Source organism: Stenotrophomonas sp. KH_052, from assembly GCF_057838755.1.
In genome coordinates, this window is the sequence record NZ_CM174475.1 from 3,065,933 (window position 1) to 3,179,736 (window position 113,804).

Here is a 113,804-nt window from a genome sequence, read left to right on the forward strand (position 1 = left end):
TCGTCCGGCAGCGGGCGCCGCCGCGGGTCGTGCGGCACTTCCAGCACGAAGCGGTGCTGGCCATCGAACACTACCTGGTCACCGGCCTGCAGCCAGCAGTGGCGCACGGCCACGCCGTTCACCCGGGTGCCATCGGCACTGCCCAGGTCACGCAGCAGCACGCGCTCGCCATGCACTTCCACGCGGGCGTGCTGTTCGGCAAAGGCCGGTTCATTGATCTCGATGTCGGCGTCACTGCCGCGCCCGACCAGACGGGTTCGCGACAGCGTGAAGCTGCGGCCATGGTGCAGGCCGCCGACGCCGCGCAGCAGGCGCTGCTGCTCGTTGTTGCCATCATCGCTGCTGGGCGCGGGCGCCTGCAGCAGGCTCTCGACCTCACCCTGCAGGACCATCTCCACGCCATCCACGTACACCGCATCGCCTGCACGCAACAGGGCCATGCGCCGCACCGGGCGACCGTTCACATGGATGCCGCGGATGCCGTTGCCGACCTGCAGCCAGAGACCGCGATCGTCCATGCAGAACTGGGCCAGCAGCAGGGCACCGTTGCCGGCATCGCCCAGCCGCACGCTGCCGTTTGCCTGGCGCACGATGCGTTGCACCCCGGGCCGCAGCGGCTGGTCGGGCTGTTGTTGTTGGCTGAAGTGAACAAGCAGGTTCTGCACGCGGCGCAGCCTAGCAGGTTGGTCGCCCACGAAGAAGAACCCACGATGAGCGCTTGGCGCGAAGGCCCTCGATGCGCACAATGCTCGCCCTCATTGATCATCCCCGCTTTGCGCCAGGAGCCTGCATGTCCAACATCGATGTCCGCCACGCCCACGCCCTGCCCGACGCACAGGCGCGCGCTGCGATCGAACAGGTTGCCGCCAAACTGTCCGAGCGCTTCGGCCTGAAGTCGTCCTGGTCCGCCGACGTACTGAACTTTTCCGGCAGCGGTGTGGACGGCGCGATCGAACTGCAGCCGGGCGCCGTGCGCGTGACCGCCAAGCTGGGCTTCCTGCTGTCGGCGATGAAAGGCATGGTCGAAGGCGAGATCCAGCGCGTGCTGAAGGAAAAGCTGGGCTGAACCCCGGCGGTGACCGTCACGACCGTGCAACGCCATCACGCGCTACTCTCGGGTCAGGCCCAACTCCCACGGGAAGTGCGATGAACCGCTACGAAAATGACGACCGCCGCGACGACGACGCCTCTTTCGGTGACCAGGCTGAGCGCTTCTCGCGCAGGCTGAGCGACTCGGCACAACAGGTATGGCTGGCCGGCCTGGGTGCCCTGGGCCGCGCCCAGGCCGAAGGCGGCCGATTCTTCGATGGCCTGGTCAAGGAAGGCGAAGCCTGGGAGGCCCGCCGCCGTGAACGCAATGGTGAACAGCCCCCCGGTTGGCGTGACAACGTTGAATCGTCGCTGGACGAGGCCCGCGAAAAGGCCTCCGGCACCTGGACCAAGGTCGAGAAGGCCTTCGATGACCAGGTACAGGGCGTGCTCAAGCGCCTGCATGTCCCCACCGCCGATGAAGTGACCGCGCTGGAGGCCCGCATCGACGCGTTGCAGGCACGCTTGGCCAAGCTGGAAAACCGCGCCGCCTCCGACATCGACGCACCGGCACCGGGCAGCCATCAATCCCCTGGCAGCGTGCCCTGACGGCAATTGTTGCAATGCAATAAAATTTGATCGACAATCGCGAGCAACCCGCCAATCGCTTCGGCTGCCGTTTGTTCCCTCCCCTCACGGCTTCAGGATTGGCGGGTTTTTCGTGCCTGCTCTACACCGATCTGCGCGTTCCATCACGCTTCCTGTCAGGATCCTCCTGACCCAGCGGCACGGTGCGACCTTTACACTGTCGTTCTCCGCATTCGCCCCTTCCGCGCACCTCCTGCATGCTCCCTTGGATCCTGGCCCTGCTGTCGGCCCTGCTTACCTGTTCCCTGGCCGTTGTCTATCTGTGGTGGATCAAGCGGCGGCAAAAGGAGATGCAACTGGGCCTGCAGGCCCTGGCCGGCATGCATTGGCGCGAGTTCTCCGTACTGGTCAAGCGGATGCTGCGCGAGCAGCGCGGCCTGCGCGAGCTGAACGACCCCACCGAGGAGTCACGCGAACCCAGCAGTGATTTCCTGCTGAGCGACGGCCCCAACAGTTGGCTGGTCTCGTGCAAGCATGGCTTGGCCTATCGCATCGGCACCGCCGCAGTGAACGAACTGGGTGCGGCCGCCCGTCTGGCCGGCGCCCGCGGCGGCGTGCTGCTGACTGAAGGCCGGATGGAACGCGACGGCCGCAGCGCCGCCGAAAAGCAGGCGGTCGAAGTGCTGGATGGCCCACGCCTGTGGCCGCTGCTGCAGCCCTATCTGCCGGTTGATATCGAAGCCCGTGTGCGTGCCAGTGCCCGTCATGAGGCTCTGCGTCGCATTGCCATTGCCGCATTGGGTTCGGTGACGCTCGGCCTGCTGGTGGGACTGAGCCTGCAGGGCCTGCATGTGCAGGAAACCACGGCCGCTGCGCAGGTTCCCGCGGTGCCAGCACCGGTTGCGTCTGCACCAACGATTGAACCAGCCCCCGAACCGGCCGCGAACGCCGCGCCGCCAGCGGGTGCCTCCTCGCCGGCGGCACCCGCAGCCGACGCTCGCAGCAACCCCAACCCGGACGCGGCCACACTGGATCGTTTCCAGGTTGAGTTGGCCCGAGCCCTCGCCGGCAAGCCCGGTATCGCCAGCGGTGTCTGGCTGACCCGGCAGACCCTGGCGATCAACCGCACCGGCGAGCTGGAAGCGGTGTGGCCGCGGGTCTGCGAGGAAGTGCTGCACTACCCGGCCCTGCGCAACGTGCGCATCCAGCTCAACGCCCGCCCCGGCGTGGATGAGCCGGTGCGCTGGCGTCAATGCGCCACGTATTGATTGGGGTGTCCGTAGATCAACGCCATGCATGGATGCCCTTGTAGCGTCGAGCCATGCTCGACTCATCGCGCATCGCGCAAAAAGCAGCCGAGCATGGGCTCGGCTCTACATCGCGCCTGCTCAGCCCAATGCTGCGAGATGGCGAGCGGGGTCGACCCTAGCGCGCCCCAGGCGCGAAGCGCGCCACCAGGTCCCAGGCATCCCCCAGGAACACCTGGCGCACGCGGGTAATGGGCTGCTCACCGCGCCAGGTCAGGCGCTCGATCACCAGACAGGCGGTGCCGGGCTTCACATCGAGCAGCTTGGCAGTGGCAGTATCCGCGCCCCAGGCGCTGATGCGGTGCTGGGCGCGGGTCCACGACACGTTCTGCAGCAGCCAGCTGCCCGGTGCGGTGGTGTTGAAATCGACGTCCAGCACCTCGGGCACGCCCACCGGGCTGATCAGGCGATGTTCCAGTGCCAGCGGGCGGCCGTCGGCCAGATGCAGGCAGCGCATCGCCAGCAGCTGTTCGCTGCCGGCCAGCTCCACTTCGCCAACATTGCCGGCATCGGCCAGGCGCAGCTCGCGCTGCAGCAGGTGGTAGCCGTACTGGTGGCCACGCGAACCGACTTCCATCGCGATATCCGGAATCTCAAGCGCCACCTGCTCCAGGTGCGGCGGCTGCCGCGCCACGAACGAACCGGCGCGGCGGCGGCGCTCGATCATGCCGCTCTCGGCCAGCGCGGTCAGCACCTTGTTCACCGTCATCCGCGAGCAGCCGTACTGCTCCATCAGCTCGTGTTCGTACGGAATACGAAAGCCCGGCGCCCACTCTCCGCTGAGGATGCGGCTTTCCAGATCGCTGCGGATACGCTGGTTGAGCGTGGCGGACTTGCTGGCCTTCACGTAATGGGGTCTCGGTGACGGGAGGCGATCAGCCCAGCACGCCACGCAGGGCGGCAGCGAAGGCGGTGGTGATCGCCTCTCGCTGCAGGTGGCGGCCCTCGGCCACGCATTGGCGGCCATGACGCCAGACCGATCGCAGCGCGCCATTACGTGCGGCGAACACCCAGCTGTCAAGCCATGCGTCATCCTGTCGCGCCTGCAGCGCGGGGTGTGCGGCATCCAGTTCGACCAGATCGGCGCTGGCGCCAACCTGCAGCCCGGCGGCCACGCCCAACGCCTGTGCACCGCCCTGCAATGCACCTTCGAACAGGAAGCGGCCGCTGCTGCGGGTGGCATCCGGCGCCAGTACGTTGCGCCCGCGCAGGGTCAGGCGCTGACCGTACTCAAGCAGGCGCAGTTCTTCAGCCGCGTCGATCAGCACATTGGAATCGGAACCGACACCGAACCGACCGCCCTCCCGCGCGAACGCCTGCATCGGGAACAGGCCGTCGCCCAGGTTGGCCTCGGTGATCGGGCACAGGCCGGCCACGGCCTGGCTGGCCACAATGGACGCGCGCTCGTCATCGGTGATGTGGGTGGCATGCACCAGGCACCAGCGCGCATCCACCGGCGCATGGTCGTACAGCCACTGCACCGGGCGCTGGCCGCTCCAGGCCAGGCAGGCCTCGACTTCACGTACCTGCTCGGCGATATGGATGTGCACCGGGCCGTCAGTCAGCGGCAGCAGGGCGCTCAGCTCCTCCCCCGTGACCGCACGCAGGCTGTGCGGCGCGATACCGAGCACGGCGTCGGGCAGCGCGGTCAGTGCCGGCTTCGCGGCGTCCAGCAGCTGCGCAAATCCCTCTACGTCGTGGATCAGGCGTCGCTGCGCGGGGTTCGGTGCCGCCCCGCCGAAATCGGCATGCGCATAGAACACCGGCAGCAGGGTGAGGCCGATGCCGGTCTGGTCGGCCGCCGCCGCAATCCGCGCGCTCATCTCGGCACGGTTGGCATACGGCCGGCCGTCAGCATCGTGGTGCAGGTAGTGGAATTCGCCGACGCGGGTGAAGCCGCTTTCCAGCATTTCCATGTAGGCCTGGGCGGCGATGGCCTGCACCGCGTCCGGGCGCAGATGGGCCAGGAAGCGATACATCAGCTCGCGCCAGCTCCAGAAACTGTCACCGTCGCCGCCGCCGATCTCGGTCAGCCCGGCCATCCCGCGCTGGAAGGCGTGGCTGTGCAGGTTGGGCAGGCCCGGCACCAGGATGCCGACGCGGGTGTCACCGTCCTGCGCGCCCTGCCCCGTGTGGATCGCCGTGATGCGGCCGTCCTGCACCTGCAGGCGGACATCGCGGGCCCAGCCGTCGGCCAGCAGGGCGTGGGCGGCATGGAAACTGTGCGGGGAACGCGAATCGGACATGGCTGGACAACCCGAAATGGACGCCTATATTGTATAGACATATAAGCACAGCCGCGTTGTGGATGCCATGCACGTCGATACCCTCTGGTCCAACGTTCACCTGATCACCCTCGATGGCGAGGGGCTGGGTGTCATCCGCGATGGCGTACTGGCCTGCGCCGACGGCCGCATCGTCCATGTCGGCCCGGCCGGCAGCGATGCCAACCTGCGGCCGACTACCCGCATCGATGGCGAAGGCCGCTGGATGTCGCCCGGCCTGATCGACTGCCATACCCACCTGGTCTACGCCGGCAACCGCGCCAACGAATTCGAGCAGCGCCTGCAGGGCATCAGCTATGCCGAGATCGCCCGTGCCGGCGGCGGCATCGTCTCCACCGTGCGCGCCACCCGCGCCGCCACGCCGGAACAGCTGGCCAGCGAAAGCCGGCCGCGCCTGCTGGCGATGCGCGCCGAGGGCGTGACCACCCTCGAGATCAAGTCCGGCTACGGCCTGACCCTGCCCGACGAGCGCAAGCAACTGCAGGTGGCGCGTGCGCTGGGCGAGGGATGCAGGGTCAACGTGGTGACCACCTTCCTCGGCGCACATGCGATTCCGCCCGGCCGCGAAGCACAGGAGTACACCGACGAAGTGTGCAATGTGATGATTCCGGCCATCGCTGCCGAAGGCCTGGCCGAAGCGGTGGATGTGTTCTGCGAGAACATCGCGTTCTCACCCGCGCAGGCACGGCAGGTTTTCGAAGCCGCGCGCGCGCACGGACTGGCGATCAAGATCCACGCCGAGCAGCTGAGCAACCAGCATGGCGCCGAACTGGCCGCCAGCTTCGGTGCACTCTCGGCCGACCATATCGAACATCTGGACGACGCCGGCATCGCCGCGATGGCCGCGGCCGGCACTGTCGCCGTGCTGCTGCCGGGCGCCTTCTATTTCACCCGCGATACCACCCTGCCGCCGATTGCCGCGCTGCGCGCGGCCGGCGTGCCACTGGCGCTGGCCACCGACAGCAACCCCGGCACATCACCACTGACCAGCCCGCTGCTGGCCATGAACATGGGCGCCACCCTGTTCCGCCTGACCGTGGACGAGTGCATCGCCGGCTTCACCCGTGAAGCAGCGCGCGCACTGGGCCGTGGCGATCGCATCGGTCGCCTCGCCATCGGCATGGACTGCGACCTGGCGATCTGGGACATCGACGCCCCCGCCGACCTGGTCTATCGCATTGGATTCAACCCGCTGCACGCGCGCGTGGTGCGCGGACAGCCCGACCTGCCTGCCTCCTGGAGCAACACATGAGCAACACCCTGGTTCTTCGCCCCGGCCATGTCACCCTCGCCCAGTGGCGGCAGGCCTATCGCGGTGCACCGCTTGCACTGGACCCGGCCGCGCTGCCGGCCGTGCGTGCCAGTGCCGCGACCGTGGCTGCCATCGTCGCCAAGGGCGCACCGGTGTATGGCATCAACACCGGCTTCGGCAAGCTGGCCAGCGTGCGCATCGAGCGCGAAGACCTGGCCACCCTGCAGCGGAACATCGTGCTCTCGCACGCTGCCGGTGTTGGCGAGCCGATGCCCGCCAGCGTGGTGCGCCTGATGATGGCGCTGAAGCTGGTCAGCCTGGCGCAGGGTGCTTCGGGCATCCGCGAGGAGACCCTGCTGTTGCTGGAAGCGATGCTGGTCAAGGACGTGCTGCCGGTGGTGCCCGCACAGGGCTCGGTCGGTGCCTCCGGCGATCTGGCGCCGCTCTCGCACCTGGCCAGCGTGATGCTGGGCGTGGGCGAAGCCTTCATCGGAGACGAACGCCTGCCGGCGATCGATGCACTGTCACGTGCTGGCCTGCAGCCCATCGAGCTGGGTGCGAAGGAAGGCCTGGCGCTGCTCAACGGCACCCAGTTCTCCACCGCCTATGCGCTGGCCGGCCTGTTCGAGATCGAGACCGTGTTCCAGGCCGCACTGGTCACCGGTGCGCTGTCGGTGGAAGCCGCGAAGGGCTCGGATACGCCGTTCGATCCGCGCATCCATGCCCTGCGTGGGCAGCGCGGTCAGATCGCAACCGCTGCCACCCTGCGCAGCTTGATGCAGGACTCGGGCATCCGCGAATCGCACCGCGACAACGACGTGCGCGTGCAGGATCCGTACTGCCTGCGCTGCCAGCCGCAGGTGATGGGCGCGGCGCTGGACATCCTGCGCCAGGCCGCGACCACGCTGGAAATCGAAGCCAACGGCGTCTCCGACAATCCGCTGGTATTCACCGAGACCGGCGAAGCACTGTCCGGGGGCAACTTCCACGCCGAACCGGTGGCCTTCGCCGCCGACATGCTGGCGATGGCGGTGTGCGAGATCGGTTCGATCAGCGAGCGCCGCCTGGCGATGCTGGTGGACCCGGCGCTGTCCGGCCTGCCTGCGTTCCTGACCCCGCGCCCAGGCCTGAATTCCGGCTTCATGATCCCGCAGGTGACGGCGGCCGCGCTGGTCTCGGAAAACAAGCAGCGCGCCTACCCGGCCAGCGTTGATTCGATCCCGACCTCGGCCAACCAGGAAGACCATGTGTCGATGGCCGCGCATGGCGCACGCCGCCTGATGCAGATGGCCGAGAACGCCGCCAACGTGATCGGCATCGAGCTGCTGGCCGCCGCGCAGGGCTGCGACTTCCACGCGCCGCTGCGCTCCAGTGCCGCGCTGGAATCCGTGCGCGCCACCCTGCGTGCGCAGGTGCCGACGCTGGAAGAAGACCGCTACTTCCACCCGGACATGGTGACCGCCACGAACCTGGTGCGCAGCGGCGCGCTGGCACAGGGCTTGGCGGAGCTGCTGCCGACCGTGGAACCGCAGGCATGAGTGCCCATCCCGAATGGCTGACGGTGCACGAAGGCGATGCCCCGCTGATCGTCAGCTTCCCGCATACCGGCAGCGAGCTGCCGCACGACCTGATCGGCGACTTCCACTCGCCGTGGCTGGCCCGCCGCGACGCAGACTGGTGGGTGCACGAACTGTACGACTTCGTGCGCGGCATGGGCGCAACCACGGTGCGCTCGGCGATCTCACGTTCGGTGATCGACCTCAACCGCGATCCCAGCGGCGTGTCGCTGTACCCGGGCCAGAACACCACCGGCCTGTGCCCGCTCACCACCTTCGACAACCAGCCGCTGTACCACGCCGGGCGCGAACCGGATGACGCGGAAATCGCCCGTCGCCGCGACACGTATTTCCTGCCTTACCACGATGCGCTGGCCGCACAGATCACGCGCCTGCGTGCGAGGTTCGGCACTGTCGTGGTGTATGACGCACACTCGATCCGCTCACATATCCCGCACCTGTTCGAAGGCGAGCTGCCGCAGTTCAACCTCGGCACCGCCGGCCCGTCCGGCGCACCGGACACGTCCTGCGACAACGCCTTGAGCGATGTGGTGGAGAACCTGCTGAAGATCAGTGGCATGAGCCAGGTGCGCAACGGCCGCTTCAAGGGCGGCTGGATCACCCGCCACTACAGCAACATCGCCGGCGGCGTGCACAGCCTGCAGATGGAACTGGCCTGCCGCGGCTACATGCACGAACCCCTGCCGGACCAGGTGGACGAACACAGCTGGCCCACCCCGCTCGACCCCGATCACGCCGCACCGCTGCGCCACACCTTGGCGCAGGTGCTCAACGCCTGCCTTGAATTCGCTACGAACCGGAGCGCCGCATGACCCGCAACGACCCGACCCGCACCATTGCCGCGCCGACCGGCACCACGCTCAACGCCAAGAGCTGGCTGACAGAAGCACCGCTGCGCATGCTGATGAACAATCTGCACCCGGACGTGGCCGAACGGCCGCAGGAACTGGTGGTGTACGGCGGCATCGGCCGCGCCGCGCGCGACTGGGAGAGCTTCGATGCCATCGTTGAGACGCTCAAGCGTCTGGACGACGACCAGACCCTGCTGGTGCAGTCGGGCAAGCCGGTGGGCGTGTTCCGCACCCACGCCGATGCGCCGCGCGTGCTCATCGCCAATTCCAACCTGGTGCCGCGCTGGGCCAACTGGGACCACTTCAACGAACTGGATAAGAAGGGCCTGGCCATGTACGGCCAGATGACCGCCGGCAGCTGGATCTACATCGGCGCGCAGGGCATTGTGCAGGGCACCTACGAGACCTTCGTGGAGATGGGCCGCCAGCACTTCGGTGGCGACCTGACCGGCAAGTGGCTGTTCACCGGTGGCCTCGGTGGCATGGGCGGCGCGCAGCCGCTGGCTGCAGTGATGGCCGGCGCCTCCTGCCTGGCCGTCGAGTGCCGCAGGAGCAGCATCGACATGCGCCTGCGCACCGGCTACCTCGACACCTGGACCGACAACCTGGACGAAGCACTGCGCCTGATCGATGAATCGTGCAAGGCCGGTACGCCGAAGTCGGTGGGCCTGCTCGGCAACGTCGCCGATGTGTTGGCTGAACTGCTCAAGCGCGGCGTGAAGCCGGACCTGCTGACCGACCAGACCTCCGCGCACGACCCGGTGAACGGCTACCTGCCGCAGGGCTGGACCGTCGAGCAGTGGGATGAGAAGCGCGTGAGTGCGCCGAAGGAAGTGGAGAAAGCCGCGCGCGCGTCGATGGCCAACCACATCCGCGCCATGCTCGGCTTCCACGCGCTGGGCGTGCCGACCGTGGACTACGGCAACAACCTGCGACAGATGGCGCTGGAAGAAGGCGTGGAGAACGCGTTCGACTTCCCCGGTTTCGTGCCGGCCTATATCCGTCCGCTGTTCTGCCGTGGTATCGGCCCGTTCCGCTGGGCCGCGCTGAGCGGCGACCCGGAAGACATCGCCAAGACCGATGCCAAGGTGAAGGAGTTGATTCCGGACAACCCGCACCTGCACCGCTGGCTGGACATGGCCGCCGAAAAGATCAAGTTCCAGGGCCTGCCGGCACGCATCTGCTGGGTAGGCCTGGGCGACCGCGATCGTCTCGGCCTGGCGTTCAATGAGATGGTCGCCAACGGCGAACTGAAGGCGCCGGTGGTGATCGGCCGTGACCATCTGGACAGCGGCAGCGTGGCGTCGCCGAACCGCGAAACCGAAGCGATGGCCGACGGTTCCGATGCGGTGTCCGACTGGCCGCTGCTGAACGCCCTGCTCAACACCGCCAGCGGCGCGACCTGGGTATCGCTGCACCACGGCGGCGGCGTCGGCATGGGCTTCTCGCAGCACGCCGGCATGGTGATCGTCTGCGACGGCACCGAAGCGGCAGCCAAGCGGATTGGCCGCGTGCTGTGGAACGACCCAGCCACCGGCGTGATGCGCCATGCTGACGCGGGCTATGAGATCGCAATTGATTGCGCGAAGGAGAAGGGACTGGATCTGCCGGGAATTCTGGGCTGATCCAACAACCGGGACGATTGCCGCCGGGCATGGCCCGGCGCTACCGGGAAACTCCTGTAGAGCCGAGCCATGCTCGGCTCAATGCTTCCGGGCGCACGACGCCTGACCCGAAAGCAGCCGAGCATAGGCTCGGCTCTACATGCTTGACCCCAACTCCCGCCGTGACCAACATGCGCCATCACCGCTGACGGATCACCGCGATGTACCGCACCCTTGCTGCTGCATTGATCTGTGCCCTCTTCGCCGTTCCGATCGCTTCGGCACGTGGCGCTCCCGGTACTCTCTCTGCTCAGCTTGATGCCCAGCTGCAGGCCAACCGAGAACGCTACGGCATCGCCGGCCAGGCGGTACTGATCGCACACAACGGCCAGGTGCTGTACCAGGGCGCCAGCGGTGAACGTGATCCCGCTACCCACGCACCTGCCGCCGTCGATACCATCTTCGCCGCGCAATCGATGGCCAAGCTGCTGACCAGCACGCTGGTGATGCAGCTGGTCGACCAGGGCAAGGTGGATCTGGACGCGCCGGCCAGCCGTTATGTTCCGGACCTACCGACGGCATGGCAGGCGATTCACGTACGCGATTTCCTCAACCACAGCTCCGGCATCGGCGAGTACTACGATCGCGTGGACAACCGCTGGGTCAGCAAGGGCTACGCCGGAGTGGCGCCCAATCTTGCCGCTGCACTGAAGGTGGCCGGCGCGGCACCGATGCAGTTCGCCTCCGGCAGCCGCGTGCAGTACACCCAGGCCAACTACCTGGTGCTGACCGCCTTGCTGGAAGCGCATTACCGCAAGCCCTACCCGGCCATCGCGCGCGAACGCATCCTGCAGCCGCTGAAGATGACCGGCACTTCATGGGGAGCAGCCAGCGTGCCGGCCCAGCGCGCAGCGGTGCCGTACATCGGCAAGGACGGCCAGCTGCAGCCAGCGAACGAAGCCCCCTGGCCGGACTACGGTTGGGGCCACGCCGACCTGCAGACCACCGTGGGCGACATGAATCGATTCCTGCAGGCGCTGGCGACCGGCAAGCTGCTGCGCACGTCCACGCTGGAAACGCTCTGGCAGCCGCAGAAGCTGAGCGGCGGCGGCAGCAATTTCTTCTCCACCGGTTGGGACACCACCCGCAGCGACGGCTACACCCAGGTCGGCCACGATGGTGGCACCCGCGTGCGGGCACGGCTGGCCTACAAGGGCACCCTGGCCAGCGGCTACTGGGTGTTCGTGTACCTGACCAACGGCAGCGCCCGCAATGTCTGGTCGAGCACGCTGGTGGAGAGCACCATGGCGGTGGCCGCGCCGCAGGAGTTTTCGCATACGGTGTTGTCCGAGCGACTGATCGCGTATGCGCTGGACGACAGCGCCGATGCGACACAGCTGATGCGTAACTGGCTGCACGGCAATAATGGGATTTCCGCCGGCGAGCTGGAACGTGCGATCAATGCCGATGGGTATGCGATCCGCGAAAGCCTCGGTGCACGCAAGGCGGTGAAGGTATTTGCTCTCAACACCGAGCTGTATCCCGATTCAGCCAATACGTGGGACAGCCTGGCCGAATGCCATGCGGCGCTGGGCGAGAAGGAAACGGCCGATGGGCTGTATGCAAAGGCCAAAGCGCTGGCCAAGCCCTCGCCGTAACCTTCTGTAGAGCCGAGCCCATGCTCGGCTGCTCTTCGTTTCGAGCGAAGGAGACCCGCGCTGCGCGCGAGAGCCGAGCATGGGCTCGGCTCTACATGGACGCTGCAGACCGCCCCATACGCGGCGGATGGGTGACGTGACGCCGCTGAACTGTTAACTTTCGCGCCACTTTCATGGTTTACAGCATTCCCGCATGTCGCTCTCGCCGCACCGCCTCACCCCGTCGCTGTTGTTCCTGGCCGTTTCCCTCGGCCTCCTCGCCTCCACTACCGCCGCTGCCCCGCAGGCCACCACGCTGGATGCCGTGCAGGTCACCGCTGCCGCCGATGCCAGCGCGCAGGCGCGCGCGGCGCTGAAGCGCGTCCCCGGCGCCGGCAACGTCATCGACGTGGCCAAGGCCGACAGCCGCTTGTCCAGCAGCGCCGATGTGCTGGCCTACCAGCCGGGCATCAGCGCGCAGTCGCCGGGCAACGAGGGCACCAAGGTCTCGATCCGTGGCTCGGGCATCAACCGGGGCCCAGGCGCGCATGCCTCGGGCATTGCGGTGTCGATCGACGGTCTGCCACTGACCGGCCCGGGTGGCACGCCCTACGAGCTGCTGGAACCGCTGTGGCTGTCGCGCGTGGAAGTACTGCGCGGCGCCAACGGCTTCGAGCGCGGCGCGTTGGCGCTGGGCGGTGCCATCGACTACGTCAGCCGCAGCGGTCGTGATTCGGCGGGCCTGCAGCTGCACTACGAAGCCGGCAGCCGTGGCTACCAGAAGCGCGGCATCAGCTGGGGTGGCGTCAGTGGTGACGTCGATTATTTCCTGGCCTACACCGATACCGAATTCGACGGCTACCAGCGCCATGCACGCGGCGATGGCAAAGGCGCGATGGCCAACATCGGCTGGCAGATCACCCCGGGGCTGCAGACGCGCTTCTTCGTGCGCTACCGCGAGACCAACCACGAAACGCCCGGACGCCTGACCCGCGATCAGATCCGCAACGATCCGCGTGCCGCGAATGCCGCCAACCTGGCCATCGATGCGCGTCGCCCGCAGCCGGGCAGCACGTGGGTGGGCAACGTCACCACGCTGCAGATCGATGAGGATTCCTCGCTGCAGGCCGGGCTGGTCTATCACAAGTACCCGATGGACTTGAACGAGAGCCTGTACCGCCAGCAGCTGGACTACGCCAACCTCAACGCCACGTTGGACTACCGCCACCGCCACCGGCTGTTCGGCCTGGACAGCGAAACCACGGTCGGCCTGCGCGTCACCCACGATCTGGACGCCGATGTGCGCGAGTCGCTGCGTTTTGCCAGCAACGGCTATGCCGCCGGCACGCGCACACGTGACTTCCGCCACCACGGCACCGACAGCACGCTGCACGTCAGCAACACCCTGGCCTTCAACGACCGCCTGCGCATGCAGACCGGGCTGGCACTGATCAACACCCGCCGCGATGTGCAGGTGACCTGGCCGAGCAGCGGCGGCCGCCTGCGCGACCACGACTGGGACTACGCGCCGCGATTGGGCTTCACGTGGCAGCACAGCGCCCAGACCCAGTGGTTCGGCAACCTCAGCCGCTCGGTGGAAGCACCGCACCCGTGGTCGATGATCTGGGGCTCGAACCAGTACTTCGGGCCGGGCAATGGCCCGTCTACCGGCCGCCAACGCGCGCCGGTGCCGATGCAGAACCAGACCGCCACAACGCTGGAACTGGGCGCGCGCGGTGACGCGGCGCTGGGTCGCTGGGAACTGACCGGCTACTACGCACACGTGAACCACGAACTGCTGAGCGTCGAGCTGCAACCGGTGCCGAACCTGTTCATCGCCGAGAACAACGCCAGCCCCACCGTTCACCGCGGCATCGAAGCCGGGTTGGACAGCACCCTGTGGCAGGCTGCACCGGGCCGCCTGTCGCTGCGCCAGGCGTACACCTTCAGCGATTTCCGCTATCGCCACGACGCGCGTTTCGGCAGCAACCGTCTGCCCGGCCTGCCGCGCCACGCCTACCAGGCCGAGCTGCGCTTCGATCACGCATCCGGCCTGTACGCTGCGCTCAATACCGAATACGCCTCGCGCATCGCCGTCGACTACGCCAACAGCTACTGGGCTGACAGCCATGTGATCTTCGGCAGCCGCATCGGCTACGACGCACCCGGTGGCCGCTGGCAGGCGTGGGCGGAGATGCGCAACATCGGCAACCGCCACTACGCCGCCACGGTCACGCCAGGCTACAACGATGCCGGCAAGGATATTGCCCGCTCGACCCCGGGCGAAGGCCGTGGCATCTACGCTGGTGTGCGTTTGCGCTTTGACTGATGACCGCAGGCGGCGCCGGGCGTGATCCAGCGCCGCCGTTTCAATGTCAGCTGATGCGCCACGCGGGCAGGCGCTCGCTGCGCTTCCAGATGGAAGGCGCGAAGCCGATCAGCACCACCGACGCCAGCCACTTCGGTGAGGTATTGAGCAGTGTCGAGGTGAGCGAACCATCGACGGGGGCGGCCATTTCCTGCCACGGGTTGTAGCCCAGGTAGACGATGCTGCCAGCCCACCACAGCAACGCTAGGCCGATGCCCACCAGCAGCAGGGCCAGCGTGCGGCAGGTCCATCGTTGCGAGGTGGTGCCCCATTCGCGGGATACTGCCACCAGAAGGCCCACCACCAGCAGCGAAATCAGGGCCACCAGGCCGATATCGACCTTATGCCCGATGCGCTCATAAGTGCAGGCGCGGCAGTCTGTCTCTTCAGCTGCGACGGCAGTTTCGGTGCTATCTGCCTGCCCAGCCGCTGCGGGTGCCGACTGCGCCAGCGCTGCAAACGGCATCAACACCGCCAGCAGCACCATCATGGTCCAACGAAACAACGTCCTGTTGCTGTGTGTAGCGACATCCATGCGCTCTTCCTCGTCAGTGGTGGTTGAAGCCGGACCACATTCCGTGGCCTCGGCGCGGATCATAGCGCAGGGTCGGCCAGGAACGAAAAACTGGGCTCGGCCATCCACATGGGCCGCTACAGCGCCCGAAATGCCTGGGCCAGACTGACTGCACCTGGTGCCAGCTCCTGTGCGAGCCATCCAACAACGGTGAAGAACACCAGCAACCCGAGCAACGGCCAGATCGTATGCGACACGCATACCCGCCACCAGCCTTGCTGCTGCATGCCCTGCATGCGCCGGTACAGGCCACCGGCAATGGCTGCATCCACCAGCAGCTCGGCCATCAGCACCGGTGCCGACCACACCACCCACACGCTGGCCAGCAGAACGGTCGCCGCCAGTGCGACGATGCCGAGAATCGCCAGCAGTGGCAGGCCGGCTTCGTCTTCGGCCAACCCGGTCAACGGCAGCTCTCCGGCATCACCAGCGATCACCGGCGCCGACTCATTCCACGAGGCCGACGCACCACCGCCGCCGGAACGGCCACCGACGCCGCTCCACGGTGATTCCACGGCACTTCCACGAGGCGATGGGCTACCACTGCCCAGATCCGGCGACAGGCCATCCAGCACGTTGTCCCAGCGCCAGCGGATCCAGATCCACATCAGCAGCAGGAATACGCCATACGCCAGCAGCACGGCCATCGGGTAGCGCAGCAGCATCGCGTCGATACCGGCCAGTCGCAGCAGGTGCGAGGCAAGGAAACCGGCCGCACCGGTCAGGGCCACGATCAGCGCCATCTGCAGGCGCGGCCAGCCGTGTTGCTGCAGATCCTGCCGCGCGCGCACGACTTCGCTGCCGCGGTTCAGCGGCAATTTCAGTGGGCCGCGGGAAAAGTGGCCAGAGCGCTTCATGCCGCCGCCAGTGGGCGGGAGACATCGCGGTCAGGGAACTCGGGAACCTTATGTTGCATGCGGACATCCTTGCCGAGCACGCGTAGGTGGTGATGGGCGGATTCTAGCGCGATGGGGCCCCGGATCCATCACCCACGGGCCGGACTGGTGCCTGCCTTGTACCCGCGCGCCAGCGGCTGGATTATGATTTTCCACCAGAAAAAGTATGCGCCGCGGCATGCACGCCTCCCAGTTCACCCGCTCCACCGCCCTCGTGATGTTCGTTCTAATGATTGGCCTCGCCGGTTGGGGTTCGTGGTTTGGTAGCCACTGCTTCAGCGATGGCTGCCTCGGCGTCCTGGTGGCATGGCTTGCCGCCGTGGTTACCTTCGCGGTGCAGGCGTTGCTGGTACTCCCGGTACATGCCTGGGTCATCAAGCGGCAGGGAGCGCCCGCCTCCCGCAGCTACCTTCGTTGGTTGGGCGCGTCGGCCATCGCTGCCCTCCTGCCGATCTTGCTCGGCTGGGGCTACATGATCGTCTTCAGATGACCAGCTACGCGTCTCCCACACACGGATAGCCGGATCAAGGCCGCGCGGCGGCCTTCAGCAACTGCGCGGCCACCTGGTCGAACGGGGCGATGTCCTGCAGTGCGCGGCACATCGCCACCGCACCTTCCACACTGGCAATCACCAGACTGGCCAGCCCACCCGCGGCGGCCGGATCGTGTCCGTCGGCGACGAACGCTGCGGCCAGATGGCCGTGCCAGCGCATGAACACTTCAGCAGCTGCCGCACGGGGCTGGCTCGGCACGGCCTCCACCGGCTCCTCAACCGCAGCGGCCAACACCGGGCAGCCGGCGCGAAAATCGGTGCGCAGCAGGCGCTCGCGCCACATCGTCAGGAACTGCTGCAGGCCCTGCACTGCCCCGCCCTTCAGCAGCTCCACCAGCAACGCTTCGACCTTGTCGCCGGCCATATGGGTGGCACGCGCCAACAGCTCCTGCTTGCCGCCGGGAAAGTGGTGATAGGTGGAGCCAAGCGGTGCCTCGGCCAGCTTGGTGACCTCACGGATGCTGGTGGCATTGAGACCCACGCGCGCGAGCATCTGTGCCGCAGCATCAATCACGCGTTGTGGCGCATCAGAGGGACGCGGGCTCACGGCAGGCTCCTTGCCAGGACAGTCGTCATAGATTAGCGTACCGGCGATTCTATAACAGTCGTCATAACCATGAATCTCTGGTTCCGCCTGCTCCACCTGCTGCTGTGCAGCCTGTTCCGGCCCAAGCTGGAGGCCCCGTTCGGGGTCTCGCGCCTGCAGTTCCGGGTACTGCCCAATGATCTGGACAGCAACCTGCACATGACCAACGGCCGCTACTGGAACATCTTCGACCTGGGCCGGCTGGACCTGATCCTGCGCATGGGCCTGGGCCGGGTGGCGCTGCGCGAGAAATGGGCACCGATCGTCGGCGCCGGCACCATCCAGTTCCGCCGCGAGCTGAAGCCGTTCCAGCGCTTCACCCTGGAAACGCGGCTGGTGGGCTGGGTCGGCTCGCGCGGCATCATGGAGCAGCGCGTGCTGATCGGTACCGAGCAGAAGATCGCCACCCGTGCACTGCTGGTCACCGGCATCTACGACCGTCGCGCGCGGCAGTTCCTGGGCATGCCGAAGATGATGGAAGCGATCGGCGTGGTCGCCCCGCCGTCGCCGCCGCTCAGTGCGGCCGCCGAGGCGCTGCTGGCGGCCGATGCCGCATTGAAGCAGGACGACGCCTGAGGCGCGTCAGCCCACCTTCGGCATGTTCTTGGTCACGCAATGGATACCGCCACCGCCACCCGCGATGGCATCGATATCCACCTGTTCGATCACGCGGCCGGGATACATGTCTTCCAGTAGTTCGCGGCAGAATCCATCGGCTTCGTCGTCTCCGAACTGCGGCGCGACCACCGCGCCGTTGATCGGCAGGTAGTTGATGTAGCCCATCGCCAGATCATCGTTGTCGCGGGTATGCACGTTATCGCGCCCTTCCAGCGGCGGCGGCAGCGTATGCACCTGCAGACGGCGGCCATCGGCATCGGTGGCCCCGCGCAGGATCCGCAGATGCTCGCGGGTCAGGTCGTAATCGTAGGACTCCGGATCGTTGTCCAGATTGGCGATCACCACGCCCGGGCGTACGAAGCGCGCATAGAAATCCACGTGCGCATCGGTGATGTCCTTGCCGGCGATACCGGGCAGCCAGATCACCTTGCGCACGCCCAGGTGATGTTTCAGCTCGGCCTCGATATCGGCACGCGACCAGTCCGGATTGCGGTTGCGGTTGACCCAGCAGCTTTCGGTGAGGATGGCCGTGCCGTGGCCATCGACTTCGATGCCACCGCCCTCGCCCACCAGATCGCTTTCCAGCAGCGTCGCACCGGTCACCTGCGCCAACCACGGCGCCACCGCGCCATCGTTGCGCGCACTCTGCTTGCCACCCCAGCCATTGAAGTTGAAGTCGACCAGGCCCAGCCCGCCTTGGTCATTGGTGACGAAGCAACCACCGTAATCGCGCACCCAGATGTCATCCAAGGGCACGTCCAGGAACTCGATGTTGTCGCGGCCGCAGCGGTCCTGCGCCTGCTTCAACTGTGCCGGGCGGCACAGCACGCTGACCGGCTGGTGGCGGGCGATGGTACGGGCCAGCCGCGCCACGGCGGCGTTCACCGCATCGGCCTGCGCGCCCCACACCCGCGGCTGCGCGGCAAAGGCCAGGAACACGCGTTCCTGCGGACCATGTTCATCGGGCATGCGCCAGATGCCTGCGCCCGGCGCCGCCGCAGCCACGCGACCCGGCAGCCCGGCCAGGCCGAGCGCGGCCAAGCCACCAAGACCGGCGGCGCCCGCCAGCTGGGTGAGGAATTGACGACGGTTGCTCATGACAGGCTCCATGGCCGGTGTGGGATGGGCGCTATGCTGCGCTTGCCCACTCATAAGAACAAACGATAGATTCAGCCATCAACTGAACAGTTTTACTTATCTGAAATGCTCAAGCACTGGCCACCGCTGAACGCCCTGCGGGGTTTCGAGGCTGCCGCCCGGCTGGGCAGTTTCCACCGTGCGGCGGAGGAACTGCACCTGACCCAGTCGGCCATCAGCCAGCAGATCCGGGGCCTGGAGGCGTCGCTGCAACAACCACTGTTCTTCCGGCAGGGCCGCAGCGTCACCCTCACCGACGCCGGCATCGACCTGCTGGAAACCACCCAATCCCTGCTGCGGCAGCTGGCCAGCGGCATCCGCCGGCTCGATCAGTACCGCAAGCCCAATCAACTGATCGTCAACACCAGCCCGGCCTTCGCCCGGCATTGGCTGGTGCCACGCCTGGCCAGCTTCCACTGGCTGCATCCCGACGCCGATCTGTGGCTGCTGACCAGCGAGGAAGCGCCGGAGATGACCACGCAGACGCTGGACGTAGCGGTACGCGATGACCTCGACTCACAGGCGCAGTGCCAGCATCGCGTGCTGCTGCAGGATCGTCTCTATCCAGCCTGCCATCCGGCCCTGCTCGCCACACCGGCGCACGAACGCCTCACCCTGCATGGCGAGCGCGAGATGGACTGGAGCCAATGGCAGGTACAGGGGGGTACCGATGTCGGCCAACGCCGCGAGGGAATGAATTTCTCCGAGCCCGGGCAACTACTGGATGCCGCGTGCCAAGGGCTGGGTATCGCATTGGTCAGCGAGCTGCTGGCAGCCCGAGCCTGCGAACAAGGCCTGCTGCAACCATTGGATGATGCACGCGTGCGCGGCCCGCGCTGGAGCTGGCTGGTGCACGAGGACAGCGCGGCCGATCCGCTGGTGATCAGCTTCTGTGAGTGGCTGCTGGCAAGCCTGCCCGGCGGAGCTACTTCTGCTGCAGCGCGCGCTTGACCGCCGCCTCGGCAAGCGGCGCCATCACCGCATAGCCCTTCGCCGTAGGATGCACGCCATCCTCGGCGAGCTGCGGGTCCAGTCCGCCGATCGCATTGGCCATCGGCGTGTAGTAGTCCAGATAGACCAGCTGCTGTGCATCGGCATAGCGCTTCAACGCCGTGTTCAATGCACGCACCTTGGGCGCAGGTGCTGTGCCCGGCAGCCACGGGTAATCGCTGACCGGCAGCACCGATGCCAGCACCACACGAATGCCATGTGCACGGGCCAGGTCCACCATCGCGTGCAGGTTGTCTTCGATCATCGCCTGCGTGGATGGTCCGGTGTTGCCTGCAATGTCGTTGGTGCCGGCCAGGATCACCACCACCTGTGGCTTCAGTGCCAGCACGTCCTGCGGGAAACGCACCAGCATCTGCGCCGTGGTCTGGCCGCTGATGCCGCGATTGAGCCAGCCCTTGCCGGGGAAGAAACCGGCACTGCCTTCCCTGCCCCAGCCTTCGGTGATGGAGTCACCGAAGAACGCGACGCGTGGCTGGCCCGGCACTGCCGCAGGCAGTTGCGCGTTGGCATCACGATAGCGTTGCAGCTCCGGCCAATCGGCCAGGCGCTGCTGCATGAAACGAACTTCGTCGGGGCGTAGCTGGTCGATGGGCGTCTGCAGCAGCGGATTGACTGCGACGGCTTCAGCGGCGCCCAGCGGAGAGGCCAACGCGAGGCCCAACGTCACGACGGTGGCAGTGGCAAGCTCAACAGGTCCACGCATGCGGGCACTCCTGAAACGATCTCCAGCAGTCTAACGCTCCGCCCCGCGCTCAGCGTGCAGCCGTACGCGCCGCCACACCCGTCACCTTCGCCGGCATCCACATGCCCGGCGTCCAGCCGCTGGTGGCCAGGATCGCCTTCGGGTTGTCCTGCTGGATCAGCACACGCACCGCGTCACGCTTGTCCTTGGCCTGCAGGTAATAGGCCTTGGCGATGCGGTAGCCCACCCAGTAACCCAGGTCATAGGGCTCCTGCGAGCCCGGCTTGTAGTTGTACAGCCACGGCGACAGATCGGTGCTGTCCAGATCCAGCGCGAACGCGCTTTCGATATGCACTTCCCGACCACGGGTCCAGGCCGCATGGCGCCCGTTGCCGACGTTGCCGGAAATCAGTTCGGTGATGAACTCGGCGATGCCTTCGCCCAGCGACACGCGCAGCACGGTCGCGCGCGGATCTCCCGGTTCGAAGTCGCTCAGGCCGGTCTGCTGGATGTGCACGTACTCGTGTGCGATCACGTGCACGAAGCGGTCCTGCACATTGGGATTCATGAAGTCGGCCGCGCACAGCGCTTCCAGGCCGATGATCACCCCACTCTTCGAGGTCAGCCCCACAGGCCGGCCACGGCCCACTGCGATGGTCACCGGCGGGAACCGGGTCTGCGGGTAGATCGCCTGCAGGTTGGCGAACACCTGTACCAGGCGCTGCTTGACCGCCGGCAGCTCGGCCAGGCAGCTTCGCCCCTGCGCATACAGCTCGGGCTGGCTGGCAATGGACTCGGCCATCCGTTCGGGAGTGACCCGACGCGCCTTGGCCAGCTCGGCCAGGCCCGTCGAACCTTCGGCCATGTATCCACGCAGCTGCGCGATGCTGGGCTTACCGCCGGCACTATCGTAAAGCGCGTAGAAACGACTGACATCCTCGGTGAGGATCTGCGGCCCCGCCGGAACTGCCGCCGTGGCCACGCCCATCGCCCCGGCACAGGCCAGGGCCAACAGGCCGCGCAGTATCATGGACATCGCTCCGTCCTTGGTGGAGTGCATGCGAAGCGCGCAATCTATCACTCCGCACGGCCAACCGCAGCAGGCGGATGCGGGCACCCCGGCGCTGTGCCAGACTCGCTTTGGCACCTGCCACGGAAGATGGAGCACCGCACGATGATGATCGTTCCCGCGTACTGGGCCGAAGCCCGCCTGCAGGCTCGTTTCCGCGGCCGGCCGGTGGTCGTGCGCCGCTTCGGCTGGTCCGATGAGGGCCCTGCCGAGGCCCAGGGACATGCCGACCGCCGTGCCAACGAAGCGCTCAATGCCATCCTTGCCGGGCAGGCACTGCCACGCCGCGAAGTACGCAGCAATTACGGCGTGGAAGGGGTACCGATCCGCGAGCAGATCGTGCAGCGCGACGGCGACGCCATCATCACCCGCAACAGCTATGGCGCACTGTGCCTCAACAGCCCGGACGTACTGTTCGCCGACATCGACCATGCGCAACCACCGGCAGGTTGCGTGATGCCAGCCATCGTTGCGGCGGTCGTGCTGCTTGCCGGTGCCATCATCGGCACCCTGCTCTGGCATTGGCTGGTGGGCCTGGTACTGGGCGTGGCGGCAGTGCTGCTGGTCAACGCGGCACTGCTGATGCGGCGGAAGCAGCGCCTGGCCGCTGCCAGCGGTGCTGAAGGGCTTGCGCTGAAGCGCGTGGAAGCCTTCAGCGAACAACACCCCGACTGGCATCTGCGCGCCTACCGGACGCCTGCGGGACTGCGCGTACTGGCGATGCATGCCACGTTCTCCCCGGAGGACGAGCAGCTGCAGGCATTCTTCAAGGCACTGGGCACCGATACCCTGTACGCGCGCATGTGCCGGCTGCAGCATTGCTTCCGTGCGCGACTGTCACCGAAGCCGTGGCGCGTCGGCCTGAAGTACCGCATCCGCCCGCCAGTGGCCGCGTGGTCATCCGAACAGGCCAACAATCCGGATCGACTGGCCTGGATTGCCGAGTACGAAAAAAAGAGCGCCGGCTTCGCAGCCTGCGCTTATCTACGCAGTTTCGGCGATACCACCCGGGTGCATGCCAAGACCGAGCACGTGCGCGACCTGCATGACCGGCTGTCGCACGCGCAGGACCGCCTACCGCTGGCGTGAGGGCGGGTGCTCAGTCAGCGCTCTGCACGAACGGCTGCCCTGCCAGGGTAGTGCCCAGCCGCACCGCGATCTGTTGACCATCCTTTTCGAAGGTCGTCGCACACTGCTTTCCGTCCTTCTGGCATCCGACTTCCGGAAAGCCCTCCAGCGACTCCGGCGCGCCCTGCGCAGGTTTCGCCTGCCAGCCTGCAGCATCCAGCAGGCGCTTGGCCTTGGCGTAAGGCATGCCGGCGACAATGCCCAATTGCGTCAGCTCAGCAGGAAACGACTGAGCATATGCCGTTGAAACCAGGGCCAACGACAACGTTGCAGCAAGGAGAATGGCTTTCATTGCACCGACCTGGAACGAGCGATCAGGTTCAGCCTAGACCATTTGCGTGGCATGCGAATGTGCCGGTAACACGTCGTTACCGAGTCTCCACAGTTGATTGCAAAGCCGTCGGCATCATTTACATGTGGACAGCAGCCGAGCATGGGCTCGGCTCTACAGGATGCAGAAAGGCCGCCCGAAGGCGGCCTTGTGCAACGCAGTCGCGCAAGCTCGACTCTACTTTGCGTTCTTCACGTAAGTGTCGAACCAGTTGAGCATTTCCGCCACCAGCTGCTCGTTCGATTCCAGCGCGGTGTACCAGTGCGGCTCGTTCGGCAGCATCACCAGACGGGTGGTACCACCGTTGCCACGGATCGCCTGGTACAGCTTGCGCGACTGGAACGGTTCGGTGCCCGGGTTGGCGTCGTCCTCGCCGTGCACCAGCAGCAGCGGCAGCTTGATCTTGTCGGCGTAGAAAAACGGCGAGGCCTTCAGGTACACCTGCTGCGCCTGCCATACCGAACGACGCTCGTTCTGGAAGCCGAACGGGGTGAAGGTCTTGTTGTACGAACCGCTGGTCGCCACCCCGGCCTTGAACAGGTTGGTGTGGGCGATCAGGTTGGCGGTCATCAGGCCACCATGGCTGTGGCCGGTCACGCCGATGCGGTTGCGGTCGACCACGCCCATGTCCACGGCCTTGTCCACCGCGGCCCTGGCATCGGCTTCCAGCTGCTCCAGGTAGGTGTCGTAGGCGTTCTTCGGGTCACCCACGATCGGGAACGAGGCGTTGTCGATGATCGCGTAGCCGGCCAGCAGCATCAGGCGGTACGGCTGCAGACGGGTGAAGGTCTGCTGCGAACCGGACACCTGACCGGCCTGCGCTGCATTGGCGAAATCGGCGGGATACGCGTACAGGATCGCCGGCACGCGCTGGCCTTCCTTGTAGCCCGGCGGCGTGTACAGAGTGAACGACAGGTCCACGCCGTCGGCGCGCTTGTAGGTCACCAGCTGCTTCTTGATCTGGCGCACTTCCGGGGTGGGGTCGACCAGCCTGGTCAGCGCGGTCGCGGTAGAGGCGAACTGCGCTTCGCCGGTCTTCGCGCCGGCTACCGCTTCACCCTGCTGGCGGATGAAGGCATTCGGCGGATCGATCACCGACTGGTGCCAGGTCAGGTAGCGCCCCGGCGTGTTGCTGAAGCCTAGGAACTGCTCGTAGGCATCGGCACTGCTGCGGAACAGGCGCTCGCTCTTCAGCGTGCCCAGGTCCAGGCGGTCCACGAACGGGCGGTCACCCTGCGGTGAGGCGCCACGGCCACTGAGGAACACGTGGTTGCCATCCTGGCGTACGACCTGCGCGCCATTCGGCAGGCGGGTGAAGACCAGGTTGCCGGGATTGCCGTACAGCTCATCGCTGGACATGTCCCACAGCAGGTGGCCTTCCTTCTTCGGCTGGTCCACATCGACGATGCGGGTCTGCATCCAGTGGCGGTTCTCGTCGTTCTCGTACTGGAATGCCACGGCCGGATCGGCAGTCCAGGCGAAACCTTCGAAGCGCTGCGCGGTGCGGGTGATTTCGGTCGGCTTGCCGTTGAACGGCGCCTTCAGCATCAGCACGCGGTCACGGTGCGGCACGTTGACCTTCCAGTCGCCCTTGTCCAGCGCTTCGGCATAGACCAGGGTCGCCGGATCGGTGGCTCGCCAGTCGAAACCGCGCGGGCCTTCCGGTACGCCGTGCACCGGCACGCGATCCGCAAGCGGCAGGCTGGCGATCGGCGTGCTGCGGCCATTGCTCACGTCCAGCACCGCCACATCATTGGCGAAGCGCTGGTAGGTCACCGCATGCGAGTACGGTGCCTTGATCGATTCGGTCAGCACGTGCACGCCATCGGGCGCGGCGCTGACCTCGTTGAACAGTGCAGGCTGCCCGACCGGGCGCACGCTGTTGGCGGCGGTATCGACCACGGCCAGCTGCGACGCGCCGTAATAGGCGAACAGTTTCTCGTCATGCACGCTGGTCAGCGTGTCGCGGGCTTCGTAGGTGCTGCTCTCGCCACTGCTGCCCAGCGATTCCTGCGCATCCGGACCGGTCGGCACGCCACCGTTGGACGGCGCCGGACCCTGATTGGCCGGTACCAGCTTCACCAGCAGATTCTGGCTGCCGCCCAGCCATTGCACGGTGTAGCCGAAGATCGGGTTCAGCTGCACGTTCGGCACCTGCTTCACCTGGCCGGTGGCCGCATCGCCGACCCACAGCTGCACGCTGGTATCGACCGCATTCTGGAAGGCGAAATGGCTGCCGTCGGCCGACCACAGCGCGCCGGTGGCGCAGCCCTGTGGCAGGTTGACCTTGGTTTCCTTGCCGCTGCCGATGTCGACCAGAGTGAAGTCGGCCACGCAGGCCGGAATACCGTAGCCGCCGGGAGTGTCATGGCGACTGCGGTTCTTCGGCTCCAGGCGTACACCGGCCAGCTTCAGGTACGGCTGGGCCACGCGGCTGATCGACGGGTAGGTCTGCGCGGTGGTCAGCAGCAGGCGCTGGCCGCCCGGGGCCACGTTCGGTGCCGGCGGCGGCGGTGCCTTCAGCACCTTGAGCAGGTGTTCCGGCGGCTTCGCGTAATCGGCAAGCGCCGGGCCAGCGGCCAGCAGGCCGACAGTGGCAACGGCAACGGCCGCTGCCAGAGAGGTTCGACGGATCAGCATCCTTATCCCCTGGGGTGTGAATGGGTACCCGGAATCGGGCATGGCCCCGAATCTAGCACCGCAGGGGTTGTCGTGAATGGGCCGGAAGGGCTAGTGGCCGGATGGGGCAAAGTGCATCGGAGAACAGGCCGCGGGGCACTCAAGAAAGAACTGAAGCTGGCTCCAGGCAACGATCTACTGCCACTTCACGGGAGAGATGGCTCCTTTAGCCACGATTCCCGGCCCCCGATTTTCCTGTCCGGCTGCCCTTGCGGCGCCTAGCATCAACAACACCCCTACCCCGTCGGCAGCACAATGATCCTCCGGAAAATCTACCTTTACCTCGATCCCGACGAGTTCCCCAAGGAAGTCGCCATACCTTTCGGCTTCAGGTCGCGATACGCGTGCAATTTCCTGGAAAGGAGGCTTAAACCCCTTCGATTTCATTCAGCTGGATTCAACAGGATTATTATTCAAGGATCAGCACTTCAAACCAGTGTAAAGATCGTCAAGGGCTCGAATGCAATCAGCTCACCAGTACCATTCCAGATCGATCACTACGAAAAATTAAACAACGACGATCGCCACGAATTCTACCTTTCAATGATCGAGCGTGGACTCAATACAGTCTCCCTTCACCACCCCATTCCGACACCGGAACTAACGAAAGCAATCGACCTTTTCAGAAATTTCGGATATAAAAACGAATGGACGCACCAAACAAAATATTATAGAGAAGACGGACTCCGGGCATCGCTTCTATGCAGGCTCACGCCGGATTCATTCTCGCTCACCCTCAATGTGACCCAGGGCCGCGAGATCATATTTGAAAACACAATACTTGAAACAAAACCCGATGAACTCATATTCGCGGATCAATTCAAGAGCCTCGAACGGCACAAAGACAGCATCATAGTGAGAGACAAATTCGGAAATATTTTTTACCAGACACCAAATATATAGGCATGCCGATGCATGCAGAAAAACTCAAAATCACCATCAAATGAAAGAACAGCCACTACGTTGTTCTTAAACCCAAAGAAGACCTTTTCACCATTGCCCATATGCGCAACCGACCGGTGATGTGCTTCTTCAACATCTGCTCAAGCGAAGACACCCGGGATTCCCCTGATCTGAGCCAAAGTTGCCCGTTGTTCCAAGCGTTCGCCGGCATGGTGGTGACGTCACACTGGCTCCCGTAATCAAGCACAGCCTCTCCGTCGAAGAAGACCGGGAAGCAATCGAACGGTTCGAGCTGACCCACATGCGGGGAAGTCACGACCTGCAGGACAGGCCTATTCGACATTTCATCACCCGGGTAGATCGGGACGACCTCAAATTCGAGGTGTTTCCCGATCTTTGGCCGGATCGACAGGCATTAAGCCCCCTGACACGCAGATTGCCCGAGTGGCTGCGCTAGCCGTCGGCGGTTCCAACGGGCAATCCGCTCCCAGTGCCAGGCTTGGCATGGCCTGGCACTACTGCTGGGCGTGCAGGTCCCAGGCGGTGAGATAGTCCGGGTCGACCACGATCATGCCGCTGTTGCTCATCCGGTACTCTCCCGGCTGGGCCGGCAGGTACTGGTCGAGCATCGGCGGCAGATAACGCTCGTGGCCATCGTTCTCGTCGGCCAGCACCACGCCTTCATCGGCACTGATGCGCAGCACCGTTCCCGCGTACTGCTCCAGTCCCTGCACCTGGCCGTCGCCGCCGTAGCGGGTCACCCCGACCAGCACCAGTTTTCCGATCATTTCCTCGACCTTGGCATCGTCCAGGGCCGGCAGCATTCGTTCGTATTGGTCGCTCATCGGTGCACCTCCAAAGCCTGCAGGATCATCATGGACAAGCCAGCCTCTGCGCTGCGAAGGCCATCGGGCAACGCAGGGGACAACCTGGCGGGCGTATGCCTGTATTGCAGGGCCGGCAAGAGCATGCCGGGACCGCATCGGGTGAACAGTGGCAGATGCTGTGGGTGGCGGCCATCCGTGCCGGCAAAGTGGCCGTATCAGACCAGGGTCAACACCACGCGTTGCATTGCATGCAGGGTAAAGCGTGACAGCTGCGCAGTTGTTGCATGACGGCCTCCTGTTGAAGGTCACACGCGAAGTTGATGCTCCATGGACCCGATGCTGACATCGCGCGCGGAATGGTCAAGTGAAGAATGCGCACCCGTTCACCTTTTGTAACGCATTCGGGTGCCTCGATTACGCTTAACCTCTGCTTCATCCGGCTGGCCCTAGGGTCACCCTTCAATCTGCAAGGAACGCACATGCCCCGGTACGCATTCATACGACCGTGGACGCTCGCACTTTCAGCGGCCACGCTCTGCGCCTGCGCACATGCCGCCGACCGCACGCCGACTTCTCAAGGAACCGACACCATGGCCCCCGCCGTATCCGAGACCACTTCGCCCTCCCCGCTCAATGCCGAGCAGTTGCTGCTGCGCCTGCTGGACCTGATCAAGGCCACGACCTCCACCCGCGAGCTCACCGCCGAGCTCCTGTCCGCGGCAATGCAGGCGCCGGCGCAGGTCTTCGGCCCCGGCCACTTCGGCTATGGCGGCACGCTGACACCGGAATGGGGCTATGGACTGGAAGTGCAGCGGGCCGGCACTGCCGACGCGCGGCTGGACCTGAACTTCATGGACACCAGCAGCGATCGCAAGGCCTCGGCTGCGGCGATCTGCCAGGTCGACTTCAACCACTTCGCATCGGCACTGGATGCCGCCGGCTTCAAGCGCGAGACGGTGCGCGGCGAACATGGCCGGGTGATCTACGACCGCTTCGATCGACCGCAGCTGAGCATCAAGGTCGACACCATGCCCGAGAATCCCCACGCCCTCGGCGACGCCACGCATGCCTGCGTGCGTCTTGTCACCGTGCAGTAAGGGGAGCCATCAATGACGATCCTTTCCGCAGAAACGGAACGCCTGCTGGGCGAGTTCGCCGGCAACACCGACGTCACCAGCGACCAGGTCGACAATCTGCGCAGCGTCATCGCGGGCTCGCCCGTGCTGGCAAAGCAGGTGGACGCCGCCATCGCGGCAGGCTATCTGGAACGCTTCGAACTGTTGCCCGCCACAAGCAATGCGGGTGGCACCTACGAGACCGGCACGAAATCCATCAACCTGCCCGCCAGCAGCTTGTCGACCCCGGCTGCGCCGGACAGGTTCGACGCGGCCGAGGTTGCCTTTGTGCTCGGTCACGAGATCCAGCACGGCTTCAACGATGCTGATGTCGAGCGCGCCTACGTGCAGTTCGAAGCCGACGTGGAGCAGGTCGCGGGCCGTACAACGAGCCATGATTACACCGAGGCCATCGGCACCCTGCTCGCGGCCAACCGCCGCGATGAGGCTTCTTCGAACATCGCAGGCTGGAATGCGCTGGTCAGCCAGGTACGTGCCAGCAACCCGGACGCCACCCTGCGCGACCTGTATGAAGCCAGCACCCGCTCGACAGATGTCATCCAGTCACGACCCGGCCCGCCGATCACCTATGCCCCGCACCCGGAGCTGACCCTCAATGCGGACCTGACCATCTCCCCCACCGCAGCCAACATCGAGGGAATGGCCAGGCACTATTATGATCAGGGCGTCAGCACCGGCCTGGGCCATCATGGGAATTCGGACTACCAGAATTTCTACGGCGCCTTGGCGATCGGACTGGCCAGCGAATACGAGGCCGCGAATCCAGCGCCCGATGGCGTCAGCCGGATGGAAGTGAACATGAAGAAGCTGGGCCTGGACGAACGCCTGCTGGAGCAGAACGGACTCAACCTCGGCGAGGGCTCGCCCCCGCGCCAGCCCTACTTCGATACCAGTACCTCGCCGTCGACGCTGCATTACTTCGACCACACTGAGGGCACGCATACGCATGTGCCGATCACCACACAGCATGCGGTGGAGGGCGATGGCGTACCGACGCTGCTTGCGGAAGGCCGTGACCGTTCGCTGCACGAGCAGATCCGCGGCAAGGTAGCTGAGCTGGATGCTGCCAACGGACGCAGTTTCGATGCGTCCAGCGAGCGCCTGAGTGCCAGCCTGCTGGTGCTGGCCCGCGAAAACGGGCTGGACCGGGTCGACCATGTGGTGCTCAGCCGCCAGACCGAGGGTGCGGGCGCGGCGCAGAACATCTTTGTGGTGAAGGGGCCGCTGGATGATCCGGCCTCGCTGCGCGCCTCATCACCCACTGCCGAGGCCGCCCAGCGCCCGGTGCAGGACAGCCTGGATACGCTTGCCGTGGTCAACCAGCGGCAGGCCGATCAGGCCACGCAGGAACAGGTCCGCGTGCAGGAACAGCAGCGCGGTGCGCTGACGCACTGAGGGGGAACGACATGGAGCCGCCGGGACGCGCCCGGCGCTCCCTTGGCGGCACCCACGCTAGAATGCGCGCATGCGCACCGTACATGCCCTCCGCTACATCACTCCCTTACGGGAAGGTGGCTCCCTGCCGGCCGTGGTCGAGACCGACGACGACGGCATGGCCGTGCTGAAGTTCCGTGGCGCCGGCCAGGGACCGAAGGCACTGATCGCCGAACTGATCGCCGGTGAGATGGCGCGCACGCTGGGCCTGCCGATTCCGGAGATCCTGTTCGTGGAGCTGGACCGCGAGTTCGCCCGCACCGAGCCGGATCCGGAGATCCAGGAACTGATCCGCGCCAGCGAAGGTTTGAACCTGGGCCTGGACTACCTGCCCGGTGCGATCAACTACGACCCGGCGGCGATGCCGGTGGATGCCGATCTGGCCTCGCGCATCGTCTGGTTCGATGCGTTCACCAGCAATGTCGATCGCACCACGCGCAACCCCAACCTGATGGTGTGGCACCGCAGGCTGTACCTGATCGATCACGGCGCGGCGATGTACTTCCACCACGATTGGGCCAATGCTGGCGATGCCTGCGAGAAGCCGTTCGTTCTGATCCGCGACCATGTGCTGCTGTCGTTCGCCAGCCGCATCGCCGCGGTGGATGCCGAGCTGGCCGCGCGCCTGACCGATGCCGAGATCGAGCGTATCGTCGGCCTGGTACCGGACAGCTGGCTGGTGAATGAGCCCGCGTTCGACAGCCCGCAGGCCTACCGCCAAGGCTACATCAGTTATCTCAAGCACCGCCTGAAAGTGCGTGCAGTGTTCGTGCAGGAGGCCATCCGTGCCCACGCTGCACACGTATGACTACGCCGTCATCCGCGTGGTACCGCGGGTGGAGCGCGAGGAATTCATCAACGTCGGGGTGATCGTCTCCTGTCCCGGCGCGCGTCATCTGGAAGCGGCCATCGAGATCGATCCGGCACGCCTGCACGCCTTCGCCCCAGCGCTGGACCAGGAGGCGCTGCAGCCGTGGCTGGATGCGATCGTGGCGATCTGCCGTGGAGATGCTACCGCCGGGCCGATCGCGCAGCTGCCGGCGCGTGCGCGCTTCCATTTCCTCACCGCCAAACGCAGCTCGGTCGTGCAGATGTCGAGCACGCACGTCGGCCGCACTGCGGACCCGGCAGGTGTGGTGGAACATCTGATGACGAAGATGGTGCGGGTGCCGGAATGACCGGTACCTGCCGCAGTCACAGCGGCACTCTTCGCGCGATGTAATTGACCACGTTGCCGATCGCATCCGGATCGACATTGGCCAGCCCAACGATCACATAGCCCTGCGCGGGTAGCACCACGATGGCACTGTTCGATCCGGGCGCACCGCCTTCGTGGCCGTACTGATGCCCCCTGCCCTCGCCCTGCACCACGAAGCCGAACCCGTACCAGCCCTTGTGGTTCTGCGCCGTGGTGGCCTGCTGCAGCAATGCAGGTGAGACCAGCCTTCCACTGCGCAATGCCTCGGCGAATTTCACCATGTCGGCCACCGTGCTGTAACCACCACCGGCCGACATGCCACGCCAGGGCAACGACTTCGTTTCACGGATCCATTGCCCATTCTTCTTCGTGTAGGCGACGGCACGCTGCGGGACGTTCACTGTTTCCGGCTCGAAGCCGGTGCCGGTCATGCCTGCCGGGCGCAGGATGTGCTCTTCCAAATACGCGTAGTACGACTGCCCCGAAACCGCTTCGATGATGCGCCCCAATACGATGAAACCATAGTTCGAATAGCTGTCCTCGCTGCCCGGCGTGAACTGCAGCGCATCCCTGGCAAAGCGCTGCACATAATCATCCAGCGTCTTCAACGACGCGGAATACTGTTCGAAATCATCGCCAAAGAAATCACCCAGGCCACTGGTATGTGACAGCAGCTGGCGAACGGTCACGCTGTTGGCAACGGTCTTGTTCGGATAGTCCGGCAGATGCTTGCCGATCGTGTCATCAAGGCTGAGCTTGCTCTCCTGTACCAGCTGCAGGATGGCCACTGCGGTGAACATCTTGTTGGAAGACGCAAGGCGGAACTGCGTACCCACGCCCACTTGAATACCAGCGGTGCGATCGGCATCGCCACCGCGCCAGTCCAGCAGCACGTTGCCGTTCTGTGCCACCTGCAACGCACCCGACAGCGCATCCTGCGCCCGCAGCGCCTCCAGTTTTGCTGTGGCATCGGCCATCAGCGCAGGCAAAGCAACCCTCTCCGGCTTGAACTTGTCCGGCGTTTCAGTGCCTTCGATCTGGAACTGCTTCACATGCGCCGGGCTGGTCGCATCCATGACGGCCGTCACCCACATCGCGCGTTCGCTCAGCTGGCCCATCACCAGCAGCTTCGCCTGGCTGGGCGCGCTCTCGAGTGTTTCCAGCACGCGTAGTGGGCCGGTGCTCTCGCGGAACTCGAGATAGTCCTTGGGAGTGCTTCCCTCCCGCTTCGCATATCTGTCGGCGAATGCCTGCAACGCCTCGAGGCTGCCCGCATTGAAGGCCGCCAGCCAGTCGTCGATGGCATCCTGCGCACGTGGATGCGCATGCTCGGCAGATGTTGCGCCAACTGCCGGAAACGCCAAGGCGATCACCAGGACCCCGCAGGCCAGCGCATTGCAGAGAAACAGGCGTCCAACAGCCCTCATGGCAGTTCCTTTGCGGGGATCCCTGGACGCATCCTAGACGAAGGAACCACCCGCCGCATCCACGCTAGGGGCTCTGCCGCAACACCTCGACGGTGACGTTGAATGCCTCGATGCGATGCTATTCGCTCCGCTCGTGCGGCAGCGATTCCACCCCCATGCTGATCTGGTATCTCACCGCATCCGGACCTTCGCGCCAGTAATAAGGTGCGCCGTTGCTCCAACCACAACAGACGTAGCGCAATGCAGGCAGGCCGAAGGTTGCATGCAGGAAGGCTTCGACCTTCGCTGCGTGGGCACCGACAACGCGGTAGTGGGCCTCGATCGGCTTGATGTAGGAGGCATCGTCCTGGCTGCAACCCACGTATTCCAGGCCTTCTGGTTTCCGGCCCATTGCCTGCAGGAAGTCCTGGCAGACCGTGTCAGGTCGGGCCAGGCCGTCGGCACGACCGTGCGCTTCCCACTCCGCCAGCGCCTGCGCTGGAAGTTCGGCAGCCTGCAATCCGGAGCTGAACAGCAATGCAGGCAGCACCTGCAGCAGGAAGCGCGCGACACGTTGCGGCCATGGAAGCGACATGAGGATGCGATCCTTCGCAGTTGATGGGGACCATGCTAACCGACAGCCTCGCTATCGCCGCGCCATGCTCTGTTCGTTGAAACGCGCCAGACAGAAGTCCAGGAAGCTGCGCAGCTTGGGGGTCAGCTGGCGGTCGCGCGGGTACACCAGGTTGATCCAGGTCGACACCGGCACATGGTCCGGCAGCACTTCCACCAGCTCACCACGCGCCAGCGCGGCGGCAAGCATTTCGTAGGGCTGCAGGATCAATCCCAGTCCGCCCACGGCCGCAGTCAGCAGCGGCTCGGCCTGGTTGACCATGAAACGGCTGGACACCGGTACGGTCAGCACGCTGCCGTCGGCATCGCGGAAGCTCCAGCGGGTACGGATGATCGAATGCGCGAAACCCAGGCACTCATGACGGCTCAGATCGGATGGGTGCGCGATGGCCGGACGCGATGCCAGGTAAGCCGGCGATGCGCACAGCACCAGCGGGTACGGCCCCAGCCGTCGCGCCACCAGCCCGCTGTCGGCCAGATCACCTGTACGGAACACCAGGTCGTAACCGTCTTCGACGATGTCCACCAGGCTGTTGGACAGGTTCAGATCGACCTGCACGTCCGGGTACTGCTGCATGTAGGCGACCACCGCCGGACCCAGTGCGTGCACACCGAAGGTGACCGGCGCGCTGATGCGCAGGCGCCCCATCGGCCGCCCGCGCGCCACCTCAGCCAACTGCTCGGCGCCCTCCACTTCTTCCAGGATCACCCGCGCCCGCGCCAGATAGGCCTGGCCGAAGTCGGTCAGGCTCTGCTTGCGCGTGGTGCGGTTGAGCAGGCGCACGCCCAGATGCTGTTCCAGTGCCTGGATATGCTTGCCGACCAGTTGTGGCGACAGGTCCAGTGCATCGGCCGCGGCAGCGAAGGAGCCAGCCTCGGCCACCTTGGCGAAGGTCCGCAGGGGAGCGATCAGGTCCATTACAAAGAATTATTTTTCAATGAAACGCGAGATTACCCCTTATTCTGGATACAGACCAAGCGCACAGTAGACCCCACCTTCCCGCCGGCCCCTTCGCCGGCTTCTCATTGGAGCCCCCATGACCCAGGTTGTCCGCATCCACGAGTATGGCAACGCCGATGTCCTGCGCATCGACGACATCGACGTTCCCGCCCCTGCCGCCGACGAGATCCAGATCCGGGTAAAGGCCATCGGCCTGAACCGCGCCGAGGTGATGTTCCGCAACGGCGCCTACCTGCAGGAAGCGCAGTTCCCCAGCCGTCTGGGCTACGAAGCGGCCGGCGTGGTCGAAGCCGTCGGCAGTGCGGTGAGCGGGTTCGCAGTCGGCGACGCCGTCAGTGTGGTTCCGCCGCTGGATATCGCGCGCTGGGGTACCTATGGCGAACTGGCCAACGTGCCGGCGCGGCTGGTGGTCAAGCATCCGCAGGCACTGGGCTTTGAAACGGCGGCCGCGGTGTGGATGCAGTACGTCACCGCCTGGGGTGCGTTGCTGGAGCAGGCGCAGCTGGCTGCCGGGGATTTCGTCATCATCACCGCCGCCAGCAGCAGCGTCGGCCTGGCCGCGATCCAGATCGCCAACGCGGTAGGTGCCACGCCTATCGCCGTGACCCGCGGCCCGGGCAAGCGCCAGGCTCTGCTTGATGCCGGTGCCGCCCATGTCATCGCCACCCAGGAACAGGATCTGGCGGCCGAAGTGGCGCGCATCACCGGCGGCGCCGGCGCCCGTGTGGTGTTCGACCCGATTGGTGGCCCGCAGTTCGTGCCGCTGACCGAAGCCATGGCGCGTGGCGGCATCCTGCTGGAGTACGGCGCGCTGAGCCGCGAACCGACCCCGTTCCCGCTGTTCAACGTGCTGGGCAAGTCGCTCACGCTGAAAGGCTATCTGTACTCGGAAATCGTCTCCGACGATGCCGCGTTGGCCCGCGCCAAGGCCTTCATCGTCGACGGCCTGGACAAGGGCGTGCTGGTGCCGATGATCGCAAAGGTGTTCCCGTTCGCGCAGATCCAGGACGCACACCGTTACCTGGAATCGAACGAGCAGATCGGCAAGGTGGTGGTGACGGTGTAATCCAGCGTCATGCAACGGGGGCGGCCCGCCGCCCCGTTGCGGTTATCTGGGCAACGCGAACGCCATCACGTAATCGCCGTTCGGGGTTTCCATGAAGTGGTGGCCACCGGCCATGATCACCACGTACTGGCGTCCACCCTGCTCGTACACCATCGGGTTGGCCTGCCCACCCGCCGGCAGCTTGGCATGCCACAGTTCCTTGCCGGTCTTCAGGTCGATGGCGCGCAGCAGGTCATCGGTGGCGGCAGCGATGAAGATCAGGCCGCTGGCGGTGACCACCGAGCCGCCATTGTTGGGCGTACCGATCTCGATCGGCAGGCCGGAGCGGATCCCGAACGGCCCGTTGCCGCGCGCACTACCGAATGGGCGGTCCCACAGCAGTTTGCCGGTGCGCAGATCGATGGCACGGATGCCACCATAGGGTGGCTGCTTGCACAACAGCCCGGTGAACGGCAGCCGCCAACCTGCGTTCACCTGGATGCCATAGGGCGTTCCCACCTGCGGATCGCCTGCCCCTTCAGCGCCGCCCTTGTCGACGCGGATCTTCTCGCGCGGCAGCCAGCCCATGCGGTCGGCCTCTGCGCGCGGCACCAGCCGGTTGTAGTTGGGCATGTCGTTGTAGTTGGCCACGATCACGCCACGGCGGGTATCCACCGCCACGCTTCCCCAGTCCGAACCACCGTTGTAGCCGGGGTACTCGATGGAGTGCCGATCGCTGCTGGGCGGCGTGTAGAAGCCTTCGTAGTACGCCTTGCGGAACTGGATGCGGCAGACCAGCTGGTCGATCGGGGTGATGCCCCACATGTCGCGCTCGGTCAGGTCATGCTCGCGGCGCAGCGTGTGATACAGCGAGAACAACTGGGTGGGCGAACGCTGCTCGGGCTCGACGCCACCGACGGGCACCTTGCGCTCTTCAGCAGCGGTCAGCAGCTGGCCGTTGCGGCGGTCGAGGATGTACATGTCGCCCTGTTTGGTCGGCAGCAGGATCGCCGGCACCTTGCCGGCCGCCGTCGGGTAGTCGATCAGGCTGGCCTGCGAACCGAGGTCGTAGTCCCACACATCCTTGCGTACCGCCTGGAAATGCCAGACCGGCTTGCCGGTGGCCACGTCGATCGCCACCAGCGAGGTCGAATAGCGGTTCTGGTTTTCGCTGCGTGAGCCACTCCAGTAGTCGCCCGCCGAGTTGCCCAGTGGCAGGTAGACCAGGCCCAGCGCCTCATCGCCGGTCGCGGTGGTCCACATGTTCGGCGTGCCGCGCGTGTAAGTCTGCTCGCGCGGCGGCAGGCCGTTGCGCTCGGGCTGGTCCATGTCCCACGCCCAGCGCAGTTTGCCGGTGATCGCGTCGTAGGCCTGGATCACGCCCGAGGGCGCGTCGCGGCGCTGCCCATCCAACACCTGGTGACCGGTCACGATCACGCCTCGCACGATTGCCGGTGGCGAGTTGATCGACACGTAGCCAGGGGGCACTTCGCCCATGCCAAGGGTGATGTCGACCTGGCCGTTGTTGCCGAAGTTGGCGCACGGACGGCCGCTGTTTGCGTCCACCGCGATGATGCGGCCGTCCAGGGTGCCTTCGATGATGCGGGCCCAGCACGCGGGATGACTGCCCGGCGTAGCGCTGCGGGTGACGCTGGGCGGTGGTTCGGGCAGCGCCAGATCGGCCGCGACATCGGCCAGCGCCGCATCGGCCATCGTAGGCGCGCTCGGCTGCTCGTAGTAGCTCACGCCACGGCAGGCGGCGGTGTACGGGATCGAGGCGTCCTTCACCTTCGGATCGAACCGCCACAGTTCCTTGCCACTGGCAGCATCAAGCGCGATCAGACGGTTGCGCGCGGTGCACAGGTACAGGCGGTCGCCGACCTTCAGCGGCGTGGTTTCCGCGCCCCAGCGCTTCTTCGGCAGGTCACCGGTGCGAAACTGCCAGGCCGGCTGCAGCGTGGCCACATTGGCCGGGGTGATCTGCTGCAGCGGCGAATAGCGGGTGCCCGCATTGCTGCGGCCCCACGCCGGCCAGTCGCCCTCGGCGGGCTGGTCAGCCGGCTGCAGGCCAGTGGTATCGCGCGTAGGTTCCAGCCCGGCGCTGACTGCGCCTTCCGGGAACGGCAGGTGCCCGTCCACTTCACCATGCGGGGCGAAAGCCAGGCCGAAGGCGGCCACGAACACCAGCATCAGCACGCCCGCCACGCTGCGCGACAGACGTTTTGAAACCGGCTCGCGCAGCGTCGGCGCCAGCAGCGCCAGCACGATACCCAGCGCGGTCACCAGGCCCAGCCGTGGCACCCAGCGCCAGTAGTCGCTGCCCGACTCCCACCAGGTCCACAGCAGCGTGCCCACGAACACCAGTGCGTACAGCAGTGCGCCACTGCGGCGGTTGCCGAACAGCAGGATGCCACTGACCAGCAGCCCCAGGCCGGCGATGGCGTAGTACGCCGAGCCACCGAGGCTGAGCAGCCACGCACCGAGCCCGCCGATGACCAGGCCGAGCACGACCAGCAGCAGCGACAGCACGGTGACCAGAGGATGGCGGGGCGGAGGCGCGGAAGCAGACTGCGGCGTGGCGGACATCGTCGATCTCCGGGGGCAGCATGCGCCGTTATCCCACCGCCGATGTGAAGCGCGCGCGTATGTGCAGGCATCGGATACGACGACGCCGGCACAGGGCCGGCGTCGTCGGGTACCTCAAGCGCGCGGCAGGATCACTCCTGTGCGGCGTCCTCGCTGCTGGCAGCAGCCGGGGCGCCGTCGGTCGCGGCCGGGGCGGCGACAGCCACCTCGTCCTCGTCCTCGTCGATCGAGGCATCCATGCGCTCCACCGCCTGCAGCTTCTCGTCCTTGGACAGGCGGATCAGGGTCACGCCCTGGGTGTTGCGGCCGACGCGGCTGATTTCCGAGCCACGCGTACGCACCAGGGTGCCACCATCGGAGATCAGCAGGACCTCGTCGCCCGAGCCCATCAGTACCGCGGCGACCAGCTTGCCGTTGCGCTCGGTGGTCTGGATGCCGATCACGCCCTGCGTGCCGCGGCCCTTGCGCGGGTAGTCCGGCAGCGGGGTGCGCTTGCCATAGCCGTTTTCAGTGGCGGTAAGGATGTACTGCACGCTGGCGTCATCGGCACCGTCGATCACCGCATCGCCATTGGCTGCGGTTTCCTCGACACCGTTGTCGTCCTCGTTCTCGTCCTCGCTGCCACCGGCACTTTCGGCCACGATCAGGCTGACCACTTCTTCGCCGGCCGGCATCTTGATGCCGCGCACACCGGTAGCGGTACGGCCCATCGAACGGACCTTGTCCTCACCGAAGCGCACGGTCTTGCCGTTGGAGGCGAACAGCAGGATGTCGCGCTCGCCGTCGGTCAGGCCGACGCCGACCAGGGCATCGCCCTCGTCGAGGTTGATCGCGATCTTGCCGCGCGCCAGACGGAAGGCGAACTCGCCCAGCGGGGTCTTCTTGACCGTACCGTTCTTCGTGGCGAAGAACACGAACTGGCCATCAGCGTACTCACGCACCGGCAGTACGGCCTGCACGCGTTCGCCCGGCTCCAGCGGAATCCAGTTGATGATCGGACGGCCGCGGGCATTCGAACCGGCTTCGGGCAGCTGGTAGACCGGCAACCAGAACACCTTGCCCGAACTGGTGAAGGTCAGCAGCGTGTCGTGCGTGTTGACCAGCCACAGCTGTTCGATGAAATCCTCTTCCTTGGTGGACGCTGCACTGCGGCCACGACCACCCCGGCGCTGCGCGCGGTACACGCTCACCGGCTGGCGCTTGACGTAGCCGGCGTGGGAGACGGTGACCACCACGTCTTCCGGCGCGATCAGGTCGAGGATGTCCAGGTCTTCTTCGCTGTGGCGGATTTCGGTACGACGCTCGTCGCCGAACTCGGCCTTGACGCTGATCAGCTCTTCGCGGATCACCTGCAGCAGGCGATCGGGATCTTCCAGGATGTGGATCAGCCCGGCGATCACTTCCAGCAGTTGCTTGTATTCCTCGGTCAGGCGGTCCTGCTCCAGCCCGGTCAGGCGGTGCAGGCGCATTTCCAGGATCTGGGTGGCCTGGATCTCGGTCAGCTGGTAGCCGCCTTCGATCAGGCCCACACCCTTGGGCAGGTCATCCGGACGCGAGGCTTCGGCACCGGCAGCGCCCAGCATCGAACCGACCAGGCCCGGCTCCCACAGGCGCGCGAGCATGCGCTCACGGGCTTCGGCGGGGTTCGGCGAGGTCTTGATCAGTTCGATCATCTCGTCGATGTTGGCCAGCGCGACGGTCAGGCCTTCCAGCACGTGGGCACGGGCGCGCGCCTTGCGCAGCTCGAACACGGTGCGGCGGGTGACCACTTCGCGACGGTGGCGGACGAACGCCTCCAGCATCTGCTTGAGGTTCATCAACTGCGGGCGGCCATCGACCAACGCCACCATGTTGATGCCGAACACCGATTCCATCTGGGTCTGCTGGTACAGGTTGTTCAGCACAACCTCGGCAGATTCACCGCGCTTGATCTCAATGTAGATGCGCATGCCGTCCTTGTCGGACTCATCGCGCAGCTCGCTGATGCCTTCGATCTTCTTTTCCTTGACCAGCTCGGCGATCTTTTCGATCAGACGCGCCTTGTTCACCTGGTAAGGAATTTCAGTGACGATGATCGATTCGCGGCCGTTGTCGGCCACTTCGATGTCCGCCTTGGCACGGATGCGCACGCGGCCACGGCCGGTGCGGTAGCCGGCGATGATACCGGCGGTGCCATTGATGATGCCGGCAGTCGGGAAGTCCGGGCCCGGGATGTACTCCATCAGGCCGTCGACATCGATTTCCGGGTTGTCGATCAGCGCGATGCAGGCGTTGATCGACTCGGTCAGGTTGTGCGGCGGGATGTTGGTGGCCATGCCCACCGCGATGCCGGCCGAACCGTTGACCAGCAGGTTCGGGAACCGGGTCGGCATGACCGTCGGCTCCAGTTCCTTCTCGTCGTAGTTGGGCTGGAAATCGACGGTTTCCTTGTCGATGTCCGCCATCAGCTCATGCGCAAGGCGCGACATGCGCGCCTCGGTGTATCGCATCGCCGCAGCGGAATCGCCGTCGACCGAACCGAAGTTACCCTGGCCATCGACCAGCATGTAACGCAGCGAGAACGGCTGCGCCAAGCGCACCAGCGTGTCGTACACCGACTGATCGCCATGCGGGTGGTACTTACCGATGACGTCACCGACGATACGCGCCGACTTGAAGTAGGGCTTGTTGCTGTGCGCGTTCAACTCGTTCATCGCGAACAGCACACGACGATGCACCGGCTTGAGGCCATCGCGCGCATCTGGCAGCGCGCGGCCCACGATCACGCTCATGGCGTAATCGAGGTAGCTCTTGCGCATCTCGTCTTCCAGGTTGACCTGGATGATTTCCTTGGCGGTTTCTGCCATTCGGGTTCCGTTGTCTGGTAGCGGTCCAGTCCGGCGCAGCCCTCTGCGGGAGGGGGTCGTGCCGGAACCTCGATTCAACCTGTGGATACTACCACAACAGGCCGTTCCCTGCCTCCATTTACGGGGATTTTACCGGCACAAATCAGGAACTTAGGGGGCTGCCGGCCAGCGGCCGGCACTACCGGGGGCGGAGCTCACGCTGCCCCCTCCCCTGTGCCTCAACCGCCGAAGGCGGCGCGCATGTTCCCGGCGGTCGGGTTCAGGATCACGCCACGCTCGGTCACGATGGCGTCGATCAGCTCACCCGGGGTCACGTCGAATACCGGGTTCCAGGCGGCGATGCCCTCGGCCACGGTGCGGGTGCCGCCCACGCCGTACAGCTCGCCCGGGTCACGCTGCTCGATCTCGATCTGGCTGCCATCCACGGTCTCCATGTCTACCGTGGAAGACGGGGCCACAACCATGAACTTCACCCCATGGTGGCGGGCGGCGATGGCCAGCTGGTAGGTGCCGATCTTGTTGGCGGTATCGCCATTGGCGCAGATGCGGTCGGCGCCGACGATCACCCATTGCACCGCGCCGGTCTTCATCAGGTGCGAAGCCGCCGAGTCGGCGATCAGCGTGGCGTCGATGCCATCCTGTTGCAGCTCCCACACGGTCAGGCGCGCGCCCTGCAGCCACGGCCGGGTCTCGCCAGCGAACACGCGGGCGATGCGATGCTGGGCCATGCCGGCGCGGATCACGCCCAGGGCGGTACCGAAGCCAGCGGTAGCCAGCGAGCCGGTGTTGCAATGGGTCAGCACGCCACTGCCCGCTTCGATCAGGCCCGCACCGAGCGCGCCCATGTGGCGGTTGGCGGCCAGGTCTTCCTCGGCGATGGCCTGCGCCTCCGCCTCCAGCAGCGCCTTCCAATCGGCACCGGCGGCACTCAGGCAACGACGCATGCGCGCCAACGCCCAGGCCAGGTTCACCGCCGTCGGGCGCGAAGCATTGAGCCGCTGCAGCGCAGGTTCCAGCTGCTGCAGGGCATGCGCGCCATCGGCAGCCTGCACGTCCCGCGCAGCCAGCACCACACCCCAGGCAGCGGCAATGCCGATCGCCGGCGCGCCGCGCACGGTCAGCGCATGGATCGATGCAGCAACCTCGTCGCTGTCATGGCAGACCACGTGTTCAACCACAAACGGCAGCTTGCGCTGGTCGAGCAGTTGCAGGGCTTCGCCGGTCCACAGGATCGGGCGGATGTGGTCGTAACGGGCGTAGTCGATGTCGGAGGCAGTGTTCATGAGCCCATTGTAGGGCCAGGCCCCGCGTGGTTGGAGCCTGCCCGGACTCAATTCACCGAGAATTCGGCACGGCAGCCGCCGTCCACCCAGATCCCGTTGCGGCTCCAGCCCCAGGTGCTGCCCTCTTCGCACGGCGTGCTGGACAGCTGCTGGGTAACGACCGCTCCAACGGAGATGCTGGCACCGCAGAAGCGGCGCTTCTTCGACTTCGATTCGCAGGTCAGACGCCGCGGCACGTCGACGAAACGACCCTCGTCGTCGGCCACTTCGAAATCGCCCTGGCAGCCACGCGTGGTCCAGACTTCATTGCGCTTGTAGCCCCAACCCTGCCCTTCCCGGCACGGAAGCACCGACAGCTGGCGCAGCAGGCGTACCGGGGCGCCATCGAGCCGCACCGGGCAGCTCTGCGGGCGACCGTTGGACTCACAGCGCACAACCCGGCGCACGAGGCGCTTGCCCTGGGTGCTGGCCGGTGCTGCCGCCCCCTGCGCACGGCGTGCGCGGAACTCGGCACGGCAACCAAGGGTGACCCACACACCACTGCGGTCGGTCCCCCACTCACTGCCGCGGATGCAGCTGTTGCTGGACAGCTGGCGGACCAGGTCGATGCCGTTGCTGACATCGATATCGCAGTGCACCCAGGCCATGTCACGCGATTCGCAGGTCACCACTTCGCCGCCATAGCCGGCCTGCTGGGCCAACGCCGACGACGGTGCGAACACCCCCCATATCGCGAGGGAGTACACCGGTGCAGCGACGACCGCGAACCACTTGACCAAAGGCTTCCCCACGAGACTGGATGAACTGCCATGCCAGTGTGAGGCACGTGGGATGATGAGAGCATCATCCTGCTTGCTGAATCAAGCGCGAAATCCGTCGATTCCGTTCAGCCTGAAGATTTCAGAAAGACCCGAAAAACTCAGGCGTGGGCAAAATCGTAGGCCAGCACATCGGCGATGCGCGGCGTGCGGTTCATCGCCATCAGCAGGCGATCGATGCCCACCGCCACGCCGGCACAGGCCGGCATCGACGGCAGCGCTGCCAGCAGTGCCTCATCCAGCGCCGGCTGCACCTGCCCGCGCTCATGCCGACGCTGCAGATCACGCTGGAAGCGCGCACGCTGCTCCTGCGCGTCATTCAGCTCGTGATAGCCGTTGGCCAGTTCCACCGCACCCAGGTACAGCTCGAAACGCTCGGCCAACGGCGGCGTGCCGGGGCGGATGCGCGCGAGCGCGGCCTGGCTGGCCGGCCAGTCATGGACCACCGTCATGACCGCGTCATCGAAGTGCGGTTGGATGTGGTGCGTCATCAGCAGGTCCAGCCAGTCGTCGCGGGTCAACCCGACCGGATCGATATGCACGTCGCCCAGTGCGGCACGCAGCGCGGCTTCGTCGGCATCGAACGGATCCACGCCTACATGCTGCTGGAACAGCTCGCGATAGCTCATCACGCGCAAGCGGGCACTGCGCCCGACCAGCGCCAACGCCTGCCCGACCAGCTCGGCGGTTTCCTGCACCAGCCGATGGTGATCCCAGCCGACCCGGTACCACTCCAGCATGGTGAATTCAGGATTGTGGCGACCACCCGCTTCGCCATTGCGGAATACGCGGCCCAGTTCATAGCAGTCGCCGACGCCCGCAGCGAGCAGGCGCTTGAGCGGATACTCCGGCGAGGTGCGCAACCAGCGGCGGCGGCCACCGGCATCGACATGCCCGGTGAAATCGGTGTGGAAGCTGTCGATGTTCGGCTCGGTATTGCCGGCCACCGACAGAATCGGCGTTTCCACCTCCAGCACCCCGCGCTCGGCGAAGAAGCGCCGCACCAGCGCATTGAGCCCGGCCCGCTGTTGCAGGTTATGCAGCAGCGCCGCGCTCACAGGATGCCTTCCGGACGTGGGTGATCAAGCGGCAGGGTCAGCAGGTCGCGGGTGTCATCGATGTAACCACTGGCCAGGTACAGGCGTCGGGCCAGTTCGTTGTGGTGGTTCACTTCCAGGCGCAGGCGGCTGACGCCACGACCGCGTGCGCGCTGTTCGCAGATCGCCAGGGCCTGTTTGCCGCGACCACGACCGCGCGCGCGATGGCTCAGGTACAGCTCGTCCAGCAGCATGAAGTGACCGCCCTGCTCCAGGCTGAAACCCATCGCGATCACCGCATAGCCGACCACCTCGCCGGCTTCGTCCAGCCACAGCAGTACTTCACCGTTGCGCGGGTCGGCCAGCAGTGCATCCACACCACGACGCACGCGTGCATCGTCGAACGCGATCTTGTCTTCGGCGTAGAACTCGCGCATCAACGCGATCAACAGTTCCTCATCGGCACGGGTGGCCAGGCGGAAATCCAGCGGGGCGGTCTGCATCGGTGTTCCTTTGTATTTCATGCCGGGCGCAGAAGCGCCCGACGGGGGCTTCATTCGTGTTCGGCGAGATAGGCCAGCAGGCGGTCTTCGTCCCACACCGGCACGCCCAGCGACTGCGCCTTGTCCAGCTTGGAGCCGGCCTCGGTACCGGCCACCACGAAGCTGGTCTTCTTCGAGACGCTGCCGGAAACCTTGGCACCCAACGCTTCCAGGCGCTCCTTGGCGGCATCGCGGGTGAGCTGGGCCAGGGTGCCGGTCAGCACCACGGTCTGCCCATCCAGCGGGCCAGCCACGATCTCCGCAAGCGCGGGGGCCTTGGCCAGAATCTGCCGCATCGCTTTCTCAGCAGCCAGCAGCATCGCGCCATGGCCCTCGGCATCGAGCCACTCGGCCAGTCCGCGTGCGGTGTCGTCGGGCAAGCCGGCGTTGACGAACTGGCCATGCTCGGCGTCGAGCACTGCCTGCGCGCTGGGCAACGCAGCGACCAGTTTTTCCGCACGCAGGCGGGTGATGCCGGGAATCTCCGATTCCACCAGCAACTGCGCCAGGTCCAGGCCCTCGCGCAGCTTGGCGCTGGGGGCATGTGCATCGCTGATGCGCACCTGGCCGACCTGCAACAGATCATCGATGGCCTGCTGGTTGCCCTGCTGTTCGAAGAAATGACCGAGCGAGCGGGCTACTTCGCCACCGATGTCCGGCACGCGCTTGAACAGCGGCCACGGCAGATGGCGGATCAACTCCAGATCACCAAACCACTGCGCCAGCGCCTTGGCAGTGCTTTCGCCGACGTGTTCGATGCCCAGTGCGAACAGCAGGCGTTCGAGCGTGGCAGCACGACTGGCGTCGATCGCCGCGATCAGGTTGTCAGCCCACTTGGTGGCGATCTTCTTCGTGTTCCATTCAAAGCTGGCCGGCTGCACCAGTGCCTGCGCGCGCCAGCCCGGATCGTTGCCGTCCAGCTTGAGCACGGCATTGAGCACCGCGCCGCTGCCTTCGGCAGGCAGATGCAGCTTCAGTGCGGCAGCCAATGCCGAAGGATCTTCGGCATCCAGCACCAGTTTCAGGTGCAGCAGCTGGTCACGGCTGAGCCGGTACAGATCGGCCACGCCCTTGACGATGCCGGCGTCGACCAGGGTCTCGATGTACTTGTCGCCGAGACCGTCGATGTCCATCGCGCGGCGCGAGGCGAAGTGCGCGATGGCTTCCTTGCGCTGCGCTGGGCAGGACAGCTCGCCCGAACAACGCCACGCCGCCGCTCCCTCCTCGCGCACGATCTCCGAGCCACACACCGGGCACTGCGTCGGCATCTGCCAAGGCGTGGCGCCCTGCGGACGGCGGTCGAGGATGACGCTGACCACTTCCGGGATCACGTCACCGGCACGGCGCACGATCACGCTGTCGCCGACGCGCACATCGAGGCGCGCGATCTGGTCGGCATTGTGCAGGGTGGCATTGGAGACGATCACACCGGCCACGGCCACCGGCGCCAAGCGCGCGACCGGCGTGGCGGCACCGGTGCGGCCGATCTGGATCTCGATCGCTTCCACGGTGGTGCTCTGTTCCTGCGCCGGGAACTTGTGTGCGATGGCCCAGCGCGGTGCGCGCGACACGAAGCCCATCGCCTGCTGCCCGGCGCGGTCGTCCAGCTTGTAGACCACGCCGTCGATATCGAACGGCAGGCCGTCACGGCGCTCGCCGATGTCACGGTAGTAGCCAAGCAGGCCATCGGTGCCATCCACCACCCTGCACAGCGCACTGACCGGGAAGCCCCAGCTGCCGAGCTGCGCCAGCGTGCCCGAATGGGTATCGGGAAGCTCACCACCCTGCACCTCGCCGGTGCCGTAGGCAAAGAAACTCAGTTTGCGCTGCGCGCTGATCTTCGGGTCGAGCTGGCGCAGCGAGCCGGCCGCAGCATTGCGCGGATTGGCCAGCACCTTGCCACCCTGCAGGCGCGCACGCTCGTTGTAGGCCTCGAAGTCGGCGCGGGCCATGTAGACCTCGCCGCGTACTTCCAGCACATCCGGCCAGTCCTTGCCGTGCAGGCGCTTGGGGATATCGCCGATCTCGCGCAGGTTGGCCGTCACGTCTTCGCCGGTGCTGCCATCACCGCGGGTCGCGCCCAGTACGAAATGCCCCTCTTCGTAGCGCAGGCTGATTGCCAGGCCGTCCATCTTCGGCTCGGCCGAGAACTGCAGGCTGCGGCGGCCCAGGCGCTCATCGATGCGACGCACGAAATCGGCCACTTCCTCATCGCTGAAAGCATTGGACAACGACAACATCGGCACCGCGTGGCGCACCTCGGCGAAACGGCCCGAGGGACGCGCTCCTACCTGCTGGGTCGGGCTGTCGGCACGGGCCAGTTCCGGATGCTCGCGCTCCAGCGCTTCCAGTTCGCGCACCATCCGGTCGTAGTCGACGTCGGGGATCTCCGGTGCATCCAGCTCGTGGTAGGCGCGGTTGGCCTGGGCGATCTGCCGGCGAAGGTCTTCGGCGCGTTCGGCGGGGCTGGGGCTCATCGGGATCCGGTGGTTCTGGGATGGCCGGGGATTCTACCGCGCCCGACCGTCAGGCCCTGTAACGCCCCCGCCTTTGTAGCGTCGAGCTTGCTCGACTGGTGCTCCCTCGCTCTGGCACGTGCCAACCACTCCCCCACCCTGATACGTGCCAACCACTCCCCAGCTCTGGTACGTGCCAACCACCCTCCCGCTCTGGTAGGTGCCAACCACCCTCCCGCTCTGGTAGGTGCCAACCTTGGTTGGCACATCTGCAGTCAAGCATGGTTCGACTCCACAAAAAGCAGCTTGCCGCCCATCCCCACCGGCGCTAGCGTGCGACGGTCGCCCTTCGGAATCCCACCCGTGACCCTGCCTGCCTCCCGTCGACGCTTCCTGCAACTGGCCGGTGCTGGCCTCGCCGTCGCCGGCACCGGCCTGCCGCAGCTCGGCCATGCCCAACCCGCGACAGCCGCCGCCCCAGCCCCTGCCGAAGGCGCCGTACTACTGAACTTCAACGAATGCCCGTACGGCCCCTCGCCCGCCGCCCAGCAGGCGGCGCGCGACAGCATCGCCAGCTGCGGCCGCTACCGTTTCGCACTGGCCGGTCAGGTGCGCGACGCCTTCATCGAACAGGCGCGCATCCCGGCTGATCACGTGCGGCTGTATCCGGGTTCCAGCGAGCCGCTGAACCGCGCCGCCGTGCTATGGACCGGCCCGCAGGCGGGGCTGGTAGTGGCCGACCCGACCTTCGAGACGCTGGGCGAGGTCGCCGCCGCACACGGTGCACACGTGCAGAAAGTGCCGCTGCGCGAGGACGGTGCACACGACCTGCGTGCGATGGTCGCCGCCGCACACGCACGCCCGACCGGGCTGCTGTATGTGTGCAACCCGAACAACCCGACCGGCTCGATCAGCCCACCGGATGAGCTCGCTTGGCTGCTGGCCCACAAGCCCGCTTCCACCCGCGTGCTGTTGGACGAGGCGTATCTGCAGTACAGCGAACAGCCGAGCCTGATCGCGCAGGTGGCGCAGCGCGATGACCTGATCGTGTTGCGCACGTTCTCCAAGCTATATGGCATGGCCGGCCTGCGCCTGGGCGTGGCGGCCGCACATCCCGACCGCCTGCGCGAACTGGCCAGCCTGGGCGACAACCCGCTGCCGGTGCCGGCGCTGGCGGCGGCACTGACCAGCCTGCGCGATCCGCAGTTGATTCCACAGCGCCGCCTGCAGAATGCCAAGGTGCGCCAGGCCACCATCGCATGGCTGGGCAAGCGTGGTTTCAGCTGCGTGCCGTCGGAAGCGAACTGCTTCGTGGTCGACGTGCAACGCGATGGCAGCGCGTTCGCCAAGGCGATGGCGGACAACGGCGTGGTGATCGGACGCAGCTGGCCGATCTGGCCACAGCGCGTGCGCGTGACCGTCGGCACCGAAGAAGAAATGGCCGCGTTCCGCCATGCGTTCGCGAAGGTGGCCGGCGTGCCGGCCTGATCCTGTTGGTGGGGGCGAACCTTGGTTCGCCCCATCCACGCATGGCGTGGATCTACTGTTGTGGGTGCCGACCTGGGCCCCTGTAGAGTCGAGCCATGCTCGACTGGGGCTTTCCCTACAAGCCTTACCGCACTCAAGCGATATCCAAGCTGCCTCGGCCAGCCAATGCTGAGGCATGCCCAGTCCACGTCTCCTGAGAGGCCGTTGGTCGCAACTGCGGAACGTCTACGCGATCACCACTGTCACTCACCAGCGCCATCGGCACTTTGATGATCCACACCAGGCCGCCGTCGTTGTAGCGGGCCTGCAGTGGATTCAGCAGGAGGGTCGATGCCTTAACCTCGCATGGGCGGTCATGCCAGATCATGTGCATTGGTTGATGCAACTGCGCTCAGGAACCCTTGCCGCGTCGGTCCAGATGATGAAATCCCGCTGCAGCCGACTCATAGGCATCGACGGGCCGCTCTGGCAGCGTGGTTACCATGATCACGCTGTGCGATGTGATGAGTCCCTGAGAAACCAAGCTCTGTACATCGCAGCGAATCCTGTGCGCGCCGGGCTGGCGGCACAGCTCGGCGATCATCCGTTTGCCTGGTGCCGGTGGTTCGATCGATCGCCCTAGAGGCGAGTCAGGGATGGCCGACCCTGTAGAGTCGAGCGATGCTCGACTGGGGCTTACCCTGGGATCCGCAAGTCGAGCATGGCTCGACTCTACAGAAAGGCAGTCGAGCATGGCTCGACTCCACAGTTGGGGGCTTACCAGCGCGGGGTCTTGGTCAGCGGCGGGGCCTGGTGCTGGCGATCGTAGGCGCGCAGCTCGTCACGGATGTGTGCGATGCGCTGGCGGCCCAGGGCATTGCGGCTGTCATCCAGCACCACGCCATCCAGCAGTTCAGCCATGCGCTGCACCGTCGGCAGCATCTTCTCCCAGGCGTCCAGCGCGGTCAGCGGCGCCGGCAGGGTCAGGAAGAAGGCGATGGCCGGGGTTTCCATGGCGCGGATGTTGGCCATGTCGAAGCTGCCCGGCTTCATGATGCTGGCCATCGAGAAAATCGGGCCGCGCTCGGGGTGGCCTTCCACCAGGCGGTGGAACACGTTCATGTGGCCGAACACCAAGCCAGTCTTCTCAGCCGCCACCACGATGTCTTCGCCACGCAGCTGCTCGCCGGCCCGGGCAGCCACGAACAAGGAGACGATCTTGTCGAAATCCTGGGTGGCGCGCTTGCCGAGATCACTGGCGCCCGGGTCGGTTTCGCCCAGACCAAGTTCGGCCTGCTCGCCTTCCGTGCCCATGCCCGGTTCGACGCGGCCATCGGCCACGGCGACGCCGTCTTCGCCCAGTACCGGCTCGCGGCGCTCGCCGCTGGTCGGTTCCGCGCCTTCCACGCGGCGCCCCTGGGGCTTCTTTTTCGGACGGCCAAACAGGAAGATCGCGGCGATCAACAGCAGGCCGGCGGCCAGGATGCCGATGCGCAACAGTGCCGTGTCGGACATTCGATAGGTTCTCCGGCTAGTTCATTCAGGTAACTAGGATGGCACGTCAGGCCGCGCCCGCCAATCGTGCGGCTTCTTCCAGGTCCACGCTGACCAGGCGGCTGACGCCCGGCTCGCGCATGGTCACGCCCGACAGCTGGTGCGCGGCCTCCATCGTCGCCTTGTTGTGGCTGACGAACAGGAACTGCACCTTCTCGCTCATTTCCTTGACCATGTTGGCCAGGCGGCCGACGTTGGCCTCGTCCAGCGGCGCGTCCACCTCGTCCAGCAGGCAGAACGGCGCGGGGTTCAGCTGGAAGATGGCGAACACCAGCGCTACCGCGGTCATTGCCTTTTCGCCACCGGACAGCAGCGAGATGCTGGACACGCGCTTGCCCGGCGGGCGCGCCATGATGGTCACGCCGGTGTCGAGCAGGTCTTCACCGGTCAGTTCCAGGTAGGCGTGTCCGCCACCGAACAGGCGCGGGTACAGAGCCTGCACGCCGGCATTCACGCGGTCGAAAGTGTCCTTGAAGCGGCCGCGGGTCTCGCGGTCGATCTTGCGGATGGCATCTTCCAGGGTCTCCAGCGCAGTGGTCAGGTCCACATGCTGCGCGTCCAGGTACTCCGAGCGCTGCGAGGCCTCGCCGTACTCGTGGATGGCCGCCAGGTTGACCGGCTCCAGCCGGCGCATGCGGCCGTCGATCTGGTGCACGGCCTGCTCCCAGTCGCCCAGGCGGGCTTCTTCGGGCAGCGCGTTGAGCACATCCTGCATCACGAAACCAGCCTTCTCCACCGCAGCCTGCAGCGTGTCGGCACTGAGCACCAGCGCCTGCTGGTCCAGCTTGCGCTGGGAAATACGCTCGCGCTGGGCCAGTGCCTGTTCGTCGCGTTGGTGGCGGGTCTGCTCGTAATTGCGCAGTTCGGCATCAATGCCGTCCAGCAGCGTACGCGCCTCGGTCAGCACACGGTCGGCACGCACGCGCTCTTCCAGCGCGTTCTGGTGCTCGGCCTGCAGCGATTCGACCGGCGAATCACCCTCATCGAGCTGCGAGTGCAGTTCGCCCAGGCGTGAATCGAGCTGGCCACGCTGGGTGCTCATGCGCTCCAGTGCCTGGCTCAACGAGGCGAGCTGTGCACGCTGCGATTCCAGGGTCAGGGCCAGCGAATGCGAACGCTCGCGCACCGCGCGTGCGGCTTCACGGGCCAGGTCGCGCGCGTCGGTCAGCTGGCGTCGTTCGCCTTCCAAGCCTTGCCGGGTCGATTCCAGATCGCCCATGCTGCTGACCGCGTTTTCCAACCGCGAACGCGCCTCGCGCACCTGTTCGTTGTTGGCATCCAGCGTTTCCAGCAGCTGCTTCAGCTCGCCCTCGATACGATCGATGCGCGTGCGCGCGGCTTCCACCTTGCCCTGCTGGCCCTGCAGCTGGCCGGCCAGCTCGGACACCGCACGGTGCGCCTGGTACAGCGCCCGTTGCGCATCTTCGCGCTGCTGTTCGGCGGCCCGCAGCTGCTCGCGGAAGCCGGACAGCTGTTCTTCCAGCTCGGCCTCGCGGTCCTGCAGCGCCTCGATCTGCTCACGCAGCTCGTTGATCTCGCGTTCGCGCAGCAGCGCGCCCTGCTGGGCCGCACCGGAGCGCGCGACGCGCAGCCAGCCCTGGCCCAGGCGCTCGCCACCCTGGGTGATGATCGAATCGCCTTCGGGCAGGCGGGCCTGCAACGTTTTCGCTTCGGCCAGATCGCTTGCAGCGTGCAGATGGGCCAGCAGGCGACGGATCGCCGCCGGGCCACGCACACGAGCGGCCAGCGAGGTAGGGGCAACCTTCAGATCTGCGTCGTCGCTGGCAACCAGCGCAATACGGCCATCGCCGAGCTCACCCAGTGCATCGACCAGGCTGGACGGATCGTCCACCAGCACGCCTTCGATCAATTGGCCAAGCGCGCTTTCCACCGCGTTTTCCCAGCCGGCGTCGACATCCAGCCGCTCGCCGACACGCGCGGCCGAATCCAGCCCACGTGCCTTCAGCCAGGCCACGGCGGCGCCCTGCTCCTGGCCAAGTGCAGCCTGCTGCAGAGTCTCCAGCGAGGCCAGCCGGCCACGCAGGCCGTTGACCTGCTTGTGCAGCTCGGCCAGCTCGTTCTGTCCGTTGCGCTGCTGTTCCTGCACTGCTGCCACGCCCTGCTTGCGCAGCTCGACGTCTTCACTCAACTCATCCAGCGCGGTCTTCTGCGTGTCGTGCTGCAGGTGCAGCTGCTCGAAGGCTTCTTCAAGCGCATCCACGTCCAGCCCCGCGCGTTCGGCCGCCAGCGCCTCGCGACGACGGTCGGCATCGAGGACCTGCTTGTCCAGGTAGTCCACGCGGGTACGCTCGACATCGCCGGCACGCGAGGCTTCGGAGCTCTGCGAGGTATGCTGCTCCCAGCGCTGCTGCCAGTGAGCCAAGCGCTCTTCCGCTTCGCGCAGGCTCTCCTGCTTGATCTCGTTTTCTTCCTGCAGCGCTTCCAGCTGCGGGGTCGCGGCGTCCACCGCCTCGCGCAGCACCATCAACCTGGCCTCATCGCCACTGATGTGCTGGCCGAGCTCGGACAGGGCCTGGCGGGTTTCATCACGCGCCTTGTGCAGGCGCTGCGACAGTTCGCGCTGATGCTGGATCTGCTGTTCGACACGGGCCAACGTGCTGCCGACCTGATAGACCGCGGCCTGCGCGGTATTCAACGCGTCAGCGGCCTCTTCGCGGCGCACGCGCGAGGTCTCGATGCGGGCCTCGGCGTCGCGCTGGTCGGCGATCAGCTGCTGCAGCCTGGTCTCTTCCTGCGACAGGCCTTCGCGCAACTTGGACAGGCGTCCATCCAGGCCACGGAACTCCAGCGCCTTCCACTCCGCGTCCTTGACCCGGCGTTCTTCCTGCAGCGCCTGGTACTGCTCGGCCTGCCGGGCCTGGCGCTTGAGGTGCTCCAGCTGCTTGCTGATCTCGTCACGCAGGTCGCCCAACCGGTCCAGGTTCTCGCGGGTGTGGCGGATGCGGGTCTCGGTTTCCTTGCGGCGCTCCTTGTACTTGGAGATGCCGGCGGCCTCTTCCAGGTACACGCGCAGGTCTTCCGGGCGCGCCTCGATGATCTGGCTGATCATGCCCTGCTCGATGATCGAGTAGCTGCGCGGGCCCAGGCCGGTGCCGAGGAACAGATCGGTGATGTCGCGGCGGCGGCACTTGGTGCCGTTGAGGTAATAGTTGCTGGTGCCGTCGCGGCTGACCGTGCGCTTGACCGAGATTTCGTTGAACGAGGCGTATTCGCCCGAGATCGTGTGGTCGGAGTTGTCGAAGATCAGCTCGACGGTGGCCTGCGAGACCGGCTTGCGGGCATTGGAACCGGAAAAGATCACGTCGGTCAGCGAGTCGCCGCGCAGGCGGCTGGCCGAACTCTCGCCCATGACCCAGCGCACGGCGTCGATGATGTTCGACTTGCCGCAGCCATTGGGCCCCACCACGCCGGTCATGTTGGTCGGCAGGTGCAGGGTGGTCGGATCGACGAACGACTTGAAGCCGGACAGCTTGATCGTGGAAAGACGCATAGGGTTTCCGGACTGGGGCCGGCAAGCGGCCTGCGTTTACCCTCCAAGTCATTGATCCGATTGGGATCGCTGGCCGTGGAACGGATGTGACGCCCTGAGTATACCGATGTGGCCGTGTTCTACGAATGGGCGTGGAACATTGCCTGGCCGGGGGCGCTGGTCGAGCGTCGCCCGGCGCCCCGGATCGGGCATTCGCCCAAAACAAAACGGGCACCCTCGCGGGCGCCCGTTCTGCGGTGATACCAGGCCTTGCGGCGTGGGATCAGGCCTTTTCGGCTTCGACCACAACCTTGACGGTGGTTTCAACGTCAGCGTGCAGGTGCACCAGGACGTCGTACTCACCGATGTTGCGGAAGGCGCCTTCGCCCAGGATGACTTCGCTCTTGTTCAGCTCGAGGCCGGCAGCGGTGAAGGCATCAGCGATTTCGCGGGCGCCGACCGAGCCGTACAGCTTGCCTTCGGTCGAAGCGTTGGCGGCGATGGTCACGCTCGCGCCTTCCAGCTTGGCCTTGCGGGCGTCAGCGTCGGCGTGGATGGCCTGGGCCTTGGCTTCGTAGTCGGCGCGCTTGGCTTCGAACTCGGCCTTGTTGCTCTCGGTGGCCGGAACGGCCTTGCCCTGCGGCACGAGGAAGTTACGGCCGTAGCCCGGCTTCACGTCGACCAGGTCGCCCAGGTTGCCGAGGTTGGTGACTTTCTGCAGAAGGATCAGCTGCATGGTATTGCTCCAGATGAGTTATTCGTTAGCGAGGCGATGGCCCCGCAACAAAGGCTGTCCGAATAGCTGGCACAGGGGAGCGGCACGTGGCCGCCCCGCCGGCATCAGATGTCGTGGTTGTCGGTGTACGGGATCAGGGCCAGGAAGCGAGCGCGCTTGACGGCGGTCGCCAGCTGACGCTGGTACTTCGACTTGGTACCGGTGACGCGGCTCGGCACGATCTTGCCGTTCTCGGTCAGGTACTGGCGCAGGGTGTTGAGATCCTTGTAATCGATCTCCTTGACACCTTCAGCGGTGAACTTGCAGAACTTGCGGCGACGGAAGAACTTGGACATGTCAGTGCTCCTTAGGCGGCCGAAGCGGCGTCGTCGCCGGCATCGTTGTCAGCGGCGGGGGTGGTTTCGCCTTCTTCGTCATCACGACGACGACGCTCACCACGCTCGGGCTTGTCGCCCTTCTCGTCCTTGCTCTTCATGATCAGCGACTGCTCGGTGTCAGCCTCGTCACGCTTGATGACCAGGTTGCGCAGCACGGCGTCGTTGAAGCGGAAGCTTTCGGTCAGCTCGTTCAGCACGGCCTGGTCGGCTTCGATGTTCAGCAGCACGTAGTGCGCCTTCACCAGGTTCTGGATCGGGTACGCCAGCTGGCGGCGGCCCCAGTCTTCCAGACGGTGGATGGTGCCGTTGCCGTTCTCGACCAGCGACTTGTAGCGCTCGATCATGGCCGGGACCTGCTCGCTCTGGTCCGGATGGACCATGAACACGATTTCGTAATGACGACTCATGTTTTTTCTACCTTTCGGATGTGGCCTTGCGGCCGGACAGCCCCCCGCCGTTGATACCGCGGTGGGGCAAGGATTCCCGCCAGAAAGGCAGGAAGCCGCGCATTATGGCGCAGATGGGGTGGCCGGGCAACCGGCGGATCACAGGGCAACCTGAACCGGGGACCAGCCTTCATGCCAGCCAAGGCTGGCCGCTACCGGAGCCCCGCACAGTCCACGAATCCGCCTGGATTCACCCCAGGTCGACGTGAAGGCGATGCTGGCCGCATTCCAGGCACTGGAACAGGCAGCCGACCATCATCCCGTCCCGGCTCAGGTGCGCCAGCACCCAGTCGGCGTCGCGTGGATTGACTGCCGCCACATCGGGCCGGACCTGATCGAGGATGGGCAGCAGATCTTCGCTGCCGGCGAAGCCGAGGAAGGCGCAAGGTCGTTCACAATGGCTCAGCCATACCGATTGCTGCCAGGACGAGTAGCCCGGGGTGCGCTCGCAGATCTCCAGCAGCAGCTCGCGGGCGATGGTCGGCGGCGGATCGGCCGGATCCGGGGATACCCCCTCGATATCGCTCCAGCCGGTGAATTCACCCTCGTAACTGGCCGCTGCCCTGCCATCGGCGATACACCAGGGGCACAGGTAATCGGGACGCAGAGGTGTGTAGAACGGCCCCCGGTAACGAAGCGTCCGCGACTGACCGCAGCAGTCACAGATCCCGTCGACCTCTTCGAAGGAGAGGGCGTAGGCCTTGGGGTGATAAATGAAAAGCGGTCGTTCCATCCGTGGATCCCGTCCCTGCCGACCAAGGTCGGCATCTACCAGAGCAGGTTCCGATAGCGTCGGACCACGCCCGGCGGACGCCAGAACCGGCCGTCAGGCCTTGTCGGCGTCGGTGGTGAAGCTTTCGCCGCAGCCACACTCGGCGGTGGCGTTGGGATTGCTGAACGTGAACGTTTCGCTCAGGCCGTGCTTGCCAAAGTCGATCACGGTGCCATCCACCAGCGCCAGGCTCTTGGCATCGACGTAGATCTTCACGCCATCCTGGTCGAACACGGTATCGCCCTCGCGCTCGTCGCGGGCCAGGTCGGTGATGTGACCCCAGCCCGAGCAGCCGGTCTTGGTCACGCCGAAACGCAGGCCCAGCGCGCCGGGGGTCTGGGCGACAAAGCGCTGCACGCGCTCGAAGGCAATGGGGGTCAGGCTGACGGCCATGGGGCTACTCCAGAGGTACGGGGACATTATAAGGAGCCGTTGCCGCGAAAAATGCCTCGCAAGCAGAACGCTGCAACCGGTAAACTCCCGTGTTCACAGATCGAGTCGATCAGCAGAGGATTCAAGTCATGACGGTGGTCAGCGTTGAACATGCGCTTGCCGGGAAGATCCCGGAAGGCGGCGAAGTCACGGTACGCGGATGGGTGCGCACGGTGCGCGGTTCAGCGAATCTGGCTTTCGTGAATGTGAGCGACGGCTCCTGCTTCGCCCCGATCCAGGTCGTGGCCGGTGACAGCCTGGCCAACTTCGACGAAATCAAGCGCCTGACCAGCGGCTGCTCGGTCATCGCCACCGGCACCCTGGTGAAGTCGCAGGGCAAGGGCCAGTCGTTCGAGATCCAGGCCAGCGCACTGGAAGTGGTCGGCTGGGTTGAAGACCCGCTCACCTATCCGATCCAGCCCAAGCCGATGTCGCCGGAGTTCCTGCGCGAAGTGGCGCACCTGCGCCCGCGCACCAACCTGTTCGGCGCGGTCACCCGCATCCGCAACTGCCTGGCCCAGGCCGTGCACCGTTTCTTCCACGAGAACGGCTTCAACTGGATCAGCACCCCGATCATCACCACCTCCGACGCCGAAGGCGCCGGCCAGATGTTCCGTGTGTCCACTCTGGACATGGTGAACCTGCCGCGTGACGAAAAGGGCGCGATCGACTTCAGCCGCGACTTCTTCGGCAAGGAAACCTTCCTGACCGTGTCCGGCCAGCTGAACGTCGAGGCCTACTGCCTGGCGCTGAGCAAGGTCTACACCTTCGGCCCGACCTTCCGCGCCGAGAACAGCCACACCACCCGCCACCTGGCGGAGTTCTGGATGATCGAGCCGGAAATCGCCTTCGCCGACCTGGCCGAAGACGCGCGCCTGGCCGAAGAGTTCCTGAAGTACCTGTTCCGCGCAGTGCTCGACGAGCGCGGCGACGACCTGGCCTTCATCGCCGAGCGCGTGGACAAGAACGCGATCACCAAGCTGGAAGACTTCATCAATGCGCCGTTCGAGCGCATCGACTACACCGATGCGGTCAGCCTGCTGCAGAAATCCGGCAAGAAGTTCGACTTCCCGGTGGAATGGGGCCTGGACCTGCAGACCGAGCACGAGCGCTGGCTGACCGAGGAACACGTCGGCCGCCCGGTGGTGGTGACCAACTACCCCGAGCACATCAAGGCCTTCTACATGCGCCTGAACGACGACGGCAAGACCGTCGCGGCGATGGACGTGCTGGCCCCGGGCATCGGCGAGATCATCGGCGGCAGCCAGCGCGAAGAGCGCCTGGACGTGCTGGACGCGCGCATGGCCCAGTTCGGCCTGGATCGTGAGCACTACAGCTGGTACCGCGATTTCCGCCGCTATGGTTCGGTGCCGCACGCCGGCTTCGGGCTCGGCTTCGAGCGCCTGGTGGTCTACGTCTGCGGGCTGTCCAACATCCGCGATGCGATCCCCTACCCGCGCGCCCCGGGCAGCGCGGACTTCTAAGCCACCCCACACGACCACGGAGGTACTGTCCCCATGACCCTGTTCTTCGCCCTCTGTTTCGTTGGCGTCGCAGTGGCCGGGTTCAGTGCCTTCGTGATCTTCTGGCCGCTGACCCTGGTGCACGTGCGCGATCGCCATCCGGCGCTTGCCGAGCGCTTCGGCAGTGGCGCCTTCCTCAAGCCCGACGCCCTGGGCTGGTTGCTGCGCCGCGATTACCGGCAGCAACCGGACCGATCGCTGTCCGGGCTGGCGACACCGGCCTGGGTATCGCTGCTGACCCTGCTGACCGGACTGGGCATGGCTGCCCTGCTCTGGTTGGCCTCGCTCTGGTAAGACACACATGAACGACATCTCCGCCGCGCGCGACAGCTGGTGGCTGGCCAGCCTCGGCAACACCCTGATCTGGGCACGCCTTCGCATCCGTGCCGCCGGCACCGCCGAAGTGCTCGACAGTGATGGCAATACGCTGAGCTATGACAGCGAAGACACCGCCCGTTCGCAGCTGTTCGACGCCGAGTTCGTCGAGTACGACGGCCTGGACGAGGAAGACGCGCTGGTGCGTGGCTTCTCGCTGCATGAAGTGCAGCCGCCGCACGCCGACAACGATGAGGGCCTGCGCGGCCGCATGGTGCAGTCCCTCGGGGCCCGCGCCTGAGACCACGCCATGTTCACCCCACGCGCCTTCGCCGAGACCGACCTGCTCTGGCTGGACCGCCTGCTGGCGCGTGATCCGTTCGTCACCGTGCTCACGACCGGCAGTGATGGTCTGCCGGAGCTGACCCGGATACCCGTGCTGTACCGGCGTGACGGCGACCAGATCGAACTGCGCGGCCACTGGGCCCGCGCCAATCCGCAGGCAGCGCAGAGCGGGCCGGCCAAAGTGCTGGTCGATGGCCCGCACGGCTATGTCTCGCCCAGCTGGTACCCGGACAAGGAACAGATGGCACGCGTGCCAACCTGGAACTACGCCGCCGCCGAACTGCGCGGCCAGCTGCATCACTTCGATGACGAGGACGCGCTGGCGGACCTCGTTGCAGGCATCAGCGACCATTTCGAGGCCAGCGTCGGCCAGGGTTGGCGGTTTGAACCGGCGCGCGACACGCATCGCCGCCAGCTGCGCGGCATCGTCGGTCTGCGCTTTGAAGTCCAGCAGGTGCAGTTGAAGATGAAGCTGAGCCAGAACCATCCCGAAGCCAACCAGCTGGCGGCGATCATCGGACTGGAACGGCTCGGCAATCCCCATTCCACCGAACTGGCGCAGTGGATGCGCCGGTATCGCGACGAAGCCGCCGCAGGCAGCTGAGCGCCCTGTTTCCCGCGACGACGCGACCAGAACGGCCGCGCCTTGCCCCCACCCGACGTCAGGGACCCCGAACATGAAAGACATCCACAAGCTGCTGCAGAACAACCGCGAATGGGCCGACCGGATCGAGAAGGAAGATCCGGACTTCTTCCATCAGCTGGCCAAGCAGCAGCATCCGGAATACCTGTGGATCGGCTGTTCCGATTCGCGCGTGCCGGCCAACCAGATCATCGGTATGGCCCCGGGCGAGGTGTTCGTGCATCGCAACGTGGCCAACGTGGTGGTGCATACCGACCTGAACTGCCTCAGCGTGATCCAGTACGCCGTGGACCAGCTGAAGGTGAAGCACATCCTGATCGTTGGCCATTACGGCTGCGGCGGCGTGCACGCCAGCCTGAACAACACGCGGGTGGGCCTGGCCGACAACTGGCTGCGCCATGTCGGTGACGTGGCACAGAAGCACGCCGCGATCATGGATGCGATCGAGGAGCCGGAGCTGAAGCATGCCCGCCTGTGCGAACTGAACGTGATCGAGCAGGTGGTCAACGCCTGCCGCTCGACGATCGTGCAGGACGCCTGGGCCCGCGGCCAGAAGCTGATGGTGCACGGCTGGGTGTACAGTCTGAAGGACGGCCGCGTGCGCGAAATGGGCATCGACGTGGGCGCACCTGAAGAACTGCAGCCGGCCTACGAGAAGGCCCTGTCCTACGTTCCGCGCCGCGGTCGGCGCGACTGACCCTCCCTTACGGACACCCCCATGCTTGCCTCCCCCATCAACCTGTTGGGCTGGATCGAGGAAAACCGGCATCTGTTGAAGCCGCCGGTGGGCAACAAGATGATCGACAACGGCGACTTCATCGTGATGGTGGTCGGCGGGCCGAACTCGCGCACCGACTACCACTACGACGAAGGCCCGGAGTGGTTCTACCAGCTCGAAGGCGAGATGGTGCTGAAGGTGCAGGAGGATGGCGCGGTGCGTGACATCCCGATCCGCGCCGGCGAGATCTTCCTGCTGCCGGCGAAGGTTCCGCACTCGCCGCGGCGCCCGCCCGGTGGCATCGGCCTGGTGGTCGAGCGCAAGCGCCTGCCGCACGAGATGGACGGCGTGATCTGGCATTGCGAACTTTGCAACCACAAGCTGCACGAAGAGTTCTTCCCGCTGCAGAACATCGAAACCGACCTGCCGAAGGTGTTCGCGCGTTACCACGCCAGCCTGGAGCTGCGTACCTGCAGCCAGTGCGGGCACGTGGACCCGCTGCCGGCGCCGGCGGCGGGCTGAACGTTCGCCGGGCATGGCCCGGCGCTACCGGGACGTGTGATCTCCGGGTAGCGCCGGGCCATGCCCGGCGAGCGCACCGCGCGGCATCACGCATGCCCCAGGCGCTACACTGGCGGTCCCGTTGCAGCCTGTTGCCCGACCATGTCCGACCTGCTCAGTCGCACCCACGCCATCGCCCTGGACGCCGCCGATCCGCTGCGCCCGCTGCGCAGTGAATTCCTGATTCCGCGCCATGGTGGCGGCGAGCAGACCTACTTCGTCGGCAACTCTCTGGGCCTGCAGCCGCGCGGCGCACAGGCCGCCGTGCAGGAAGTGATGAAGCAGTGGGGCGAGCTGGCCGTGGAAGGCCACTTCACCGGCCCCACGCAGTGGCTGTCCTATCACCGTCTGGTCAGCGCACAACTGGCCCGCGTGGTCGGCGCGCTGCCCAGCGAAGTGGTGGCGATGAACACGCTGAGCGTGAACCTGCACCTGATGATGGTCAGCTTCTACCGGCCAACCGCCGAGCGTCCGGTGATCCTGATGGAGGCCGGCGCGTTCCCGACCGACCGCCACGCCGTGGAAGCACAGATCCGCTTCCATGGTTTCGACCCGGCCGAGTGCCTGGTGGAAGTGCAGCCGGATGAAACCAACGGCACGATCTCGCTGACCGCGATCGAGCGCGCCATCGCCGAGCACGGTCCGCGCCTGGCGCTGGTGCTGTGGCCGGGCGTGCAATACCGCACCGGCCAGGCCTTCGATCTGGATGCGATCACCCGCGCCGCCCGCCTGCAGGGTTCGCGCATCGGCTTCGATCTCGCCCACTCGGTCGGCAACCTGCCACTGCGCCTGCATGACGTGGCCCCCGACTTCGCCGTGTGGTGCCACTACAAGTACCTCAACAGCGGCCCGGGTGCGGTGGCCGGCGCCTTCGTGCACGAACGCCACCATCGCGACAGCAGCCTGCCGCGCTTCGCCGGTTGGTGGGGGCACGAGGAATCCACCCGCTTCCAGATGGCGCCGCAGTTCACCCCGGCCATCGGCGCTGAAGGCTGGCAGCTGAGCAATCCGCCGATCCTCGGCCTGGCACCGCTGCGCGCCTCGCTGGACCTGTTTGAGCGCGCCGGCATGGAGGCGCTGCGCAGCAAGTCGCAGGGACTGACCGGCATGCTGGAAGCATTGGTGCGCGCGCGCCTGGCCAACGTGCTGGACATCATCACGCCGGCCGAACCGCAGCGCCGTGGTTGCCAGTTGTCACTGCGCGTCATCGGTGGCCGCGAGCGTGGCCGCGCCCTGTTCGAGCACCTGCGCGGCATTGGCGTGCTCGGCGACTGGCGCGAGCCCGACGTGATCCGTATTTCGCCCACCCCGCTCTACAACCGCTACCTGGACGTGCACCACTTCGTCGAGGAAGTGGAAGCCTGGGCCGGCCTCTAAGCCAGCCCTTCCCCTACTGCTGGACAGTTCGTTGATCGCACACGCATCCCGCTCGTTGAGCATTATCGGTGCCGGCCTCGCCGGGTCCCTGCTGGCCATCCTGCTGTCACGCCAGGGCTGGCGCATTACCCTGTACGAACGCCGCGGCGATCCGCGCGTGGCCGACTACGAGAGCGGCCGCTCGATCAACCTGGCGCTGGCCGAGCGTGGGCGCAACGCGCTGCGCCAGGCCGGCGTGGAAGACGAGGTGATGGCCCGCGCGGTGATGATGCGCGGGCGCATGGTGCACCCGCGCGAGGGCGAACCGCAGCTGCAGCACTACGGCCGTGACGACAGCGAAGTGATCTGGTCGATCCATCGCAGGGATCTGAACACCACGCTGCTGGAGCTGGCCGAGCAGGCCGGCGCCACCGTGCACTTCCACCGCCGCCTGCATACCGTCGATTTCGATGCGGGTTACGCACGCTTCATCGATGACCGTGACGACAGCCCTCACGACATCCGTTTCGACACCCTGATCGGCGCCGACGGGGCCGGCTCGTCGCTGCGTGCGGCGATGAACCGGCGCGCACCGCTGGGCGAGGACATCGCCTTCCTCGACCATTCCTACAAGGAGTTGGAGATTCCGCCGGCCGCCGACGGCAGCTTCCGCATCGAGCGCAACGCACTACACATCTGGCCGCGCGGCCACTACATGTGCATCGCCCTGCCCAACCACGAAGGCACCTTCACCGTCACTCTGTTCCTGCCCAACCAGGGTGATCCCAGCTTCGCCACGGTCAACACCGGTGCACAGGCCGAGGCGCTGTTCGCACGCGAATTCGCCGACACCCTGCCGCTGATCCCCGACCTGCGCGCCGACTGGGAACAACACCCGCCGGGCCTGCTTGGCACGCTCACGCTGGAGCGCTGGCATCAGCAGGGCCGTGCCGTACTGATCGGCGACGCCGCACATGCGATGGTGCCGTTCCACGGCCAGGGCATGAATTGCGCGTTCGAGGACTGTATTGCGCTGGCCCGTCACCTGACGGAGGCCGACGACCTGGAAGGCGCGTTCGCCGCGTTCGAGGCCGAGCGCAAACCGAATGCCCGGGCGATCCAGCAGATGGCATTGGAAAACTACCTGGAAATGCGTGACCGCGTGGCCGATCCCGCCTTCCTGCTGCAGCGCGAGCTGGAACAGGAGCTGCAACGGCGCTGGCCGACGCGCTTCGTGCCGCACTACACCATGGTCACCTTCCTGCACACACCCTACGCCGAGGCGCTGCGCCGCACCGACCTGCAACGCGGGATGCTGGTGGCGGCGACCACCGGCCACACCACATTGGACAACATCGACTGGGCCGCACTGGAAGCGCAGATCCACGCGCAGCTGCCGGTCCTGGAGGGCGCGCACTGATGGCCGACAGCTTCCTGTTCTACGACCTGGAAACCTTCGGCCAGGACCCGCGGCGCACGCGCATCTCGCAGTACGCCGCGATTCGTACCGACGCCGACCTCAACGAAATAGACACGCCGGTCAGCTTTTTCGTGCGCCCGGCCGATGATCTGCTGCCCTCGCCGATGGCCACGCTGGTGACCGGCATTACTCCGCAGCAGGCACTGGCCGAAGGCATCAGCGAAGCCGAAGCCTTCGACCGCATCAACGAGCAGCTGTCGCGGCCGGGCACCTGCGCGCTGGGCTACAACACCCTGCGCTTCGACGATGAGTTCGTCCGCTACGGCCTGTTCCGCAATTTCCACGACCCGTACGAACGCGAGTGGCGCAACGGCAATTCACGCTGGGACCTGCTGGACATGCTGCGGCTGATGCGCGCCATGCGCCCGGAGGGTATCCAGTGGCCGCTGCGCGAGGATGGCGCCACCTCGTTCAAGCTCGAACACCTGGCCGAAGCCAACAACGTGCGCGAAGGCGATGCGCACGAAGCGCTGTCCGACGTGCGCGCCACCATCGGCATGGCGCGGCTGTTCAAGCAGTCGCAGCCACGCCTGTGGGACTACGCCCTGAAGCTGCGCGACAAGCGCTTCGTCGGCAGCCTGCTGGACGTGGCCGCGATGAAGCCGGTACTGCACATTTCCATGCGCTACCCGGCCAGCCGCCTGTGCGCGGCACCGGTGCTGCCGCTGTCGATGCATCCCACCGTCAACAACCGGGTAATCGTGTTCGACCTGGACGGTGACATCGACGACCTGCTGGAACTTCCGGCCGAGGTGATCGCGCAGCGCCTGTACATGCGTGCCAGCGAACTGCCCGAGGGCGCGACGCGGGTGCCGCTGAAGGAAGTACAACTGAACAAGGTGCCGGCGCTGATCGCCTGGAACCACCTGCGTGCCGATGACCATGCGCGTCTCGGCCTGGACGTGGCCGCGATCGAGGCCAAGGCCGAGCGCCTGCGTGCGTTCGCCCCACAGCTGGCCGAGAAGGCACGACAGGTCTACAACCAGCCGCGCGTGGCCAGTGTGGCCGACGTCGATGCCTCGCTGTACGACGGCTTCCTGGGTGCCGGCGACAAGCCACTGCTGGCACTGGCGCGCACCACCGCGCCGGAGCAGCTGGCAGCGCTCGAAGGCCGTTTCCGCGACCCGCGGCTGCCGGAGCTGCTGTTCCGCTACCGTGCGCGCAACCATCCCGACAGCCTCGCACCGGATGAACGCCAGCGCTGGCAGGATTACCGCCGCCAGCGCCTGCTCGGAGACGGCGGCCTGGGCGAACTCAACCTGCCCCAGTACCAGCAGCAGCTGGATGCACTGGCTGCCGAAGCGCCCGATGACGCGCGGCGCCAGGATCTGCTGCAGTCACTGCGCGACTGGGGCCAGCATCTGCAGGAGACCCTGTGAGCACATATTTTTCGGATGCCAGCTTCAAGTTCCTGCGCAGCCTGGCGAGGCACAACGACAAGGCATGGTTCAACGATCATCGCCAGCAGTATGAAGACCACGTGCGGCAGCCGTTCCTGCGCCTGCTGGGCGACCTGCAGCCGGCACTGACCGAGGTCAGCGAGCACTTCCGCGCCGACACCCGCGGCGTCGGCGGTTCGCTGTTCCGCATCCATCGCGATGCGCGCTTTTCCAACGACAAGTCGCCGTACAAGACCTGGCAGGGTGCGCGCCTGTTCCATGAGCGCCGCCGCGAAGTGGCCGCGCCCTCGTTCTATGTGCACCTGCAGCCCGGCGAGAGCTTCGTGGGTGCTGGCCTGTGGCATCCAGAGCCGGAAACCCAGCGCCGCGTGCGCCACTTCATCCTCGACAACCCCGGCAGCTGGAAAGCCGCCGCGCATGCACCGGCGCTGCGCAAGCGCTTCGACTTCGAGGAAAGCGAGAAGCTGGTTCGGCCGCCGCGCGGCTTCCCGGCCGACTTCGAGTTCATCGACGACCTGAAGCACCGCAACTGGGTGATGTGGCGCTCGCTGGACGATGCCACGATGACCGGCCCGCGCCTGCTGTCCACGCTGGGCAAGGACCTGGCCGCGCTCGGCCCGTTCGTCGACTATCTGTGCGCGGCGCTGGACCTGGAATTCTAGGTCGCATCACCTGCCGTTCACCACTGGCTGCGGCAGTTGCGGCAGTCTGGGCGGCATGAAGAAGCTCAGCGCACTCGTGGTCCTGCTGGTCCTGGCACTGGCCGCCTGGTGGTTTGGCGGCCCGTACATGACCGTGCACGGCCTGTCCAAGGCCATCGAACAGCGTGACACCGCCCGATTGGAGCGCTACGTCGACTTCCCGCGGGTACGCAGCAGCGTGCGCGCCCAGCTCAACGACTACCTGGTGCGCCAGGCCGGTCCGGATGTGGCAGCCAGCCCCTTCGGCGCCCTGCTCTACGGGCTGGGCGACCAGCTGGGCGGTGCGGCGGTGGAGACGCTGGTAACTCCGACTGGCATCGGCGCGATGCTGCAGGGCCATGTGCTGTGGAAGCGTGGCCGCAATGAACTGCAGGGAGGCGATGCATTCGGTCCGACCGAACCGGCGCGGCCGCTGAAGCATGCCGAGCACCATTTCGAAGCACTGGACCGCTTCGTGATCGACGTTGATCGTGGCCCGGGCCAGCCGCCGCTGAAGGTGGTGCTGGAACCGCAGGGCCTGCGCTGGAAGGTGGTGGACCTGCAGCTGGGGATGTCGGCCACCCAATAACCGGTAGCCGCCCACCTTGGTGGGCGCCGTTCAACCGAGGTGCCAACCAAGGTTGGCAACTACCGGAAGCACGGGACTCTGGTAGATGCCCACCTTGGTGGGCGCCGATGCATGGCAGTGCCAACCAACGGTTGGCACCCACCCGGCATGGTTTCAGCCTTCGTTGGCGACGCCGTGCGGCACGTGGCCAGCCGCCACATGCTCGCGGGCACTGTCGATGTTGTGCTGCGAATCATCGAAGAAGATGTCGGCACCAAAAGCCTGCAGGAACGGGCCCTTGTGGCGGCCGCCGAGGAACAGGGCCTCGTCCAGGCGCACACCCCATTCGCGCAGGGTGCGGATCACCCGTTCGTGCGCAGGTGCCGAGCGCGCGGTCACCAGCGCGGTACGGATCGGCGCACTATCACCCGCCGGGAACACTTCCTGCAGCGTATGCAGGGCCGACAGGAAACCGCGGAACGGCCCGCCGCTGAGCGGCTCGCGCGCACGCTCCCGCTCATGGCGACCAAAGGCTTCCACGCCCTGCTCGCGCGAAATGCGCTCACTCTCGTCACCGAAGATCACCGCATCGCCATCGAAGGCGATGCGCAGCTGCCCGGCCGGCCGTGTGATATCGATCTGGTCGGCGGCCGCGGCTGCAGTTTCGCCCGGCGGTTTGGGCAGGATGGTGGCCGCAGCGATCCCATGGCGCAGCGCGCTGCGCACCGATTCCGGGTTGGCCGACAGGAACAGGTCGGTGCCGAACGGCTTCACGTACGGCCAGGTCGGCTCGCCGGCGGTGAACGTCGCACGGATGATGCCCAGGCCGTAGTGCTGGATCGAGTTGAAGATGCGCAGGCCGGTATCGGCCGAGTTGCGCGACAGCAGGATCACCTCGACCCGAGGGTTCTCGGGGCTGGCGCCCTGGTTCAGCGCCAGCAGCTTGCGCACCACCGGGAACGCCACGCCGGGACCGAGGATGTCGTCCTCGTGCTGGCGCTGGAACTCGGCATAGGCCGCCACGCCATCGCTCTCGAACAGCGCGTGGCTTTCCTCGAGGTCGAACAGGGCGCGCGAGGTCACCGCGACGGTCAGCAAACGGGGGGAGTTGTCGCCCATCGGTGGGGGTCCTTCAAAGCGATCGGCGGGGCCGGCGGCCTATTGTCCTCAAAAAACGAACTGTTCGCTCAGGATCCGGTCTTCCAGGTTGTGCTCCGGGTCGAACAGCAGGGTCACGCGCCGGTCCTTGGACTCGCGGATGGTGACTTCGACCACATCACGGGTCTCGTGCGAGTCGGCAGTGACGCTGACCGGGCGCTTGTACGGATCAAGCACGCGGAAGCGCACCTCGGTGTCGGCCTTGAGGATCGCCCCGCGCCAGCGCCGCGGCCGGTACGGGGCCAACGGCGTCAGCGCGATGGTATGCGAGCCCAGCGGCAGCACCGGGCCATGCGCCGAATAGTTGTAGGCGGTGCTGCCGGCCGGGGTGGCCACCAGTACACCGTCACCGATCAGCTCGGCCACGCGCTCCTGGCCGTTGAGATCGATGCCGATATGCGCTGCCTGCCGGGTCTGGCGCAGCAATGACACGTCGTTGTAGGCCAGCGAACCGGTGCTGGTGCCCGATTCGGTCAGCGCCACCATCTCCAACGGCCGCAGGTTGGCCGGCTCGGCACGGGCGATGCGCGCCTGCACGTCATCGTCGCCGCGGTACTGGTTCATCAGGAAGCCCACGGTACCCAGTTTCATGCCGAACACCGGCTTGCCCAGGTGACCATGCCGATGCAGGGTCTGCAGCATGAAGCCGTCGCCGCCCAGCGGGCACAGCACGTCGGCCTGCTCCGGCGCGTGGTCGCCATAGCGCGAAACCATCGCCGCGCGGGCCATCTGCGCGGGCTCGGTGGTGCTGGCCAGGAAAGCGATGCGGGGGGTGTCGCTCATCGGTGGATCCGGGTGGGTATGCCAACAAGAGCATACCCGGTAGTGCCGGCCGCTGGCCGGCAATCGCCCATGCGCGGAGATGCGGTTGCCGGCCAGCGGCCGGCACTACCCTTAAAAACAAAAAAACGGCCCCGCTTTCGCGGGGCCGTTCTGTCCAACGCACGCCGGGCATGGCCCGGCGCTACATCACTTACGCACCATGTGCAGCCAGTTGGCCCAGGCGCTGCACCGCGACCGAGACGGTCGGATAATCCAGGGTCTTCTGCTCAGCCAGTTCAGCCAGCATCGCCAGGGTGAAGCGCAGGCTGCTGTCGTCACGACCGATCCACGCGGCCACCTTGGCTTCAGCGGTGCTGCCCTTGGTGCCCAGTGCCTGGCCGGCCAGGCTGCGGTGGTGTGCTGCCAGTTCGTCGCGCAGCACGCCACGTGCCACCGCGTGCCAACGGCCATTGACCTCCAGCGCGTCGATCTGCTCGAACAGCCACGGCAGCTGCAGCGCGTCGCCCAGGCGGAAGTGGATCTTGGACACATCCACCGGCTTCAGCTTGCGGGTGCGGGCCAGTTCGATGATGTCGAACGCCGGCTCCAGGAAGTGCAGTTCGGCCAGCTGCTGCGCCAGCGCAGACGGCAGGCCCTTTTCCTTCCACTCGGCCACAAGGGCTTCATAGGTCGGACGCTGCGAATCCGGCAGCACACCCGAAGCAACGCGGATGTCGTTGAACGGACCCTGGTAGCGGTTGACCGCCTCGGTGATGCCCGGCATCGGGCCCGGGCGCGACAGCAGCCAGCGCACGAACGAACGCTGCAGCTTCCAGATCACTTCCAGCGCATCGATCTGCACCGACTCCGGCAGCGTGCCGTCGAGGGCGTCGATCTGTGCCCACAGCGCGCGCGCGTCCAGCGTTTCGCGGCTGATGGTGTAGGCCTTGGCGACCTCGGCGATGGAACGGCCGGTGTCTTCCTGCATGCGCATCAGGAAGGTGGCGCCCATGCGGTTGATGGTCTGGTTGGTCACGGCCGTGGCGATGATTTCGCGCTTCAGGCGGTGACGCTCCATCGCATCGGCGTACTTCTTCTGCAGCGGCGTCGGGAAGTAGCGCTGCAGTTCCTTGGACAGGTACGGATCTTCCGGGATGTCCGAATCCAGCAGCTGGGCAAACGCCACCAGCTTGGAATAGGACAGCAGCACCGACAGTTCCGGACGGGTCAGGCCCTGGCCGCGCGCCTTGCGCTGGGACAGCTCGGCATCGGACGGCAGGAATTCGATCTGGCGATCGAGCAGGCCCTGCTGTTCCAGGGTACGGATGAAGTGCTGCTTGGAACCCAGGCGCTTGACCGCCATCCGTTCCATCAGGCTCAGGGCCTGGTTCTGGCGGTAGTTGTCGTTGAGCACCAGCGCGGCCACTTCGTCGGTCATCGACGCCAGCAGCTTGTTGCGCTGTTCAACGGTCAGCTTCTTGGCCCGCACCACATCGTTGAGCAGGATCTTGATGTTGACTTCATGGTCGGAGGTATCCACACCGGCCGAATTGTCGATGAAGTCGGTGTTGAGCAGCACGCCGGCCTGGGCAGCTTCGATGCGGCCAAGCTGGGTCATGCCCAGGTTGCCGCCCTCGCCCACCACCTTGCAGCGCAGCTCACCACCGTTCACGCGCAGTGCGTTGTTGGCACGGTCGCCGACATCGCTGTGCTGCTCGCTGGCCGCCTTGACGTAGGTACCGATGCCGCCGTTCCACAGCAGGTCGACCGGCGCCTTCAGGATCGCGCTCATCAGATCGTTCGGCGACAGCGCCTTGACACTCTCGTCCAGGCCCAGCACGTCACGCACCTGCGGGGTGATCTCGATCGACTTCAGGCTGCGCGGGTACACGCCGCCGCCCTTGCTGATCAGCTTGGCATCGTAGTCTGCCCAACTCGAACGCGGCACGGTGAACAGGCGCTCACGCTCGACGAACGTGGTGGCCGCATCCGGGTTCGGGTCCAGGAAGATGTGGCGGTGGTCGAACGCAGCCAGCAGGCGGATGTGGCGCGACAGCAGCATGCCGTTGCCGAACACGTCGCCGGACATGTCGCCGACGCCGACCGCAGTGAAGTCCTGGCTCTGGCTGTCACGGCCCAGCGCACGGAAGTGGCGCTTGACCGACTCCCACGCACCGCGAGCGGTGATGCCCATGCCCTTGTGGTCGTAACCGACCGAACCACCGGAGGCGAAGGCATCGCCCATCCAGAAGCCGTGCGCGATGGCCAGGCCGTTGGCGATGTCGGAGAAGGTCGCGGTGCCCTTGTCGGCGGCCACCACCAGGTACGGATCGTCCATGTCATGACGGACCACATCCACCGGCGGCACGATCTTGTTGTTGACGATGTTGTCGGTGATGTCCAGCAGGCCCTGGATGAACAGCTTGTAGCAGGCCACACCGTTGGCGAAGATCGCATCGCGGTCGCCGTTCACCGGCGGCATCTTGGCGAAGAAGCCGCCCTTCGCGCCAACCGGTACGATGACGGTGTTCTTGACCATCTGCGCCTTGACCAGGCCCAGCACCTCGGTGCGGAAGTCTTCGCGACGATCCGACCAGCGCAGGCCACCACGGGCCACCGCACCAAAGCGCAGGTGGGTACCTTCCACGCGCGGGCCGTACACGAAGATTTCGCGGTACGGACGCGGCTTGGGCAGGTCCGGCACCAGCGCCGAATCGAACTTGAAGCTGATGACATGGCCGTGCTGGCCATTGGCATCGGTCTGGTAGTAGCTGGTGCGCAGGGTCGCATCGATCACGCCCATGAACGAGCGCAGGATGCGGTCCTCGTCCAGGCTCGACACGCGGTCCATCAGCTTCAGCAGCGCATCACGCGCGGCCTGCATCTGCGCATCGCGGTCACCCTTGCGGGCATCGACCACGGTCTTGAGCACCTTCAGCGTGGCCTCGTCACCTGCAGCCAGCACATCCAGGTGTGCCTTCAGCTGGGCCTGGCCGGCGGCGATGTCGTCCTTGCTTTCGTGGCCGGTGGCCGGATCGAAGCGGGCTTCGAACAGCTCCACCAGCAGGCGTGCCAGCAGCGGGTAACGGGTGAAGGTGCCTTCCACGTAGGCCTGCGAGAACGGCACGCCGGTCTGCAGCAGGTACTTGCAGTAGCCACGCAGCATGGCGACCTGGCGCCAGTGCAGGCCGGCAGCCAGCACCAGGCGGTTGAACGCATCGTTCTCGGCATCGCCGTGCCAGACGCGGGCGAAGGTCTCGCCGAAGGCTTCATCGACACTGGCGGCATCGATCGCACCGGCGGTCGATTCGACCTCGAAGTCCTGCACGTACACCGGCGCGTTGTCCACCGACAGGCGGTAAGGACGCTCGGCGATCACGCGCAGGCCCATGTTTTCCATCATCGGCAGCGCGTCCGACAGCGGGATGTCATCCAGCTGGCGATACAGTTTCAGGCGCAGGCCATCACCGGATTCACGCGGCACCGCCTGCAGGCTCAGGCGCAGGTCGTCCGGGCCGGTCAGAGCGTCGAGCTGGCTGACATCGTTGGCGGCAACAGCGGTGCTGTTGTCTTCGATGTAACCGGCCGGCAGCGCCTTGCCGATACGCGCAGCGATGCGCAGGCCTTCGGCTTCACCATGGCGGGTAACCAGCGCTTCGCGCAGATCGTCCTGCCAGTTGCGCAGCACCTGGGCCAGCTTCTGCTCCAGTTCGGCGGTATCGACGTCGAGCATCTCGCCCGGCTTCGGGCGCACGATCAGGTGCACCTGGGCCAGCGGCGATTCGCCCAGCACCACCGAGCTGTCCACGTACTCACCGTGCAGCGCTTCCTTCAGCATCGCTTCGATGCGCAGGCGCACGTCGGTGTTGAAACGCTCGCGCGGCAGGTAGACCAGCGCGGAAATGAAACGGCTGTACTTGTCACGGCGCAGGAACAGGCGGCTGCGCACGCGCTCCTGCAGGCCCAGCACGCCCATTGCGGTGCGGAACAGTTCGTCCTCGCTGGACTGGAACAGTTCTTCGCGCGGCAGGGTTTCCAGGATATGACGCAGCGCCTTGCCGCTGTGGCTCGAGCCGGCCAGGCCGGACTGCTTCATCACGTGTTCGTAGCGCTGGCGCACCAGCGGAATTTCCCACGGGCGACGGTTGTAGGCGCTGGAGGTGAACAGGCCGAGGAAGCGCTGCTCGCCGATGATCTTGCCCTTGGCGTCGAATTCCAGCACGCCGATATAGTCCATGTAACCGGCGCGGTGCACGCGCGAACGGGCATTGGTCTTGGTCAGGATCAGCGCGTCCTTCAGCCCGGACGTGGTGTTCAGGCCCTGCGCGGCGAGGGTCTTGACCGGACGTGCAGCGGACTTGTCCTTGCCGCGCATCAGGCCCAGGCCGGTGTCGTTCAGCGGCGCCAGCACGTCTTCCTTGCCCTGCTTCTCGACGCGGTACTCGCGGTAGCCGAAGAAGGTGAAGTGGTTGTCGGCGGCCCAGCGCAGGAATTCCTGCGCTTCCTTGCGCGAGGCATCGTCGACCGGCAGCTGGCGGCTGCCAAGGTCGTCGGCCAGCGCCAGCGCCTTGTCCTGCATCGGCTGCCAGTCGCGCACGATCGCACGCACTTCATCCAGCGCCTTGTTGATCGCCTGCTCGATGGCGGCCATGGCCTCGGCCGGCTGGCGGTCGATCTCCAGCAGCATCACCGATTCCAGCTGGCCGTCACCGACCTTGACCAGCTTGCCGGCCTTGTCGCGGGTGAAGCGCAGCACCGGGTGGCCCAGCACGTGGACGCCGACGCCCTGTTCGGCCAGCGACATGGTGACGGTGTCGACCAGGAACGGCATGTCGTCGTTGACGATCTGCAGCACGGTGTGCGGCGATTCCCAACCGTTGACCTTGGCAGTCGGATTGAACACGCGGACGTTGGCCTTGCCGGCCTTGCGGGCACGGGCGAACTCCAGCGTCTCAGCCGCGAGCGCGGCCCACTCTTCGGCGCTGTGGTGCGGGAACTCGTCCGCCTCCATGCGCTTGTAGAAATCAGTGGCGAAGGCCACTGCTTCGGCCTGTGCGGCCGCCGGGTAGCGCTTGCGCAAAGCCGTGTACACCGGCTCCAGGGAGAAACCAGCGGTCACTGCGACCTCCGACTCTGCTGGTTTGGTCTTGTTTTTCACGGTCTTGGCTGCGGTCTTTTGCGGTTTCATGGCAGAGCGGGGCGCTTGCTCAGTTGGGAAAATGAAATTGTAGCCCTACCGCACGAAAAGGCCTTGCTGCAGGACGGAATAAGTAGATTCGGGTTTGCTGCGGTTTAGACGCCTATTCAGTTCGCTCCGGTATGGAGTGATCAAGGCACGCAGCACTGCCGACAGGATCGGCAAAGCGTGTTACCGGAAGACACACGCGGCGACGACTGTGCGATTCCACAATCCTGAACTGGACGGTATAGTCCACCGCGTGAATCCGGCCTACCTCCCCGTTGCCCTCGACGCGCGCGATGAGCGCGTGTTCGACGCCGTGCGCGAACTGCTGGCCCAACAGGGCATGCAGATGAGCATGGACGCGGTGGCGCAGCACGCCGGATGCTCCAAGCAGACCCTGTATTCGCGCTACGGCAGCAAGCAGCAACTGCTGCGCCGGGTGATGCAGCGCCATGTCGGCCACGCCACCGGGGCCATGGTTCGTGCACTCCGCAGTGACGACCTGCGTGCCAGCCTGCTCCAGTTCGCCACCGACTTCCTGGAGCATTTCAACCAGCCGCACGTAGGACAGGCCTGTCGGCTGATTGCCGCCGACGCGTCCCAGTTTCCCGAAGAGGCGCGTACGCTGTACCGGCATGGTGCCGGCGCGTTGACGCTTCATCTTGCTGAATGGATTGAAACCGTTTGCAGGAGTGGTCAGCTCCGGCATGACGACCCGCACTTCATGGCCGAACTGCTGCTGAGCATGATCGCCGGTCAGGATTTCGACAAACAGCGCTTCCATACCCCCCATCGTGATGACGCGCAGCTGCGTCGGCGCTGGGCAGAGTTCTCCGTCGACAGCTTCCTGCGCGCCTTTGCGCCACAGCCGTCGCCGGCCCCGTCTACAAACCAACCCCGGAGTTCCTCCTGATGACCGCCCCACTCCGCACCCTTGCCCTGACGTGCGCCGTTGCTGTCGCGCTGGCTGCCTGCAAGAAGCCGGAACAGCAGATGCCCCCGCCGCCGGAGGTGGGCGTGATCGACGCCAAGCCGCAGACCTTGCCGCTGCAGCGTGAGCTGGTCGGCCGCCTGTCGCCGTTCCGCAGCGCCGACGTGCGTGCGCGCGTGCCGGGCGTGCTGCTCAAGCGCGTCTACCAGGAAGGCTCCCAGGTCAAGCAGGGCCAGACCCTGTTCCTGATCGATCCGGCCCCGTTGCGCGCCTCGCTCAATGCATCCGAGGCGCAGCTGGCCTCTGCCCGTGCAACCTACGCCAACGCCAAGGTCGCCGCCGACCGTGCGCGCTCGCTGGCCCCGCAGCAGTTCGTTTCCAAGTCCGACCTGGACAACGCCGAATCGGCCGAACGCACCGCGCTGGCCGCGGTCAAGCAGGCCGAAGCGGCAGTGACCTCTTCGCGCATCAACCTGGGCTACACCGAAGTGACCGCGCCGATCAGTGGCGTGGCCAACAAGCAGCAGGTCACCGAAGGCGCGCTGGTCGGCCAGGGCGATGTGACCCTGCTGACCACCGTCGACCAGCTCGACCCGCTGTACGTGAACTTCTCGCTGAGCGTGGATGAGCTGACCCAGCTGCGCGCGCAGCAGGCCAAGGGCGCGCTGGCGCTGTCGGGCGACGGCAAGGCCACGGTCAACGTCAAGCTGGCCGACGGCAGCACCTACAGCGAACCGGGCACCCTGGACTTCTCCTCGACCACGGTCGACCCGGCCACCGGCGCGGTGTCGCTGCGTGCGCAGCTGCCGAACCCGCAGCAGATCCTGCTGCCGGGTGCCTTCGTCAGCTTCCAGGCCAACCTGGGCGAACGCAACAACGCCTACCTGGTGCCGCAGCAGGCGCTGCTGCGCGACACCACCGGCGGTTACGTGATGGTGGTCGGCACCGACGGCAAGGTCGTGCGCAAGAACGTCAAGACCGATGGTGCGCAGAACGGCAGCTGGCTGGTCAGCGACGGCCTGGCCGCCGGTGACAAGGTGATCGTGGCCGGCGTGCAGAAGGTCAAGGAAGGCGCACCGGCGGTGGCCAAGCCGTGGACCCCGGGCCAGGATGCCAACGGCAAGCCTGCCGCTGGCGGCGCCGCTCCGGCGGGCGCAGCACCGGCCGCGGCCAAGGCGCCGGCCGATGCAGCCAAGCCCGAGCAGGCCGATGCGGCCAAGCCGGCCGCCACCGATTCGAACAAGCAGTAACGGGAACCTTCCGTCATGCCTAAATTTTTCATCGAACATCCAGTCTTCGCCTGGGTGGTTGCGATCCTGATCTCGCTCAGCGGCGTGATCGCGATCCTCAACCTCGGCGTCGAGTCCTATCCCAACATCGCCCCGCCGCAGGTGACCGTCTCGGCCACTTACCCGGGCGCCAGCGCGGATACCACCGAAAAATCGGTCACCCAGGTGATCGAGCAGCAGCTGACCGGCATCGATCACCTGCTGTACTTCAGCTCCTCGTCCGCCTCCAACGGCCGCGCCTCGATCACCCTCACCTTCGAGACCGGCACCGATCCGGACATCGCCCAGGTGCAGGTGCAGAACAAGGTGTCGCTGGCCACGCCACGCCTGCCTTCGGAAGTGACCCAGCAGGGCGTGGTGGTGGCCAAGGCCAACGCCGGCTTCCTGATGGTCATCGCACTGCGTTCCGATACCCCGACCATCAACCGTGACGCGCTGAACGACATCGTCGGTTCGCGCGTGCTCGACCAGGTCTCGCGTATCCCCGGCGTCGGCAGCACCCAGCAGTTCGGTTCCGAGTACGCCATGAACATCTGGCTCAACCCGGAAAAGATGCAGGGCTACGGCCTGTCGGCCAGCCAGGTGCTGGCCGCGGTACGCGCGCAGAACGTGCAGTTCGCTGCCGGCGCGCTGGGTTCGGACCCGTCGCCGGAAGGCCAGCACTTCACCGCGACCGTCTCGGCCGAGGGCCGCTTCAGCTCGCCGCAGGAGTTCGAGGACATCATCCTGCGGGCCAATCCTGACGGCTCGCGCGTGCTGCTGAAGGACATCGCCCGCGTCGCCTTCGGCGCCAACAACTACGGCTTCGATACCCAGTACAACGGCAAGCCGACCGGCGCCTTCGCGATCCAGCTGCTGCCGGGCGCCAACGCCCTGAACGTGGCCGATGCGGTGCGCGCCAAGATGGACGAGCTGCAGCCCAGCTTCCCGTCCGGCGTGACCTGGTTCTCGCCGTACGACAGCACCACCTTCGTCAAGATCTCGATCCAGGAAGTGGTCAAGACCCTGTTCGAAGCGGTCTTGCTGGTGTTCCTGGTGATGCTGATTTTCCTGCAGAACTTCCGCGCCACGCTGATCCCGACCCTGGTCATCCCGGTGGCCCTGCTCGGTACCTTCCTGGGCATGTGGATGATCGGCTTCACGATCAACCAGCTGACCCTGTTCGCGATGGTGCTGGCGATCGGCATCGTGGTCGATGACGCGATCGTGGTGATCGAGAACGTCGAGCGCATCATGACCGAGGAAGGCCTGGCGCCGAAGCCGGCCACGCAGAAGGCGATGACCCAGATCACCGGCGCGGTGGTGGCGATCACCGTGGTGCTGGCCGCGGTGTTCATCCCGTCGGCCCTGCAGGGCGGCGCCGCCGGTGAAATCTACAAGCAGTTCGCGCTGACCATCGCCATCTCGATGGCGTTCTCGGCATTCCTGGCGCTGGGCTTCACCCCGGCGCTGTGCGCGACGTTCCTCAAGCCGACGCACAACGACAACCCGAACATCATCTACCGCACCTTCAACAAGTACTACGACAAGATCAGCCACACCTATGTGGGCCACATCACCTCGGCGGTGCGCCACGCCCCGCGCTGGATGATCCTGTTCGTGGTGCTGACCGCGCTGTGCGGCTTCCTGTTCACCCGCATGCCGGGCAGCTTCCTGCCCGAAGAAGACCAGGGCTATGCGCTGGCGATCGTGCAGCTGCCGCCGGGTTCGACCAAGGGCCAGACCAACGAAGTGTTCGCGCAGATGCGTGGCGTGCTGGAAAAGCAGGATGGCTATGAAGGCATGCTGCAGGTGGCCGGCTTCAGCTTCGTCGGTTCCGGCGAGAACGTGGGCATGGGCTTCATCCGCCTGAAGCCGTGGGAGGAACGCAAGTTCACCGCGCCGGAGTTCATCCAGAACATGAACGGCGCGTTCTACGGCATCAAGGAAGCGCAGATCTTCGTGGTCAACCTGCCCACCGTGCAGGGTCTGGGCCAGTTCGGCGGCTTCGACATGTGGCTGCAGGACCGCAGCGGTGCCGGCTACGAACAGCTGACCCAGGCGCGCAACATCCTGCTCGGCCAGGCCGCGCAGAAGCCGGACCATCTGGTCGGCGTGCGCCCGAACGGCCTGGAAAACGCCCCGCAGCTGCAGCTGCATGTCGACCGTGTGCAGGCACAGTCGATGGGCATGTCGGTGTCGGACGTGTACAGCACCATCCAGCTGATGCTGGCCCCGGTGTACGTCAACGACTTCTTCTACGAAGGCCGCATCAAACGCGTGACCATGCAGGCCGATGGCCCGTACCGCACCGGCCAGGAGTCGCTGAAGAGCTTCTACAGCCCGTCCAGCCTGGTCAAGAACGCCGATGGCACCAACTCGATGATCCCGCTCAACACGGTGGTCAAGTCCGAGTGGGTCTCGGCACCACCGTCGCTGAGCCGCTACAACGGCTACTCGGCGATCAACATCGTCGGCTCGCAGGCCCCGGGCACCAGCTCGGGTGAAGCAATGCAGACCATGGAGGCAATCGTCGCCGACGACCTGCCGGCCGGCTTCGGCTATGACTGGTCGGGCATGTCCTACCAGGAAATCCTGGCCGGCAATGCCGCGACCCTGCTGCTGGTGCTGTCCATCGTGGTGGTGTTCCTGTGCCTGGCCGCGCTGTATGAAAGCTGGTCGATCCCGGTAGCGGTGCTGCTGGTGGTTCCGCTGGGCGTGCTCGGTGCACTGGCGCTGTCGATGATGCGTGGCCTGCCCAACGATCTGTTCTTCAAGATCGGCCTGATCACCGTGATCGGCCTGGCCGCGAAGAACGCGATCCTGATCGTCGAGTTCGCGGTGGAGCAGCGTGCCGCAGGCAAGAACCTGCGCGATGCGACCATCGAGGCCGCCCGCCTGCGCTTCCGCCCGATCCTGATGACCTCGTTCGCGTTCATCATGGGCGTGATCCCGATGGCGATCTCCAGTGGCGCCGGCGCCAACTCCCGCCACGCCATCGGCACCGGTGTGATCGGCGGCATGTTGTTCGCCACCCTGCTCGGCCTGCTGATGATCCCGGTGTTCTTCGTGGTCGTGCGCCGCATGCTGGGCGACAAGCTGGATGAACCCTCCAAGGAGTTCATGGAACGCCAGCGCGACGCGGAAACCGCACACCGCCCGGATCGTTGATCCGATGGTGAGCTGAAATGAAAAGGCCCCGGAGCGATCCGGGGCCTTTTTCCTTACGGCCTGGTAGATGCCAACCTTGGTTGGCGCTCTCCGATCCGTGCCAACCAAGGTTGGCAACTACCAGGGCGGTGTCTCAGCGCAGCCCGGTCTCGTTGCGGGCGATCACCAGGCGCTGGATCTCCGAGGTACCTTCGTAGATCTCGGTGATCTTGGCATCACGGAAGTAGCGCTCCAGCGGCATTTCCTTGGAGTAACCCATGCCGCCGTGGATCTGCACGGCCTGGTGGGTGATCCACATCGCCGCTTCCGAAGCGGTCAGCTTGGCAATGGCCGCTTCATTGCTGAAGCGCTTGCCCTGGCCCTTCACCCACGCCGCGCGCAGGGTCAGCAGCAGCGCTGCGTCCAGCTTGCACTTCATGTCGGCGATCTTGGCCTGGGTCATCTGGAAGGTGCCGATTGCGGCGCCGAATGCCTTGCGCTCCTTCACATACTCGATCGTCGCTTCATAGGCGGCGCGGGCGATGCCGATGGCCTGCGAAGCAATGCCGATGCGGCCAGCATCGAGCACGCCCATGGCGATCTTGAAGCCCTCGCCTTCCTGGCCCAGCACGTCTTCGGCCTGTGCCACGTAATCGTTGAACTCGATCTCGCAGGTGGCCGATGCGCGGATGCCCAGCTTCGGCTCGGTCTTGCCGCGGCCGAAGCCCGCCTTGTCGGTGTCGATCATGAACGCGGTAATGCCACGCGCGCCCTTGTCCGGCTCGCTCATCGCAAACAACACGATGTACTTGGCCACCGGGCCGGAGGTGATCCAGCTCTTCTTGCCGTTGATGACGAAGGAGCCGTCGGCCTGCTTGACCGCGCGGCAGCGCATGGCAGTGGCGTCAGACCCGGACTGCGGCTCGGTCAGCGCGAACGCGCCAATGGCCTCACCTTCGGCGATGGCACGCACGTACTTCTGCTTCTGCGCTTCATTGCCGTGGGTGAGGATGCCGTTGCAGAACAGCGAATTGTTGACCGACATGATGGTCGAGTGCGCAGCATCACCGGCGGCGACCTCCACCATCGCCAGCACGTACGCAATCGGGTCCATGCCCGCGCCGCCGTACTCGGCCGGCACTTCGATGCCCATCAGGCCGTTCTCGCCCAGCAGGCGGATGTTGTCCAACGGGAATTCGCCGGTGCGGTCATGGTGCTCCGCGCTGGGGGCGATCTTCTCCTGCGCGATGCGCCGCGCCACGTCCTGCAGCATCAACTGCTCTTCAGTAAAGCTGAAATCCACAACACCCTCCCGGGTACATGATGATGTGGGCCGCACACGGCGCGCCCAGGTGCCCAGATTGTAACGGGGCCGAGGGCTTCCGTACGCCAGCGACTTGACCGGGACAGGCAACCTCAGCGAATATATCTCTATATCGCGATAGGTAGATATTTATGGATCTGGAAGACTGGTCGACACGCCTGAAGGTGTTCGCCGATGCCACCCGCGTGCGCCTGCTGGCGCTGCTGGAGCAGGAGGAGCTGACCGTGGCCGAATTGTCGGCGATTACCCGGCTGGCGCAGCCGCGCGTGTCCACCCACCTGGCGCGCCTGAAGGAAGCCGGTCTGGTGCGCGACCGCCGTGCCGGCGTGTCGGCCTACTACCGCTTCGACGAGGCCCAGCTGGACCCGGCGCAGCGCGCATTGTGGCATGCATTGAGCAACGGAAGCGACGACCCGCTGCTGCGCCAGGATGCTGAACGGGTTGCCGCCGTGCTGGCCCACCGTGCCTCCGACCAGAACTGGGCCGACAGCGTGGCCGGCGACATGGAGCGGCACTACTCCCCGGGTCGTACCTGGGAAGCGCTTGCACGCACCGCGCTGCCGCTGCTGGAAACCGGTGACGTGCTCGATATCGCCTCCGGTGACGGCGTGCTGGCCGAACTGGTGGCCCCGCATGCCAAGCGCTACATCTGCATCGACACCAGTGCGCGCGTGGTTGCCGCCGCCAGCGAGCGCCTGCGCCGCCTGCCCAACGTGGAAGTGCGCGAAGGCGACATGCATGCCCTGCCGTTCAAGGACCGCAGCTTCGACCTGGTGGTGCTGATGCACGCGCTGACCTATGCCAGCAAGCCGGCGCAGGCAGTAACCGAAGCCGCGCGCGTGCTGCGCCCCGGCGGCCGCCTGCTGCTGTGCAGCCTGGCCCGGCACGAACACAAGGCCGCGGTGGAGGCCTACGGCCACGTCAACCTCGGTTTCAGCGACAAGGAACTGCGCAAGTTCGTCGACAAGGCCGGCCTGCAGGTGTCGAGCCTGGAGACCGTCACCCGCGAGAAGCGCCCGCCGCACTTCGAAGTGATTTCGCTGATCGCCAACAAGCCCTGAGCCCGAGACCGCCATGCCCGCCCTGCCCTGGTTGCATCCCGATCGTGCCAATGCCCTGCTCGATGCCCTGCGCGAGCGGATCCTGATCATCGATGGCGCGATGGGCACGATGATCCAGCGCCATGGGCTGCAGGAAGACGACTATCGTGGCGAGCGCTTCGCCGGTGGCTTCGACCATGCCCATGGCCCCGGCTGCGACCACGCAGCGCAGGAAGGCCATGACCTGAAGGGCAACAACGATCTGCTGCTGCTGACCCGGCCGCAGATCATCGCCGACATCCACACTGCGTACCTGGACGCTGGCGCGGATCTGGTCGAGACCAACACCTTCAACGCCACCTCGGTCAGCCAGGCCGACTACCACCTTGAACACCTGGTGTACGAGTTGAACAAGGCCGGGGCGGCAGTCGCACGCGCCTGCTGCGATGCCGTGGCCGCGACCACGCCGGGCAAGCCGCGCTTTGTCATCGGCGTGCTCGGGCCGACCAGCCGCACGGCCTCGATCAGCCCCGACGTGAACGATCCCGGCTTCCGCAACACCAGTTTCGACGAGCTGCGCGGCACCTATCGCGAAGCCATCGACGGCCTGATCGACGGTGGTGCAGACACCATCATGGTCGAGACCATCTTCGACACGCTCAATGCCAAGGCCGCCCTGTATGCCGTGGAGGAAGCCTTCGATGCACGTGGTGCGCGGCTGCCGGTAATGATCTCCGGCACCATCACCGATGCATCGGGACGCACCCTGTCCGGGCAGACCGCCGAGGCCTTCCATGCCTCATTGGCGCATGCGCGGCCGCTGTCGATCGGCCTGAACTGCGCGCTGGGCGCCGATGCGATGCGCCCGCATGTGGAAACCCTGTCACAGGTGTCGGACTGCCATGTCAGTGCGCATCCCAACGCAGGCCTGCCCAACGCGTTCGGCGAGTACGACGAAACGCCTGAAGAAATGGCCGCGACCCTGCGTGGCTTCGCCGAGGCTGGGCTGTTGAACCTGGTCGGTGGCTGCTGCGGCTCCACGCCCGACCACATCCGCGCGATCGCGCAGGCGGTGGCCGGTCTGCCGCCGCGAGCCCTGCCCGGCGCGCAGGAACAGGCTGCATGAACGTCGCCGCCACCGTCCCGCATTCTCCGCCCTATTGCTGTTGAGCCGCCGCCAACCATGACGCCTGTCCACCCTACCCGCCTGTCCGGCCTGGAACCTCTGGTCATCACCCCGGACCTGCTGTTCATCAACGTCGGTGAGCGCACCAACGTCACCGGCAGCGCGCAGTTCCGCAAGCTGGTCAAGGAAGGTCGCTACGAAGAGGCGGTGGACGTGGCCCGCCAGCAGGTGGCCAGCGGCGCGCAGATCCTCGACGTCAACATGGACGAGGGCCTGATCGATTCGGAAGCGGCGATGACCCGCTACCTCAACCTGATCATGTCCGAGCCGGACATCGCGCGCATTCCGGTGATGGTCGATTCCTCCAAGTGGAGCGTGATCGAGGCCGGCCTGAAGTGCCTGCAGGGCAAGAGCGTGGTCAACTCGATCTCGCTGAAGGAAGGCGAAGCGCTGTTCCGCGAGCATGCGCGCAAGGTGCTGCGCTATGGCGCGGCCGCGGTGGTGATGGCCTTCGACGAGGCGGGCCAGGCCGATACCTGCGCGCGCAAGGTCGAGATCTGCACCCGCGCCTACCGCCTACTGGTCGATGAGATCGGTTTCCCGCCGCAGGACATCATCTTCGACCCGAACATCTTCGCCGTCGCCACCGGCATCGAAGAGCACGACAACTATGCGGTGGACTTCATCGAAGCCACCCGCATCATCAAGCAGACCCTGCCGCACTGCCATGTATCCGGCGGCGTCTCCAACGTCTCGTTCTCGTTCCGTGGCAACGAGACCGTGCGCCAGGCGATCCACTCGGTGTTCCTGTATCACGCCATTGCTGCCGGCATGGACATGGGCATCGTCAACGCCGGCGCCATGCCGATCTACGACGAGCTGGAGCCGGAGCTGCGCGAGCGCGTCGAGGATGTGATCCTCAACCGCCGCAGCGACGCCACCGAGCGCCTGCTGGAGATTGCCGAGCGCTACAAGGGCAAGAAGGGCGCAGCGAAGACCGAGGACCTGGCCTGGCGCGAGAAGCCGGTCGCGCAGCGCCTGGCACATGCACTGGTGCACGGCCTGGACGCATGGGTCGAAGAAGACACCGAGCTGGCACGGCAGGCATCGAGCCGCCCGCTGGACGTGATCGAAGGCCCGTTGATGGATGGCATGAACGTGGTCGGCGACCTGTTCGGCGCCGGCAAGATGTTCCTGCCGCAGGTGGTGAAATCCGCGCGGGTGATGAAGAAGGCCGTGGCCTACCTGCTGCCTTACATCGAAGCTGAAAAGGCACGCAGCGGCGATACCGCCAAGAGCAACGGCCGCATCATCATGGCCACGGTGAAGGGCGATGTGCACGACATCGGCAAGAACATCGTCGGCGTGGTCCTGGCCTGCAACAACTTCGAGGTGATCGACCTTGGCGTGATGGTACCGGCGCAGAAGATCCTCGACGCCGCGCGCGAGCACAATGCGGACCTGATCGGCCTGTCCGGCCTGATCACGCCCTCGCTGGAGGAAATGAGCCACGTCGCCCGCGAGATGGAGCGCCAGGGCTTCGACCTGCCGCTGCTGATCGGCGGCGCGACCACCTCGCGCGCGCACACCGCGCTGAAGATCGACCCGCACTACAAGGCGCCCACGGTGTGGGTGAAGGATGCCTCGCGTGCGGTCGGCGTGGCCCAGTCGCTGATCTCGCGCGACCTGCGGGAGGCCTTCGTCGCCGCCAACGAAGCCGACTACGCCGAGATCCGCGCGCGCCACCGCAACCGCGGCGATGCCAAGCGTCTGGTCTCGCTGGAACACGCACGCGGACAGAAGTTCCAGGGCGACTGGGACAGCTATGTACCGCCGGCTCCGAATCAGCCCGGCCTGCACGTGTTCGACGACTACCCGCTGGCCGAACTGGTGCCCTACATCGACTGGACCCCGTTCTTCCAGGCCTGGGAACTGGCCGGCAAGTACCCCGCCATCCTCACTGACGAGATCGTCGGCACCCAGGCCAGCGATCTGTACAAGGATGCCCGCGCGATGCTCGAGCGCATCGTCGGCGAAAAATGGCTGACCGCCAAGGCCGTGTTCGGCCTGTGGCCGGCCAACAGCATCGGCGACGACGTGCGCGTGCAGCACCCCCAGGGCGAGACCACCCTGCACTTCCTGCGCCAGCAGGTGGACAAGCCCGCCGAGCGCCCGGACTTCTGCCTGGCCGACTTCATCGCACCGGCCGACAGTGGCCGCCAGGACTGGATCGGTGCATTCGCGGTCACCGCCGGGATCGGCATCGATGCACACGTGGCCCGGTTCGAGGCCGACCACGACGACTACAACGCGATCCTGCTGAAGGCCCTCGCCGATCGCTTCGCCGAAGCGCTGGCCGAGCGCCTGCACCAGCGCGTGCGTACCAAATTCTGGGGCTACGACCACGCCGAGACGCTGGACAACGAGGCGCTGATCGACGAGCAGTACAGCGGCATCCGCCCGGCTCCCGGCTATCCCGCCTGCCCTGAGCACAGCGAGAAGCGCCGCCTGTTCGACCTGCTGCAGGCAGAAGCCAACGCCGGCATGGAACTGACCGAAAGCTTCGCGATGCTTCCCACCGCAGCGGTATCCGGCTACTACTTCAGCCATCCGCAGAGCCAATACTTCGTGGTCGGCCGGCTCAGCCGCGAGCAGGTGGGCGACTACGCCCGGCGCAAAGGCGTGGATCGCGCCCAGGCCGAGCGCTGGCTGGCCTCCAACCTCGACTACGATCCCGAATGATCCGGTAGCGCCGGGCCATGCCCGGCGTCATCTCCTGTCCACCGGGCATGGCCCGGCGCTACCGTGCATTATTCTGCGATGACCGTTCCCGTTGCCCGTCTTTCCAGCTTCTACCTGTTCTACTACGCGGCGCTCGGTGCGTTCACTCCGTACTGGAGCCTGTTCCTGACCGCGCGCGGCATGAGCGTCACCGCCATCAGCGTGATGATGGGCCTGTGGTATGCCACCCGTGTGGTCGCTCCCAGCACCTGGACCACGCTGGCCGCGGCCTCGCCACGACCGATCCGCCTGCTGCGACTGGGGTGCGTGCTGGCCCTGATCAGTTTCACCGCCTTCCTGCTGCCGCTGCCACAGCCATGGATGTACCCGGCGATGGTGGTGTTCTGCTTCTTCTACAACGCGGTGATGCCGCAGTTCGAGTCGATCACCCTCACCCACCTCGGCAGCGACAGTCATCGCTACGGCCTGATCCGGGTCTGGGGCTCGCTCGGCTTCATCGCCATCGTGACCCTGTTCGGCTGGTTGATCGAGGGCGATGGCAGCGGCAACCGCGCCGCGCTGCTGCCGTGGATGATGCTGCCGTTGTTCGTGTTGATGGTGGCCTCGGCCTTCAGCAACCACTATGCACGTGACATCAGCAAGGCCGACGGCGATGCCACTGGTTTCTGGCAGATCGTGCGCCGGCCACCAGTGCTGGCGTTCTTCCTGGCCGCGTTCATGGAGCAGCTCTCGTTCGGACCGTACTACACGTTCTTCTCGGTCTACATGGACCACCACGGCTACCGCACCTCCACCCTCGGCCTGCTGTGGACCATCGGCGTGGTATTCGAGGTCGGCGTGTTCTTCACCATCGGCCGCTTCTTCCGCCGCTACGACGCCAGCTGGATGCTGCTGATCGCCCTGGTCAGCTCCTGCCTGCGCTGGGCGGTGACCGCGTTGTTCCCGCAGAACCTGCCGGTGATGCTGGTCGCGCAGAGCGCCCATGCGCTCGGCTTTGCCGCCTTCTTCGCGGCAGCGATGCAGATGCTGGCCACTTATTTCCCGGGCCGCCTCAACGGCCATGGCCAGGGCCTGCTGTATGGATTCTCGTCCGGCGTCGGCGGCGTGCTCGGCGCGCTCATCGCCGGCCAGCTGTGGAAGATCGACGACGGCCGCACCGCGTTCCTGGCCGGCAGTGCTTTCGCCCTGATAGGTGCCCTGCTGTGCTTCTTCGCGCTGAGCCTGCCGCTGATCCGCGCACGCCGCACCGGCAGCCGCGCCCAGCAATGAAAACGCCGGGCATTGCCCGGCGTTCCCATCAACCAACCGCACTCATTACCAGACCAGGTCGTCCGGCACCTGGAACTGCGGGTCGGCGTACGGATCTTCCTCGGCCGGCGCATTCGGATCGACCTTCAGCGCCACCGATGCGGCAAACACCGCCTCGGACTGCGCCAGCACTTCGGCGGTGACCAGCAGGTAGCGGCCATTGAGCTGGACCACGCCCAGTTCACCGGCATTGAGCGCAGTCAGCTGTTCGGCGGTCACGTAGATGCGCTTGATCTTGCCGCCGTACGGGAAGTGGCGGGCAATGTCGGCCTCCTCGGCATTCAGGCCCTTGTCCTTCAGCAGCTCTTCCAGCTTGGCCTTCGCCTCGCGGCGCACGCGCGCTTCTTCCTGCTTCAGGCGCTCGGCCTGGATGCGCTCTTCCTTTTCCTTCTGCGCACGGATGGCATAGGCCTTGGCCAGATCCATCTCTTCGGCACTGCGCGGCTTGCGCGGGCCCTGCTGGCCCTGGCCACGCGCCTGGCCGCCGGGCTTGCCGGCTCCAGCGTGGTGGCCATGGCCACGGCGCTCGCCGGGCTTGTGCTCGCCCTTGCCTGCGCCCTGCGGCTTTCCATTGCCATTGCCACCCTTGCCCTGCGGGCGGCCATCACGGCGGGGGCCATCATTCTTGCGCTCGGGCTTGGGCGCTGGCTTGAAGCCCAGGCCCATCAGCTGGTCGCGGAGGGTATCGCTCATAGAGTTCGGATCAGTAGTGCGGCGGCGGCGGTTCGCTCGCCGGATCGGAAGAATTCAGAGCGTTGCGGACCTTGCCCAGGTCTTCCAGCAGCACGCGCAGGATGCCGGCATTGCGGCTGCCTTCCATGCGCGCGTCGGCCAGTGCATCGCTCAGTTCGGCAAGCGCGTGTTCCTGGAAGGACACGCGCATTTCCAGCTCGACCAGGCGCGCTTCCAGCGCCTGCTCGCGTTCACTCGGCAGCTCAGACATGCAACGAACGCCCCCGGCCGATGCCGTAGTAGGCCAGGCCTGCAGCTTCCACCTCGGCCGGCTCGTACAGATTGCGGCCATCGAACACCGCCGCATCCTTCAGCTGCTCGCGCAGCTTCTGGAAATCGGGGCTGCGGAACTGCTTCCACTCGGTCACCACGACCAGCGCGTCGGCACCCTGCAGCGCTTCGTCGGCACTGCTGCAGAACACCAGGTCGTCACGCTCGCCGAAGATGCGCTGCGATTCGTGCATCGCTTCCGGGTCATACGCCCGCACCGTCGCACCACCTTCCCACAGCTGCGCCAGCAGGCGACGGCTGGAGGCTTCGCGCATGTCGTCGGTGTTCGGCTTGAAGGCCAGGCCCCACACCGCAAACGTCTTGCCGCGCACGCCTTCGTCCTCGCCCTTGTCATAGTGGCGCTGGATGAGGGCGAACAGATGGCCCTTCTGTGCATCGTTGACCGCTTCCACCGCGTTCAGCAGCTTCGGCTCGAGGCCGTACTGCTGCGCGGTGCGGGCCAGCGCCTGCACATCCTTGGGGAAGCACGAGCCGCCGTAGCCGGCACCCGGATAGATGAAGTGCCAGCCGATACGCGGGTCCGAACCGATGCCCTGGCGGACCTGCTCGACGTCGGCACCGACACGCTCGGCGATGTTGGCGATTTCGTTCATGAACGAAATCTTGGTCGCCAGCATCGCGTTGGCCGCGTACTTGGTCAGTTCGGCCGAACGTACGTCCATTTCCACCACGCGGTCGTGGTTGCGGTTGAACGGCGCATACAGGCGACGCATCACCGCCACCGATTCTTCGCTGGTCGCACCGATGATGATGCGGTCCGGGCGCATGCAGTCGGCAACCGCGTCGCCTTCCTTCAGGAACTCCGGATTGGACACCACATCGAAGGCGATGTCCGCGTTACGCGCAGCCAGCTCTTCGGCAATGGCCGCGCGCACCTTGTCGGCGGTACCCACCGGCACCGTCGACTTGTTGACCACCACGGTCGGCACACTCATGTACCGGCCAATGGTGCGGGCCACGGCCAGCACGTACTGCAGATCGGCGCTGCCATCCTCGTCCGGCGGCGTGCCGACGGCGATGAAAACGACCTGGCCGTGATCGATGGCAGCCTCAGCGTCGGTGGTGAATGCCAGCCGCAAGGCGGCATGGTTGGCCTTCACCATCGGCTCCAGGCCCGGCTCATAGATCGGGATGATGCCCTGGTTGAGGCCATCCACCTTGGCCTGGTCGATGTCGACGCAGACCACCTGATGGCCGACGTCGGCCAGGCAGGTGCCGGTCACCAGTCCAACGTAGCCGGTACCAAAAATCGCAACGCGCATGTCCGTGCAGGCTCCGTGGTCGCTTACGGCAGGACGCCCAGCAGCTCGACGTCGAAGGTCAGAGTTGCGTTCGGGCCGATCGGGCCGCCCGGGGTGCCGTTTTCGCCATAGGCCAGGTTGCCCGGGATCCAGAAGCGGTACTTCGAACCGACCGGCATCAGCGCGACGCCCTCGGTCCAGCCCTTGATCACCTGGTCCAGGCCGAACTCGGCCGGCTGGCGGCCGTAGGAACTGTCGAACACGGTGCCGTTGAGCAGCTTGCCTTCGTAGTTCACGCGCACCTTGCTGCTCGGCAGCGGACGCTCGCCACTACCCGGGCGGATCACCTGGTACTGCAGGCCCGAGGCAGTGGTCACCACGCCCGGCTGGGTCTTGTTCTTGGACATGAACGCATTGCCTTCCTCGCGGTTGGTCTGCGCGGCGGCGGCGGCCTTGGCCTGCATTTCGGCCTGCTTGGCGCCCATGAACGACTGGATGGTGGCGGTCGCGTCAGCTTCCGTCATCTTCGGCTGGCCCTTGCTCAGGCCGGTGCTGATCGCGTCAAACAGCGAGGCGACATCGATGTCGTCCTTCAGCTGTGCCAGCGACGGACCGACCGAATAGGAACCGATCATCTGCGCCACCTTGACGCGGTCCACCTTCGCCGGCTGCGAACCCGGCGCCACACCCGGCACCTGCTGGCCGCTGCGGGCCATCACCACCTGGCGCAGCGCGGCATCGGTGGCCTTGGCCTGTTCCTGGGTGATCTGCGGCTGCAGGCCTTCGAAGGAGCGCTCCACGGCGGTGCGCAGGGCAGCCACGTCGATTTCATCGGCAATCGGAGTGAACGACTTGGCCACGTCCAGGCCGATGGCGTAGCCGAGCTTCTGCTTGGGGGAATTCAAGGTTGCGGTCTCCTTGGCGGCTGCAGGGGCAGCCGGTTGTTGCGACAGAGCGACACCCGAAGTGCCCATTGCCAGAATCAGAACCGACGCCGCGGCGCCGCGCATTCCCATCTTCATTCGCTGCATTCCTGAAAGTGTCCGGGCGCCGACGTCGGCGCGAAAAGAGTCATTGTCGCACGCATGCCGTCGATGTCGAGGCATACATGCCGGATATCAATGCGTGGCGGCAGCGGCCAGCGCCTTGTCGATGGCGGCGGTGAGCTGTGCATCATCCGGCGTCACCTTGCTGGCGAACTGGGCGATGACCTTGCCATCGCGGCCGACCAGGTACTTGTGGAAGTTCCAGGCCGGGGCTACGCCGGTGGCTGCGCTCAGCCGCTGGTAAAGCGGCGTTGCCTGCGCCCCCACCACATGCACCTTCTCGAACATCGGGAACTTGACGCCGTAGGTCAGCGTGCAGAAATCCTGGATCTGCTTCTCGTCACCCGGCTCCTGGCCCTTGAAATCATTGGACGGGAAACCAAGCACGGCGAAGCCACGCCCCGCATAGCGCTTCTGCAGCGCTTCCAGCCCTTCGTACTGCGGGGTATAGCCGCACTTGCTGGCGGTGTTGACCACCAGCAGCACCTGCCCCTGGTAGCGCTGCTGCAGGTTGACCTGCTGCTTGCCGGCCAGCGGCCGGTAATCCAGGTCGAGCAGATCGGCAGCAAGGGCACTGCCGGAACCAGCAGCGCCGGCCACCATCAGGACCAGCAGGGACAGGCCGCGCAGGCGGCGCGAGGAAACAGTCGGCAGGGGCATCAGGAGCGGTCCGCGGTAGCCATTCAACAGGGGCCCGGCCAGCACCGGCCGGGGATCGGCCGAACTATAGCACCGGGCCTTTGCGGCCCAGATTGCGGCAGCCCGCCGCCACTTTGCGCGGCATGGCCTTTGGATGGAGCGTTCTTCAACCCCGGCGGAGTAATGACATGGTATGCACATCACTGAATGCAAGGTCGACCTGGGTTGCTCACCCGAATTATTTTATTTCCCTTCAAAATCAAAATCTTGAATGGATGTTTCAGCACCATGACCACCCCTGCCATCAGTTGGGGCCGGCAAGGACTTGCACGACGGCGTGCCGGTGTTATAGTTGCATACAACACCAGTCACCTGAGACAGGGGGAAGCCATGAACGTCCGGATACGTCGCAACCTCACCGCACCCGCGGCCGCTGCCGTTTCGACCCTGATCGTGCTGGCCTGGCTGGCCGCGCCAACCTCCCCCGCCTCAACCGACAGTGCGCAGGACGCGACCGCTTCACCGGCAGGCAATGCTGCCCCCTCCCCCTCCCCCCCGCGTCGGCTGCACAGCTCCCTGTCCATGCCGTACTTCTCGTTCGCCCAGCCGCTGACCCCACGGAGCTGAATATGAGCGACATCCAGTGGAGCGACGGTGCTCCCATCTACCGTCAGTTGAAGGAGCGCGTGATCGCCATGATGCTCGACGGAATCCTCAAGCCGGGCGATGCCCTGCCTTCGGTGCGCCAGGTGGCCGCCGACTACCAGCTCAACCCCATCACCGTTTCGCGCGCTTACCAGGAACTGGCCGACGAAGGCCTGGTCGAAAAGCGCCGCGGGCTGGGCATGTTCATGACCGAACAGGCGGCCACGCAGCTGCGCAGCAGCGAACGCGAACGCTTTCTCAATGAAGAATGGCCAGCGGTCCTGGAGCGCATCCAGCGCCTGGGCCTGAGCCTCGACGAATTGCTGCCCCAGGGGAAATTCTGATGAATGCCAGTCCCACTACTGCTGCATCCGGCGATGCCGTCATCACCGCCAAAGGCCTGCGCAAGGCCTACAAGACCACCGTCGCCCTCGACAATGCCAGCTTCAGCATTCCGAGCGGGCGCATCATCGGCCTGATCGGCCCCAACGGTGCCGGCAAGACCACTGCCCTGAAAGCCGTGCTCGGCCTGACCTCGGTGGAAGGCGAGCTGAGCGTGCTCGGCCGCGATCCGCGGCTGCATCGCGATGAGCTGATGAACGACATCTGCTTCATCGCCGATGTCGCCGTGCTGCCGCGCTGGCTGAAGGTCCGCGAGGCGATCGATTTCGTCGCCGGCGTCCATCCGCGCTTTGACCGCGCCCGCTGTGAGCGCTTCCTGGCCAACACCAAGCTGCAGCCGAAGCAGCGCGTGCGCGAACTGTCCAAGGGCATGATCGTGCAGCTGCACCTGGCGCTGGTGATGGCCATCGATGCCCGTATCCTGGTGCTGGACGAGCCCACCCTGGGCCTCGACATCCTGTACCGCAAGGAGTTCTACCAGCGCCTGCTGGAAGACTACTTCGATGAGCAGAAGACCATCATCGTCACCACCCACCAGGTGGAAGAGATCGAACACATCCTCAGCGACGTGATGTTCATCCGTGACGGCCGCATCGTGCTTGATGCGGAAATGGACGAGGTCGGACGGCGCTACACCGAGCTGCTGGTCAACGCCGATCAGCTGGATACCGCGCGCGCCCTGAAGCCGATCGACGAACGCAGCCTGACGTTCGGCAAGACCGTGATGCTGTTCGATGGCGTGCCGCGCTCCCAGCTTTCCACCCTTGGCGAGACCCGCAGCCCGGGCCTGGCCGACCTGTTCGTCGCCATCATGAAGGGGACCTACGCATGAATGCCGTCAACCACCCCGTCAGCCCACTGGGCACGCTGCGCTGGCTGCTCAAGCGCGAGTACTGGGAAAACCGCGGAGGATTCCTGTATGCCCCGCTGATCGCCGGCCTGATTTCGCTGGTGATGAGTACCGTCGGCATCGCCTTCGGCCTGTTCGCGCTGAATCGCGCCGCGCGCAACGGCGGATTCCATGTCGATGGCGAAAGCGTGAACGTCAACGGCCTGGACCTGGCACTGCTCACCCGCAACATCGACAGCAAGGACCTCACCGACCTCGGCAACGGCCTCGACCTGACCCTGGTGCTGAGCTCGGCATGGCCGTTCCTGGTGCTGGCCTTCGTGGTGTTCTTCTACTGCCTGGGCGCGCTGTACGACGACCGCCGCGACCGCAGCATCCTGTTCTGGAAGTCGCTGCCGCTGTCGGACACCCAGACAGTGTTGTCCAAGGTGATCAGTGCACTGGTGGTGGCACCGCTGATCGCGGTGATCGCCGGCATCATCACAATGTTCGGCTTCATGCTGATCATCAGCATCGTGGCCCTGATGCATGGTGGCAGCCCGATGACCCTGATCTGGGGTCCGGCCAGCCCGCTGACCCTGGCCGCCGGCCACCTGTCCTGGATTCCGGTCTATGCCCTGTGGGCACTGCCTACCGCAGGCTGGCTGCTGCTGTGCTCGGCCTGGGCCAAGAGCAAGCCGTTCCTGTGGGCGGTAATGCTGCCGCTGTTTGCCGGCGTCATCGTCAGCACCACCAAGATCATGCCGCTGTTCGGCCTGAGCACCGGCTGGTTCTGGCAGAACATCGTCGGCCGCCTGCTGCTGGGCGGCGTGCCGGGCATGGACCTGGTGTACCGCCTCAGCGCCGGTTCGCGGCGTGACCTGGATTCGGTGGTCAGCCTGATGTCCCCCGCTTCGCAGCTGAAGTCACTGGCGATGCCGGAACTGTGGATCGGTGCTGCCGTCGGTGCAGTGTTCATCTTCCTCGCCATCCGCCTGCGCAAGCGCGCCGGCGAGATCTGATTCCATCCACCCGGAGGCACCACCCATGCGTTCTTTGCTCGCCTGTTCCGCGTTGTTGCTGTTGCCGTTGTCGGCGCTGGCCGCCGATGCTCCGAACTGCAAGTTCACTGCCGCCCGCACGTTGAAGCTGGACGTGGCTGGTGCCAAGGCAGTGGTGTTCGAGGTCAACCAGCATGACCTGAAGGTCGTTGCCAGCGCCGGTGGCGGCCAGCTCGATGGTCGCGCCTGTGCCTCCAACCAGGAATGGCTGGACCAGCTGGTGCTGGGCCAGCGCAAGGTGGGCGACAAGCTGGTGGTCAGCCTGCGCCGCGAGGGCCGCATCAGCAGCATCAGCCTGGGCAACAGTTACGCCTGGCTGGATATCCGCGGCAGCGTGCCGGACAACCTGCCGCTGCAGGTCAAGGTCGGCTCGGGCGACGCCAGCATGGAAAACGCACAGTCGTTGAGCGTGGACGTCGGTTCCGGTGACGCCATCGCCCGCGGCACCCGGGGCAGCATCCATGCCGCGGTGGGTTCGGGCGACCTCGACATCGACGGTGGCAGCTCGCTGAACCTGCTGTCGCTCGGCTCGGGCGACGTTACGGCGCGCAACATCGGCGGCGATGTCATTACCGGCACGGTCGGCTCCGGTGACCTGAAGATCACCGACGTGCGTGGCAACGCGCGGCTGGACACCGTCGGCTCGGGCGACATCGAGTTCAAGCGCGTGCAGGGCAATGTCGAGGTGGGCGTGGTCGGCTCCGGCGGCGTCGATCTCACCGACATCGGCGGCAATGTGCACGTCCGCAGCCATGGCTCGGGCGACATCCAGGTCGATGGTGTGCGCGGCAGCCTCACCGTCGACCACAGCGGCAGCGGTGACGTCGGCCACCGCAATGTCAGCGGCAAGGTCACCCTGCCGCGCAACAAGTAACTCTCAGCCAACCGATCCCAGGGGAATACCATGAACCTGTTGCGCCTGCTGCCTGCCACCCTGTTGTGCCTGCCGCTGATCGCCTGTGGCGGCACCTCTTCCTCGCCTGACAAGACCGTCGGCAAGAGTGTTGCCGAGGCCACCAGCGGCGTCGGCGAGACCGTCAAGGACGCCATGAACGATGCCCGCAAAGACATCGCCCAGGGCAACATCAAGATCTCCGCCGACAAGCAGCCGCGTGCGGAGATCACGCCGGATGGCCGCCTGCTGATCGCGGGCAAGGAGATCGCCGCCAACGATATCCAGCGCCGTCATCTGCAGGACTACCGCGGCCACGTGGTCGCCATCGCGATGGACGGCATGGATGTCGGCCTGGCAGGCGCCAAACTGGGTGCCAGTGCTGCCGGCGAAGCGCTGAAGGGCATTTTCAGTGGCGACAGCGAAGGTGTCGAAAAGCGCATCAATGCCGAAGCCGAGAAGATCGAAGCCCAGGCCAAGCGCATCTGCGACCGCCTGCCCGCGATGCTGGCCAGCCAGCAGGCGCTGGCGCACGAACTGCCGGCATTCAAGCCCTACGCGACGATGGACCAGAGCGACGTGGACGACTGCGGCAAGGACACCGGCAAGGGCCACACCGTCAATCCCTGACTGCGGCAAATGAGCGCACCCGGCCGGCAGCGCGCAAGCGTTGCCGGCCGACGCTGCCTGCGCGGGCTTACAATGGCCGCCCCGGATGCACCCGATCAAACCGCCATGAAGAAACTGTTCCTGCTGCTGGCCGCCCTGCTCTGCCTGGGCCTGGTTGGCTGTGACAAGGATTACCGCAACCACCGCGCCGAGCGCGGCAAGCCCAAGATTTCCGTGAGCGAAGGCATGGTCACCGTGCGTCGCCCACCCGCGCCGAACATCATCATCCTCGCCGATGGCACGATGAAGATGGACGAAATCCAGATTCCGCTGGACGACGCGCAGAAGCAGATGCTGCAGACCATGTTCGGCAAGCTGCAGGTGTTGCGCCAGAACACCCTGGTGGCCGCACCGGCCGATCCCAACATGCAGCCGGTGAAGATCCAGCCGCCCGAAGGCATGGAAGTGATTCCGTCTGACCTGATCCAGCGTATCCCCGAGTTCAAGGACTACACCGACACCTTCGGCAACATCGTCGCTGACCGTCGCTGAAAAAAGAAACGCCGCCCGAGGGCGGCGTTTCTCATTGACCCGGTAGCGCCGGGCCACGCCCGGCGAGCGCAGCGCGCGGCCCTCCGGCGGTTCGCCGGGCATGGCCCGGCGCTACACAACCGGTAGATCAACCGCCCGCGCCACCACCACCGGCCTGGATGCCACCGGCGGTCAGCGCGGTCGGATCCAGCAGGCGGCGCAGCTCGGCTTCGGCCAGGCCACTGTCTTCCAGCGCCACGTCCAGCACCGGGCGCTGTTCCTTGTAGGCGCGCTTGGCAATCGCCGCGGCCTTCTCGTAGCCGATGATCGGGTTCAGTGCGGTGACCAGAATCGGGTTGCGTGCCAGCGCCTCGGCCACGCGGTCCTCGCGCACCTTCAGCCCGGCAATCGCGCTGTCGGCCAGCAGGGTGGACACATTGGCCAGCAGGCCGATGCCATCGAGCAGGTTCACCGCGATCAGCGGCAACGTGACATTGAGCTGGAAGTTGCCGGTCTGGCCGGCCACGGTAATGGCGGTGTGGTGGCCGATCACCTGTGCACAAGCCATCACCGTCGCTTCCGGAATGACCGGATTGACCTTGCCCGGCATGATCGAGCTGCCCGGCTGCAGGGCCGGCAGTTCAATCTCGCCCAGCCCAGCCAGCGGACCGGCGTTCATCCAGCGCAGGTCATTGGCGATCTTGATCAGTGCCACCGCCAGCGCATTGAGCTGGCCGGACAGTTCCACCGCATCGTCCTGCGCGGCCAGGCCTTCGAACTTGTTCTCGGCACTGTCGAACTTGAAACCGGTCTGCTGCTTCAGCGCCTTCGCCACCTGGGTACCGAAGCGCGGATCGGCGTTGATACCGGTGCCGATGGCGGTGCCGCCCAGCGGCAGGCGACGCACGCGCTTGAGGCTGTCTTCGATACGCTCCTGCGCCGACGCCAGCTGTGCCGACCACGCGCCGAACTCCTGCTCGAAGGTCAGCGGCATCGCATCCATCAGGTGGGTACGGCCGGTCTTGACCACCTTGCGCAGGCTGCGGCCCTTCTTGTCCAGGGTCTTGCGCAGGTGTACCAGCGCCGGCAGCAGCTGCTCATGGGTCGCCAGCACCGCCGACACGCGCAGCGCGGTCGGGATCACGTCGTTGGAGCTCTGCCCCTGGTTGACGTGGTCGTTGGGGTGCACGCTGGTCTTGCCCGCCTTGCCGGCACGGTTGGCCAGGGTGGCGATGACCTCATTGGCATTCATGTTCGACGACGTGCCCGAGCCGGTCTGGTAGACGTCGATCGGGAAATGCGCGTCCCATTCACCGGTGGCCACTTCGGCCGCGGCGGACTGGATGGCCTTGGCCACGTTCTTCGGCAGGTGGCCCAGCTCGGCGTTGACGCCGGCGGCGGCGCCCTTGACCAGGCCCAGCGCGCGGATGAAACCGCGCGGCATGCGCTGGCCCGACACCGGGAAATTCTGCACGGCACGCTGGGTCTGTGCGCCCCACAGGGCGTCCGCAGGCACCTGCAGCTCGCCCATGCTGTCGTGTTCGATTCTGAAACCCTTGCTTGCAGCTTTGCTCATTGCATCAACTCCGCACTACTTCAGTTGGGGAAAGGGAAGCGGCGGCTGGCAGGGTGTCGCTTCCCGGGCTGGCGGCTGCGCCAACGATACTCCCTTGCTGGTGACACGGGATGACGGGGACGGGCCAGATCGTTCCGTCCGCAGGGCCGTTTACACGGGTAGCGCCGGGCCATGCCCGGCGAGCGCGCAGCGCGGCGACCATCCGCCGGGCATGGCCCGGCGCTACCAAGCATGCGAAAGCCACGCGTCGTAGAATATGGCCCCCGCCGCTCGCCCCAGCCCTGCCGACATGTCCGATTCCGCCCTGCTCGCCCTGTCCCCGCTCGATGGCCGCTATGCCGGCAAGGTCGACGCCCTGCGCCCGATCTTCTCCGAGTACGGCCTGATCAAGGCCCGCGTCACGGTCGAGGTGGAATGGCTGCTGGCCCTGGCCGCCGAACCGGGCATCGTCGAGCTGGCACCGTTCTCCGACGCCGCCATCGCACGCCTGCGCGCCCTGGCCGCCAGCTTCAGCCCGGCCCAGGCCGCGCGCGTGAAGGAGATCGAGCGCACCACCAACCATGACGTCAAGGCGGTGGAGTACTTCATCAAGGAACAGCTGAAGGACGACGCCGAGCTGGCCCCGGCGCTGGAATTCGTGCATTTCGCCTGCACCAGCGAAGACATCAACAACCTCAGCTATGGCCTGATGCTGGAACAGGCCCGCCGCGAGGTGCTGCTGCCGACCCTGGACGGCATCGCCACCTCCCTGCGCAGCCTGGCCCACGCCCAGGCCGGCCAGCCGATGCTGTCGCGCACCCACGGCCAGACCGCCTCGCCGACCACCCTCGGCAAGGAGCTGGCCAACGTGGTCGCCCGCCTGGAACGCCAGCGCAAGCAGATTGCCGCGGTCGAACTGACCGGCAAGATCAATGGCGCGGTGGGCAACTACAACGCCCACATCGCCAGCTACCCGGACGTGGACTGGCCGGCCTTCGCCGAGCGCTTCGTGACCAGCCTGGGCCTGGTGTTCAACCCGTACACCACGCAGATCGAGCCGCACGACAACATCGCCGAAATCGGCGATGCCGCGCGCCGCGCCAACATCATCCTGATCGACCTGGCCCGCGACATCTGGGGTTACGTATCGCTGGGCTACTTCAAGCAGCGCCTGAAGGAAGGCGAAGTCGGTTCGTCGACGATGCCACACAAGGTCAACCCGATCGATTTCGAGAACGCCGAAGGCAACTTCGGCATCGCCAACGCGCTGTTCGAGCACTTCAGCGCCAAGCTGCCGATCAGCCGCTGGCAGCGTGACCTGACCGACTCCACCGTGCTGCGTGCACTGGGTACCGCGTTCGGCCACAGCCAGGTGGCGCTGGATTCGCTGGCCAAGGGCCTGGGCAAGCTGGAAGTGAACCCGCAGCGCCTGGATGCCGATCTGGATGCAGCCTGGGAAGTGCTGGCCGAGGCCGTGCAGACGGTGATGCGTCGCCACGGCCTGCCGAACCCGTACGAACAGCTGAAGGCGCTGACCCGCGGCCAGGGCATCACCGCCGAGTCGATGCGCGCGTTCGTGCAGGGGCTGGAGCTGCCGGCGGATGCGAAGCAGCGCCTGCTGGAGATGACCCCGGGCAGCTACACCGGTCTGGCCGAGTCGCTGGCGAAGAAGATTTAAGGGGTTTCCTTTGCGGCGGCGGCCGCGGGCGCTGCCTGCGGCAGGCAACAGCAACAGCAACAGCAACGACAACAACAACAGCAACGTCAAGAGCGGCTCTGGATTGCCGCTAGCTGGGCGGGTCGGGATGGGCCAGCGGGACACGCCGTAAACCCATCCCTGGGGGCTCGATGGCGCCATCCATGGCGCCAACGGTCCCGCTGGCCCATCCCGACCCACCTCTGACAGATTTCCGGTGACGGATCGAAGAGCGGTGGGTTGTCGGGACGGAATTTGAAAGAGGGACGCGGCTTCGCCGCGTCCCTCTTTCGTTTGTCCGATGGGGTCAGATCCCTTTTCCATTGGAAAAGGGATCTGACCCCACGAGCGCAGGAGCATGAGCAAGCGCAGCGCGCGACCCGCTTTTGCCTTGCTTTTCTTCTTCCATTCCGTGGCGGGCCGCGCAGGAAACTGTCAGGGGCCGGGCGGGTGGGCCATGCAGGGGCGTTGGCGCCATGGATGGCGCCATCGAGCTTACAAGGACGTACTTGCAGCGTCCCCTGCATGGCCCACCCGCCCGGCCAAGCGCGGCTTTTGCTTTCAGCGACCAACCCAACCACCCGCCACGAGGGGCTCCGCCGTTGGCCGGACACCCCGCGACAAACCCGCGCACGTGCGCAATCCCGGCGAACGTCGGACAATGGAGGCCTTGGCGGCCCGCCGCGCCGCCCCTCCCGCTTTCCGCTGCAAGGATTCCCCCATGGCCGCCCGCAAGTCCTCCGCCCCCCTCATCGAAGTCACCGCCCGCCCCGGCCAGCCGCTGGGCATGGCGCCGGCCACCTTCCTGCGCGATTTCTGGCAGAAGCGCCCGCTGCTGATCCGCAACGCCTTCCCGGATTTCCAGACCCCGGTGCAGCCGGAAGACCTGGCCGGCCTGGCCTGCGAAGAAGGCGTGCTGGCCCGCCTGATCGAGCATGACAAGACCCAGGATGGCTGGCGCGTACGCACCGGCCCGTTCCAGGAAGAGATCTTCCCCGCCCTCCCCGACCGCGACTGGACCCTGCTGGTGCAGGACGTGGACAAGTGGGACAAGGACGTGCGTGCGTTGATCGAGCACTTCAGCTTCCTGCCGCGCTGGCGCATGGATGACGTGATGATCAGCTTTGCCGCCACCGGTGGCTCGGTTGGTGCCCACGTCGACCAGTACGACGTGTTCCTGCTGCAGGCCCAGGGCCACCGCCGCTGGCAGATCGATGCCAGTGAATCGATCAAGGGCAAGCAGCCGCCGCTGGGCTTCCGCCCCGACGTGGAGCTGAAGCTGCTGAAGGTATTCAAGCCGACCCACGATTGGGTGCTGGCACCGGGCGACATGCTGTACCTGCCGCCGAACGTGCCGCACCACGGCGTCGCCGAAGACCCCTGCCTGACCTTCTCGTTCGGCATGCGCGCGCCAGCGTCGGCCGAGCTGATCAGCGACTACCTGGACACCCTCATCGCCGATGCCGACGAGAACATCCGCTACCAGGATGGCGACCTGAAGGTACCGGCCGACCCGAACGAAATCGACACGGTGGCGATGGCTCGGGTGATCACCGCGCTCAACGCCATCCGCATGAACGATCCGGACAAGCTGGGTGACTGGTTCGGCCGCTTCATCACCACCTACCGTGCCGCCGGCGAAGTGATGCCCCACCAGGCTGCTCCGGCCCCGGAGGAAGTGATCGAGGCGCTGGCCTCCGGCCTGCTGCTGCAGCGCCACCCGTGGGCACGCCTGGCCTGGCGCCGGGCCAAGCGTGGCGCCAGCCTGTATGTCAGCGGCCGGGACTTCGCGCTGCCGGTCAAGGACGCGCAGCGCCTGGCCGGTGCCGAACAGCTGGACGCCGCCGCTTACCGCGGCCTGTCCGACAAGGGCCGCGCTGCGGTCCAGCAGCTGCTGGTCGGCGGTGTGTTCCAGCTGATCGACCCGAACGAGATGTATGAGGCCGAAGACGAGGACGACGGTGAGGATGCCGTGGTGCTCGGCGAAGTCGTCGAAGGCCGTGACCGCGTGGATGCGATCGACGCTGACGCGGTGTCCGACGATGTCCACTCCGTGACCGTGCACGACGACGGCATCGAGGTTATCGTCAACTTCGAGGACGACGAGGAAGACGACAGCGGTGCTGGCCGCGCCTGAGTCGCCACCATGATCCGGGTCCAGCAGGTCAGTCACGCCGATGCCCACGTCGCCATCCACGAGGTACGCCAGCGCGTGTTCGTGCAGGAACAGGGCATCGCCGCCGAGCTGGAACGCGACGCGCTGGACCCGGTCAGCGCCCATGTGCTGGCGCTGGATGGCGACGGGCAGCCGGTCGGCACCGGCCGGCTGGCCCCGGACGGCCGCATCGGCCGCATGGCGGTGCTGGCCAGCCATCGCAGCCATGGGGTGGGCGAGGCTTTGCTGGAGGCGCTGGTCGAGGCCGGGCGGCGGCTCGGGCTGGCCGAGCTGCACCTGCACGCCCAGCTGCCCGCCCGCGATTTCTATGCCCGCCAGGGCTTCCTGCCCGAAGGCGAGGTGTTCGAGGAGGCCGGCATCGGTCACCAGCAGATGCGCCGCCGGCTGGACGCCGCCAGCGCCATCGACAGCCGCGCCGAGGCGCTGGCCATCACCACCGCCATCATCCATCGCGCCCGCCGCCAGCTGTGGCTGCACAGCCGCCAACTGGATCCGGGCCTGCTGGATGCGCCGCCGGTGCAGGCGGCCCTGCGTCGCTTCGCCACCGCCCGCCACGACAAGCAGCTGCGGGTGATCGTGCACGATGCGGCTGCGATCGCCTCGGCCGGAGCGCCACTGCTGGCGCTGGCCCAGCGTCTGCCCAGCGTGATCCAGTTCCGCGAGGTCACCGACCCGGTCGACCGTGGGCTGGCCTCGGCCTGCCTGCTCAACGATGCCGGCGACTTCTACTTTCGTCTGATCGGGCATCGGCTCGACGGCGAGGCCGGCATCGCGCTACCGGCACGTTCGCAGCCGTTCGAGCAGCAATTGCAGCGCATCTGGGACCGTTCACGCGATTGCAGTGAACTGCGCGCGCTCGGCATCTGAGCCAGCGCAGCTGACCCAACCTGTCTGGAAGCGGCACCGGGGGACGCGCGATGCCCTTGGTGGTGCCCCTTCGTGTCCGGTTGGGGGTACAATTTGGCTGTTTGAACGCGCCCGTGCATGGCTATTCATCTTCGTGCCGGGTCCTTCTGAAGCCATACCCCACAAAGCGAATCAGCACCCTCCATCGTGGACAATCAACTGAAGCAGTTTGCGCAATCTTCGCAACTCGCCGGCGGCAACGCCTCCTATGTCGAGGACCTGTACGAGCAGTACCTGGTCTCCCCGGATAGTGTCGATCCCAAATGGAAAACCTACTTCGACGGCTTCAAGGGCCGCGAAGCAGGTGACATTCCCCACTCGGCTGTCATCTCCCACATCGCGGACGCAGCCAAGGATGCGCTGAAAGCTGGCACCGGCACCGGTGCAGGCGACGAGCGTGAGCGCAATGTCGGTCGCCTGATCACCGCCTACCGTTCGCGCGGTCACCTGGACGCCCGCCTGGATCCGCTGGGCCTGGCTGCTCCGGTCAACACCCCGGACCTGGGCCTGCCGTTCCACAGCCTGTCCGATGGCGACCTCAACAGCGAGTTCAGCACCGGCGGCGTCGGCGGCCAGCCGCGCATGAAGCTGCGCGACCTGCTGGCACGCCTGAAGGCGACCTACACCGGCTCGATCGGTGCGGAGTTCATGCACATCTCCGAGGTCGAGCAGCGCCAGTGGATCTACAAGAAGCTGGAACTGGCCGGCGGCAACTACCAGCTGGACGCTGACACCCAGCGCCGCACGCTGGAGCGCCTGACCGCAGCCGAAGGCCTCGAGCGCTACCTGCACACCAAGTACGTCGGCCAGAAGCGTTTCTCGCTGGAAGGCGGCGACTCGCTGATCCCGATGATGGACACCATCATCCGCAGCGCCGGCAAGGATGGCGTCAAGGATGTGGTGGTCGGCATGGCCCACCGCGGCCGCCTGAACGTGCTGGTCAACACCCTCGGCAAGAACCCGCGCAAGCTGTTCGACGAATTCGAAGGCAAGTTCGAGCACGACGAGCACGCCTCGGCCGGTGACGTGAAGTACCACATGGGCTTCTCGGCCGACGTGGCCACCGACGGTGGCCCGGTGCACCTGGCGCTGGCGTTCAACCCGTCGCACCTGGAAATCGCCGACCCGGTCGTGGCCGGCTCGGTGCGTTCGCGCCAGGAACGCCGCAAGGACACCGCGCGCAAGCAGGTGATGCCGATCCTGATCCACGGCGACGCGGCCTTCTCCGGCCAGGGCGTGGTCATGGAGCTGTTCCAGATGTCGCAGGCCCGCGGCTTCGCCGTCGGCGGCACCGTGCACATCGTGGTCAACAACCAGGTCGGCTTCACCACCTCCAACCCGCTGGATACGCGCTCCACGCGCTATGCCACCGACGTGGCGAAGATGATCGCCGCCCCGGTGCTGCACGTGAACGGCGATGATCCGGAAGCGGTGGTGTTCGCTGCACAGCTGGCCTTCGAGTTCCGCCAGAAGTTCGCCAAGGACGTGGTCATCGACCTGATGTGCTACCGCCGTTGGGGCCACAACGAGGCCGACGAGCCGGCGATCACCCAGCCGCTGATGTACCAGGTGATCCGCAAGCACGCCACCACCCGCGAGATGTACGCCGAACAGCTGGAAAAGGCAGGCGTGATCGCCGCCGGCGCAGGCAAGGCGATGGTCGATGCGTACCGCGAGAAGCTGGATGCCGGTGAAGTGACCACCGAGCTGGCGAAGGTCGAGAAGACCCCGCCGAGCAGCCCGCTGTTCGTCGATTGGCCGAAGCTGCTGGAAGGCAAGCTGTCCGATCCGATCTCGACCAAGGTCGAGAAGAACAAGCTGGTCGAACTGGCCAAGCTGATCAACACCGTGCCGGAAGAAGTGCAGCTGCACTCACGCGTGTCCAAGGTCTACGACGACCGCCGCAAGATGGCCGCTGGCGAGATCCCGGGCGACTGGGGCTTTGCCGAGAACCTGGCCTACGCCACCCTGCTGGACGAAGGCAGTGCCCTGCGCCTGGTCGGCCAGGACGTCGGCCGCGGTACGTTCACCCACCGCCACGCGATCCTGCACGACCAGAAGACCGACAACTACTACCTGCCGCTGCGGCAGCTGGTGGATTCGCCGGAGAAGGCCACCATCATCGATTCGCTGCTCAGCGAAGAAGCGGTGATGGCCTACGAATACGGCTTCTCGACCACCGATCCGAACACCCTGTGCATCTGGGAAGGCCAGTTCGGCGACTTCGCCAACGGCGCCCAGGTGGTGATCGACCAGTTCATCGCCGCCGGTGAAGCCAAGTGGGGCCGCATTTCCGGCCTGACCCTGCTGCTGCCGCATGGCTATGAAGGGCAAGGTCCGGAACACAGCTCGGCGCGCCTGGAGCGCTTCCTGCAGCTGTGCGCGCTGGAGAACATGCTGGTGGTAGTGCCGTCGACCCCGGCGCAGGCCTTCCACATGCTGCGTCGCCAGCAGCACCTGACCACCCGCAAGCCGCTGGTGGTGATGTCGCCCAAGTCGCTGCTGCGCCACAAGCTGGCCGTGTCGACCCTGGACGAGCTGGCCAATGGCGAGTTCCAGCACCTGATCGGCGATGCCAATGCCGATGCCAAGAAGGTCAAGCGCGTGGTGCTGTGCTCGGGCAAGGTCTACTACGACCTGCTGGAAGACCAGACCAAGCGTGGCCAGGACGACGTGGCGATCATCCGCGTGGAGCAGCTGTATCCGTTCCCGCGTGCGCTGCTGGCTGCCGAACTGAAGAAGTACGGCAAGGCCACCGACGTGGTGTGGACGCAGGAAGAACCGCAGAACCAGGGTGCGTGGTACCAGATCCGCCACCACCTGCAGTTCTGCCTGGCCGATGGCCAGAACCTGCACTACGCCGGTCGCGCACGTTCGGCTTCGCCGGCTGCCGGTCACATGGCTGACCACGTCCGCGAACAGCAGCAGCTGGTCGCCGATGCACTGGTCAACCCGTTCAACGACTCGTTCGCTGAATAACTCTCCCCCTATTTAGAAGACAAACCAGGAAGCTCCCGCATGGCCACCGAAGTCAAAGCCCCGGTACTGCCCGAATCCGTCGCCGACGGCACCATCGCCACCTGGCACAAGAAGGTGGGCGACGCCGTCAAGCGCGACGAAAACCTGCTTGACCTGGAAACCGACAAGGTCGTTCTGGAAGTGCCGTCGCCGGTCGATGGTGTGATCAAGGAAATCAAGTTCGCCGAAGGCGCGACCGTGACCTCCAGCCAGGTCGTGGCGATCATCGAAGAAGGCGCCGTGGCCGCTGCTCCGGCGCCGGCCGCTGAAGCCGCTCCGGCTGCTGCCGCCGCTCCGGCCGCTGCTGCGCCCGCTGCCGCCGCTGCTCCGGCCCCGGCTGCCAAGTCGGCCGCTGACGCGCTGCCGCCGGGCGCCCGCTTCACTGCCATCACTGAAGGCGTGAATCCGGCTGACGTCGATGGCACCGGCCGTCGCGGCGCGGTGACCAAGGAAGACATCGTCAACTTCGCCCGCAACGGCGGCGCCGGCAAGGCCGGTGGCGCACGTCCGGAAGAACGCGTGCCGATGACCCGCATCCGCAAGCGCATCGCCGAGCGCCTGATGGAGTCGAAGAACTCCACCGCCATGCTGACCACCTTCAACGAAGTCGACCTGTCCAAGGTGTCGGCCGCGCGCAAGGAACTGCAGGACGAGTTCGTCAAGGCCCACGGCATCAAGCTGGGCTTCATGAGCTTCTTCGTGAAGGCCGCTGCCAACGCGCTGCAGCGCTTCCCGCTGGTCAACGCCTCGATCGACGGCGATGACATCATCTACCACGGCTACTCGGACATCTCGATCGCCGTGTCGACCGAGAAGGGCCTGGTCACGCCGGTGCTGCGCAACGTCGAGCGCATGTCGTTCGCCGACATCGAGCGCACCATCGCCGACTACGCCAAGAAGGCCCGTGACGGCAAGCTGAGCCTGGAAGAACTGCAGGGCGGCACCTTCACCGTGACCAACGGCGGCACCTTCGGTTCGCTGCTGTCGACCCCGATCATCAACCCGCCGCAGAGCGCCATCCTGGGCATGCATGCCATCAAGGAGCGTCCGATCGCCCAGAACGGCCAGGTCGTGATCGCGCCGATGATGTACCTGGCGATGTCCTACGATCACCGCATCATCGACGGCAAGGACTCGGTGCAGTTCCTGGTGGACATCAAGAACCAGCTGGAAAACCCGGGCCGCATGCTGTTCGGCCTGTAAGAAACCTCCCGCCCCTCCGCGCCTGCGCGGAGGGGTTCTGGTAATGCATCAAGGAATAATTCAATGGCTGAACAATTCGACGTCGTCGTCATCGGTGCCGGCCCGGCCGGTTACCACGCTGCCATCCGCGCCGCACAGCTGGGCCTGAAGACCGCCTGCATCGACGCAGCGCTGGGCAAGGACGGCAAGCCGGCCCTGGGCGGCACCTGCCTGCGCGTGGGCTGCATCCCGTCCAAGGCGCTGCTGGATTCCTCGCGCCAGTTCTGGAACATGGGCCACATCTTTGGCGACCATGGCATCAGCTTCAAGGATGCCAAGATGGACGTCGAAGCGATGGTTGGCCGCAAGGACAAGATCGTCAAGCAGTTCACCGGCGGCATCGCCATGCTGTTCAAGGCCAACAAGGTCGCCACCTACTACGGCTTCGGTGAACTGCAGCCGGGCAACGTGGTCAAGGTGAAGCAGCACGACGGCTCGGAAGTCGAGCTGAAGGGCACCAACGTCATCATTGCCGCCGGTTCGGATTCGATCGAACTGCCGTTCGCCAAGTTCGACGGCGATACCATCGTCGACAACGTCGGCGGCCTGGACTTCACCGAAGTGCCGAACCGCCTGGCAGTCATCGGCGCCGGCGTGATCGGCCTGGAACTGGGCAGCGTGTGGAAGCGCCTGGGCGCTGAAGTCACCATCCTCGAAGCACTGCCGGAATTCCTGGCCGTGGCCGACGCCGAAGTGGCCAAGACCGCTGCCAAGGAATTCAAGAAGCAGGGCCTGGACATCCGCCTCGGCGCCAAGGTCTCCAAGACCGAGATCACCGGCAAGGGCAAGAAGAAGGAAGTCGTTGTCACCTACACCGACAGCGAAGGCGAAAAGACCCTGACCGTGGACAAGCTGCTGGTGGCCGTTGGCCGTCGCGCCGCCACCAAGGGCCTGCTGGCCGAAGGCACCGGCGTCAAGATCAACGAGCGTGGCCAGATCGAAGTCGATGCGCATTGCCACACCGGCGTCAACGGCGTGTGGGCGGTCGGCGACTGCGTGCGCGGCCCGATGCTGGCACACAAGGGCTTCGAGGAAGGCATCGCGGTGGCTGAGCTGATCGCCGGCCTGCCGGGCCACGTCAACTTCGACACCATCCCGTGGGTCATCTACACCGAGCCGGAACTGGCATGGGTCGGCAAGACCGAAGCCCAGCTGAAGGCCGAAGGCATCCCGTACAAGGCCGGCAGCTTCCCGTTCGCCGCCAACGGCCGTGCCGTGGCGATGATCGAGCCCGCAGGCTTCGTGAAGATCCTGGCCCATGCCGAAACCGATCGCATCCTCGGCATGCACCTGGTCGGCGCCAACGTCTCCGAGCTGGTGCACGAAGGCGTGCTGACCATGGAGTTCAGCGGCTCGGCCGATGACCTGGCCCGCATCTGCCACGCCCACCCGTCGCTGTCGGAAGTGATCCACGACGCAGCGATGGCGGTCAGCAAGCGCGCCATCCACAAGGCGAACTGATCTGCATCCAGGTGGGTGCCGACCGTTGGTCGGCACACTCCAGCCAAGAAAAAACCCCGCCTCGGCGGGGTTTTTTCTTGGCGCTGATGATGTAGAGCCGAGCCCACGCTCGGCTATCCCGGGAGAAGAGCCGAGCATCGGCTCGGCGCTACACCTTTTCAGCCGGCTTCTTCGGCGGATCATCACAGATCCGGTGCTGGACCACGGTTTCACCCGCCTTCCATTCCTTCACTACCCGGCAGTGCTCCCTGGGTTTGACCGCGTTGGCCGCCGCTGCATCCGCCTCGTCGGCAGCGGCAGTCTGCTGGCGCTCCAGCCACACCGATGGCGGTGCTGGAGGTGAAGCCAGTGCCGGCCCCGCGAGCAGCGCCAGCGCGGCCAACAGCACCGCCCTCATGCGGCCACCGGACCGCCACCGAGCAGGCGCGCCGGCAGCATGAACAGCGCGCGCAGGAACGCGAACAGCGCCGAGAAGGTGATGCCGACCAGGCGGAACGGCAGGCTCAGCAGCCAGACGAACGGCCAGGCGATCAGGGCGAGGATCGCCAGCGGCCAGCACAGCACGAACAGCAGGCACCACACACCGAGCGCGAACAGGGTCTTCATCACGGTCTCCTTGTGGCGGCACCTTGCCGCCTGCGGACACCATGGCGCCCTGCCCCCGCCGCCCGCAAACGGTTTGCGACGAAACCGGGCTGGGGGCGATGAAACCGGTGGTGGGGAAACCGGAGATTCATGAGGTTGCCGGCCAGCGGCCGGCACTACCGCAGGGATTTACACCGGGACCGCGCCCGGACTGCCGTGGGTCACCTGGAAACGGGCCGCTGTACGCACCGCCGCATCCGCACGCAGCACGCTGTCGGCGAAGCGCAGCTCGGCGTCCACGGTCTGCCGGTTCAGCTGCAGCTTCCACCAGCCACGGCGGTCGCCGTCGAAATAGCGGATGTGCGGGTTCTGCGGTATCGACGGCCCGTAATACGGTCCATACGGTGTGTCGTCGCCGCCACTGCTGATCGCCGGGGCGATGAATTCGGTGGCCACGACCGACGCACTGGCCGCGTCAAAATCCAGCTTCAGATCGTTGACGAAGGTGGAATGCCAGTCGCCACCCAACACGATGGCATTACCCTGCCCGCCCGCCTGCATTGCCTGCAGCAACCGGATACGTGCGGCAGGATAGCCATCCCAGGCGTCATTCCAGAAGCGCTCGCGTGGCGTACCACCGTCCAGCCGCAGCTGCGCCATCAGCAACTGCTGCACCACCACGTTCCAGCGCGTGCCCTGCGCGGCCGCCATCGACTGCGCGAACCACGCCTCCTGGCCCGTGCCGAGCATGCTCATGCGCGGGTCCAGTGCAGCATCACAGCGTGGCGACTCGCCCACGCCACAGGGATTGGCCGGGCGGAACTGGCGGCAATCGAGCAGGGTCAGCTGTGCCAGATCGCCGTAGCGCAGCCGCCGGTGTACGCGCAGGCCACCATTGCCCGCCGGCGAGCTGCGCATCGGCAGGTGTTCGTAGAACGCGCGGTAGGCGGCGGCACGACGCACGATGAAGTCTTCGGTCGATACACCAGGCTTCTCCGGATGGATGCCGGAATAATCGTTCTGCACCTCGTGGTCATCCCAGATCACCGCGAACGCATGCGCGGCGTGCGCAGCCTGCAGATCCGGATCGAGCTTGTACAGCGCGTACTGGTCGCGGTAGCGCTCCAGGCTGACGGTCTCGCCGCTGAAGCGCTCGGCATCCAGTGCGCGCCCACGTGCGTTCTGCAGCGGGCTGTACTCGTACAGGTAGTCGCCAGCATGCAGCACCAGGTCGAGATCGCTCTGGGCGATATCGCGCAGCACCGGGTAGTAGCCGCTGTTCCAGGCCTGGCAGGTACACAGCGCCAACCGCAGCTGCTGCAGCTGCGTGTCCGGCAGCGGCGCGGTGCGGAAATGACCGACCGCGCTTTCCTCATCGCCATCGCAGGCGAAACGATAGTAGTAGTCACGGCCCGGGCGCAGGCCGCTGACTTCCACATGCACCGAATGGGCCAGCTCGGGCACCGCTGCAGCAACACCGCGCTGCACCAGCCGGCGCATGCCCGGATCTTCGGCCACGAACCAGCGCACCGCCACCGCCCGCGATGGCATGCCACCACCGTTGAGCGGGTCCGGGGCCAGCCGCGTCCACAGCACCGCGCCCTGCGGATCCGGATCGCCGGCGGCGACGCCGAGGGTGAACGGATCGCGCCCCAGCCGCGGCCGAGGGCCGGCCGTGGCCAGCCCCGGCATCGCCGCCAGCGCGATCGCCGCCCCCGTGCCCTGCCACGCCGTGCGCAGCAGGCGACGACGGCTTTCCGGATCGACAGGCCCGCGCATCAGAAATGCACGGTAGCGGTGGCCATCACCTGGCGCGGCGCGCCGACCTGCATGGTCGCCAGGCTGCGGGTCGGGTCAGCGGCGTAGGTGCCATTGGTGTTGATCGAGGACAGGTAGCGCTTGTCGGTCAGGTTGGTCAGGTTCAGCGCAACAGTCAGGTTCTGCGCCGGACCCAGCTTGCCGAAGTCATAGGCCACCGAAGCGTTCACCAGCCAGTAGCTCGGCACCGACACGTCATTGGTGTAGGTCACGTAGCGCTTGCCGACGTGGTTGGCGGCCAGGCGCATGTCCCACGGGCCCGGGGTCCAGGCCAGGGTGCTGGCGAACATCCATTCCGGGGTATCGACGGTCTTCTTGCCACGGGTCGGCACCACGGCGTTGTTCACATAGTCGTTGTCGTAGGTACTGTCATTCCAGGACAGCGCATTGGACCAGGTCAGGTCCTGCATCGGCTTCAGCTGCAAGGTTGCCTCGGCGCCACGGCTGGTCACCGAACCGACGTTGGAGAACAGCGCCGGGCAACCGAGGATGCCCACGCACTGCGCGATGGCCAGCAGGCGGTTGTCGAACTTGACGTCGTACACCGCCACCGAGGCTTCATAGCCGCGGCCGTAGCCACGCCAACCGAGCTCAATGGTGCGCGACTGTTCCGGCTTGAGGTTCTTTGCGCTGCTGTCGAAGGCGGCCTGCGGCACATTGAACGGACTGCCGACACCCAGTGCATAGGCGGCGATGTTCTTGGCGAACGAGCCGAAGATCTCATTGCCTTCGTTGAGCTTGAAGTTGAAGCCGGCCTGCGGCAGCAGCCCCTTCTTCGAGGTCAGGCTGCTGTTGTTGGCGTAGCTGCCCAGCGGCGTGCGCACGCTGGTACGGGTGTGCGGCGACTTCGCACCGATGTCGATGGTCAGGCGATCATCGAACAGGCGGAAGCGATCCTGCACGTAGAACTGGCGGGTGATGGTGGTATAGCGCTGGTGCCACACACGCTGGTCCGGATTGCGCAGGAAGAAGTCGTCGGTGATCGGGCCGTCGATGTAGTAGAAGTTGCGCTGCACGCTGTGGCCGTTGTCCTCGTACCACAGGCCGGCCTCCAGCTCGTGCCCGCCCACATTCCAGGTGAACGCCGAGGTCACGCCGGTGCGGTCGATCGCGTACTCGGTGGTGCGGATCGAGATCGGAATCTCGCGGCTGGTGCCCGGGTTGGACGGATTGGACGGGCTGAACCAGTGGCCCTGGCCGCGGTTGCTGTGGTTGTAGACATTGACCTTCAACCGCATCGATTCATTCAGGCCGAAATCGCCGGCAATGCTGGACAGGTCATCGTTGCGCAGGCCGTGGCCGGAGTAGTACGCATCCCACGGGCTGTTGACGCCGCCGCTGAATTTGCCGCGTGCGGCGGCGACCGCGCGATCCCAGTCCGGCGCGTAGTTGTCCCAGTCCCAGCCGAGGCGGTCGATCATCTCCAGCGACAGATCCTGGTAGTCGGCCTCGACGCGGCGCGACGCATTGAACAGCGCGGTGATCCTGCTGTCCACGCCGAAGTTGTAGGTGGCCTTGCCGTTGAACTGCTTCAGTTCCTGCGAGCCCTTGCCCTTCCACTTGTCGCCTTCGGAATAGACGCCTGACAGGTAGGCGGCAAAGCCTTGATGGTCGCCGGTATCCAGCCGCGCATAGCTGCGGCGCGCACTGTCGCTGCCGAAGCTCTGTGCCAGCACCACGCCGTACTCGGTGGACGGATCGATCGAATAGAACTGGAACACGCCGCCGAGGTTGCTGGTGGACGGCGTGCCCAGCGCACCGATGCCGGTGGAGACCTCGGCACCGCCCAGGTTCTCGCTGATCACCGCGCGGCTGATATGCAGGCCGTTGCTGTTGCCGTAGGCCATGTTGCCCAGCGGGATGCCATCGAGGGTGTAGCCAAGGCGGTTCTGGTTGAAGCCGCGCAGGCTGATGGTGGTCGACCATTCGTAGGCGCCGGTGGCATCGGCCGACTCAAAATGCACGCCCGGCTTGGTTGCCAGCAGCTTCAGCGGGTTGGCACCGGGCGGCAGCACCTTCATGTCCTCGGCAGTGACGCGCTGCACCTGGCGTGCTTCGCCGCGGCCGATCACCGAGACCGAATCGAGGGTGGTGGCCGACTGCACGTCGGCGGCGGGGGCGGTTTCAGCGGCAGCCAGAGACGGGAGCGAAGCACAGACCAGCAGGGCCAGCAGATTGCGGCGGAGCGGAGCGTGGGACGGCATGGAGGCGGATTCCTTGGGCGCGCTGGACGCCGAAGGGCGGCGTCAAAAGGGGAAAGCGGCGGCAGAATCCTAAAAGCGTCTCGTTACATGTCATTTACACGCCACATACGGAACGTTGATGTTCCGAATGGTGCTGGGGCCGGCCTGTGTCCGTGCCCCAAACGAACGTCCGTTACTCGAACGAACCGACCGAATCGTGGGCCAGGTTGTCGAAGCGGGTGTACTCGCCGAAGAACTTCAGCTTGCACGAGCCGGTCGGACCACCACGGTGCTTGCCGATGATGATCTCGGCCAGGCCCTTGTCCGGCGAATTTTCCTTGTTGTAGTAATCGTCGCGGTAGATGAACACGATCATGTCCGCGTCCTGCTCGATAGCGCCCGATTCGCGAAGGTCGGCCATCACCGGGCGCTTGTCGGTACGCGTTTCCAGCGAGCGGTTGAGCTGGGACAACGCGATCACCGGTACGTGCAGCTCCTTGGCCAGGCCCTTCAGCGAACGCGAGATTTCCGAGATTTCGGTCGCGCGGTTCTCGCTGTTGCCCGGCACGCTCATCAGCTGCAGGTAGTCGATCACGATCAGGCCAAGATCATGTTCACGCTTGAGGCGGCGGCACTTGGAACGCAGCACTTCCGGCGACACGCCCGGCGTGTCGTCGATGAAGATCTTGGTTTCCTTCAGCATCTTGATCGCGCTGGTGACGCGGCTCCAGTCCTCGTCTTCCAGCTGGCCGGTACGCAGGCGCTGCGCGTTGATGCGGCCGTTGGAGGAAATCAGGCGCATCGCCAGCTGCGAGGCCGACATTTCCATCGAGAACACCGCCACGCCCTTCTTCGACTTGATCGCCGCATACTCGGCGATGTTCAGCGCGAAGGTGGTCTTGCCCATGGCCGGGCGCGCAGCGAGGATGATCAGGTCGGTCGGCTGCAGGCCGGCGGTCATCGCGTCGAAGTCGTTGTAACCGGTCGGCAGGCCGGTAATGTTGCCGCCGTTCTCGAAGCGGTTGCGCAGTTCCTCGAAGGCATCCTTCAGCGCGCCAGGCATGGCCACGAAGTCGGTACGGCCGCGCGCGCCCTGCTCGGCGATGGCGAACACGCTCTTTTCCGCCGAGGCCAGCAGCTCGCTGCTGTCGCGGCCTTCAGGCTGGAAGCCATCGTTGACGATGTCGGTGCCGACCTGGATCAGCTGCCGCAGCACCGCCTTGTCACGCACGATTTCGGCGTAGGCCACGATGTTGGCCGCCGACGGCGTGGTGCTGGCCAGTTCGATCAGATAGGCACCATCGCCGACCAGCTCCAGCTTGCCCTGCGATTCGAACCACTCGCCCAGGGTCACCGCATCGAACGGACGTTCACGTTCGGACAGCTCGCGGATCGCGCGGTAGATCATCTGATGGTCGCGGCGATAGAAATCGCCCTCGGTCAGCTGGTCGTTGACCCGGTCATAGGCCTCCGGCGCCAGCATCAGCCCACCCAGCACCGCCTGCTCGGCTTCCACCGAATGCGGCGGCACACGCAACTGATCGATGCGCGACTCGTCGCGATCACGATCAAAGCCATCACCGCGCTCTCTGCGGTTGGAACGGAAGCCGGAACGGGCGGACATGCTGCGGTGTTTCCTACGAAAGTGGCCAGACGAGTGTAGGCATGCACCGACCCCGGCGACCATGGACAAGCCTGTGGATAAGCCGTGGAAAAACGGGGGATATCCGCCGGTGCCTGGCCAGACTGGCATGGGGGCGTCGCACTGCCTGCGATGAACGCCGTTGCGGCGCCCAAGCCGCGCATTATCGCAGATCAACGCCCGCCCAGCTGGACATGGGGTCGGATCCCTCTGCAAAGCAGAGGGCTCTGCCCCCTCGGTCTCAACCGCCCTTGGCGTGCACCGCGATCAGCGCCAGGAAGCGGTCCACGTAGCCCTGGAGGAATTTCTGCGTGCCCTCGTTGTGGACCGTGCCATCGGCATCGATCAGTCCGTCCTTGAAATGGATGAACGCCTCGGGCTGGCCGAGCACGTGCATGTCCAGGAACGCCAGGCTGTTGCGCAGGTGCTGCTGGGCCACGGCGGTACCGATCTGGCCGATGGAGGCGCCGATCACCGCCGCCGGCTTGCCAGCAAACGCGCTGTCGCCATACGGGCGGGAGCCGATGTCGATAGCGTTCTTCAGCACGCCCGGCACCGAGCGGTTGTATTCAGGGGTCACGAACAGCACGGCTGTGGCGGCGCGTACCTGGTCTTTCAGGCGCGTACCCTGCGCCGGATAGTGCGCATCGAAATCCTGGTCGTACAGCGGCAGATCGCCGATCTGCACGTACTGGAAGCGCGCGCGGTCGCCGGCGATCTTCTCCAGCGCATGGGCCAGCTTGCGGTTGCAGGAATCCTTGCGCAGGCTGCCAACGAACACGGCGATGGTGGGGACGGACATCGGGACAGACTCCTCACGGTGCGGGAGGCCCAGCCTAGTCGCCGGGCCCGTGCAGGCCGGTGAAGATTAGCCGCC

General features: G+C 65.9%; 100 protein-coding genes (2 of these 100 running past the window's edge). 54 read left to right on the forward strand and 46 right to left on the reverse strand.

Going from position 1 to position 113,804, the window contains the following annotated elements:
• Positions 1-665: the 5' portion of an FHA domain-containing protein gene (locus AC3ITW_RS14170; RefSeq protein WP_012511517.1), read on the reverse strand. Its footprint begins 142 nt before the window's first position; 665 of the gene's 807 nt are visible here — the first part of the coding sequence; the start codon lies at positions 663-665; its stop codon lies beyond the left edge, outside the window.
• A 125-nt stretch (positions 666-790) separates the two neighbouring features.
• Here AC3ITW_RS14170 and AC3ITW_RS14175 point away from each other — a divergent pair, with 125 nt between their 5' ends.
• The 3 genes from AC3ITW_RS14175 to AC3ITW_RS14185 all read left to right on the forward strand — a co-directional run bounded on the left by AC3ITW_RS14175 (position 791) and on the right by AC3ITW_RS14185 (position 2,885).
• Entirely contained in the window at positions 791-1,066 is a 276-nt protein-coding gene (locus tag AC3ITW_RS14175) for a polyhydroxyalkanoic acid system family protein (RefSeq protein ID WP_006376114.1), read from the forward strand.
• 80 nt (positions 1,067-1,146) lie between these two features.
• Entirely contained in the window at positions 1,147-1,638 is a 492-nt protein-coding gene (locus AC3ITW_RS14180; RefSeq protein ID WP_006376116.1) for a phasin family protein, read from the forward strand.
• 236 nt (positions 1,639-1,874) lie between these two features.
• Positions 1,875-2,885: a restriction endonuclease gene (locus AC3ITW_RS14185; RefSeq protein ID WP_006376121.1), complete on the forward strand. Its 1,011-nt coding sequence runs from the start codon at positions 1,875-1,877 to the stop codon at positions 2,883-2,885.
• Between the two features lie 157 nt (positions 2,886-3,042).
• On the opposite strand, the gene hutC is transcribed toward AC3ITW_RS14185, so the two are convergent.
• Together hutC and AC3ITW_RS14195 are read right to left on the reverse strand one after the other, a co-directional pair.
• Complete coding sequence (gene hutC / locus AC3ITW_RS14190; RefSeq protein ID WP_012511521.1) at positions 3,043-3,771, reverse strand: histidine utilization transcriptional repressor HutC; 729 nt, start codon at positions 3,769-3,771, stop codon at positions 3,043-3,045.
• A gap of 28 nt (positions 3,772-3,799) precedes the next feature.
• Entirely contained in the window at positions 3,800-5,170 is a 1,371-nt protein-coding gene (locus tag AC3ITW_RS14195; RefSeq protein WP_100434926.1) for a formimidoylglutamate deiminase, read from the reverse strand.
• Positions 5,171-5,237: 67 nt separating this feature from the next.
• Between AC3ITW_RS14195 and hutI the strand changes: the two genes are divergently transcribed.
• From hutI to AC3ITW_RS14225, 6 genes are all read left to right on the forward strand, one after another.
• Positions 5,238-6,461 carry an imidazolonepropionase gene (gene hutI, locus AC3ITW_RS14200; RefSeq protein ID WP_012511522.1) on the forward strand — a complete coding sequence of 408 codons (1,224 nt, stop codon included), beginning with the start codon at positions 5,238-5,240 and terminating at the stop codon, positions 6,459-6,461.
• The gene (hutH, locus tag AC3ITW_RS14205; RefSeq protein ID WP_065724474.1) at positions 6,458-7,999 is read left to right on the forward strand and encodes a histidine ammonia-lyase; all 1,542 of its coding nucleotides are present in this window, start codon (positions 6,458-6,460) and stop codon (positions 7,997-7,999) included. The genes hutI and hutH overlap by 4 nt, the downstream gene beginning before the upstream one ends.
• On the forward strand, positions 7,996-8,850 hold the full coding sequence (gene hutG, locus AC3ITW_RS14210; RefSeq protein WP_100434928.1) for an N-formylglutamate deformylase: 855 nt from the start codon (positions 7,996-7,998) through the stop codon (positions 8,848-8,850). The genes hutH and hutG overlap by 4 nt, the downstream gene beginning before the upstream one ends.
• Positions 8,847-10,514, forward strand: coding sequence for a urocanate hydratase (gene hutU / locus AC3ITW_RS14215; RefSeq protein ID WP_489389665.1), 1,668 nt, complete (start codon positions 8,847-8,849; stop codon positions 10,512-10,514). Before hutG ends, hutU begins: the two co-directional genes overlap by 4 nt.
• Before the next feature lie 200 nt (positions 10,515-10,714).
• Positions 10,715-12,151, forward strand: coding sequence for a serine hydrolase domain-containing protein (locus tag AC3ITW_RS14220; RefSeq protein WP_100468904.1), 1,437 nt, complete (start codon positions 10,715-10,717; stop codon positions 12,149-12,151).
• A 193-nt stretch (positions 12,152-12,344) separates the two neighbouring features.
• The gene (locus tag AC3ITW_RS14225; protein ID WP_100468907.1) at positions 12,345-14,459 is read left to right on the forward strand and encodes a TonB-dependent receptor family protein; all 2,115 of its coding nucleotides are present in this window, start codon (positions 12,345-12,347) and stop codon (positions 14,457-14,459) included.
• Positions 14,460-14,505: 46 nt separating this feature from the next.
• On the opposite strand, the gene AC3ITW_RS14230 is transcribed toward AC3ITW_RS14225, so the two are convergent.
• Both AC3ITW_RS14230 and AC3ITW_RS14235 read right to left on the reverse strand, forming a co-directional pair.
• Positions 14,506-15,033, reverse strand: a complete 528-nt coding sequence (locus AC3ITW_RS14230) for a hypothetical protein (protein ID WP_489390367.1) — start codon at positions 15,031-15,033, stop codon at positions 14,506-14,508.
• 116 nt (positions 15,034-15,149) lie between these two features.
• Entirely contained in the window at positions 15,150-15,929 is a 780-nt protein-coding gene (locus AC3ITW_RS14235) for a hypothetical protein (RefSeq protein WP_012511528.1), read from the reverse strand.
• Positions 15,930-16,146: 217 nt separating this feature from the next.
• On the opposite strand from AC3ITW_RS14235, the gene AC3ITW_RS14240 reads away from it, so the two are divergent.
• Positions 16,147-16,458 carry a hypothetical protein gene (locus tag AC3ITW_RS14240; protein WP_232053959.1) on the forward strand — a complete coding sequence of 104 codons (312 nt, stop codon included), beginning with the start codon at positions 16,147-16,149 and terminating at the stop codon, positions 16,456-16,458.
• A 34-nt stretch (positions 16,459-16,492) separates the two neighbouring features.
• On the opposite strand, the gene AC3ITW_RS14245 is transcribed toward AC3ITW_RS14240, so the two are convergent.
• Complete coding sequence (locus tag AC3ITW_RS14245) at positions 16,493-17,068, reverse strand: TetR/AcrR family transcriptional regulator (protein WP_100468913.1); 576 nt, start codon at positions 17,066-17,068, stop codon at positions 16,493-16,495.
• Positions 17,069-17,137: 69 nt separating this feature from the next.
• On the opposite strand from AC3ITW_RS14245, the gene AC3ITW_RS14250 reads away from it, so the two are divergent.
• The gene (locus AC3ITW_RS14250; protein WP_032127705.1) at positions 17,138-17,683 is read left to right on the forward strand and encodes a thioesterase family protein; all 546 of its coding nucleotides are present in this window, start codon (positions 17,138-17,140) and stop codon (positions 17,681-17,683) included.
• Positions 17,684-17,689: 6 nt separating this feature from the next.
• Here AC3ITW_RS14250 and AC3ITW_RS14255 read toward each other — a convergent pair whose 3' ends face one another.
• On the reverse strand, positions 17,690-18,823 hold the full coding sequence (locus AC3ITW_RS14255; RefSeq protein ID WP_153675926.1) for an agmatine deiminase family protein: 1,134 nt from the start codon (positions 18,821-18,823) through the stop codon (positions 17,690-17,692).
• A 105-nt stretch (positions 18,824-18,928) separates the two neighbouring features.
• Here AC3ITW_RS14255 and AC3ITW_RS14260 point away from each other — a divergent pair, with 105 nt between their 5' ends.
• Entirely contained in the window at positions 18,929-19,813 is an 885-nt protein-coding gene (locus AC3ITW_RS14260) for a LysR family transcriptional regulator (RefSeq protein ID WP_153675928.1), read from the forward strand.
• Here the strand turns inward: AC3ITW_RS14260 and AC3ITW_RS14265 are convergent.
• Positions 19,788-20,576, reverse strand: coding sequence for an SGNH/GDSL hydrolase family protein (locus AC3ITW_RS14265; protein WP_006376244.1), 789 nt, complete (start codon positions 20,574-20,576; stop codon positions 19,788-19,790). The genes AC3ITW_RS14260 and AC3ITW_RS14265 overlap by 26 nt on opposite strands.
• Positions 20,577-20,625: 49 nt before the next feature.
• Entirely contained in the window at positions 20,626-21,591 is a 966-nt protein-coding gene (locus AC3ITW_RS14270) for a DUF2268 domain-containing putative Zn-dependent protease (protein WP_032971244.1), read from the reverse strand.
• Positions 21,592-21,729: 138 nt separating this feature from the next.
• Between AC3ITW_RS14270 and AC3ITW_RS14275 the strand changes: the two genes are divergently transcribed.
• Positions 21,730-22,713, forward strand: coding sequence for a hypothetical protein (locus AC3ITW_RS14275; RefSeq protein WP_100468920.1), 984 nt, complete (start codon positions 21,730-21,732; stop codon positions 22,711-22,713).
• A 10-nt stretch (positions 22,714-22,723) separates the two neighbouring features.
• Here AC3ITW_RS14275 and AC3ITW_RS14280 read toward each other — a convergent pair whose 3' ends face one another.
• Positions 22,724-23,044 (reverse strand): hypothetical protein, encoded by a 321-nt coding sequence (locus AC3ITW_RS14280; protein ID WP_006376283.1) that lies wholly within the window; start codon positions 23,042-23,044, stop codon positions 22,724-22,726.
• Between the two features lie 216 nt (positions 23,045-23,260).
• Entirely contained in the window at positions 23,261-25,723 is a 2,463-nt protein-coding gene (locus AC3ITW_RS14285; protein WP_100468921.1) for a S9 family peptidase, read from the reverse strand.
• Between the two features lie 294 nt (positions 25,724-26,017).
• On the opposite strand from AC3ITW_RS14285, the gene AC3ITW_RS14290 reads away from it, so the two are divergent.
• From AC3ITW_RS14290 to AC3ITW_RS14300, 3 genes are all read left to right on the forward strand, one after another.
• Positions 26,018-26,665, forward strand: a complete 648-nt coding sequence (locus AC3ITW_RS14290; protein ID WP_153675930.1) for a hypothetical protein — start codon at positions 26,018-26,020, stop codon at positions 26,663-26,665.
• 101 nt (positions 26,666-26,766) lie between these two features.
• Complete coding sequence (locus tag AC3ITW_RS14295; protein WP_489389666.1) at positions 26,767-26,904, forward strand: hypothetical protein; 138 nt, start codon at positions 26,767-26,769, stop codon at positions 26,902-26,904.
• Positions 26,847-27,122 carry a hypothetical protein gene (locus tag AC3ITW_RS14300; RefSeq protein ID WP_489389667.1) on the forward strand — a complete coding sequence of 92 codons (276 nt, stop codon included), beginning with the start codon at positions 26,847-26,849 and terminating at the stop codon, positions 27,120-27,122. Before AC3ITW_RS14295 ends, AC3ITW_RS14300 begins: the two co-directional genes overlap by 58 nt.
• Positions 27,123-27,180: 58 nt before the next feature.
• Here AC3ITW_RS14300 and AC3ITW_RS14305 read toward each other — a convergent pair whose 3' ends face one another.
• On the reverse strand, positions 27,181-27,510 hold the full coding sequence (locus AC3ITW_RS14305; protein WP_006376346.1) for a hypothetical protein: 330 nt from the start codon (positions 27,508-27,510) through the stop codon (positions 27,181-27,183).
• A gap of 572 nt (positions 27,511-28,082) precedes the next feature.
• On the opposite strand from AC3ITW_RS14305, the gene AC3ITW_RS14310 reads away from it, so the two are divergent.
• From AC3ITW_RS14310 to AC3ITW_RS14325, 4 genes are all read left to right on the forward strand, one after another.
• Positions 28,083-28,589: a hypothetical protein gene (locus AC3ITW_RS14310; RefSeq protein ID WP_232053961.1), complete on the forward strand. Its 507-nt coding sequence runs from the start codon at positions 28,083-28,085 to the stop codon at positions 28,587-28,589.
• Between the two features lie 12 nt (positions 28,590-28,601).
• Positions 28,602-30,023 (forward strand): XVIPCD domain-containing protein, encoded by a 1,422-nt coding sequence (locus AC3ITW_RS14315; protein WP_100468923.1) that lies wholly within the window; start codon positions 28,602-28,604, stop codon positions 30,021-30,023.
• Positions 30,024-30,093: 70 nt separating this feature from the next.
• On the forward strand, positions 30,094-30,870 hold the full coding sequence (locus tag AC3ITW_RS14320; protein WP_100434942.1) for a HipA family kinase: 777 nt from the start codon (positions 30,094-30,096) through the stop codon (positions 30,868-30,870).
• Positions 30,848-31,240 (forward strand): DUF3037 domain-containing protein, encoded by a 393-nt coding sequence (locus AC3ITW_RS14325; protein WP_100434943.1) that lies wholly within the window; start codon positions 30,848-30,850, stop codon positions 31,238-31,240. The genes AC3ITW_RS14320 and AC3ITW_RS14325 overlap by 23 nt, the downstream gene beginning before the upstream one ends.
• Positions 31,241-31,256: 16 nt before the next feature.
• Here the strand turns inward: AC3ITW_RS14325 and AC3ITW_RS14330 are convergent, their stop codons facing one another.
• The 3 genes from AC3ITW_RS14330 to AC3ITW_RS14340 all read right to left on the reverse strand — a co-directional run bounded on the left by AC3ITW_RS14330 (position 31,257) and on the right by AC3ITW_RS14340 (position 34,218).
• Positions 31,257-32,687 carry a serine hydrolase domain-containing protein gene (locus AC3ITW_RS14330; protein ID WP_489389668.1) on the reverse strand — a complete coding sequence of 477 codons (1,431 nt, stop codon included), beginning with the start codon at positions 32,685-32,687 and terminating at the stop codon, positions 31,257-31,259.
• Positions 32,688-32,805: 118 nt separating this feature from the next.
• The gene (locus AC3ITW_RS14335) at positions 32,806-33,261 is read right to left on the reverse strand and encodes a DUF4952 domain-containing protein (RefSeq protein WP_489389669.1); all 456 of its coding nucleotides are present in this window, start codon (positions 33,259-33,261) and stop codon (positions 32,806-32,808) included.
• 51 nt (positions 33,262-33,312) lie between these two features.
• Positions 33,313-34,218, reverse strand: a complete 906-nt coding sequence (locus tag AC3ITW_RS14340) for a LysR substrate-binding domain-containing protein (protein ID WP_065724457.1) — start codon at positions 34,216-34,218, stop codon at positions 33,313-33,315.
• 118 nt (positions 34,219-34,336) lie between these two features.
• Between AC3ITW_RS14340 and AC3ITW_RS14345 the strand changes: the two genes are divergently transcribed.
• On the forward strand, positions 34,337-35,326 hold the full coding sequence (locus AC3ITW_RS14345; protein ID WP_489389670.1) for a zinc-dependent alcohol dehydrogenase family protein: 990 nt from the start codon (positions 34,337-34,339) through the stop codon (positions 35,324-35,326).
• 42 nt (positions 35,327-35,368) lie between these two features.
• Here the strand turns inward: AC3ITW_RS14345 and AC3ITW_RS14350 are convergent, their stop codons facing one another.
• The 7 genes from AC3ITW_RS14350 to ligA all read right to left on the reverse strand — a co-directional run bounded on the left by AC3ITW_RS14350 (position 35,369) and on the right by ligA (position 46,900).
• Positions 35,369-37,891, reverse strand: coding sequence for a membrane-bound PQQ-dependent dehydrogenase, glucose/quinate/shikimate family (locus AC3ITW_RS14350; protein ID WP_489389671.1), 2,523 nt, complete (start codon positions 37,889-37,891; stop codon positions 35,369-35,371).
• Between the two features lie 131 nt (positions 37,892-38,022).
• Positions 38,023-40,737, reverse strand: a complete 2,715-nt coding sequence (gene gyrA, locus AC3ITW_RS14355; protein ID WP_012511546.1) for a DNA gyrase subunit A — start codon at positions 40,735-40,737, stop codon at positions 38,023-38,025.
• A gap of 218 nt (positions 40,738-40,955) precedes the next feature.
• Positions 40,956-42,020 (reverse strand): S-methyl-5-thioribose-1-phosphate isomerase, encoded by a 1,065-nt coding sequence (gene mtnA, locus AC3ITW_RS14360; protein ID WP_012511547.1) that lies wholly within the window; start codon positions 42,018-42,020, stop codon positions 40,956-40,958.
• Between the two features lie 47 nt (positions 42,021-42,067).
• Positions 42,068-42,799: a DUF3011 domain-containing protein gene (locus AC3ITW_RS14365; RefSeq protein WP_100434947.1), complete on the reverse strand. Its 732-nt coding sequence runs from the start codon at positions 42,797-42,799 to the stop codon at positions 42,068-42,070.
• Between the two features lie 140 nt (positions 42,800-42,939).
• Positions 42,940-43,896 carry an EF-P lysine aminoacylase EpmA gene (epmA, locus tag AC3ITW_RS14370; RefSeq protein ID WP_100434948.1) on the reverse strand — a complete coding sequence of 319 codons (957 nt, stop codon included), beginning with the start codon at positions 43,894-43,896 and terminating at the stop codon, positions 42,940-42,942.
• The gene (locus tag AC3ITW_RS14375) at positions 43,893-44,378 is read right to left on the reverse strand and encodes a GNAT family N-acetyltransferase (protein ID WP_100434949.1); all 486 of its coding nucleotides are present in this window, start codon (positions 44,376-44,378) and stop codon (positions 43,893-43,895) included. Before AC3ITW_RS14375 ends, epmA begins: the two co-directional genes overlap by 4 nt.
• Positions 44,379-44,428: 50 nt before the next feature.
• Entirely contained in the window at positions 44,429-46,900 is a 2,472-nt protein-coding gene (gene ligA, locus AC3ITW_RS14380; RefSeq protein WP_489390368.1) for an NAD-dependent DNA ligase LigA, read from the reverse strand.
• 336 nt (positions 46,901-47,236) lie between these two features.
• Here ligA and AC3ITW_RS14385 point away from each other — a divergent pair, with 336 nt between their 5' ends.
• Positions 47,237-48,361 (forward strand): pyridoxal phosphate-dependent aminotransferase, encoded by a 1,125-nt coding sequence (locus AC3ITW_RS14385; protein ID WP_100434951.1) that lies wholly within the window; start codon positions 47,237-47,239, stop codon positions 48,359-48,361.
• A 175-nt stretch (positions 48,362-48,536) separates the two neighbouring features.
• Positions 48,537-48,983 (forward strand): REP-associated tyrosine transposase, encoded by a 447-nt coding sequence (locus AC3ITW_RS14390; protein WP_080103081.1) that lies wholly within the window; start codon positions 48,537-48,539, stop codon positions 48,981-48,983.
• Positions 48,984-49,117: 134 nt separating this feature from the next.
• On the opposite strand, the gene zipA is transcribed toward AC3ITW_RS14390, so the two are convergent.
• The 7 genes from zipA to AC3ITW_RS14425 form a co-directional block, all read right to left on the reverse strand.
• Positions 49,118-49,855, reverse strand: coding sequence for a cell division protein ZipA (gene zipA / locus AC3ITW_RS14395; protein WP_006376490.1), 738 nt, complete (start codon positions 49,853-49,855; stop codon positions 49,118-49,120).
• Between the two features lie 46 nt (positions 49,856-49,901).
• Positions 49,902-53,405: a chromosome segregation protein SMC gene (smc, locus tag AC3ITW_RS14400; protein ID WP_006376491.1), complete on the reverse strand. Its 3,504-nt coding sequence runs from the start codon at positions 53,403-53,405 to the stop codon at positions 49,902-49,904.
• A gap of 262 nt (positions 53,406-53,667) precedes the next feature.
• The gene (rplI, locus tag AC3ITW_RS14405; RefSeq protein ID WP_006376492.1) at positions 53,668-54,120 is read right to left on the reverse strand and encodes a 50S ribosomal protein L9; all 453 of its coding nucleotides are present in this window, start codon (positions 54,118-54,120) and stop codon (positions 53,668-53,670) included.
• 104 nt (positions 54,121-54,224) lie between these two features.
• Positions 54,225-54,455 (reverse strand): 30S ribosomal protein S18, encoded by a 231-nt coding sequence (gene rpsR, locus AC3ITW_RS14410; protein WP_005926280.1) that lies wholly within the window; start codon positions 54,453-54,455, stop codon positions 54,225-54,227.
• An 11-nt stretch (positions 54,456-54,466) separates the two neighbouring features.
• Complete coding sequence (gene rpsF / locus AC3ITW_RS14415) at positions 54,467-54,904, reverse strand: 30S ribosomal protein S6 (protein WP_006376493.1); 438 nt, start codon at positions 54,902-54,904, stop codon at positions 54,467-54,469.
• A 229-nt stretch (positions 54,905-55,133) separates the two neighbouring features.
• Positions 55,134-55,676, reverse strand: coding sequence for a CbrC family protein (locus AC3ITW_RS14420; protein ID WP_100434962.1), 543 nt, complete (start codon positions 55,674-55,676; stop codon positions 55,134-55,136).
• A gap of 93 nt (positions 55,677-55,769) precedes the next feature.
• Positions 55,770-56,108 carry a HesB/IscA family protein gene (locus tag AC3ITW_RS14425; RefSeq protein WP_006376495.1) on the reverse strand — a complete coding sequence of 113 codons (339 nt, stop codon included), beginning with the start codon at positions 56,106-56,108 and terminating at the stop codon, positions 55,770-55,772.
• Positions 56,109-56,236: 128 nt separating this feature from the next.
• Between AC3ITW_RS14425 and asnS the strand changes: the two genes are divergently transcribed.
• From asnS to AC3ITW_RS14480, 11 genes are all read left to right on the forward strand, one after another.
• Positions 56,237-57,631, forward strand: a complete 1,395-nt coding sequence (asnS, locus tag AC3ITW_RS14430; protein ID WP_448123194.1) for an asparagine--tRNA ligase — start codon at positions 56,237-56,239, stop codon at positions 57,629-57,631.
• 33 nt (positions 57,632-57,664) lie between these two features.
• Positions 57,665-57,964, forward strand: coding sequence for a hypothetical protein (locus AC3ITW_RS14435; RefSeq protein WP_448123195.1), 300 nt, complete (start codon positions 57,665-57,667; stop codon positions 57,962-57,964).
• Positions 57,965-57,971: 7 nt separating this feature from the next.
• Positions 57,972-58,286, forward strand: a complete 315-nt coding sequence (locus AC3ITW_RS14440) for a hypothetical protein (protein WP_065724446.1) — start codon at positions 57,972-57,974, stop codon at positions 58,284-58,286.
• 9 nt (positions 58,287-58,295) lie between these two features.
• Positions 58,296-58,934: an FMN-binding negative transcriptional regulator gene (locus AC3ITW_RS14445; protein WP_489389672.1), complete on the forward strand. Its 639-nt coding sequence runs from the start codon at positions 58,296-58,298 to the stop codon at positions 58,932-58,934.
• A gap of 73 nt (positions 58,935-59,007) precedes the next feature.
• Entirely contained in the window at positions 59,008-59,670 is a 663-nt protein-coding gene (can, locus tag AC3ITW_RS14450; RefSeq protein ID WP_006376530.1) for a carbonate dehydratase, read from the forward strand.
• Between the two features lie 21 nt (positions 59,671-59,691).
• Positions 59,692-60,213 (forward strand): 3-hydroxyanthranilate 3,4-dioxygenase, encoded by a 522-nt coding sequence (locus AC3ITW_RS14455; RefSeq protein WP_100434963.1) that lies wholly within the window; start codon positions 59,692-59,694, stop codon positions 60,211-60,213.
• Between the two features lie 141 nt (positions 60,214-60,354).
• Positions 60,355-61,629: a kynureninase gene (gene kynU / locus AC3ITW_RS14460; RefSeq protein WP_006376546.1), complete on the forward strand. Its 1,275-nt coding sequence runs from the start codon at positions 60,355-60,357 to the stop codon at positions 61,627-61,629.
• 31 nt (positions 61,630-61,660) lie between these two features.
• Positions 61,661-63,028 (forward strand): FAD-dependent oxidoreductase, encoded by a 1,368-nt coding sequence (locus AC3ITW_RS14465; protein ID WP_100434964.1) that lies wholly within the window; start codon positions 61,661-61,663, stop codon positions 63,026-63,028.
• The gene (gene sbcB / locus AC3ITW_RS14470; RefSeq protein WP_100434965.1) at positions 63,028-64,467 is read left to right on the forward strand and encodes an exodeoxyribonuclease I; all 1,440 of its coding nucleotides are present in this window, start codon (positions 63,028-63,030) and stop codon (positions 64,465-64,467) included. The genes AC3ITW_RS14465 and sbcB overlap by 1 nt, the downstream gene beginning before the upstream one ends.
• The gene (locus AC3ITW_RS14475; RefSeq protein ID WP_065724441.1) at positions 64,464-65,150 is read left to right on the forward strand and encodes a DUF2461 domain-containing protein; all 687 of its coding nucleotides are present in this window, start codon (positions 64,464-64,466) and stop codon (positions 65,148-65,150) included. Before sbcB ends, AC3ITW_RS14475 begins: the two co-directional genes overlap by 4 nt.
• Positions 65,151-65,205: 55 nt before the next feature.
• Positions 65,206-65,757 (forward strand): DUF2939 domain-containing protein, encoded by a 552-nt coding sequence (locus AC3ITW_RS14480; protein WP_012511562.1) that lies wholly within the window; start codon positions 65,206-65,208, stop codon positions 65,755-65,757.
• Between the two features lie 153 nt (positions 65,758-65,910).
• Here AC3ITW_RS14480 and AC3ITW_RS14485 read toward each other — a convergent pair whose 3' ends face one another.
• The 3 genes from AC3ITW_RS14485 to AC3ITW_RS14495 all read right to left on the reverse strand — a co-directional run bounded on the left by AC3ITW_RS14485 (position 65,911) and on the right by AC3ITW_RS14495 (position 72,844).
• Entirely contained in the window at positions 65,911-66,855 is a 945-nt protein-coding gene (locus tag AC3ITW_RS14485; RefSeq protein WP_012511563.1) for a 5'-nucleotidase, read from the reverse strand.
• 48 nt (positions 66,856-66,903) lie between these two features.
• Entirely contained in the window at positions 66,904-67,677 is a 774-nt protein-coding gene (locus AC3ITW_RS14490; RefSeq protein ID WP_006376667.1) for an NAD kinase, read from the reverse strand.
• A 190-nt stretch (positions 67,678-67,867) separates the two neighbouring features.
• Positions 67,868-72,844, reverse strand: coding sequence for an NAD-glutamate dehydrogenase (locus tag AC3ITW_RS14495; protein WP_100434966.1), 4,977 nt, complete (start codon positions 72,842-72,844; stop codon positions 67,868-67,870).
• Between the two features lie 250 nt (positions 72,845-73,094).
• Here AC3ITW_RS14495 and AC3ITW_RS14500 point away from each other — a divergent pair, with 250 nt between their 5' ends.
• The 3 genes from AC3ITW_RS14500 to AC3ITW_RS14510 are packed head-to-tail and all read left to right on the forward strand — an operon-like array spanning position 73,095 to position 78,208.
• Positions 73,095-73,751: a TetR/AcrR family transcriptional regulator gene (locus AC3ITW_RS14500; protein ID WP_012511565.1), complete on the forward strand. Its 657-nt coding sequence runs from the start codon at positions 73,095-73,097 to the stop codon at positions 73,749-73,751.
• Positions 73,751-75,019: an efflux RND transporter periplasmic adaptor subunit gene (locus AC3ITW_RS14505; protein ID WP_006376731.1), complete on the forward strand. Its 1,269-nt coding sequence runs from the start codon at positions 73,751-73,753 to the stop codon at positions 75,017-75,019. The genes AC3ITW_RS14500 and AC3ITW_RS14505 overlap by 1 nt, the downstream gene beginning before the upstream one ends.
• 15 nt (positions 75,020-75,034) lie before the next feature.
• Positions 75,035-78,208 (forward strand): multidrug efflux RND transporter permease subunit, encoded by a 3,174-nt coding sequence (locus tag AC3ITW_RS14510; RefSeq protein WP_006376733.1) that lies wholly within the window; start codon positions 75,035-75,037, stop codon positions 78,206-78,208.
• A gap of 133 nt (positions 78,209-78,341) precedes the next feature.
• On the opposite strand, the gene AC3ITW_RS14515 is transcribed toward AC3ITW_RS14510, so the two are convergent.
• Positions 78,342-79,490 (reverse strand): acyl-CoA dehydrogenase family protein, encoded by a 1,149-nt coding sequence (locus tag AC3ITW_RS14515; protein WP_006376774.1) that lies wholly within the window; start codon positions 79,488-79,490, stop codon positions 78,342-78,344.
• A 152-nt stretch (positions 79,491-79,642) separates the two neighbouring features.
• On the opposite strand from AC3ITW_RS14515, the gene AC3ITW_RS14520 reads away from it, so the two are divergent.
• From AC3ITW_RS14520 to AC3ITW_RS14535, 4 genes are all read left to right on the forward strand, one after another.
• A complete protein-coding gene (locus AC3ITW_RS14520) occupies positions 79,643-80,572 on the forward strand; it encodes an ArsR/SmtB family transcription factor (protein ID WP_006376775.1) in 930 nt (309 codons plus the stop codon).
• A gap of 13 nt (positions 80,573-80,585) precedes the next feature.
• Positions 80,586-81,677 carry a homocysteine S-methyltransferase family protein gene (locus tag AC3ITW_RS14525; protein WP_153675950.1) on the forward strand — a complete coding sequence of 364 codons (1,092 nt, stop codon included), beginning with the start codon at positions 80,586-80,588 and terminating at the stop codon, positions 81,675-81,677.
• 57 nt (positions 81,678-81,734) lie between these two features.
• On the forward strand, positions 81,735-84,419 hold the full coding sequence (metH, locus tag AC3ITW_RS14530; RefSeq protein ID WP_153675952.1) for a methionine synthase: 2,685 nt from the start codon (positions 81,735-81,737) through the stop codon (positions 84,417-84,419).
• A gap of 78 nt (positions 84,420-84,497) precedes the next feature.
• A complete protein-coding gene (locus AC3ITW_RS14535; RefSeq protein WP_012511569.1) occupies positions 84,498-85,688 on the forward strand; it encodes an MFS transporter in 1,191 nt (396 codons plus the stop codon).
• Between the two features lie 45 nt (positions 85,689-85,733).
• Here AC3ITW_RS14535 and AC3ITW_RS14540 read toward each other — a convergent pair whose 3' ends face one another.
• The 5 genes from AC3ITW_RS14540 to AC3ITW_RS14560 form a co-directional block, all read right to left on the reverse strand.
• On the reverse strand, positions 85,734-86,420 hold the full coding sequence (locus AC3ITW_RS14540; RefSeq protein WP_012511570.1) for a DUF2058 domain-containing protein: 687 nt from the start codon (positions 86,418-86,420) through the stop codon (positions 85,734-85,736).
• 10 nt (positions 86,421-86,430) lie between these two features.
• A complete protein-coding gene (locus AC3ITW_RS14545) occupies positions 86,431-86,670 on the reverse strand; it encodes a SlyX family protein (RefSeq protein ID WP_006376881.1) in 240 nt (79 codons plus the stop codon).
• Complete coding sequence (locus AC3ITW_RS14550) at positions 86,663-88,012, reverse strand: UDP-glucose dehydrogenase family protein (RefSeq protein ID WP_006376882.1); 1,350 nt, start codon at positions 88,010-88,012, stop codon at positions 86,663-86,665. Before AC3ITW_RS14550 ends, AC3ITW_RS14545 begins: the two co-directional genes overlap by 8 nt.
• 23 nt (positions 88,013-88,035) lie before the next feature.
• Complete coding sequence (locus tag AC3ITW_RS14555; RefSeq protein ID WP_006376884.1) at positions 88,036-89,013, reverse strand: FKBP-type peptidyl-prolyl cis-trans isomerase; 978 nt, start codon at positions 89,011-89,013, stop codon at positions 88,036-88,038.
• A gap of 96 nt (positions 89,014-89,109) precedes the next feature.
• Positions 89,110-89,697, reverse strand: a complete 588-nt coding sequence (locus tag AC3ITW_RS14560) for a glutathione peroxidase (protein ID WP_012511571.1) — start codon at positions 89,695-89,697, stop codon at positions 89,110-89,112.
• A 369-nt stretch (positions 89,698-90,066) separates the two neighbouring features.
• On the opposite strand from AC3ITW_RS14560, the gene AC3ITW_RS14565 reads away from it, so the two are divergent.
• The 7 genes from AC3ITW_RS14565 (at position 90,067) to AC3ITW_RS14595 (ending at position 94,666) form a co-directional block, all read left to right on the forward strand.
• Positions 90,067-90,303 (forward strand): hypothetical protein, encoded by a 237-nt coding sequence (locus AC3ITW_RS14565; protein WP_100434969.1) that lies wholly within the window; start codon positions 90,067-90,069, stop codon positions 90,301-90,303.
• A 2-nt stretch (positions 90,304-90,305) separates the two neighbouring features.
• Positions 90,306-90,665 carry a GntR family transcriptional regulator gene (locus AC3ITW_RS14570; RefSeq protein WP_012511573.1) on the forward strand — a complete coding sequence of 120 codons (360 nt, stop codon included), beginning with the start codon at positions 90,306-90,308 and terminating at the stop codon, positions 90,663-90,665.
• Complete coding sequence (locus AC3ITW_RS14575) at positions 90,665-91,555, forward strand: ABC transporter ATP-binding protein (RefSeq protein WP_006376922.1); 891 nt, start codon at positions 90,665-90,667, stop codon at positions 91,553-91,555. Before AC3ITW_RS14570 ends, AC3ITW_RS14575 begins: the two co-directional genes overlap by 1 nt.
• Positions 91,552-92,574: an ABC-2 transporter permease gene (locus AC3ITW_RS14580; protein ID WP_006376924.1), complete on the forward strand. Its 1,023-nt coding sequence runs from the start codon at positions 91,552-91,554 to the stop codon at positions 92,572-92,574. The genes AC3ITW_RS14575 and AC3ITW_RS14580 overlap by 4 nt, the downstream gene beginning before the upstream one ends.
• 25 nt (positions 92,575-92,599) lie before the next feature.
• Positions 92,600-93,487, forward strand: a complete 888-nt coding sequence (locus AC3ITW_RS14585; protein ID WP_100434970.1) for a DUF4097 family beta strand repeat-containing protein — start codon at positions 92,600-92,602, stop codon at positions 93,485-93,487.
• Positions 93,488-93,517: 30 nt separating this feature from the next.
• Entirely contained in the window at positions 93,518-94,135 is a 618-nt protein-coding gene (locus AC3ITW_RS14590; RefSeq protein ID WP_100434971.1) for a YggN family protein, read from the forward strand.
• Between the two features lie 105 nt (positions 94,136-94,240).
• Positions 94,241-94,666: a hypothetical protein gene (locus AC3ITW_RS14595; RefSeq protein ID WP_041864559.1), complete on the forward strand. Its 426-nt coding sequence runs from the start codon at positions 94,241-94,243 to the stop codon at positions 94,664-94,666.
• A 127-nt stretch (positions 94,667-94,793) separates the two neighbouring features.
• Here the strand turns inward: AC3ITW_RS14595 and AC3ITW_RS14600 are convergent, their stop codons facing one another.
• On the reverse strand, positions 94,794-96,221 hold the full coding sequence (locus AC3ITW_RS14600; RefSeq protein WP_100434972.1) for a class II fumarate hydratase: 1,428 nt from the start codon (positions 96,219-96,221) through the stop codon (positions 94,794-94,796).
• Positions 96,222-96,510: 289 nt separating this feature from the next.
• Between AC3ITW_RS14600 and purB the strand changes: the two genes are divergently transcribed.
• The 6 genes from purB to lpdA all read left to right on the forward strand — a co-directional run bounded on the left by purB (position 96,511) and on the right by lpdA (position 106,699).
• Complete coding sequence (purB, locus tag AC3ITW_RS14605; RefSeq protein WP_100434973.1) at positions 96,511-97,878, forward strand: adenylosuccinate lyase; 1,368 nt, start codon at positions 96,511-96,513, stop codon at positions 97,876-97,878.
• Between the two features lie 739 nt (positions 97,879-98,617).
• Complete coding sequence (locus AC3ITW_RS14610) at positions 98,618-100,033, forward strand: ribosomal protein uL16 3-hydroxylase (RefSeq protein ID WP_012511578.1); 1,416 nt, start codon at positions 98,618-98,620, stop codon at positions 100,031-100,033.
• A 9-nt stretch (positions 100,034-100,042) separates the two neighbouring features.
• Positions 100,043-100,939 (forward strand): GNAT family N-acetyltransferase, encoded by an 897-nt coding sequence (locus AC3ITW_RS14615; protein ID WP_100434974.1) that lies wholly within the window; start codon positions 100,043-100,045, stop codon positions 100,937-100,939.
• A gap of 186 nt (positions 100,940-101,125) precedes the next feature.
• Positions 101,126-103,957, forward strand: coding sequence for a 2-oxoglutarate dehydrogenase E1 component (locus AC3ITW_RS14620; protein ID WP_100434975.1), 2,832 nt, complete (start codon positions 101,126-101,128; stop codon positions 103,955-103,957).
• A 39-nt stretch (positions 103,958-103,996) separates the two neighbouring features.
• Entirely contained in the window at positions 103,997-105,199 is a 1,203-nt protein-coding gene (gene sucB / locus AC3ITW_RS14625) for a dihydrolipoyllysine-residue succinyltransferase (RefSeq protein WP_012511581.1), read from the forward strand.
• A gap of 63 nt (positions 105,200-105,262) precedes the next feature.
• Complete coding sequence (gene lpdA, locus AC3ITW_RS14630) at positions 105,263-106,699, forward strand: dihydrolipoyl dehydrogenase (protein ID WP_012511582.1); 1,437 nt, start codon at positions 105,263-105,265, stop codon at positions 106,697-106,699.
• A gap of 148 nt (positions 106,700-106,847) precedes the next feature.
• Here the strand turns inward: lpdA and AC3ITW_RS14635 are convergent, their stop codons facing one another.
• The 7 genes from AC3ITW_RS14635 to asnB all read right to left on the reverse strand — a co-directional run.
• Positions 106,848-107,096, reverse strand: coding sequence for a hypothetical protein (locus AC3ITW_RS14635; protein ID WP_489389673.1), 249 nt, complete (start codon positions 107,094-107,096; stop codon positions 106,848-106,850).
• Positions 107,093-107,305: a hypothetical protein gene (locus AC3ITW_RS14640; protein WP_005410275.1), complete on the reverse strand. Its 213-nt coding sequence runs from the start codon at positions 107,303-107,305 to the stop codon at positions 107,093-107,095. The genes AC3ITW_RS14635 and AC3ITW_RS14640 overlap by 4 nt, the downstream gene beginning before the upstream one ends.
• A 168-nt stretch (positions 107,306-107,473) precedes the next feature.
• Positions 107,474-109,063 (reverse strand): alkaline phosphatase D family protein, encoded by a 1,590-nt coding sequence (locus tag AC3ITW_RS14645; RefSeq protein WP_006377192.1) that lies wholly within the window; start codon positions 109,061-109,063, stop codon positions 107,474-107,476.
• The gene (locus AC3ITW_RS14650; RefSeq protein ID WP_065724245.1) at positions 109,063-111,306 is read right to left on the reverse strand and encodes a TonB-dependent receptor family protein; all 2,244 of its coding nucleotides are present in this window, start codon (positions 111,304-111,306) and stop codon (positions 109,063-109,065) included. The genes AC3ITW_RS14645 and AC3ITW_RS14650 overlap by 1 nt, the downstream gene beginning before the upstream one ends.
• 172 nt (positions 111,307-111,478) lie before the next feature.
• Positions 111,479-112,909 carry a replicative DNA helicase gene (locus tag AC3ITW_RS14655; protein WP_006377195.1) on the reverse strand — a complete coding sequence of 477 codons (1,431 nt, stop codon included), beginning with the start codon at positions 112,907-112,909 and terminating at the stop codon, positions 111,479-111,481.
• Between the two features lie 259 nt (positions 112,910-113,168).
• Positions 113,169-113,729 carry an NADPH-dependent FMN reductase gene (locus AC3ITW_RS14660; protein WP_006377197.1) on the reverse strand — a complete coding sequence of 187 codons (561 nt, stop codon included), beginning with the start codon at positions 113,727-113,729 and terminating at the stop codon, positions 113,169-113,171.
• 66 nt (positions 113,730-113,795) lie between these two features.
• A protein-coding gene (gene asnB, locus AC3ITW_RS14665) for an asparagine synthase (glutamine-hydrolyzing) (protein ID WP_012511586.1) crosses the window boundary here: on the reverse strand, positions 113,796-113,804 show its end. It continues 1,935 nt past the right edge of the window; the window shows 9 of its 1,944 coding nt (coding positions 1,936-1,944); the start codon falls outside the window, past its right edge; its stop codon occupies positions 113,796-113,798.

What these genes read in the sequence shown, in the direction of transcription:
- AC3ITW_RS14175 (WP_006376114.1), top strand. Translation starts at nt 791, where the DNA reads ATGTCCAACATCGATGTCCGCCACGCCCACGCCCTGCCCGACGCACAG.
- AC3ITW_RS14180 (WP_006376116.1), top strand. Translation starts at nt 1,147, where the DNA reads ATGAACCGCTACGAAAATGACGACCGCCGCGACGACGACGCCTCTTTC.
- AC3ITW_RS14185 (WP_006376121.1), top strand. Translation starts at nt 1,875, where the DNA reads ATGCTCCCTTGGATCCTGGCCCTGCTGTCGGCCCTGCTTACCTGTTCC.
- AC3ITW_RS14195 (WP_100434926.1), bottom strand. Translation starts at nt 5,170, where the DNA reads ATGTCCGATTCGCGTTCCCCGCACAGTTTCCATGCCGCCCACGCCCTG.
- hutI (WP_012511522.1), top strand. Translation starts at nt 5,238, where the DNA reads ATGCACGTCGATACCCTCTGGTCCAACGTTCACCTGATCACCCTCGAT.
- hutH (WP_065724474.1), top strand. Translation starts at nt 6,458, where the DNA reads ATGAGCAACACCCTGGTTCTTCGCCCCGGCCATGTCACCCTCGCCCAG.
- hutG (WP_100434928.1), top strand. Translation starts at nt 7,996, where the DNA reads ATGAGTGCCCATCCCGAATGGCTGACGGTGCACGAAGGCGATGCCCCG.
- hutU (WP_489389665.1), top strand. Translation starts at nt 8,847, where the DNA reads ATGACCCGCAACGACCCGACCCGCACCATTGCCGCGCCGACCGGCACC.
- AC3ITW_RS14220 (WP_100468904.1), top strand. Translation starts at nt 10,715, where the DNA reads ATGTACCGCACCCTTGCTGCTGCATTGATCTGTGCCCTCTTCGCCGTT.
- AC3ITW_RS14225 (WP_100468907.1), top strand. Translation starts at nt 12,345, where the DNA reads ATGTCGCTCTCGCCGCACCGCCTCACCCCGTCGCTGTTGTTCCTGGCC.
- AC3ITW_RS14230 (WP_489390367.1), bottom strand. Translation starts at nt 15,033, where the DNA reads ATGGATGTCGCTACACACAGCAACAGGACGTTGTTTCGTTGGACCATG.
- AC3ITW_RS14235 (WP_012511528.1), bottom strand. Translation starts at nt 15,929, where the DNA reads ATGAAGCGCTCTGGCCACTTTTCCCGCGGCCCACTGAAATTGCCGCTG.
- AC3ITW_RS14240 (WP_232053959.1), top strand. Translation starts at nt 16,147, where the DNA reads ATGCACGCCTCCCAGTTCACCCGCTCCACCGCCCTCGTGATGTTCGTT.
- AC3ITW_RS14250 (WP_032127705.1), top strand. Translation starts at nt 17,138, where the DNA reads ATGAATCTCTGGTTCCGCCTGCTCCACCTGCTGCTGTGCAGCCTGTTC.
- AC3ITW_RS14255 (WP_153675926.1), bottom strand. Translation starts at nt 18,823, where the DNA reads ATGAGCAACCGTCGTCAATTCCTCACCCAGCTGGCGGGCGCCGCCGGT.
- AC3ITW_RS14260 (WP_153675928.1), top strand. Translation starts at nt 18,929, where the DNA reads ATGCTCAAGCACTGGCCACCGCTGAACGCCCTGCGGGGTTTCGAGGCT.
- AC3ITW_RS14265 (WP_006376244.1), bottom strand. Translation starts at nt 20,576, where the DNA reads ATGCGTGGACCTGTTGAGCTTGCCACTGCCACCGTCGTGACGTTGGGC.
- AC3ITW_RS14270 (WP_032971244.1), bottom strand. Translation starts at nt 21,591, where the DNA reads ATGTCCATGATACTGCGCGGCCTGTTGGCCCTGGCCTGTGCCGGGGCG.
- AC3ITW_RS14275 (WP_100468920.1), top strand. Translation starts at nt 21,730, where the DNA reads ATGATGATCGTTCCCGCGTACTGGGCCGAAGCCCGCCTGCAGGCTCGT.
- AC3ITW_RS14280 (WP_006376283.1), bottom strand. Translation starts at nt 23,044, where the DNA reads ATGAAAGCCATTCTCCTTGCTGCAACGTTGTCGTTGGCCCTGGTTTCA.
- AC3ITW_RS14285 (WP_100468921.1), bottom strand. Translation starts at nt 25,723, where the DNA reads ATGCTGATCCGTCGAACCTCTCTGGCAGCGGCCGTTGCCGTTGCCACT.
- AC3ITW_RS14290 (WP_153675930.1), top strand. Translation starts at nt 26,018, where the DNA reads ATGATCCTCCGGAAAATCTACCTTTACCTCGATCCCGACGAGTTCCCC.
- AC3ITW_RS14295 (WP_489389666.1), top strand. Translation starts at nt 26,767, where the DNA reads ATGCGCAACCGACCGGTGATGTGCTTCTTCAACATCTGCTCAAGCGAA.
- AC3ITW_RS14305 (WP_006376346.1), bottom strand. Translation starts at nt 27,510, where the DNA reads ATGAGCGACCAATACGAACGAATGCTGCCGGCCCTGGACGATGCCAAG.
- AC3ITW_RS14310 (WP_232053961.1), top strand. Translation starts at nt 28,083, where the DNA reads ATGGCCCCCGCCGTATCCGAGACCACTTCGCCCTCCCCGCTCAATGCC.
- AC3ITW_RS14315 (WP_100468923.1), top strand. Translation starts at nt 28,602, where the DNA reads ATGACGATCCTTTCCGCAGAAACGGAACGCCTGCTGGGCGAGTTCGCC.
- AC3ITW_RS14320 (WP_100434942.1), top strand. Translation starts at nt 30,094, where the DNA reads ATGCGCACCGTACATGCCCTCCGCTACATCACTCCCTTACGGGAAGGT.
- AC3ITW_RS14330 (WP_489389668.1), bottom strand. Translation starts at nt 32,687, where the DNA reads ATGAGGGCTGTTGGACGCCTGTTTCTCTGCAATGCGCTGGCCTGCGGG.
- AC3ITW_RS14335 (WP_489389669.1), bottom strand. Translation starts at nt 33,261, where the DNA reads ATGTCGCTTCCATGGCCGCAACGTGTCGCGCGCTTCCTGCTGCAGGTG.
- AC3ITW_RS14340 (WP_065724457.1), bottom strand. Translation starts at nt 34,218, where the DNA reads ATGGACCTGATCGCTCCCCTGCGGACCTTCGCCAAGGTGGCCGAGGCT.
- AC3ITW_RS14345 (WP_489389670.1), top strand. Translation starts at nt 34,337, where the DNA reads ATGACCCAGGTTGTCCGCATCCACGAGTATGGCAACGCCGATGTCCTG.
- AC3ITW_RS14350 (WP_489389671.1), bottom strand. Translation starts at nt 37,891, where the DNA reads ATGTCCGCCACGCCGCAGTCTGCTTCCGCGCCTCCGCCCCGCCATCCT.
- gyrA (WP_012511546.1), bottom strand. Translation starts at nt 40,737, where the DNA reads ATGGCAGAAACCGCCAAGGAAATCATCCAGGTCAACCTGGAAGACGAG.
- mtnA (WP_012511547.1), bottom strand. Translation starts at nt 42,020, where the DNA reads ATGAACACTGCCTCCGACATCGACTACGCCCGTTACGACCACATCCGC.
- AC3ITW_RS14375 (WP_100434949.1), bottom strand. Translation starts at nt 44,378, where the DNA reads ATGCAGACCGCCCCGCTGGATTTCCGCCTGGCCACCCGTGCCGATGAG.
- AC3ITW_RS14390 (WP_080103081.1), top strand. Translation starts at nt 48,537, where the DNA reads ATGCCCAGTCCACGTCTCCTGAGAGGCCGTTGGTCGCAACTGCGGAAC.
- zipA (WP_006376490.1), bottom strand. Translation starts at nt 49,855, where the DNA reads ATGTCCGACACGGCACTGTTGCGCATCGGCATCCTGGCCGCCGGCCTG.
- smc (WP_006376491.1), bottom strand. Translation starts at nt 53,405, where the DNA reads ATGCGTCTTTCCACGATCAAGCTGTCCGGCTTCAAGTCGTTCGTCGAT.
- rplI (WP_006376492.1), bottom strand. Translation starts at nt 54,120, where the DNA reads ATGCAGCTGATCCTTCTGCAGAAAGTCACCAACCTCGGCAACCTGGGC.
- rpsR (WP_005926280.1), bottom strand. Translation starts at nt 54,455, where the DNA reads ATGTCCAAGTTCTTCCGTCGCCGCAAGTTCTGCAAGTTCACCGCTGAA.
- rpsF (WP_006376493.1), bottom strand. Translation starts at nt 54,904, where the DNA reads ATGAGTCGTCATTACGAAATCGTGTTCATGGTCCATCCGGACCAGAGC.
- AC3ITW_RS14420 (WP_100434962.1), bottom strand. Translation starts at nt 55,676, where the DNA reads ATGGAACGACCGCTTTTCATTTATCACCCCAAGGCCTACGCCCTCTCC.
- AC3ITW_RS14425 (WP_006376495.1), bottom strand. Translation starts at nt 56,108, where the DNA reads ATGGCCGTCAGCCTGACCCCCATTGCCTTCGAGCGCGTGCAGCGCTTT.
- asnS (WP_448123194.1), top strand. Translation starts at nt 56,237, where the DNA reads ATGACGGTGGTCAGCGTTGAACATGCGCTTGCCGGGAAGATCCCGGAA.
- AC3ITW_RS14435 (WP_448123195.1), top strand. Translation starts at nt 57,665, where the DNA reads ATGACCCTGTTCTTCGCCCTCTGTTTCGTTGGCGTCGCAGTGGCCGGG.
- AC3ITW_RS14440 (WP_065724446.1), top strand. Translation starts at nt 57,972, where the DNA reads ATGAACGACATCTCCGCCGCGCGCGACAGCTGGTGGCTGGCCAGCCTC.
- AC3ITW_RS14445 (WP_489389672.1), top strand. Translation starts at nt 58,296, where the DNA reads ATGTTCACCCCACGCGCCTTCGCCGAGACCGACCTGCTCTGGCTGGAC.
- can (WP_006376530.1), top strand. Translation starts at nt 59,008, where the DNA reads ATGAAAGACATCCACAAGCTGCTGCAGAACAACCGCGAATGGGCCGAC.
- AC3ITW_RS14455 (WP_100434963.1), top strand. Translation starts at nt 59,692, where the DNA reads ATGCTTGCCTCCCCCATCAACCTGTTGGGCTGGATCGAGGAAAACCGG.
- kynU (WP_006376546.1), top strand. Translation starts at nt 60,355, where the DNA reads ATGTCCGACCTGCTCAGTCGCACCCACGCCATCGCCCTGGACGCCGCC.
- sbcB (WP_100434965.1), top strand. Translation starts at nt 63,028, where the DNA reads ATGGCCGACAGCTTCCTGTTCTACGACCTGGAAACCTTCGGCCAGGAC.
- AC3ITW_RS14480 (WP_012511562.1), top strand. Translation starts at nt 65,206, where the DNA reads ATGAAGAAGCTCAGCGCACTCGTGGTCCTGCTGGTCCTGGCACTGGCC.
- AC3ITW_RS14485 (WP_012511563.1), bottom strand. Translation starts at nt 66,855, where the DNA reads ATGGGCGACAACTCCCCCCGTTTGCTGACCGTCGCGGTGACCTCGCGC.
- AC3ITW_RS14490 (WP_006376667.1), bottom strand. Translation starts at nt 67,677, where the DNA reads ATGAGCGACACCCCCCGCATCGCTTTCCTGGCCAGCACCACCGAGCCC.
- AC3ITW_RS14495 (WP_100434966.1), bottom strand. Translation starts at nt 72,844, where the DNA reads ATGAAACCGCAAAAGACCGCAGCCAAGACCGTGAAAAACAAGACCAAA.
- AC3ITW_RS14505 (WP_006376731.1), top strand. Translation starts at nt 73,751, where the DNA reads ATGACCGCCCCACTCCGCACCCTTGCCCTGACGTGCGCCGTTGCTGTC.
- AC3ITW_RS14510 (WP_006376733.1), top strand. Translation starts at nt 75,035, where the DNA reads ATGCCTAAATTTTTCATCGAACATCCAGTCTTCGCCTGGGTGGTTGCG.
- AC3ITW_RS14520 (WP_006376775.1), top strand. Translation starts at nt 79,643, where the DNA reads ATGGATCTGGAAGACTGGTCGACACGCCTGAAGGTGTTCGCCGATGCC.
- AC3ITW_RS14525 (WP_153675950.1), top strand. Translation starts at nt 80,586, where the DNA reads ATGCCCGCCCTGCCCTGGTTGCATCCCGATCGTGCCAATGCCCTGCTC.
- metH (WP_153675952.1), top strand. Translation starts at nt 81,735, where the DNA reads ATGACGCCTGTCCACCCTACCCGCCTGTCCGGCCTGGAACCTCTGGTC.
- AC3ITW_RS14535 (WP_012511569.1), top strand. Translation starts at nt 84,498, where the DNA reads ATGACCGTTCCCGTTGCCCGTCTTTCCAGCTTCTACCTGTTCTACTAC.
- AC3ITW_RS14540 (WP_012511570.1), bottom strand. Translation starts at nt 86,420, where the DNA reads ATGAGCGATACCCTCCGCGACCAGCTGATGGGCCTGGGCTTCAAGCCA.
- AC3ITW_RS14545 (WP_006376881.1), bottom strand. Translation starts at nt 86,670, where the DNA reads ATGTCTGAGCTGCCGAGTGAACGCGAGCAGGCGCTGGAAGCGCGCCTG.
- AC3ITW_RS14550 (WP_006376882.1), bottom strand. Translation starts at nt 88,012, where the DNA reads ATGCGCGTTGCGATTTTTGGTACCGGCTACGTTGGACTGGTGACCGGC.
- AC3ITW_RS14555 (WP_006376884.1), bottom strand. Translation starts at nt 89,013, where the DNA reads ATGAAGATGGGAATGCGCGGCGCCGCGGCGTCGGTTCTGATTCTGGCA.
- AC3ITW_RS14560 (WP_012511571.1), bottom strand. Translation starts at nt 89,697, where the DNA reads ATGCCCCTGCCGACTGTTTCCTCGCGCCGCCTGCGCGGCCTGTCCCTG.
- AC3ITW_RS14565 (WP_100434969.1), top strand. Translation starts at nt 90,067, where the DNA reads ATGAACGTCCGGATACGTCGCAACCTCACCGCACCCGCGGCCGCTGCC.
- AC3ITW_RS14570 (WP_012511573.1), top strand. Translation starts at nt 90,306, where the DNA reads ATGAGCGACATCCAGTGGAGCGACGGTGCTCCCATCTACCGTCAGTTG.
- AC3ITW_RS14575 (WP_006376922.1), top strand. Translation starts at nt 90,665, where the DNA reads ATGAATGCCAGTCCCACTACTGCTGCATCCGGCGATGCCGTCATCACC.
- AC3ITW_RS14580 (WP_006376924.1), top strand. Translation starts at nt 91,552, where the DNA reads ATGAATGCCGTCAACCACCCCGTCAGCCCACTGGGCACGCTGCGCTGG.
- AC3ITW_RS14585 (WP_100434970.1), top strand. Translation starts at nt 92,600, where the DNA reads ATGCGTTCTTTGCTCGCCTGTTCCGCGTTGTTGCTGTTGCCGTTGTCG.
- AC3ITW_RS14590 (WP_100434971.1), top strand. Translation starts at nt 93,518, where the DNA reads ATGAACCTGTTGCGCCTGCTGCCTGCCACCCTGTTGTGCCTGCCGCTG.
- AC3ITW_RS14595 (WP_041864559.1), top strand. Translation starts at nt 94,241, where the DNA reads ATGAAGAAACTGTTCCTGCTGCTGGCCGCCCTGCTCTGCCTGGGCCTG.
- AC3ITW_RS14600 (WP_100434972.1), bottom strand. Translation starts at nt 96,221, where the DNA reads ATGAGCAAAGCTGCAAGCAAGGGTTTCAGAATCGAACACGACAGCATG.
- purB (WP_100434973.1), top strand. Translation starts at nt 96,511, where the DNA reads ATGTCCGATTCCGCCCTGCTCGCCCTGTCCCCGCTCGATGGCCGCTAT.
- AC3ITW_RS14610 (WP_012511578.1), top strand. Translation starts at nt 98,618, where the DNA reads ATGGCCGCCCGCAAGTCCTCCGCCCCCCTCATCGAAGTCACCGCCCGC.
- AC3ITW_RS14615 (WP_100434974.1), top strand. Translation starts at nt 100,043, where the DNA reads ATGATCCGGGTCCAGCAGGTCAGTCACGCCGATGCCCACGTCGCCATC.
- sucB (WP_012511581.1), top strand. Translation starts at nt 103,997, where the DNA reads ATGGCCACCGAAGTCAAAGCCCCGGTACTGCCCGAATCCGTCGCCGAC.
- lpdA (WP_012511582.1), top strand. Translation starts at nt 105,263, where the DNA reads ATGGCTGAACAATTCGACGTCGTCGTCATCGGTGCCGGCCCGGCCGGT.
- AC3ITW_RS14635 (WP_489389673.1), bottom strand. Translation starts at nt 107,096, where the DNA reads ATGAGGGCGGTGCTGTTGGCCGCGCTGGCGCTGCTCGCGGGGCCGGCA.
- AC3ITW_RS14640 (WP_005410275.1), bottom strand. Translation starts at nt 107,305, where the DNA reads ATGAAGACCCTGTTCGCGCTCGGTGTGTGGTGCCTGCTGTTCGTGCTG.
- AC3ITW_RS14645 (WP_006377192.1), bottom strand. Translation starts at nt 109,063, where the DNA reads ATGCGCGGGCCTGTCGATCCGGAAAGCCGTCGTCGCCTGCTGCGCACG.
- AC3ITW_RS14650 (WP_065724245.1), bottom strand. Translation starts at nt 111,306, where the DNA reads ATGCCGTCCCACGCTCCGCTCCGCCGCAATCTGCTGGCCCTGCTGGTC.
- AC3ITW_RS14655 (WP_006377195.1), bottom strand. Translation starts at nt 112,909, where the DNA reads ATGTCCGCCCGTTCCGGCTTCCGTTCCAACCGCAGAGAGCGCGGTGAT.
- AC3ITW_RS14660 (WP_006377197.1), bottom strand. Translation starts at nt 113,729, where the DNA reads ATGTCCGTCCCCACCATCGCCGTGTTCGTTGGCAGCCTGCGCAAGGAT.